The organism is Ruegeria sp. BG3, assembly GCF_056538485.1.
This window is the reverse complement of record NZ_JBQFTE010000001.1, coordinates 57,672-170,917: the sequence shown is the minus strand read 5'-3', so window position 1 is coordinate 170,917 and position 113,246 is coordinate 57,672. Positions and strand designations below refer to the sequence as shown.

Below are 113,246 nucleotides of genomic sequence, written 5' to 3'. Positions count from 1 at the left end.
GTAAAGGCTGCGGCCCTTATCGAACAACTCGGTTTCGGGTGAGTTCAGGTATTTGGCGTTGTCATTCGGGTCCATCGCCCGGCCGCCGAATGCGATACACCGACCGCGCGGATCACGGATCGGGAACATGATACGGTTGCGGAACGTGTCATATGGTTTCTTGCCCTTGTTCGACGGCTTGGCCAGACCCGCCCCGAGGATCAGATCTTCGGCTACGTTCTTTCCGGTCAGATGATCCCATAGCGCCTGCCAGCCGTCCGGAGCAAAGCCGATCTCCCAACGCTCCAACGCCTTGGCGTCCAAACCTCGACGGGCCAGATAGTCGCGCGCCGCACTGCCTGCCCCGGTCTTGAGTTGCAGGCGAAAGAACTGAACCGCCTGCTCCATCACATCGGCCAGTTGCGTGCGGCGGTCTTGTTTTTCTTGCGTTTTCGGGTCGCGCGCGGGCATCGGCATGCCAGCTTCACGCGCCAGAATTTCCACCGCCTCCATAAAGGATACGTTTTCCGTTTCCTGTACGAAAGTAAACGCGTTGCCTTTGGCATGACAGCCAAAGCAGTAGTAGAATCCCTTTTGGTCATCTACATGAAAAGACGCCGTTTTTTCGTGGTGAAACGGGCACGGCGCCCACATGTCCCCCTTGCCCTGATTGGATTTTCGCTGATCCCACATGACTTTACGCCCAACAACCTGAGACAGGCTCAGCCGGGTGCGCAGCTCATCGAGAAATCCGGGGGGCAATGACATGGTTCAAACCTGCCAGAAATGAAAACGCGCGCCAAGGGTATGACGCGCGGTTGTCCACAGGGAAATTGCTGAGCTGTGGATTATTGCTGCAAACACAGCTCAAGCCACGCCGCACCAAGATCCTTTTTGCGCACATCGCGCATTTTTTGCTCATAGACCCAGGGCGTGATCAACGGGATCGCCGCGTTATAGTTCTCGGGCCATGTAGGGCTGGTTTCAGCTACAGCTTCCACAACGTCGCGCTCTTTCACCTTGTCCAGACGCGCTTTCTGGATCGCCGCCACGACGTCGGCTTGATACTGGCAGCTTTGTTCCTTGGTTTCGGCGGCGGCCAGAGGCGTTGCAAGCAAGGCTGCAGCGATGGCGATACGCAACATTGAGGTCTCCCGGATTCGTTTGTCTGGCCGCAGCTTACCTGCCAGCGCCGTTTTCGCAATCGACGCGCTGCATTCAGTTTGCGCACGGGGCAGAAAAGCCACCCCGCGCGCCTAGTGTCACAGGCCTTTGGCCCTGTAGCTTTTGGCCACGCGATCAATTGCAACGATATAGGCGGCTGTGCGCAGATCCTCGACATCGTCGCGGCTGTGCCAAACCTCGCGCATGGACTGGTAAGCGATCCGCATCGTGTCATCGAGGCCCGAGCGTACCAGCTCCAACTCATCCGCACCTTTGAGGTACTTTGCCTTGAAGTCCGGCGACATTGACCAGGCATCGCCCAGATAACGATCCAGCCGTTCAAGCTCGCTTACGATCAACTCATGCCGTGCCTCTTCTTGACGGCGCTGCATGCGACCAAATCGAATGTGGCTGAGGTTCTTCACCCATTCGAAATACGAGACCGTCACACCGCCCGCATTGGCATACATATCAGGAATGATGACGGTGCCCTTCTTGCGCAGAATTTCATCTGCACCCGCGGTCACCGGTCCATTCGCGGCCTCGATGATCAGCGGCGCCTTGATTCTGTCGGCATTGTCCAGATTGATGACACCTTCCAGAGCCGCCGGGATCAGGATGTCGCAGTCTGCCTCAAGCACCGAAGCGCCATCAGTTGAGTGGGTCGCGTCCGGGAAATCCTTCACGCCACCATGTTTGACGATCCAGTTGCGCACCGCCTCAACGTCGATACCGTCCGGGTTATATAGGGCACCGTCCCATTCGATGATCCCGATAATACGCGATCCGTCTTCCTCAGCGAGGAACTTGGCCGCGTGGTAGCCCACGTTGCCCAATCCCTGTACAACGACACGCTTACCGTCCAACTTGCCGGACAAACCGGCCTTGGCGATGTCCTCAGGGTGGCGGAAGAACTCGCGCAGTGCATATTGGATGCCCCGCCCTGTCGCCTCGACCCGCCCGGCAATGCCGCCTGCGTTCAACGGTTTGCCCGTCACACAAGCGCGTGCGTTGATGTCGGTGGTGTTCATCCGTGCGTATTGGTCAGCCATCCAGGCCATCTCGCGCTCACCCGTACCCATGTCAGGGGCCGGAACGTTTTGCGATGGATTGATCAGATCACGCTTGGCCAGCTCATAGGCAAAGCGTCGGGTGATCTGCTCCATCTCGTGTTCTTCGTATTTGCGCGGATCAATACACAGCCCGCCTTTCGAGCCGCCAAACGGCGTCTCAACCAGGGCGCATTTGTAGGTCATCAGCGCAGCAAGCGCCTCAACCTCGTCCTGGTTCACCGCCAAGGCATAACGAATCCCGCCCTTGACCGGCTCCATATGCTCGGAATGGACGGAACGGTAGCCGGTGAAAGTATGAATCTCACCGCGCAGACGCACCCCGAAACGAACCGTGTAGGTGGCATTGCAGACCCGGATTTTCTGCTCCAGACCGGGCGGCAGATCCATCAGGGACGCCGCCCTATTGAACATCAGATCCACACTTTCACGAAAGCTCGGTTCTTTGGTGCTGGTCATTAATCCCTCCGTACCGGTGAATGACGAACGTTATGGCGTTTTGTCGCACCACTGGCGCAAAGCTGCAATCTTTAACGATGAAATTTTCATCACTTTATGAAATCGGGACTCGAAACGGTCCCTGAGTCGGTTTCGGAAATTTGCGCCCGAGAATTGTCAACGCACGCGAAACAAACTTCGCTAACCTCAGTGAAATGCGGCCGTTTGCCGTTCAATCCCAGCAGCATAGTGGCAAAGTCGCCCAAATCTCGCCACGTTCGCCGACTAAATTCTTAAAGTTGATATGACCCGCCTTCCGTGCGCCGGATTACCTGCAGGGACTAGATATGAAAAAAGTGTTTAGGAATTCTGAATACAAACGACTTGAGCGATCCAGCCGCTCCGACAAAGGTGCTGCGTCTTTCCTGCGCTCGGAGCGCGGGACGATGACCATCTTAACGCTGAGTTTGATCCTTATCATCTTCACGGTGAGTGGATTTGCCGTCGATATGATGCGCTATGACCACGAACGCGCGCGGCTTCAGTATTCGCTTGATCGCGCCGTTTTGGCCGCCGCCGACCTGCAGCAGGATCTTTGCCCGAAAGACGTCGTGCAGGACTACTTGGTCAAAGAAGACTTGGACAGGTTTCTCGACGGCGAGGTCAAAGTTACCCCGAGGTCCTGCGATGATGACGGCAACAAGCTGATCGTCGGACAGCGCCGGGTCGAGGCAAGTGCGACCATGCCCGTGGGTATGCATTTCATGCAATGGTGGGACGTTGACTCGATAGACGTCAACGTCGTCAGCGTCGCCGAAGAGTCCATCGGCAACGTGGAAATCGCAATGGTTCTGGATGTCTCAGGTTCAATGAGAGGATCGCGCCTGACCAACCTGCAAGGTGCAGCCAAGAGCTTTGTTACCAAAATGTATGAGAACACGAGTTCCGACAAGCTTTCGATCTCGATCATTCCCTATGCAACGCAGGTGGGTGTCCCTTCTGCTGTCATGAACCAGCTCACGACCGCCGGCTCCAACAGATTTGCCAATTGTATCGACTTTGAAACCTCGGATCTGGCGGCGGGCGCGTTCGATCTTTCGAAAACCTACAACCAATCGCTATATTATTCTCGCTACGGCGGAGATCAGCGTCCGTCCGGTGGGTTCAGTTCACCGCGCATTGACGAACGATGCCGTTCTGAAGCCAGCCGTCAGCTTGTAGTCCATCAGAACAACGAAACGAACCTGCACACCTATATCGATTCGTTCTACGCCCGCGACAACACATCGATCAATGTCGGTATGAAATGGGCACTAACGCTGCTGGACGAAAACTTCCGCCCCGTTGTCACCAACATGATCGCAAACGGCCAGATACCGGCAGATTTTGCAGGTCGTCCCGCCGATAGCGTTGGCAGTGACACAATGAAAGTCATTGTTCTGATGACCGATGGCGAGAACACCTCTCGCACATGGGTGAAACCGCCATACAATGATGGCCAATCGGGCATCTGGTGGAATGATGACGAAGAAATCTATTCCGTCAACGTCAACCACTATGACGAGGACGACGACAGCTACAAATACGCTTGGCTGGGCGTCGATAGGGCATACTGGGACAGCAGCCGCGGCAGATACTGGGTGCGCGACGAGTTTCAGGACAACGCATACGGCGACCCTGGCTCAGACGGGAAGTTCAATGTCTACCTTTGCAGAGGAAACTACTACAGCAGCGGCTATTGCGACAACCTCGACAGGAGCGAGGTTCGCCAGCTCGATGAAGATGGAAGTGCCTTGTCTCTGACATGGCCTGCTTTGTGGGAGCGTACCTCGCGGTACGAAATCTATCAGTTGTTGTATGATTCCGTCGGCTCGAGCGACGCATACAATTGGTACTACGCGGCGACTGAGACCGAAAACCGTTCTACAAAAGACGATCAGGTCGAAGCGATGTGCGACTACGCGAAATCGGGCGCAAGAAACATCCTGATCTTCTCAGTTGCTTACGAGGCCACCACCAACGGTCGAAACCTCCTATGGTACTGCAAATCGGATGAAAACGCGTATTTCGCACCTAAAGGGTCCGAGATTGGCGAAGTCTTCGACGATATCGCTGCCAGCATTCAGAATCTGAGGCTAACCCAATGATCCGACATCTGAAAAACGTGCTGCGAAGGTTTCGCCGCGAAGAAAAGGGGATGGCCACAATCGAATTTGTAATGTGGTTTCCCATTTTCATCATGACCACCTATACCGGCGTCGAATACGGGATTTTGGCGTGGAACCATGCCAACCTGGAGCGTGCCCTGGACTCCACAATCCAGGATGTGCGCATGAATCGGATTGATCTTTACGAAGGCGAAACTGGTTGGACGCACGATCTGATAAAGCGGATCATCTGCGAAGAGGCCGGTGCCATTCCAAAATGCGAGGAAAACCTTGCCGTTGAGATGACAAGGGTCAATCAATTCGACAGTAGCGCAGTCCTTTCTGGCGATTTTGACAAACCGTTTTGCGTCGATACCCCTGAAGAAATTCGCGGCAAAGACGACCAGATCTTTTCACCCGGAACAGCAAATGAGTTGATGATCATACGTGCTTGTGTGGAGGTATCACCTTTGTTCATTGGCACAACGTTTGGCTACTTAGTTCGTCAAGATCCTGACGGCCAATATGAACTGCATGCAACGACGGTGTTTGTCCATGAACCTTAAATCACTCTTCAAAAAGCGCTTTGGCAATACTGCCGCGCGTTTTCTTCAGAAAGAAGATGGCGTCGTCAGCATCGAAGCCATTATGGTGTTTCCCCTTCTCTTCTGGTCAGTCTTCACGGCCTATTCCTATTTCGACGGATATCGTCAGGGCGCCAGCAACCTGAAAGCAGCCTACGCCGTTGCCGATATCCTGTCCCGAGAAAAGAATACGGTGACAGATCAGTACATCACATCAATGTACGATCTTCAGAAGTATATGATCGAAGAAGGTAATGGGTTGGCGCTGCGGATTTCTTTCGTGCGTTGGGACACTGGCGACGAAAGCACAGACTCTGATGATCGCCACTATGTGGAATGGTCCTGCACGCGCGGTGAAGGGCTAAATCGGTGGTCCAACGAAACAGTTGATCAGGTCTCGGATCGCATTCCTATCATGGCAGATAACGCCACGATGATTTTGGTCGAGACAAGGCACCACTACGTGCGCCCTTTCAAACTCGGGTTCGGCAGCAACAATTTCTTCATCGACAAGTTCATCTTCACACAACCCCGTGGATACACCTTCATCGAAGGGCCAGACTCGTGCAAGGACGCCAACAACGTGGGTAACGGTGGGGGTGATACCGGACATGACGACAGTACCCCTGAAGATAACACCACCGTGGAGCCGTCAACGCTGTAAGACCATAGCCGAGAGTATCTCGGACATGAACTTGGCCTCGGCGGATGCTGTCATGCCGCCGACGCCAACCCGGCGGCCCAGCCGCCACCACAGGCCGGGGGCCCAGACGTTGCTGGCCTTTTCGCGCGTTCGAACCAGAAACCCATTCGACGGTTTGAACGCGAAAACACCTCGGTCCACAGCTTCGATCTCCTCGACCCGTGCAATCACCTGCCCCGATCCGGTGCGCAGTTCAGACGCAGTCAGCTCGATCCTGTCCTGAGTGGCCATCCAAACGCGATAGGCCAGCCACAAGGACGCCGCACCAACCGCCAACAAAAACACCTGCCAGACGAGTTCGGGCGGAGAAGCCAGCGCCACGTAAATCACCAAAACACCTACGCTGCCCAGCATAGCAACACCGGCCACCCGTCTTGGGGATGATGCCTCGATCGTTGCCAGCACTTCGTCCTGCATGACTGCCTCCTGTCTGTCTGCTGTCTCGTGTATCCGCTTTGCGCAGAAATAAACAGGCCCTCCCCTGCCCTACATTTTCGCACATTCTTGGTGCCCCTGCGCAAATTGACCAGTCCCCGGATGGGCATACATCCTGCGAACAAATGAAGGAGGTTGCCATGTCCCTCAGACCCACATTGGAAACACGCAAGGCCGTACCGACGATGGAAGGAGCAGGCGTCAAGCTGCATCGCGCCTTCGGGTTTCAGGACCCGTCCGAATTGGACCCGTTTCTGTTGTTCGACGACTTTCGCAATGAACGCCCGCAGGACTATCAGGCAGGGTTTCCCTGGCATCCTCATCGCGGGATCGAGACGATCACTTATGTTCTGTCCGGCACGGTCGAGCATTCGGATTCGCTGGGCAACAGCGGGACGCTCGGTGCGGGTGATGTCCAATGGATGACGGCAGGGTCCGGCATTCTGCATCAGGAAATGCCGCACGGGAATACCTCGGGCCAGATGCATGGGTTTCAGCTCTGGGGCAACCTGCCCTCGGATCAGAAAATGACCGCTCCGCGCTATCAGGACGTTCAGGCCAAAGAGATCCCCGAGGTTGTCGAAGATGACGGCACCACAGTGCGTGTTATCGTGGGAGAGTTCTGGGGCAAAACCGGCCCGGTGGACGGCATTGCTGCAGATCCCCAATATCTGGACGTGCAGATCCCTGCCGGTGTCAAAAAGACGTTCAAGATCGACACCTACCGCCGTTCCTTTGCCTATGTGTTTCAGGGTCAGGCGGCTTTTGCCGATGCGTCCCAGCCGACCGGAGTTTTGTTGGAAAAGGAAGTCGCTGGGCAAGAGGTCAATATCCGCGACATGTCCGGAGACCGCACTCTGGTCCGGTTCGGCACCGGGGATGAGATCACGGTTCAGGCCGGGCCTAAAGGTGTTCGCTTTCTGCTGATCTCGGGCGCTCCGATTGATGAGCCTGTGGCGTGGCACGGACCCATCGTCATGAACACGCGTGCCGAACTGGAACAGGCGTTTCGTGAGCTGCGCAATGGAACCTTCATTCGCCCTGCCCACTAAGGTCAAGCCTGAGCCATCTTTGGGTCAGGCCGTCACTGCGCTGCGGACCATGTCCCAATAGATCTGCTCGACCTCGTCCAACGACAATCGCCCACCCGAGCGATACCAGGTCATCACACCATTCAGCATCGCAATCACCGCCAGCGTGGCGATCTTGGTGTCCGAGATCGCGAAGTGACCGGCTTTTTGGCCCTCACTCAAGATACGCTCCAGAGAATCCTCATAGGCGCGGCGCAGATCCTCGATCTCTGCGAAGTTGTTCGGCGTCAGGTTGCGCAACTCCATATAGGCGATGAAAACCTCGTCGGGGCGTTCCAGATGAAACCGGATGTGGAACCCGACAAAGCGGCGCAGAGCCTCTTGCGCGTCGCCGGTTTCACCAAGGGCATCATAGGTTTGCTGGAGCTCCTGCATGTGGTCGCGCATCAGGCGAAACAACAGGCTTTGCTTGTCAGGCGTGTAGTTGTACAGCGCCCCGGCCTGAACGCCGACCTCTTTGGCGATCTGGCGCATCGAAACGGCGGCATAGCCATGGCGCGCAAAAAGACCCAACGCTGCCTTGCGGATGCGCGGGCCGGTTATGTCCGAATGTGATCCCTGTGTACGAGCCATGGACCGACACTATCTGAACGTATGTTCAGATAGAACCCCGCTTGAACAGATCGGGTAAAAGAGGCATCACAAGACCAGTCCCTTGTGAAAGCACCTGTTATGAAGCGCCTGCCCGTTCTGGTTCTGATCCTGACCCTTGCCGGATGCACCAACTTCCCCGAGTTGGAGGGCAGCGAATCCCGTGCGGTCAAGACGGCGCCTTACCCCAACCTTTTGCCCCTACCCAACGTCCTGGGCGCACCTGCCGATCCGGTCAGCGAAGCCTCAGCCGTAGAGCAGGACCTGACTGCCCGGAGCGAGGCTTTGGCGAAGAAAGCCGAAGCGCTGCAAAACGCGCAGATCAACTAAAGATCGTCTTTTCCCAGCCCCGGCCAACGCGTGACGGATTGCGCCCGTGCCCTGAACCGGCTAAGGCAGCGCTGAACGGGCAAAAGGCCCGAAATCAGACTGGTACGAGCGAAAGGAACCCACGGGATGACACAGGCGCTGCGGCTTGGAATTGCGGGCTTGGGAACTGTTGGCGTGGGTGTTGTCCGGATTGTCCGGCGTCATGCCGATCTGCTGCAGGCACGCACCGGACGCCCGATTGAAATCGTCGCCGTCTCTGCCCGCGATTCAAGCAAGGACCGGGGCGTAAGCCTTTCGGACTTTGCGTGGGAAACCGATCCTGTGGCTTTGGCAAAACGCGATGACGTGGACGTGTTTGTCGAATTGATGGGCGGCGAAAACGGCCCAGCCAAAGCCTCGGTCGAGGCGGCGCTCGCCAGCGGCAAGGATGTTGTCACGGCCAACAAGGCACTGCTCGCCATCCATGGTCAGGAGCTGGCCGAAAAAGCCGAAGCGTCAGGCCGCGTGATCCGGTTCGAGGCCGCCGTCGCCGGAGGTATCCCGGTGATCAAGTCCCTCACCGAAGGTCTGGCCGGAAACGAGATCACCCGCGTGATGGGCGTGATGAACGGCACATGCAACTACATCCTGACCCGCATGCAATCGCAGGAAAAAGGCTATAACGCGCTGTTCGACGAATGCGCCGAACTGGGCTACCTCGAAGCGGATCCGAACCTGGATGTGGGCGGCATTGATGCGGCGCATAAACTGGCCCTGCTGTCCTCGATCGCGTTCGGCACGAAACCGAATTTCGACGGGATCGAGATTGAAGGCATCCAGCAAATCAGCCTCGACGATATCCATCAGGCCCATGACATGGGCTACCGGATCAAGCTGCTGGGTCTTGCGCAACGCACCGCGCGCGGCCTGGAACAGCGCATGCAGCCCTGCCTCGTGCCCAGCGACTCGCCGCTTGGTCAGCTCGAAGGCGGCACCAATATGGTGGTGATCGAAGGCGACGCAGTTGAACAAGTGGTGCTGCGCGGCCCTGGTGCTGGTGAAGGCCCGACTGCAAGCGCGGTGATGGGCGATGTTTGCGATCTGGCACGGGGTCTTAAAATCTCGACCTTCGGGCGCCCGGCCGCTGGCCTTGAAGATGCCACCCCAGCCATCACAGGCCTGCCTGCGCCCTATTACCTGCGTCTGGGTTTGCTGGACAAACCCGGTGCGCTGGCCAAGGTTGCGGCCATTCTGGGCGACGCGGGCGTGTCGATTGACCGGATGCGGCAGTACGGCCACAGCGACAGCACAGCCCCTGTTCTGATTGTCACGCACAAAACCACGCGGGCCACTCTGGACGTGGCGCTAGAGGGGTTCCGCACAACCGATGTTGTTGCGGGTGAGCCTGTCGCGCTTCGGATTGAACAGGTCTGAACCCTTGCAGCCTGCGCCATCCGCAGGCTATGCCAGACGAAACGCCATTGCCTGCCAAAGGAATACAACGCATGAACGCTGCCAAAATCGATTTTAACGACCGCCTGCTGTCCTTGGGCCTAGCGCGGGTCGCGGAACAGGCCGCGCTTGCCTCGGCCTCGCTGGTGGGACGCGGTGACGAGAAAGCCGCCGACCAGGCCGCCGTGAACGCGATGCGCGAGCAGTTGAACCTGCTGGATATCGCGGGAGTCGTGGTCATCGGCGAAGGCGAGCGTGATGAGGCCCCGATGCTTTATATCGGCGAAGAGGTTGGCACCGGCGAAGGCCCCGGCGTGGATATCGCTCTTGACCCGCTGGAAGGCACTACGCTGACTGCTAAGGACATGCCAAACGCGCTGACCGTGATCGCCATGGGCCCGCGCGGCTCGATGCTGCATGCGCCGGATGTTTATATGGACAAACTGGCCGTTGGCCCCGGCTACCCCGAAGGCGTCGTCTCGCTCGACATGAGCCCGCGCGAACGTGTTGAGGCATTGGCCAAGGCCAAGGGGTGCGAACCAGCCGATATTACCGTTTGCATCCTGGAGCGTCCGCGCCATGAGGCGATGATCGCCGAGGTGCGAGAAACCGGTGCCTCGATCCGCCTGATCACCGATGGCGATGTGGCGGGTGTTATGCATTGCGCCGAAAGCGAAACCACCGGCATCGACATGTATATGGGCCAAGGTGGCGCGCCCGAGGGCGTTCTGGCCGCTGCTGCTCTGAAATGCATGGGTGGTCAAATTTTTGGCCGTCTGTTGTTCCGCAACAATGACGAGCGTGGCCGCGCCGCCAAGGCAGGCATCACCGATCTGGATCGGATTTATGCTCGTGACGAGATGGTGACCGCAGATGTGATCTTTGCCGCGACCGGCGTAACCGGTGGCTCTCTGCTGCCGCGCATCAAGCGCGAGCCGGGCTGGGTTGAAACCACCACCCTTTTGATGCGCTCGAAAACCGGATCGGTTCGCCGCATGTCCTACCGCACGCCAATGTGGTCGCACGACGAAGCCTAAGCGGCTTGCGCCGATACCTTCGGCGGGAGTATCTGTGAAAAGATGAAGAGGCCGGGTCCAAATGGGTCCGGCCTTGGCATATGAGAGGCGCGATGAGTTTTCTTGGGGTTGAGCAATCTTTGACAGGCCGGCGCTGGGTAGGGCCCGCGCCCGAGGTAGAGCGCGCGACGGAAATGTTGGTGCAGCAGGCCGGTTTGCCTCGTGCAGTCTGTCAGGTGTTAGCGCGGCGGGGCGTCCCTCCGATGGAGGCTGCCGGTTTTCTGGAGCCAAAGCTGAAAGAGCTTTTGCCCGATCCGCGCAGCATGAAGGATATGGAGACCGCTGCGACCCGCTTTTTGAAAGCGGTCAGTGAAAAGCAGCGGATCGCGGTTTTTGCGGATTATGATGTGGATGGCGGTAGCTCGGCAGCGCTGCTGCTCGTTTGGCTGCGTCAGATGGGTCTGCAAGCGACACTTTATGTGCCGGACCGTATTGACGAAGGCTATGGGCCGAACGTGCCTGCGATGCAGTCGTTGGCAGCCTCGCATGATCTGATCATCTGCGTAGATTGCGGCACGTTGAGCCATGACCCGATCGCTGGAGCAAAAGGGGCTGATGTGATCGTGCTGGATCACCATCTGGGCAGTGAGACTTTGCCGGATTGTGTGGCCGTGGTGAACCCGAACCGGCAGGATGAAAGCGGCGATCTGGGCTATCTCTGTGCGGCGGGCGTTGTTTTTCTGATGCTGGTCGAGGCTGGGCGGCAAATGCGGGAGGCCGGGGCTAAAGGGCCAGATCTGGTGCCTCTGCTGGATCTGGTCGCGCTGGCGACTGTCGCCGATGTTGCCCCGTTGATCGAGGCGAACCGCGCTTTGGTCCGACAAGGTTTGAAGGTCATGGCAGGCCGTCAGCGCCCCGGTCTTGTCGCGCTATCGGATGTCGCTCGGATGGATGCGGCACCGAACAGCTATCACCTTGGGTTTCTGTTGGGACCGAGGGTGAACGCCGGGGGGCGTATCGGTCAGGCCGACCTTGGAGCGCGGTTGCTCAGTACTGACTCTTTGCACGAAGCGCAGGCCTTGTCTGAGCGGTTGGACACGCTGAACTCTGAACGGCGCGATATCGAAAATGCCGTACGCGCTGCTGCGCTTGAGCAGGCGGAGGAGCGCGGTTTGGACGCGCCCTTGGTCTGGGCAGCTGGCGAAGGGTGGCATCCGGGCGTCGTCGGTATCGTCGCCTCACGCCTAAAGGAAAACGCCAACCGCCCGGCGATTGTGATCGGCTTTGACGGAGATGAAGGCAAAGGATCGGGGCGGTCGATCTCGGGCGTTGATCTGGGGGCCTCGATCCAGCGACTGGCGGCTGAGGGGTTGTTGGTCAAAGGCGGCGGTCACAAGATGGCGGCCGGGCTGACCGTCATGCGCGATCAGTTGGAACCGGCCATGCAGCGCCTGTCAGAACTGCTGGAAAAACAAGGCGCAGGTCAAGGCGGTCCCGCAGACATGAAGCTCGACGGGGCATTGATGCCCGGCGCCGCGACCGTTGATCTGATCGAACAGATTGAGAAAGCAGGGCCTTTTGGGGCCAGCGCCCCTGCCCCGCGCTACGCCCTGCCCGACCTGCAGGTGCGTTTTGCCAAACGGGTGGGCGAGTCGCATTTGAAACTCTCGCTTGCGGATGGCCTTGGCGGCGGGCTGGACGCGATCGCATTCGGAGCTTTTGACGGGCCGATGGGTGAAAAGCTCTCAAATCACGGCGGCGCGCGCTTTCATTTCGCCGGTCGGCTTGAGGTTAACACATGGGGTGGTCGCCAAAACGTACAGCTTCGTCTTGAGGACGCGGCCGAGGCAAAATGACCGGTTTCAGGGCAACGGCGGGACAGGTCAAAAAACTTTCGCATCCCTGCATTTTTCGGCTTGCGGGGGTCGGGGTGAAACCGTAAAAGGCCCTCCACAAGCTAGCGTGGCCCGTTCGTCTATCGGTTAGGACGCCAGGTTTTCAACCTGGAAAGAGGGGTTCGATTCCCCTACGGGCTGCCATTTTTGCTTGTGAGCCAAGGCTCAGTGGCCCGTTCGTCTATCGGTTAGGACGCCAGGTTTTCAACCTGGAAAGAGGGGTTCGATTCCCCTACGGGCTGCCACTTCACCAGTATTCAATATTTAAAAGAAAATCAGAAGTCTGGCTTCAATCTTGCATTGTTTTGTCTTTGTTGCCTCTCGCTGTAGCTTCTATTGATGCGTTTCCAGTTGTGGTTGCTACAGTTCAATTCGTGCAAAACACTCTGGCAACCTTTCGTTCCAGAACCCCAAACCTCCGCCAGCGTGTTACGCCCTTCGACCGTTTCGACCACAAACTGATCATTGAACCTATGGCAGTCGCAGAGCCATGGTTCACCGGCACCTGCCTCGTGCTACCAGCCGCGACGGCCAAACAGAGAATGCAAGCGGTTCTGACCTGCAAACGGGTCGATCTCCTGCGCGCGTTCCAAGCTAGACACAACACGGCCGACCAAATTCCAACTGATCGCGGCGAAGATGATGCCTCCGAAAGCCTGCCCCAACAGAACTCCGGACGCCCCGGCCAGTGCCGATCCGATTGAGGCGAAGACCCAAGTGCCCACGGTATGGCGGCCCCAGTTGATCCATGTGGAATAGACCGGGTGGCCAAGGTTGTTGAAGCTGGCATTGGCGACGAAGATGACACCGTTGAAGAAAGACGCCAGCGCCAGAGGCCCGCAGAACAGGTAGATCAGCACGCGGGTCTCGCCCTCGGCCGCGAACAGATCCGCGATTGGTGCGCGCAACAGGAAAAGGACCGCCGCCATCCCAAGAACGTAGATCGCAGTAAATTTGATGCCGGCCAGAAAGGCCTCGCGCACGCGGGTGAACTGCTCGGCCCCGAAGTTTTGCCCGATGATGGGGCCGATTGCCCCAGACAGCGCAAAGATGACCGAGAACGCCACCGGCAAAAGTCGCCCGATCACAGCCATTCCGGCCACGGCATCCGTTCCGTACTCGGCAATCTCACGAACCACGATGGCATTGCCGATCGGGGTTGCCACATTGGTCAGCACGGCCGGGATCGCGATGGCCCGGACTGGTTTTAGATCGGATGCGACTTGCCCCAGCGATGGGCGGGCAAAGCCTCGGTGGACGCGCAGGGCGGGCCAAAGCGCAGCGGCGAGCATGCAGATCCGCGCCAGCACCGATGCAATCGCTGCACCGTCGAGCCCCAAACCAACCCCGAAGATCAGTATCGGGTCGAGAACCGCATTCACCACGCCGCCATAGATCGTGGCCATCATGGATCGCCGCGCATCCCCATGCGCCCGCAGAACCGCCATTGCGACCATTGCAATCGCCATCACCCACATGGTCGGCAGAATGATCGAGACATAGCGTGTGGCAAGCCTCAACACCTCGCCCTCAGCCCCCAAAAGCGACAGCAACGCGCTTAGATTCCAAAGCACCAGAACCGGGGTTACCAGCCCAACGCACAGACCCAGCGTGGCCACGCTCGAGGCATATTTCCGCGCCTCTTCCGGCCGCCCTGCCCCCAAGGCCCGTGCTGTTAACGCTCCGGCCGAGATCGACAGGCCGATATTGATTGCATTGGTGAAAAACAGAAGCGTTCCGGCATATCCCACGGCGGCGGCCAACGCGTCATTGCCAAGCATCGAGATAAACACCATGTCGACGAAATCGACCGCAAAGATCGCCATCAGGCCGATGCTGGTTGTCAGAGACATGCGCGTGACATGTCGCATCAGGCTGCCACTCAGGAAAACGGCTTCGCCTTGGGATTGATTGGCCATGTTCTACCTGCTCTGCGAGGGCGTTTGAGTTCTGTCACCTTCTCAGATGGCAGCGCAGCGTCAACAGTTTCATTTCGCCCAAAAGGCGGGCCATTTTCGGGCAATCACCACTGAGTCGGGTTTTGCAAGCCCTGAGCCGAAGCCGTGCTTGACAGAATCCAACCATCTCGTTCTGATACCAGCGTGAGCAAAAACACTGAATCAAACCAATGCATTGCCCGGATCACGCGCTGCTGTCAGCATCGCTCTCGGCATGGTTGCGTTCGGTCTGATGACCCCAAACGCCTGAAAGTCTGCCCCTCGTGACAGGACCCATGATGACTTATGTGCGGCTCATCGACCGCGCCAACCGGATGCTGGGTCGCGTGATCATGTATGGCATCTTCGTGATGATGGCGATCCTGCTCTATTCCTCGGTCTCCAAGACGTTCTTCGTGCCGTCCCTCTGGACGCTTGAAATGGCCCAATTCGCGATGGTGGCCTATTACATGCTGGGCGGGCCTTACGCGATGCAGATGGGCGCGAATGTTCGGATGGATCTGCTCTATGGTGAATGGACGGACCGTAAGAAAAGCCAGATCGACGCGCTTACCGTGGTGTTTCTGATTACCTACCTCGCTTTTCTACTCTGGGGTGGCTGGGACAGCTTGATGTATTCGTTCCAGTATGGCGGTGAGCGCTCGTCCTCGGCTTGGCGGCCCTATATCTGGCCGATCAAGACCATCATGGTTATCGGCATCTTTCTGATGCTGCTTCAGGCGATATCGGAACTCTGCAAGGACATCCTGCGCCTAAAAGGCTTTGACATGGGCAAAAAGGATGATGAGCCCGTCCACATGGCCCCCGAAGACCTTGAAGGAGGGCATCGCGGGTGAGCTACGAACTGATTGCCGCGCTCATGTTCTCGACCATGATGCTGATGCTGCTGACCGGTCAGCGGGTCTTTGGCGCGATTGGCTTTGTCGCCGTAATCGCCGCCTTCTTCCTGTGGGGCGACCGCGGAGGATACGATCTCGGCTTTGCGGCGGCGATCAAGGTGATGCGCTGGTATCCCCTTTTGACCCTGCCGATGTTCATCTTCATGGGTTACATCCTGTCCGAGTCACGGATTGCCGATGACCTCTATCGGATGTTCCACGTCTGGATGGGCGGCCTGTCCGGAGGGCTGGCCATCGGCACCATCGGCCTGATGGTTCTGATCTCGGCAATGAACGGGCTGTCTGTGGCTGGGATGGCGATCGGCGCCACCATCGCCCTGCCCGAGCTTCTACGCCGCAACTATGACAAGCTGATGGTCACCGGCGTGATACAGGCCGGATCGTCTCTGGGCATTCTGGTCCCGCCTTCTGTCGTACTCGTTCTTTATGCCATGATCGCGCGCCAGCCTGTCGGGCAACTCTGGCTGGCAGGGGTGATCCCTGGCTTGATGATGGCCACGATGTTCATCATCTATATCGCCATCCGCTGCCGCATAAATCCGGCGCTTGGCCCTGTGATGAGCGCGGAGGAACGCGCAGAGGTCACATGGGGCGAAAAGATGCGCCTGCTAGTGGCCGGCCTGCTGCCGCTGGGCATCTTCGCTGTGATGATGGTGCCCTTTGTCAATGGCTGGACATCTTTGGTGGAAAGCTCGGCTTTGGGAGCAATTGCGGCCTTTATGGCGGCCGTTCTTAAACGTCGCATGACATGGCAGGTCTTTGAAACCTCGATCAAGCAGACGCTGGGTATCACCTGCATGTTCATGTGGATTATCCTCGCCGCACTCGCCTTCGGGGCTGTCTTCGACGGTCTAGGCGCTGTGAAAGCGATTGAGAACCTGTTTACCGTTCAACTCGGCCTGAACCCGTGGATCATCCTGATCCTGATGCAGCTGAGCTTTCTACTTATGGGGACATTCCTCGATGACACGGCCATGCTGGTCATCGTCGCGCCCCTTTACGTGCCGCTGGTCGGCGCGCTTGGGTTTGACCTGATCTGGTATGGCGTGCTCTACACGATCACCTGCCAGATAGCTTATATGACACCGCCTTTCGGGTATAACCTGTTCCTGATGCGGGCGATGGCCCCGCCTGAGGTGACGATCAAAGACATTTACCGCTCAATCATCCCGTTTGTCTGCGTGATGGCTGTGGCGCTGGGATTGGTCATGGCCTTCCCCGACATCGCATTGTGGCTTCCGGGCGTCGTCTACGGAAACTGAGCATACAAGAGAAGAAGCCGGAAAAACCGGTTCGATTTCAACAAAAAGCACAGGAGAGGAAGACTATGACCACAACAAGACGCAGATTTTTACGCACTGCTGCTTTGGCCGCGCCTGCGACGCTGGCAGCGCCCGCAATCGTCAAAGCGCAGGCCCCGATCAAATGGCGCTTTCAGACCTACGCAGGGGGTGCGTTGGGTGAGCATGTGACCAAACCAGCCATCGACTACATCAATGCCAACGCCAATGGCGAGCTTGAGATCGAGCTTTTCTATGCCGACCAGATCGTCCCCACCGGAGAGCTGTTCCAGGCGCTTCAGCGCGGCACCATCGACGGTGTGCATTCGGACGATGACTCGATGGCCTCGCCCACGCCGCTGCGCGTGTTCGGAGGGTATTTCCCCTTCGCAACCAAGCACATCCTCGACGTTCCTGTCCTTTTTAACCAGTACGGTCTGGCTGATATCTGGCGCGACGAATACGCCAAGGTCGGTGTGCAATGGCTGTCCGCCGCAGGTCAGGACCCATGCAACTTTAACACCAAGAAGGAAATCACCTCGGTCGCTGATCTGGATGGGCTGAAGCTCTATACCTTCCCGACCGCAGGTCGCTTCCTTTCCAAGTTCGGCGTGGTTCCGGTGAACATCCCCTATGAAGACGCCGAAGTGGCCGTTCAGACAGGTGAGCTGGATGGCATGGCATGGTCCGGCATTACCGAGGACTACACGGTCGGCTGGGCCGATGTGACCGACTACTTCCTGACCAACAACATCTCGGGCGCATGGATCGGATCGTGGTTCGCCAACCAAGAGCGTTGGAACGAATTGCCGGATCACCTGAAATCCGTCGTGATGGCCGGGATCGAGGCCGGACACACCTATCGGAATCAGTGGTACTGGGGTGGCGAAGCGGCGCTGCGAGCCAATGGGGATAAGCTGGAGCTGCGCTCGGTTCCGCCCGGCGAATGGGCCGAGGTTGAGAACGCGGCCAAGGAGTTCTGGGACGAGATTGCTCAGGAAGGCGAAGTCCACCAGAAGATCATCGGCATCTTCCAAGAGTATAACAGCGTCATCAATCAGGCCGGCGTGCCCTACAACTTCGAATAAAGAAACGGGCGACCCCGCGCAAAGGGGTCGCCTTTCAATTTGCCATCCACAGCAACAACCCGACATGCTAGAGGTTCTGAGACACCTAAGGTTCAGGGTAAGGGCAGAGCATGAAACTGGAATTCCACCACATCAACTTCGTTTCCGAAGATGTTGATCGTATGCACGATTTCTACACCAACGTGCTGGGGCTGGATAACATCCCGCAAGATAATTTCCCACGGACCGAGGCCAATGAGGACAGCGGCTATGACGGCAAGATCCGCTTTGCGACCGAGGGCCACATGCAGATGCATCTGGCCGAGCGTGCCTTTGACGTCGCCTTCAAGAACGGCCAAGTGATCAACCCGGTGGAACGCGGCCATATCGCCTTTCGTACCGATGACCTGCCTGCGTTCCTGGAGCTGCTGGACGAGCGCGGCATCCCCTATTCTGACTACGGCACCACCTTCGCAAAAGAATGGCATCAGGTCTTCTTTCAAGACCCTGAGGGCAACGTGATCGAGGTTCATCAACAGGTCGATCCGAGCGGCTAACCCAAAAAAGGCCCGCGCACTCAGGTCGTGCAGCGGGCCTTTGGTAGAGTTGTTGGGCTGGAAGCCCGCCCGAACGTGGCGGTTCAAACGAACCTGTTGACGTAGTTCTCGAGAATTTCCTGCCGACCAGAGCGAGGCTGCGGATTGATATCCTCGGCCAAGACGCGGGCCGTGATTTCATCCAGACCAGAGGACAGCATGGATTGTGCGGTGTCCGACGACCATCCCGCGTATCTGTCCACCAGCGCGGCTTCTAACCCGCCATCTTCGATCATGGCGGCGGCCGCTTTCAATCCGCGCGCGCAGATATCCATACCACCCACATGTGCGGCGATCAGATCCTCGGCGTCGATCGACTGACGCCGGATCTTCGCGTCGAAATTGGTGCCGCCCGTGGTGAAGCCTCCGGCCTTGAGGATATGATAGTAGGCCAATGCGACCTCGGGCGTATTGTTAGGGAATTGGTCCGTATCCCAACCCGACTGATAGTCGTTGCGGTTCATATCTATGGAACCCAGCATGCCTTCGGCCGTCGCAGTTGCGATCTCATGCTCAAAGCTGTGACCGGCCAGAATGGCGTGCCCCTGTTCGAGGTTCAGCTTGACTTCGTCCTCAAGGCCGTACTTGCGAAGGAAGCCGATGCAAGTGGCAGCGTCGTAGTCATACTGATGCTTGGACGGCTCCTGCGGCTTGGGTTCGACCAGAATGGCGCCCTTGAAGCCGATCTTGTGCTTGTACTCGACCACCATGTTCAGGAACCGGCCCATGTGATCAAGCTCAGCCCCCATATCGGTGTTGAGCAACGTCTCATAGCCTTCACGCCCGCCCCACAGCACGTAGTTCTCGCCCCCCAGTTTATGGGTCGCGTCGATGCAGGATTTCACCGTGGCGGCGGCAAAGGCAAACACGTCTGGATCAGGGTTCGTGCTGGCCCCGCCCATCCAGCGGCGATGGCTGAACATATTGGCCGTTCCCCAAAGCAGCTTGGTTCCCGAGACCTGCATCTTCTCACCGATATAGTCAGTGATCTCTTCCAGAGTTCTCAGGTTATCCGCATAGTTGCCCTGTTCGGGTCGGATATCCGCGTCGTGCCAGCAGAAATAGGGCTGCCCGAGAATGTCGAACATCTCGAACGCGATGTCGGCCTTCATCTTGGCCCGGCCCATATCATCCTGCGGATGCCAGGGGCGCAAAAGCGTCGGGCCACCAAACGGATCGCCCCCTTCCCAGGCGAACGAGTGCCACCACGCGACGGCGAAACGCAGCTGATCCACCATGCGTTTGCCCATGACGACCTCGTCCGGATTGTAGTGACGAAAGGCGAGCGGGTTCTTGCTGTCTTCGCCTTCGTACCGGATCTTTTCGATCTCTTGAAAGAAACCACTCGCCATTGTCTTCCCTCACTCAGTCTTTTCGCCGGGCTTTTTGCCCAGAATAATCATCGACAGCAGATCATCATCGGTGACATCGGGGATGTCGACGGTTCCGACCAATTGACCGTTCTTCATGACCGAAGCCCGATCACATAGTTCCATCACAGCATGCACATCATGGTCTATCAGGAAAATCCCAATCCCCTGCGCCTTGAGTTTCTGAATCAGTTCCGCAACCATCTGGGTCTCATGCGGTCCCAATGCGGCTGTGGGTTCATCCATGATCAGGATGCGCGCGTTGAAATACACCGCCCGGGCAATTGCAACCGACTGACGCTGACCGCCAGACAGGGCCGAGACCGGGTCATTGAACTTCTGGAAATTCGGGTTCAGCTGGCCCATGATCTTGCGGCACTCGGCCTCCATCGCGGCGTCGTTGACCAAGCCCATCGGTGTCACCATTTCGCGCCCCAAAAACAGGTTCGAGCTGGCGTCTAGGTTGTCGGCCAAAGCGAGCGTCTGATAGATCGTCTCGATATTGTTGGCCCGCGCGTCCCGAGGGTTGTTGATCTCGACTTTTTCACCGTCGATCCGGATCTCGCCGCTGTCCATCTGGTAGGCGCCGGACAGGACCTTGATCAGCGTGGACTTCCCTGCCCCGTTATGGCCCAGCAGGCCCACAACTTCGCCGGGGTAGAGGTCGACCGACACGTGATCCACCGCCTTGATGCCCCCGAAGGAAATCGAGATGTCGTTCATTTCGACCAGAGGCGGCTTGCCAGAGCCGCGACCCGAATTTGTTCTCTGCGTTTCTTCAGCTTGCATCATTTCGCTCCCAGACGTTTGCGATAGACGATGTCGATATAGACAGCCAGGACGAGCACAGCACCGACGACGATGTTCTGGAACGGAGCATCCACACCAACCATCGCCATCCCCGATTGCAGCGCCTGCATGATCAGGGCCCCCAGGATCGCACCATAGATCGTCCCCAGACCACCGGACAGGGCTGTCCCGCCGATGACGGCTGCAGCAATAACACGAAGCTCATCCAGCGTACCAATGTCGTTCGAGTGGTTGGCCAGACGGGCCGAAGCCACAACAGCTGACAGCGCGCAAAGGAAGCCCATCAAGGCAAAGATCTTGACGGTCATCATGCGCGTGTTGATGCCCGAAAGCTCAGCCGCGTCGGGGTTGCCGCCAGTTGCAAAAATATAGCGACCGAACCGGGTCTTGCGGGCCACGACGGTCAGTGTGACGGCCACCAGGATCAGGATCAGAACCGAGATCGGGATGCCATAGCCGACGACCAGACCCTCGGGCATAATCTCGCCGCGCGCTTCGAACATACGCTCGAGCCGGCGGGTCGGGATGGCGTAGCTGTTGACGATGAAGACATAGCCCATGATCGCGATGCCGATGATCCCGGCCAGCGTTGTTTCCGCCCAGACGGGTTTGACCGGGAAGCCATGTGCGGCCTTGGACCGGCGCGCACTCCAGAGCGCCCAGATCGCGGCGGCTGTGGCGGCAAGACCGAACAGAAGACTGGCCGTAGTGCCAAGCGTTCCGTTGGTGCCGCCGAACATCAGGAATGTGCTATCCAGCGGGCCAATGGTCTGGCCATCGGTCATGTACCAGGCGACGTTGCGCCAGACCAGAAAGCCTCCGAGGGTCACGATGAAGGCGGGAATTGTCAGGTACCCGATCATCCAGCCTTGAAAAGCCCCGATAAGGGTTCCGACCGCAAGCCCAACGACCAGAGTGATCGCCCAGGTGGCCGGGTTGTTTAGGCCCATGCCCAGCATGTTCGGCAAAAGCTCGGTCTGGGTCATGGCCATCACGGCGGATGTCGTCGCCAGCAAGGCGCCGACAGAAAGGTCGATGTGGCGCATCACAATGATGAACACCATGCCACAGGCCATGATCGCAACCGACACGGTCTGAATGGACAGGTTGAACAGGTTGCGAGGGGTCAGAAAACGCCCATCAGTGACGATATTGAACCCGATGCAAAGGATGATAAACGCGCCGATCATACCCAATAGCCGCATATCCAGCTCAAGCTGCTGGAACAAGTTTTGCTTGCTTTTCTGGGGTACCGGCTGAGACGAAGTTTCGGTCATATCCGATCTTTCATGTTCAGCGATTGGGATCCCGGCCCGCCTACGCAGGCCGGGAATTATAGTAGTTTAGTTACAGGGGGCTGGGCCGTTTTCCACGCCCTGGCACAGGTCTTCCAGCGGAATCCAGCCTGCGTCCACAACAACCGAGAGGTTGTCTTTTGTGATCGGAACCGGTGCCAAGAAGACCGAAGTCATCTCGGTGCCACCAGGCGACGTCCAGCTGACCGCGCCTTCAACATCTCCTGCAGCCGTGCCACCACTCAGCGCGACTGCGATCTCGCCTGCGGCTTTGCCCAGCTCACGCGCGTCTTTCCAGACAGACACGGTTTGGGTGCCCAGAGCGACGCGGTTCAGAGCGGCATGGTCACCGTCCTGACCCGAGACAGGGATACCTTCCATGCCCTGCGCCGTCAGCGCAGCAACAACACCACCGGCAGTACCATCATTCGAGGCAACCACGGCGTCCACGTTGTTTTCGTTTGCCGTCAGGATCTGCTCCATGTTGCGCTGTGCGTTCGCGGGCAGCCAGCCATCGGTATAGGCTTCGCCGACGATTACAACGTCACCGCTGTCGACGGCGGCCTGAATGATCTCTTGCTGACCGCCACGCAGGAAGTCCGCGTTCGGGTCGGTCGGAGAGCCCTTGATCATAACGTAGTTGCCCTTGGGCATCGCTTCGAACACCGCGCGGGCCTGCATGCGGCCAACTTCGACATTATCGAAGGTCAGGTAGAAGGCGCGATCATCTTCGATCAGGCGGTCATATGCGATAACCGGGATACCTTCGTCTGCTGCGGCCTGAACCGCCGGGCCAATCGCCTGCGAGTCTTGCGCGAGGATGATCAGCGCGTCCACGCCCTGGGCGATCAGACTTTCAATATCCGCCAGCTGCTTTGCAGAAGACGACTGCGCGTCGGCAGAGATATACTCGGCCCCACCCGCCTCAAGCGCGGATTTGATCGCGGCTTCGTCAGTCTTCCAACGCTCTTCCTGAAAGTTCGACCAGCTGACGCCAACGACGGTTTCAGCAAAGGCAGCCGTACCCATAAGGGCCGCTGCGACTGAAATGCTTAGGAATTTCTTCATGCTTTCCTCCCGGTTGTTCGAGTCCTTTTGAAGTGATTCGAGGACTTCACCTACCTGAGTAGCACATTTATTTCAGTCGGCAAAATATTTATGCTATCGCTAACATGAGAATCTGACTAAGGTGAATGCCAAGATGAGATTCGCGAGGGCAAGATGCTGAAAAACAAAGCCTCTTCTATCTCTAACGAGCAGCGGAACGTAACGCGGCTGCGCGTGCTGGAGCATATCCGCCGCAAGGGGGCGATCTCGCGCATTGATATTGCGGGTGCTTTGCAGACCAGCCCCGCCACCGTTACCACCGCAACGGCAGACCTGTTGTCTGCGGGGCTGATCCATGAGGTTGAAGGCGATCCTCAGTCTGGATCTCCTCGGCGCGGGCGGCCCCGTGTTTTGCTTAAGTTGAACGGTGGATCATTGCTGATCGCGGGGTTCAAGGTCACACGCCACTATGTCTCGGTTCTGATCGCAGATTTCGAAGGGCTCGAGATTGCGTCGATCAAATACCCGCTGGTCGAAGCCTGCATGACCCCGCTCGACTTTGCCCGAACCATCCGAAAGGCGCTGGAAAGCGCCTGCGCGGCTGCGTCCGTTTCAATGTCGGATATCGCAGGGGTCTCGATCGGGATCGCGGGCCTGATTGATGCCGAGCATAACTTTGTCCATTGGTCCTCCTCGATCTCGGAACGGAACGTGCCCCTTGGCCCGCTTCTGCAGCAAGAGGTTGATTGCCCAGTCTTCATTGAAAACGACGCAAATCTTGTTGCAAAGGCGGAACAATTGTTCGGGCTGGGCAAGGGGCTGCGAAACTTCCTTGTTATCACGATAGAACACGGTGTCGGCCTAGGGATCGTGCTGGGCGGCAAGCTCTACCGAGGCGAACGTGGATGCGGGGCCGAATTTGGCCATACCAAGGTACAACTGGACGGGGCGCTCTGCCAATGTGGCCAGCACGGATGTCTTGAAGCTTATGTCGGGGAATACGCCTTGATCCGAGAGGCCTCGATTGCCGGTCAGGATCGCGACCAGATCACCATTGCCGACCTGCATGACAACGCGCAGTCCGGTGATCAACATGCCTTGTCCGTGCTGGATCGGGCCGGTCAGATATTCGGCATGGGCGTTTCGAACCTGATCAATCTGTTCGATCCCGAATGTATCATCATCTCGGGCAGTCAGGTCAGCTTTCAGCACCTCTATTCCGACAGCGTGATGGAGCGGATACGTAAGGGGGTCGTTCACGTCGATGCCCCCCTACCCGACATCAAGGTCAACCAGTGGGATGACACCATGTGGGCCAAGGGCGCCATTGCCTATGCCATCGAACAGGTCTCAACCTTGAAGATACGCGAGATGCCGACCCATGCATCGTGAGTGCGCCCTCCTACTGGCAAGCACAACAGTTGTTGCGGCCGATCAGCCCGTACCAAGCTTTCAGCAGATCGTGGTTGCCGAACATGTCTATGACGGCGGTTGGGAACACTTCGTGGGCGGAGGCGTTGCGGTGTTCGACTGCAACGGAGACAGCCTGCCCGACCTCTTCGCCGCGGGTGGATCAAACCCGTCGCAGCTGTTTCGCAACACCTCGGGCGGCGATCTCTCTTTCCGCGTCGACACACCAGAGGCGCTGTCACTGACCGGTGTGACCGGGGCCTATCCACTGGATATCGACGGCGACGGCTTTCAGGATCTGGCGGTTCTGAGGGTTGGTGAGGACCTTTTGTTGCAAGGCCAGCCCGACTGCCAGTTTGCCCCTTTTGCCGATCTGAACTTCCAATCAGATGATCATTGGAGCACTGGTTTCTCGGCCACGTGGGAGGACGGCGAGACGCTGCCAAAGCTGGCCTTCGGAACCTATGTCGACCGTTTTGATCCTGAGGGGCCGTTCGAGACCTGCGGTCCGACGCTCCTCTATCGTCCCGAAGGATCAGGATACGGCGCACCAACGCCGCTGGAGCCCGGCTACTGCTCTTTGTCAATTTTATTCTCTGACTGGGCGCGCACGGGTCGGGCAGACCTGCGGGTCAGCAATGACCGCCACTACTACGTGCGCGGCGGGCAAGAGCAGCTCTGGGCGATGGAGGCCGAACCGCGGCTGTACACCGAAGACGACGGATGGCTGCCCTATTCGATCTGGGGGATGGGGATCGCCTCGCGCGATCTCACGGGGGACGGGTTCTCCGATGTCTACCTGACGTCGATGGGCGACCAGAAGTTTCAGGTATTTGACCCCTCAAACGACAGCCCGACCTGGCGCGATGCGACCTATGAGAAAGGCACCACGGCGCACAGACCGCATGTCGGCGGCGACGGGCGGCCTTCGACCGGGTGGCATGCGCAGTTCGGAGACGCCAACAACGACGGGCTGGACGATATTTTCGTGACCAAGGGAAATGTCGAACAGATGCCGGTAGCGGCCTTGAACGACCCGAATAATCTGATGCTGCAACAGCCTGATGGGTCCTTTGTCGAAACCGCCGCCGAGGCGGGCGTGGCCTCGATGGCCAAGTCACGGGGCGGCGCGTTGGTCGATCTGAACAATGATGGCCAACTGGATTTGGTGGTCGTCAACCGGGGCGCGCCGTTGGAGGTTCACCAGAACACAACTACCGCTGGAAACTGGGTTCTTGTCGATGTCTCTCAGAACACCTCCAACCGTGCTGCGGTGGGCGGGTTTATCGAGATGCGAACGCCGTCGGGCTTGCAGACCCGCGAAATCACCATTGGCGGAGGCCATGCAGGGGGGACGTCAGGCCTGCATCATTTCGGCCTGGGATCGGCTGAGGCGGTCGAGCTGCGGATGATCTGGCCGGATGGCTCCACAGGCGACTGGCAGGCGTATGACGCCAACCAGATCATCCGCCTCCATCACTGATCCACAGGCAGCCCGCTGGGAACGGTTTCGGGAACACCAAGCCTTTGGGCCGGGTCTTCAAGGGTGTTCAGAAAACTGAGGATCGAGTTTACCTCATCGTCGCTCAACGAAACCGGCTCCAAGCTATTGGCAGCAGCGATGGCCTCGGTCGTTTCAACCAAAGCCCGCTGATCATCGGCCCCCGGAAACGCGGGCAGACTTGCCTGTTCCAGCGAATACCGCTGCAACGACCTCACCGGATCAAGGTGGTGGCGCACCACATCCTCCAACTCGGCATAGGCTCCGCTATGGCCATAAGGGGCGGTCAGGGTCACGTTGCGCAGTGACGGTGTGCGAAAGGCAAAGGCATCATCGGCCTCACCGGTCACCCGCATGCGACCATCGTCGCGAGCATGACTTTCGAACCGCGCACCTTTTCCCGGCCCGATCTGAGGCATGGCGATGGCGTGGAACCCGTAATCCGTCTGGAGCCAACCTGAATGGCAGGAACTACACCCCGCTTCACCGTAAAACAGATCCAATCCAGCCTGGGCCTCGGGCGACAGCTCGGCCTCTCCGCGCATCGCCTGATCAAACAGGCTGTTGTCGGCCCTCCATTCGAAGGCGATGAAATCGGCTATGACGTTGGCAATCGTCGTAAAGGTGATCTCCTCACCCGGCAGTGCGTCTTCGAACCGCGTCTGATATTCTGGGATAGCCACGACACGCGCGGCGATCAGGTCCCAGGCCCCGCCCTCTTGTGTCAGCAGACCCAGGCGCACAGCTTTGCTTATTTCATTCTCGGAGTAATGACCGGCCATTTCGTCCGGCGACAGCACCGGGAACATGGCCTGCGCCGCGAGGGCGGATTTGAACCCCGGCCGCATATGCGTTCCAAGCGGAGTGCGGATGCCGTTGGGGCGGCTTGGGTCGGCCTCAAGCCGCCCGTCATGGAAGAAGACAGTGAACTCGTCCGCGCCGAGGTTCCACAGGGCCGGAGAGTTGCGGGGAATGCGCTGTTCCGGGCGGTTTTCCGGGTCCATTGCCCGTGTCATGCCAAGCCCGATGCCGCCCTCACCCACGCCGAGCGACAACCCGTCTGACGTGCCCAAACGCGGATGGTGACAGGACCCGCAGCTGATATTTCGGTTGCCGGACAGGATGGGATCGTAAAAGAGCAACTGCCCCAACTCGACAACGGCCAGATCAGGTTCCGCGAATTCGGGAGGTGGGCCAAGCTCTAGCGCTTGTGCGGCCGAGGCCAATCCCATCATTCCAATCGCCGAAAATACCCTCATGCCTAGGTCCCTGTGAGTTTGAGTGTAAGTGTCTGATGATAGGGCCGCTCAGGTGAAAAAACCATGCTTGGAAACGCGTTGATGTTGGGCGCGTTGGGATAGCCTGATGGCTCAATACACAGACCAGCGCCGGAGTGAAACGGTACCCCCAATGAACCAGCAGAATAGACCTGCGCCCCGGGCTGATCGGAAAACACGTGCAGTCCCAGCCCATTTACGGCGTCAATCTTGGCGATCGGCTGCTGCGTATCGCGGTCGTTGTCGAACACGTAGAAATGATCGACGTTTTTGCCCGGGCGACCCGGCTGCGTGAAATCCAGCCCCGTGTTCTTTAAGTCTTTTAGGTTGCCGGTTGGCACACCCTGCGCGTCCGTCTCCAGCACATGCCCGGCATTCACCTGCAGGGTGAAATCTTCAACGCCCATAGGACTGCCAAGCGTGTAGTAGTTATGTTGCGCGATGCTGATCGGTGTTGGCCGATCCGGCTGGGCCGTGATGGTATACATCAGATTGGGAAAACTGAGCGAGACGTGCAGCTCAAACCTGACCTCGCCCGGAAAGCCGCCTTCGCTATCGGTTGAGAGGTAAGTCATCACCGCCTCACGATCCGAAAGTTCCTGCAGTGTCCAGATTTGGCGGGACAGGCCCTCGGCCCCGCTATGAAGGGTATTGGCGCCCTCGTTCGGATCCAGCCTGTATCGCGTACCCGCGAGTTCAAAGCTCGCGTCCTTGATCCGGTTTGCCACCCGCCCAACAATTGCCCCATGATAAAAGGGGTCGCTCAGATAGGCCTGGGGATCGTCATATCCGAGGATTAACGGCGTATCACCAATCCACCACCCTTGGGTGATTGCTCCGTAGTTGAGAAGGCTGACGGACATGTTACTGTCCCGCAACCGCACCTGTTCGATCTGCAAATCCTCTCTCATTTTTCCATCGGACCGCTCAGTGCCGCGACACCTGTAGTCCTGTCCAAAGGCAGCCTTGAAGACCAACCCGAGTTACTGCGCTCATAAAACCGCCGAACAGGTCCCAACTCCACAAAAGGTGGCGGATGCCTTAGTGCCCACGTCTGAACGGCGACCACACGAGCGCTCGCAGTTAGCGCTATCATAGGCGTTGTCGAACGCGTAGCCTAGATGAAATTTGTTTTTTCTCCCACATTACACGGCTCTTGTTTTCCTTGAGGCAGGACACCCCAAACAGCGCGATCACGACCCCGATGGTTGGTCAAGGATCACGTTTGCGCGGCCACGTTTCGGGCGACCAGATCCTTGTAAAGTGCCCGGATGCGCAATGTCGTCGGGCCGGCCTTGCCCTCTCCGATCTGTTTGCCGTCTATCTCTGCCACCGGAGTCTGCGCGCCGAAGGTTCCGGTCAGAAACGCCTCATCCGCACCATAGGCTTCGTAGAGAGAGTAGTTCTTTTCAAATACCGGGATGTCATTGGCGCGGCACAGGTCGATCACCTTCTGCCGGGTCACCCCATTCATGCAATAGTCCCCGGTCGAGGTCCAAACCTTACCCTTGCGCACGATAAAGAAATTGCAAGCGTTGGTGGTGTTCACAAAGCCATGCGGGTCCAGCATCAGCCCCTCATCCGCGCCTGCTTGTTCAGCCTGCAAACAGGCGATGACACAGTTCAGTTTGGAGTGGCTGTTTAACTTCGCGTCCTGGCTGGTCGGCAACCCTCGCACCTGTGGCACTGTCGCCAAACGGATACCCCGCGCGGTCAAAGCCTCGGCGGGTTTGGAGTGTTCGACGATGGCCACGATGGTCGGCCCCCAGCGCGAGAGCTTGGGATGCTGAAAAGGCTTGGCCTTGCGACCGCGCGTGATCATCAGTCGCGCGTGAGCATCGGTTGTCGCACCATTAGCGGCAGCGGTGGCGTCCAGAATCTCGCGAATATCCTCACGCGTTTTGCCGATGTCCAGAGACACGGCCTTGCAGCTGTCAAACAGCCGATCCATGTGTTCGTCAAAAAAGGCCCAGCATCCATCATAGAGCCGCAGCCCTTCCCACATGCCGTCGCCCAGCATGAAGCCGGAATCATAGACCGAGACCTTGGCTTCATCCTTGTGAACCAGTACGCCATCGACCCAGATTTTCAGGTCCTCGTTGCGGGCATCGTATTCCGCGTCATGGGTTGAGAGTTCGGTTGTCATGCATCACCTTCCAGAACAAGCGCATCCGACCTGAGCCGCTCATAATACGGCATTGCCGCGTCGCATATGGATTGAAGCGCGGGCGGCAAGGTCGGGAGCGCCCCCTCAGCGCCCGCAAAACCGGTTGAGGCATGTACGGCCCCGTACCAGTGGCTGGCCCACACGCCGTCCGAGGGATGGCCGCCCGCAGGCCAAGACAACATGGCCGGGTCAAAGGGCAGATCAATTGCCGCACATAGTTTTCGCAACATCCGTTCGGGCGCCTGACGAATGTCATAGCTGTCGACGATCACCCCTGCCCCGGTTCGAGCGCAGATAAGATTGTAGATCTTGGCCTGTTGCACAAAACCAATATCCTCAAGCGTCGGGTTTTCGCGTTTTGCGGCATAGCTAGCCAGCACGCGCGCGGGGTGGCGGATCAGAAAGATATGTTTCAACCCATCCATCCAGGGCTGATCCAAGCCCCAAACCATGTGCTGTGTCATGTGTTTCTGGTAGATATGCGCTTTGCCTTCGGGCGGCTGCGCTGCGCAACCCTGGCCGACTTGAATGGGGTCGGTTTCGCCGGCAGCAACGATCTCCTCGCCCATCGGGTGATCCAGCCCGGTCTCGGCCAGATAGGCCGCGTAGAACGGCTCATCCCAGACGGCGCAATCGGCGCGCGCGCCAAAAGCATACATCATCGCAGTGGACAGATTTCTGGGGCCAGACCAGCAGGCTATGTTCATATTTCAAGACCCCTTATTTAGGTTGACAGGTGTTATCGCGGGCGGACCGCTGCACGAAGTTTTAGTATGCGCTGCGGACACATAAGGACACAACTTCAAGTTCACGAACGCCCCCCTCTGCTTGTCATAGCAACACCCCGATCTTGTCAACATTGAGAGTTCAGAGGATCACTGAAAACGGCCTCGGTAAAACGCCAAACTGACGTCGCGGTTTTTCCAGTCGAATTTCGTTGCAAATTCAACAATGTTGGAGCAACGACAGGATTATATCATGAAACTCTATTCCTACTGGCGCTCAACGACTTCATACCGGGTTCGCATCGCCTTAAACCTCAAGGGCCTCAGCTACGATTACAGCCCGGTCGATCTGGTCGCCGGAGAGCAAAGCGAACCCGGGTACACCGCGCTCAACCCCGGCAAGGGCCTTCCGACCCTGGTTCTTGAGGACGGCACAGCCCTGACTTAATCGCTGGCAATCATCGACTATCTGGACGTCATCGCGCCTGAACCTCGGCTACTTCCAGCCCACCCTCTGCAGCGCGCGCGCGTCCAAGCCGCCGCACACACCATCGCGATGGACATCCACCCGGTGAACAACCTGAGGGTCATGACCTACCTCAAATCTCAAATTTGAATGGACTCCGCCGGTCAGACCGATTGGTTTCACCATTGGATGACCGAAGGGTTTGCCGCTTACCAGGCGCTGTTGCCGCAAAACACCCGTTTCAATTTCGTAGGCACCTCGACCCTCGCCGATATCTGCCTTGTCCCTCAGCTCTATAACGCGCATCGTTGGGGGTTATTCCTCTATGAAACGCCTTTGATGGAGATCAAGGGCAATGCACGACACTTATTCATAATAAGCAATCTATTCAGACCGATTTATGGGAGGATCGGAATGACCGTACTCATCGCTTTCGCCACGGTCGAAGGCCAGACAGCGAAGATTGCACGCTTCATCAGCGATCTTGCGAAGAATGCCGGTTTCAACACAAAGCTGATCAATACTGATGAAATGCCCAGCCACGTTTCACTTGACGATGCGGTCAAGGTTATTCTTCTGGCCCCAGTCCACGAGCGTAGGCACCCCGATTCATTCGAGGCATTTACCGCTTCAAATAGAGATGCCTTAATGAAGCGAAAGTCTCTCGTGCTTTCGGTCGGTCTAAAAGCTGCTTTTGCGTCAGGTCGAGAAGAAGCACGCGACTATCTTGACGAAATGCTTCTTCGAACAGGTTTTGAACCAAATGCGACGGCTTTGATCGCAGGCGCGGTGAGGCCCGAAAACTACGGGTATTTTGAGAGAGAGATTCTTAAGCACGTCGTCTTGCTCGGTCGAAAAATCGATCCACGAGAAGGGGCAAGGGAGTTTACTGACTGGGATGAACTAACGTCAATTGTGATAGAGTTCCTTGGCGAAAACGGTCGGGCAAACACGCTTCAACCTCAAGCAAGCTCTTAAAATAAAATGGTTTCGTAACTATTTAACGATGAATTATTATAGCTATGGCTCCCAGAAAGTCACTGTCTTCGGCTCACTTCATTAGTGTCCGAAAAGCACTGGTAAACTTGTCTGCTCCAACATTGCTTGCGTCGTGCCCCCAAAAACTGACTCTCGCAGACGGGAATGCCCATAGGCGCCCATAACAATGAGATCGGCCCCCGCTTCGCTTGCTCGTTCTTGAATGCAGTCTGCAATTGAATTTCCCCCGCACTGGAACTGCGACACGGTCAAGTTGCAACCGTGATGGCCGAGCCATTTAGCTAGGTCAGTTCCCGGCACACTACCTTCTACGTCCTCAGGCGACGGCAAATCAAAACACCCAATCAAAACTTCATTGGCCGCCAGAAGAATGGGTAAAGCTAAATGCATCGCCCTGGACGCAGGCAAGCTGTCATTCCATGCCAAAAAAACGCGCTCGCGTTGGGCAAACGGGTCTCCATTGACCATTAGTGCCACCGGCGAATGAAACAACACTCCGCAGGCAATCTTGTGAAACAAATCGGGATCTTTTCGCAACTCAGCGTCCAGAAAAGCGATATCTGAGCATTTGGCTTGTTCTGCTACAAATTGCTCTAACTCTGTTCCAAGCCCCATTAAACAAGTTACATTTGCCGATACGCCCTGCCCAACCAGAAGCGCTTCAACTTCAGTGGCGCGAGACTTCAAGGCGGCATTTTTCGCGTGAAGAACGTCCAACCAGTTTGAGGGAAGACCCGCTTCGACGAACCTGTTTGATCCATACTTCAGGTAGGGCAGGTTAGGTAAGGCCGCGATCAATACGCAATTCAAGTGGTCGTTCTGGATACGGGCAGTTTCAGCGCATTCCAAAATCGACGCGTCTTCAGCATCAACTCCCACAAAATATGCCACAGTTCTGTGTTGCATTCCCGACCTCCGTCCGGAATTTAACTTTGCCCAAAAGCGGTGTGTACTGATTGAGCCAACAATTGGCTGATGTTGTTAGTCACTCTTCTCACTTCGGCAACATGAAGAACTCTTCCAGCACAATCTTGCCTTCCGCCACCGAATACACTGCGATCTCGCGCAGGGTCATACGCTCACCCGTCGCCTTCTGAACCACTTCAGCTCTGAAGCGGACTCCAAAGCGGTTGGGTGGGTGGACGTAGGGTCCATCCACTTCTAGTTCTTGGATTTCATGCGACGCCAACCAATCCTCTCTTTTTCCCTTTATGGCTTCGCGACCCTTTGAAACGCGAAATTGTCGAACCGGAGGCACAACGGCCTCTATCGACTGTGCGTTTTCGGCATACATTTCATCAACACTGCCAAGGCCTCTGCGTTCGCGCATGGCCTGGACGAAGGATCTACCGATTTCAATCAACTCTTCCATGAATCCCCTCCCCTAGATTGCCATTGAGTGTACCACTTCTTACCCGCTCAATTCTTGACAAGGATCAATAAGCACATTGGTGGATAGTTTCGGGACTCACATCGATGCCACGCTTGTGCAGCAGATCTTCGATATTCCGAAGCGAGAGCGGGAAGTGGATGATCCCAGGACTGGATACAAAGTGTTTGAAAAAGTCAGGTCTAGTTATGGCAAGAGCACGCAACCGCTATGTCCCGCTCAACCAAAGCTATTCTGACAAGACCTCTCGACATAAGCTGGAATAGCCTTTTGCTACACTGTGTCTTTCGTAGTTTGCCTCAATACCAAGCGCGTTGAAGTCCGCGTGTGTTGCGCAGGCGCGGCACCATCCTGCAACCACAGTAAAACAGTGTCCGCAACTTGTTCTCCAAACTCAGAGACGCCGCAATGTACGGTAGACAAAGCTGGCCAGCATTCTGATGCTTCCTTGATGTCGTCAAAACCGACAATCTGAAACTCCGTGCCAATTTTAACCTGAGTTTCATGGCAGGCATTGATCATCCCAAAAGCAACAAGATCATTGAAACAAACTGCGGCATCGCACGCAGGATGCTCTTTGAAGAGGCGGACTGTTGCTTCATGTCCAAATGATCGGCTGGATTCCCCTGTTTTTACAATAGGCTGCAAGTGGTTGCCTTTCATCGCACTGATATAGCCGGACAGCCTTTCCTGAGTGACTTCGGCACCATCCAGACCACCGATAAAGGCGATGTTTCGCGCGCCTGTTTCGATCAGGTACTGTGTTGCCGCGCGTCCACCCTCTGCGTAATCAGGAGCGATAAAGGGAAACCTGCCCGTTTCGCTTTCAACTTGTCGCAACACTTGCATCAACGGAATGCCAGCTCGCTCTACCGAGGAGAGGGTGTTTGTGACATCGCCATAAGCTGGCGAAAGGATCAAGGCAGAAACACCGTGCTCAAGCATCGCGCCCACCACCTGATCCTGAAGTTCAGGGTCTTCGTTCGTGTTAGCCAACACAACAGCATAGCCTCGGGACCCCAGCGCCATCTGCAACGAAGTCGCAAACTCGGTGAAGAACGGGTTGGTCAGGTCGTTGATCACCAAACCTATTAGCGCCGTTCCCGTGGATCGCAGATTTGCCGCCGATCGGTTGTAAACATACCCGATCTCTTTCATCGCGGTATGGACGAGCTTGCGTGTCTCCGGCTTCACCTGTGGGCTGCCCTGCAACACAAGGCTTACCGTCGACTTGGACACGCCCGCTGAGTTGGCGACATCTATGATCGTGGGTCTTCGCATTCAGGCTATTGTTCAACTCCATGCAAGCTGAGAAGCATGGTCATCCGTGCTTTAGCCAGTTCAGGATCCGAGAGTAAACCGGCCTGATCCGCCAATCTGAACACTTGCGCGTAGTGGCAGATGTCACGGCTGGATTGGAACCCGCCCGGCATGATGAAATGGGACTGGGCTCCGTTCAGCCATGCCAGATAGGCAATCCCGGCTTTGTAGAACCGCGTCGGAGCCTTAAATATCTCTCGGCTGAGGGGTATGGTCGGTGCGAACAGCGCATTGTAGCGATCCATGTCGCCCATTGCCAACGCCTCAAGCGCCTGGCTGGCGGCGGGGGCGATAGCAGCGAAAATGCCAAGTAGAGCGTGGGAAAAATGCGTTCCGTCCCCGGCAATAAGATCAGCGTAGTTGAAATCGTCACCGGTGTAGAGGCGCACACAGTCTGGCAACCGTGCGCGGAAGGCTTCTTCATGTGCCTGATCCAGCAGGGATATCTTTATCCCATCAACCTTGGCAGGGTTTTCGTTGATCAGGGACAGCACAAAATCGCTGGCCGCGTCGACATCCGAGCTCCCCCAATAGCCCGTCAATGCAGGATCGAACATATCGCCCAGCCAGTGCAGGATTACAGGCTCCGCCGCCCCATCGATAAGCGCGCGGTACACATCATGGTAGGTGTCCGGACCCGCGTTGATCGCCGGAAAGGCGCGTGACGCCATGAGGATCAATTGCCCTCCGGCGGCTTCGATCGCCTCGGCCTGATGCTCGTAGGCTGACAGGATTTCACCTGCTGTGTTCAACGCGCTTAGAGGCAGGTGATCGGTCCCTGCCCCACAAGCCACCCGAGGCGACAATGGATGCGCCTGCGCAGCCTTCATTGTGCGCTGGATCAGCTCCAACGCGGTCTCCCAATCGACGCCCATACCCCGTTGTGCGGTATCCATGGCTTCGGCCAGACCCAGCCCCTGGTCCCAGAGTCCCTGACGAAAGCGCAGTGTCGCTTCCCAATCAACTGTCGGGCGCCCATCCCATGGGTTACGTTCTGCCAAAGGGTCTGAAACCACATGAGCCGCGGCAAAAGCCGTACGTGTAAGAGGCACTTGCGGCGCGCGCGGCACTAGCGGCGTTCCAGTCAGCGCATAGGGTTCCAATTGCCCATCTAGATTTGGCAAAATCAATTTCATTGTCTCAAACCTCCAAATCCAGAACCAGAATGCCGTCGATACCACCCACGGCGTTCTCAACCAGCTGCGCGCCCAGCGCCTTGTGCGTTTCGTTGTTCTGATAGGCCTCCAGCGCGGCCCAATCGTCGAAATCGATCACGAACCCATGCATGTATCCGCGTTCGATCTGCTCGGGGCTCTCGCTTCGCCCCCCGGTGAACGCGCTGGCTCCGGGAAGGGCCTTGGACACGTCCTCGAGGCCTTTGTAAATGGCTCCGATTGTCTCTTCGGCCACGTCGGCGCGGAATTTGGTCAGTACGATGTGGCGGATCATTTTTAGAAACCCTGATCTTGTTTGATCATGTCGGCCGCTTTTTCCCCGATCATGATTGTAGGTGCATTGGTGTTCGATGAATTGACCGTCGGCATAATCGACGCATCCGCGACGCGAAGCCCTTCGATCCCATTGAATCGCAGGCGCGGGTCCAGAACAGCTTCGGTGTCACTGCCCATACGGCAGGTTCCAGCACAGTGGTGCGATGTTTTCGAATGTACGCAGATAAAATCGAAATACTCCTGCTCGGTCCGCACGTCCGGGCCCGGCAAACGTTCGGCCAGGATGTACGGCTTCAGCGCATCCTGTGCGAGGATGTTCTGCACCAGTTTCAGCCCCCGAATGGACATCTCGCGATCGTAAGAATCCGCCAGATAGTTGGGATCAATAAGTGGCATCACTGTGGGGTCTGAGCTTTGCAACCGGACGGTTCCGCGTGACCTGGGGCGCAGGAAACAGGCGTTCAGTGTCACCCCGCCGTTGGGCATGGCCTCGACCCCAGCCTCAATGCCGGTACCAAGCCCCAGATGCATCTGAAGATCCGGTGAACGCGCATCCGGGTCTGCGTACCAGAACCCACCCGTTTCAAACAGGCTGGACGCGACCGGTCCCTTGCGGGTGAAAAGGTATTGCAAGCCTGCGAAGGCTGAAAGGTGAAGCTTGGCGAAACGGTCGTAGGTGTGCGGGCCAGTCACTTCGCAGATCGAGTACAAATCCAAATGGTCTTGCAGGTTCGCGCCGACCTGAGGTTGATGGTAAACCGCGTCGATACCTAGACCGTCCAAATGATCCGCTGGGCCGATACCCGACAGTTGCAACAAACGCGGTGAACCGATGGCACCTGAGGACAGAATGACCTCTTTCGCAGCGGAGATCTTGTCCCCGTTCATCATCTCGACACCAGTCGCCCTGCCCTTGTCCACCATAATGCGACGGACCTGTGCGCCGGTGCGCACCGTCAGGTTCGGGCGGCTGCGGTTTGGCGCGATAAACGCCATCGCGGCAGAGGATCGTCGCGCATTGCGTTGGGTCAGCTGATAATACCCCGCGCCATCCTGCTTCGCCCCATTAACATCGCGCGTTTCGGGAATCCCCACTTCCCCTGCGGCCTTGATGTAGGCATCGCAGATTGGCAAAGGTGCTGCGGGCATGGACACGCCCAGCGGTCCGCCTTTGCCGTGAAACTCGTCGTCATAGGTGTCGTTGTCTTCGGATTTTTTGAAATAGGGCAGCACGTCGGCATAGCTCCAACCCTCGCATCCCATTTGCCGCCAGTCATCGTAATCCTGAGCTGCACCCCGTGTGTAGATTTGCGCGTTGATCGCAGACCCTCCGCCCATCACCTTGGCCTGGGTGTAGTTGAAGACCTTGTTCTGCATGTGCTTTTGCGGAACCGTGGACCAGCCCCAGCTGCCGATACCCTTGGTCATCTTCGCGAACCCGGCTGGCAGGTGAAAGAACGGGTGACGGTCGGTGGAGCCGGCCTCTAGCAACAGCACACGCGCCGAGGGTTCTTCGGAAAGACGCGCAGCGATCACCGAGCCTGCGGAGCCGCCCCCAATGACAATGAAATCATATCCTTCAGACATTCTTGTGCGCCTTGATTTACAGACGTGAAATCGACAAGCCGCCATCCACCGGGATGGCGGCGCCGTTCGCAAAGTGCATCTGCCCCTGAACCAGTGGGACCACAACGGAACCAATATCCTCGGGCGCACCCCAACGTGCCGAGGGAACAAGGCCGCCTTCGATACGGTCGGTGTACTTGTCGCGCACGCCTGCCGTCATCTCAGTCGCAATGATGCCCGGTCGTAGCTCAAAGACACCGATGCCTTCGGGGGCCAAGCGTACTGCGAACAACTGAGCCATCATCGCTGCGGCCGCCTTGGACACGCAGTACTCGGCACGTTCGATCGACACCATTGTCGCGCTGACAGAGGTGACAAAGGTGATTGATCGATAGGTATCGTGCGGCTGCTCCAACATGCGCCGAGCCACTTCTTGCGCCAGAAAAAACGCGCCACGCAAGTTGATATTCTGCACGAAATCCCAATTCTCGGGCTTCAGATCCAGCATGTCGCCGCGCACTGGTGCCCCTACGCCTGCGTTGTTTATCAACGCGGTGATCGGGCCCAAATCGGCTTCGATCTGATCCAGTAGCGCAGGAACGTGATCAATGTCGGACACGTCGTGCTGCACATAAATTGCGCTTGGGCCAAGCTCTTCCAAAGCCGCCCTCACGACCGGATTGTCGGGTGCAGAGCGAGAGGCTATTGCGACCTTATACCCCGCCGCGATCAAGGCGCGCGCCACCCCTAGACCAATGCCCTGTTGTCCACCGGTCACCAATGCTGTTCCGGTCATGCGGCGAACTCCGTTTCAATAATGTGACGACCTGCCCGGAGCGCGAGTGCGGCTATAGTGAGGGCCGGATTCACCGCCGCAGATGTCGGAAGAACTGACGCGTCGACGATGAACAGGTTCTTGTGGTCGTGGCTACGACAGAACGTATCGACGACACTGCTTGACGGGTCATTGCCCATCCGCGCTGTGCCGCATTGATGCGACGGAGTGCGCCGATCAAATGGTCGCGACAATACAACAGGAAACCCGGCCTGCTTCAGATGCGCCTTTAGCCTCGCAACCAAGGCCTCGTGCGCGGCCCAATTCGAGCGTTTCCAATCCAGCCTGATCTGGTCACCTTCGACCGTCACCCGGCTGTCTGGGTTCGGCAGATCTTCGGACATGGCATAGAAATCAAAACTGCGATTGGCGATCAGTGCTGCAAGTGGACCCGGTAGATGGGTTTGTGACGCAAGGATCGGTCCAGTGATCTTTCCCAACATCTGAATGTTGCCCAAAGGCAAACCACCCTGCCCGTCGCTGTTGTAGTAGTCGTTGAACATCAATGTCTTTTGATAGACAGCTCTGTTGCGACGCAGCGGATGAAGGGCCAGCACCGCCGAGCAATTGTGGTTCATGAAGTTCCGTCCGACCTGATCGGACCGATTGGCAAGACCGGTTGGACAATTGTCGTTCGCGGACTGCAGCAACAGGACTGAGGACTGTACCGCACCTGCCGCGAGCACGATGACCGGCGCACTAAGGGCACCGTGGCCATCAACTTCGACACTTGTAACGCGACCAAGGGCATCAGCCTTCAGTTTTTGGACACGCGCGTTAGTCAAAAGTTCGACATTCTCGTGCTTCAATGCTTCGGCAAGCGCACAGGTTTCGGCATCCATTTTGCCGCTGCATGTGTTGGGAAACGCATCCCAAGTTGTTTGCCCAGCCTCTAGCCAGGTCTCAATGTTCACGCCCAACGGTACTGAGGACGGCGTCAGGCCTGCATGGCTTAGCCGGTTTCTCAGGTCTGCAATATCAACCTCATCCGGCACAGGTGGGTGCGGGTAACCCCCACTGTGCGGTGGCTCGGTGGGATCTTCTTTGGTGGTCCCACGCGCGTCGTAAAGCTGTTCCGCGGCGGTATAGTCCGGCTCCAGCTCTTCGTAGGGCATGGGCCAGCCGTTAGAGTAGCCCCCCATATGCTGACGCGGCTCAAAATCCTCTTTCCGATAGCGTATTAAAGCTGCGCCGTAGAACTTGGAATTGCCACCGACGCAGTAGTAGTTTCCAGGGTTGAAAGGTTCGCCTGCTCCATCCAGCCATGCTTCATCGGGGCGAAAAAGCCCATCGGCAAAGATCGCCCTTGGGTCTCGGTCCTGAGGTGAGGGCTGCAACCGCTTTCCTCGTTCAAGGACCAGAATGCGACGACCGGACGGAGCCAACGCCGCAGCCAGCGTTGCCCCCCCGATACCCGACCCAATGATTATGACGTCAGCTCGATTCATGGAAGGATCCGCATCTCGCTTTCGGGATCAAAAGCCACGGCCTTTTCCATGTTCACTGCAAAGTTGAAATCCTGACCCGGTGCCACTTCGGCATCCGAACGCATGCGCGCGATCACATCTCGTCCGCCCAATTGCATCGAGACGAAGGTGTCCGATCCAGCGGGCTCCGTCACCACGATACGGTTGGTCATCTGCGCAATGTTCAACGACTTTCGATCCGCTCCATCCATATCGGTGATAGTCTCAGGGCGGATTCCCAACAAGATCTCGCGCCCATCCCATGCGGCCAAGTTGTCTTGGCTGAACGGAAGTTGCGCCATAGATCCGTCGTGAACGGCGACCTCTGCATGAGGGCGGCCATTCAAGACCGTAACCTTGGCCGGTACCACGTTCATCGCAGGCGAGCCCATGAACGTTGCAACGAAGATATTCGCAGGCGTGTCATAGATTTCCTGCGGCGTACCCAGCTGCTGGACATAGCCGCCGTTCATTACAGCGATCCGGCTTGAAAGCGTCATCGCCTCGATCTGGTCATGCGTCACGTAGACGATGGTGGTGCCGAGGTTCTGATGAAGCTTCTTGATCTCGGTCCGCATATCAACGCGCAGCTTGGCATCTAGGTTCGAAAGCGGTTCATCGAACAGGAACACATCTGGATTGCGCACCAGCGCGCGACCCATCGCAACCCGCTGGCGCTGACCGCCGGACAACTGACCGGGCTTACGATCCAGCAACTGCTCGATCTGCAAGAGCTTGGCAACTTCTTGCATCGCTTTGTCGCGTTCAGGCTTGGGCACCCCGTGCATCTCAAGACCGAAAGTGATGTTCTGCCCGACCGTCATATTGGGGTACAAAGCGTAGCTTTGGAAAACCATGGCGATGTTGCGGTTGGACGGGTGCACCCCGTTCATCACCTGGTCCTTGATGCGGATTTCGCCGCTGGTGATCTCTTCCAGCCCCGCGATCATGTTCAACAGAGTGGATTTGCCGCAGCCCGAGGGGCCGACCAGCACCAGGAACTCTCCTTCCTGCACCGAGATGTCGACCTTGTGCAGAACCTCGACTGCCCCGTAGGATTTGGTCGCGTTGTCTATGTCTAGAAAACCCATGAGGTCTTATCCTTTCACCGAACCCGCCATCAGGCCGCGGACGAAGTATCGACCGGCCACGATGTAGACGAGCAGAGTTGGCATGGCGGCCAGAATGGCGCCTGCGAAATGAACGTTGTATTCCTTCACACCGGTGGACGATTGAACCAGATTGTTCAGTGCCACCGTCATCGGTTGGCTGTTGGCATCGGCAAAGGAAGCGCCGAACAAGAAGTCATTCCAGATGTTGGTGAACTGCCAGATGATCGAAACCACAGCGATCGGCCCGGAACTGGGCAGAAGTATGCGCCAGAAAATCTGAAAGAACCCGGCGCCATCAATCTGCGCCGCCCGGATCAGCTCGGTCGGGAACACCGCGTAGTAATTGCGGAAGTACAACGTGGTGAAGCCAATCCCGTAGACAACGTGGACAAGCGCAAGACCCCAGGTGGTGCCTGCCAGCCCGATTATACCCAACATCCGCGCCATTGGGATCAGAACAATCTGGAATGGGATGAAGCAGGCGAACAGCATAAGACCGAATAGGATGGTGTCGTACTTGAAGCGCCACTTGGTCAGCACATAACCGTTCAACGCCCCAAGAATGGTCGAGACGATCACCGCCGGAACCACCATCTTGATCGAGTTCCAGAAGTAGGGCTTCAGCCCGGTTGGATCGACGCCGATCTGCGCCGAAGACCACGCCTTTAGCCACGGCTCAATCGTGAACACCTGCGGCAGGTTCATCATGCCGCCGCCGGTGATCTCTTCCAAAGGCTTCACCGAGTTCACCAGCATGACATAGAGCGGCAGCAGGTAGAACAGACCGAACAGAAGCAGCACCAGATAGATCAGCGTGCGTGTAACGCGGCCCGTTCGAATTGCGGTATCCTGAGTAGCTTGAGACATCAGCGTTTCTCCCGCAATTCGGCGTAGAGATAGGGGATCATGATCGCCGCGATGGTCATCAGCATGATCGTGGCCGAGGCCGCACCGATCCCCATCTGGTTCCGTGTGAAGGTGTAGGAATACATGAAGGTCGCAGGCAGTTCGGTTGCGCGACCGGGTCCACCCCCGGTCAGGGCGATGACAAGGTCAAAGGTCTTGATCGCAAGATGGCTGAGGATCACAAAGGCCGACAGGAAGGCTGGTCGCAGTTGCGGGATAATGATCCGGCGATAGAGGTTCCAGTTCGAGGCCCCATCCATTTGCGCAGCCCGCAGTATCTCGTTGTCGATCCCACGCAGGCCAGCCAGAAACATTGCCATTACGAAGCCGCTTGTCTGCCAGACGGCCGCCAGAACCACTGTGTAGATGGCGTAATCGCGGTTTTTTATCCAGTCGAACTCAAAGCTGGTCCAGCCCCATGTGTGCATCACGTTTTCCAAACCGATGCCAGGGTCAAGGAACCACTTCCAGGCTGTACCGGTGACGATGAAACTCAGAGCCATCGGATAGAGGTAGATGGGACGCAATAGCCCTTCTCCCCGGATCTTCTGATCGAGGAAGATCGCCAGACCCAAGCCTATACAGGTGCAGATCACGATATAGAGGCTCGCGAAAATCCCCATATTGATCAACGAGGTTTCCCAATGGCTCAGCCGCCACAATTTGTCGTAGTTTTCCCATCCAACCCATCCAAAGGACGGCAGGATGCGACTGTCGGTGAATGACAGGTAGACCGAAAACAGAATGAACCCGTAGACAAAGACCAACATCATCGCCAGCGACGGTGACAGGACCAGCTTGGGTATCCAGTTCTGAAGGCGTGTCTTAAAATCCGCGTCGGCTGAAGCAGCCATGGCGCGCCCTCCTCGTTCGAGTCGTGTTAGATCGGAGCTTTTGCGCCCACTTGGTGACAGGGCGGCCAGACCGCCGCCCCATCGGGAGGATCACTTGTGGATCACTTGGCGATCGAAACGGCGTCAACCAGTTCGGTCACAGCATCTTCGCTGCCGTACTCGCCGTTAAAGTGAGCGGTCACAACGTCATAGACGGCGTTCTTGACTGACGCAGGCGCGGCATGTCCGTGCGCCATCGAGCCGAACAGGTTGCCTGACGAAGCCGCAGCAGCCAAGTCTTTCATGCCTTGCTGACCACACGCATCCAGATCGCTGCCGTCCACGTCTGTCCGCGCAGGCACCGAGCCCTTCACCTTGTTAAAGGCAATCTGGAACGATGGTGACAGGATCGCGCTGGCCAGCGCGGCTTGCTCGGCCGATACCGTACCGCCCTGGTCAAACATCATGAATTGGTCAGCGTTGAAGGTGACCTGATCCTGAGTGCCCGGGAAGCGGAAGCACAGGAAGTCCTCACCCGGCACTTTGCCCGCATTCAGGAATTCGCCTTTGGCCCAGTCACCCATCATCTGGAAACCGGCTTCACCGTTTATGACCATTGCTGTCGCCAGGTTCCAGTCTCGACCCGAGAAGTTCTCATCCACGTTGTCGCGGATAAAGGCCATTCGGTCGAACGCTTCTTTCATCGCGTCGCCACCCAGCGTTTCCTCGTCCAAGTCGATAAAGGCCGCTTTGTAGCCGTCAGGCCCCAGCGTCGACATTGCGATAGCATCGAACACGGTCGCGTCCTGCCATGCCTGACCACCATGCGCGATCGGAGTGATCCCGGCAGCTTTCAACGCCTCAACCGCTGCGACGAACTCGTCCCAGTTGGTGGGCTGTGCGATACCATTGGCGTCCAACACCGCCTTGTTGGCCCAGACCCAGTTGGTCGAGTGTACGTTTACAGGGGCCGAAACCCATTTGCCGTCATGCTTGGCGAAGGCTTTCAGCGCATCCGGAACAACGTCATCCCAACCTTCCTGGGCTGCCACTTCGTTCAGGTCGGCCAGCGCGCCCTGATCGGCCCAGTCCAGAATGTCAAAGCCCAGAGCCTGCACAGCAGTCGGCGCGTTGCCGGCCGTCACGCGTGCGCGCAGAACGGTCATCGCCTGCTCACCACCGCCACCAGCTACAGGCATGTCGGTCCAGCCGATGCCCTGTCCGGACAGGTCGTCCTTGAGAACGTTCAATGCTGCGGCCTCACCGCCAGACGTCCACCAATGCAGAACTTCCACGTCTTCGGCGTGCGCAAGGCTGGTCGTGCACATTAGACCTGCTACAAACAGCGATTTTGTCTTCATAAATTTACGCATTCTTGTTTCCTCCCTTAATGCGTTATTCTCACTCGGGACCAATCTGGTGCCCGGTCTTAGTCTTGCGGAACCCATGGCGCCCGGCTGTTGCCGATGCGCATGACCACTGATTTCACTTCGAAGAATTCCTCGAACCCATATCGTCCGATTTCCCGCCCCTGCCCGGATTGTTTGACCCCACCGAAAGCGACCTCGGGGAACCCGTCCATCCAGGTATTGGTCCAGACCGTTCCCGCTTCTGCTCGGCGGGCAAACTCTAGGCAGGTGTGAACGTTTTCGCTCCAGACCCCTGCCGACAGACCGTAAGCGCTATCATTGGTGAGCGCGATGGCTTCGTCCAGTGTTTTGAAAGTCAAAACAGAAAGAACAGGCCCGAATACTTCATCGCGGGCAATGGGCATGTCGGTCGAGACGTCGGAGATCACCGTCGGCTGATAGAACTGAGTGCCGAGGCCTTCGACCTCCAGCGGCTCACCACCCAGATCAACAGTCGCACCCGAAGCCTGCGCCTGTTTGACATATGCGTCGATTTTTGACTTGTGCTCGGACGTTACGATAGCCCCAACCTGCGTCGTCGGGTCCAGAGGATCGCCAAATTTGACTTTGCGCGAAAGGGCGACGACACGTTCGCGGAAGTCGTCAGCTATTTCCTCATGCACGATGATGCGACTGCTTGAATTGCAGCATTGGCCAACGTTGAAATAGACGCCGAACACAACGGCATCAGCGGCTGCATTCAGATCGGCGTCGGGAAAGATGACCTGCGGGTTCTTGCCCCCAAGCTCAAGCGCGACCTTCTTAAGTGTATCCGATGCTACTGCGCTGATCGTCTTGCCCACAGCGGTTGAGCCCGTAAAGCTGATCATGTCCACGCTGTCATGGCTCGTCATCACGCTGCCAACGGGAACTCCGTAACCCAGAACGATATTGCATACACCGGCGGGCAATCCGGCTTCGATCAACAATTCGCCCAGCATCAAGGTTGTCGACGGTGTCATCTCAGACGGTTTCACAACAACTGTGCAACCAGCCGCCAACGCGAAGGGCAGCTTCTGACTGAGAATCCAGAACGGAAAATTCCAAGGCGTGATGATGGACACGACTCCGATGGGTTCCTTCAGCACGACACCCATCATATCTGCGCCAAGAGTGTTATGACTGTCGCCGTGCGTGCTGCGTGCCAATGAGGCCGCATAGCGCCAAAGGTCGGCTGCACCGCTGACCTCGCCCTTGGATTGGCTGATCGGCTTACCGCTTTCCAGCGTTTCGATCAGTGCAATCCGGTCGACATTCTGTTCAATCAGGTCGGCAACCTTAAGCAAAACGGTGGCCCGCTCTTTGCCCGATGCCCGACTCCACACACCGCTGTCAAATGCCTTACGCGCCGCCAGGATCGCAGCCTCAGCTTCAGCTTCGCCACCCAAGGCTGACCGGCTGACAATATGCCCGTGCGAGGGCGAGCGCCGTTCGAACGTCTCACCCGACGCGCTTTTCTGCCACTTGCCATCGATGAGATGCCGACCTTCGAACAACGGCGGCAACTCGAAAGGGATAGCAGGGTTGATGGTGATATCTTTCATATCGTCAAAGGCCCGAAAATGTGGGGTTACGTTTTTCCATGAACGCAGCAACGCCTTCTTCGCGGTCCGCTGAGGCCGCAATTGCTGCACTACCAAGGGCTTCGACCACGGCATGAGAGTCTTCACCGACCGCTGCATGGATCATGTTTTTTGAGACTTCGGTAGCGCGGGGCGAAAGGTCGCTTAGTTCGGTTGTGATCTCAAGCGCGCGCGCCAGAACGTCGTCAGAAACCTCGGTCGCATAGCCCAAGGCCACGGCGCGGTCGGCACCAATACGGCGCCCGAAGAGTGCCATCTCTTTCACCGCAGCTTCGGGGACCAGCCGGGTCAACCGCTGTGTCCCGGACCAGCCGGGCACAATCCCAACCCGAGCTTCGGGCAAAGCCAGCGTGGACCGCGGGGTCATCAGGCGCAGATCACAGCAACTGGCCAGCTCTAGCCCGCCGCCGAAGGCGTGACCGTTGATCGCTGCAATTGTCGGCTTGCCGATCCGCGCCAAGCGATCAAATATACGATGTCCATCACGGACCCAATGTCGCGCGAATTCGGCGGGGCTCAGACCGCCCCAAGCGCCGATATCGGCACCGCAACAGAACGCTTTTTCCCCTGCGCCGGTCAGAACAAGCGCGCGAATGGACGTGTCACGCTCGACCTCTGTCAGGCCAGCCTCCAGCGCGTGCAGCATGTCTACAGTCAGCGCATTGAGCTTGGCCTCGTTGTCCAAAGTCAGGACGGCGGTTGCTTCGTCGATATGAATGCGAAGCTTGCTCACAGTGTCATCCCCATCGGGCCGACTGCGAATAGCGACTTGGGCATCTGAGCCGCGTTTTCCGCGACTTTGACGCGACCGCCCGAGGCTTCGACAATATCGCGCTGCGCCTCAATGCCGGGCATGATTTCCGTCGCGACCAGCCCCTGATCCGTCAGGCGAATGACGCACCGCTCGGTCACATAAAGCACATCTTGGCCGGTTTCCCGGGCACGGCGGCCCGAGAATGTGACATGTTCGACCTGATCCACCATCTTGGTGAATTTTCCGGGGGCATTCACCCGGATACCGTCATCCGCCAGATCAATCTTGGCCCCGGCTTCGAACCAGCCCGAGAACACGATCTTTTTAGCCCGCGCGGTAATGTCGACAAAGCCACCGCATCCTGCGGTCAGATAGGGCTTTTTACCAAGTTTGGAGACGTTCACATTGCCCTCGACATCGACCTCGAGGAACGAGAGGAACGACATGTCGAACCCACCGCCCTGGAAATAGATGAATTGCTGCGGTGACGGCACAAAGGCATGTGCGTTGGACGCGCAGCCAAAGGCAAATCCGGTTAGTGGGACGCCGCCAACGGCCCCCTGCTCAATCGCCCATGTCACCGCCTGAGGGTGCCCTTCCTCCAACAGAACACGCGGGACCATTGCGCTGATGCCAAAGCCCAAATTGGCGCTCATGCCGCTGCGCAGTTCCTGAGCGGCGCGACGTGCGATGACCTTTTCGACACCATGCTCGGCCAGCGAAAAACTGTCCCAAGGGCGCATGATCTGGCCAGAGATCGCAGGGTCATAGGGGGTCTCTGTCGTTTGCATCTGCTCTGGGTCTTCAACGATCAGATCGACCAGATGCCCCGGCACGCGCACGTCATGGGGGCGCAAGCTACCCGCGGCAGTCACACGTTGAACCTGTGCGATCACGAGCCCACCGTGGTTGCGTGTGCAAATCGCTTGCTCCAATCCGCCCAGATAGGCACCTTCATGTTCATAGGTCAGGTTGCCAAACTCATCCGCCGTGGTTGCGCGCAAAACGCACACGTTCGGGTTGATATTTGTGAAGTGCAACCAAGTCTGACCGTCGAATTCCTTTCGGTTAACGATTGGAGCCGCCGCACCACGCGCGTTCATCGCGCATCCTTCGCGAACTGGATCCACGAAAGTCTCAAGCCCGACCTGCGTCAGAACACCAGGGCGATGCGCTGCGGCTTCGCGATGCATATCGAACAGAATTCCAGACGGCACGTTGTATGCGGCCACTCGATCTTCGACGATCATCTTCCAGATTTCCGGCATCTCAAGGCTGGAAGGACCCGACGGGTATGATCCGGCGAGAACGCGGCTTAGCAGTCCATCCTGCGCCAGATAATCCATTCCCTTCACGCCATACATATCCCCGGCGGCGATTGGGTGCAGCGTTGTAATGTTGCGCGGATGCCCTTCAGTGCGAAACCGCTCTCCGAGTGCCTTCAGCACGAGGTCAGGGCACCCGAGCGCAGAAGACGACGACACGGTGACAACCGCATTGTCTGGGATACGAGAAACGGCCTCGGAAACGGAAACAAGCTTGGTCATCAGAAACCGCCATAATCTATGTTGATACGTTCACCCGACGCTGCGGCCTCACGAACGCTCAGCGCGATTGACAGCGATTTCACGCCATCAGGCCCGTCGGCAGCAGGACCGCCTTGTCCCGCTGCTGCGGCGACAAATTCCGAAACGCCTTGAACATAGAGAGAGTGGTCCGAAAACGGTATCTCTTCACTTCCGGCTTCAGTCACCAGCTTTATTGCCCCAACCGGGCGCTGCGTCATGACGCCATCCGCAAAAATCGAACCCTCGGTTCCATGCACCTGCAAGCCAGACCCGGCAAAGGGGTGCGTAAAGCTTTCATGCGTCATGACCATCGCACCCGAGGGCATCGTCCAGACGGACATGCACGAATCTTCGACCCCCTGCCCCATCCCAGAGCTGGCCATTTGCGCGACAACAGAAACCGGGTCCTCGTTTAGCAGGAAACGCGTGACATCCGCGTCATGAACAACAATGTCAGGGATCACGCCACCACCAGCATCGGCCGAATTGATACGCCACCCCTGCAAGTTCTCGGGCAAATGCACTGCGTGATGGATGCGCAGCGAAAGAACCTCGCCGACGCGCCCATTTGCGATCAGGTCACGAATGGCACGATGACTGCCAGAGCATCGCAGGTGGTGGTTAGTACCAAAAGTCACGCCAGCCGCGTCGGCTGCACGCACCATTTCGACAGCTTCCGCTTGCGTCATCCCGAGCGGCTTTTCACATAGAACATGCTTACCAGCCGCGATGGCGGCCATCGCCTGACCATGGTGCTTCTCATTTGTGGAGGAAATATAGACAGCTTTCACGCCATCGTCAGACAGCGCCGCGTTCAGGTCTGTGGTTGCATTGGGAATACCGTGCTCCTCAGCCCAGGTTTGCACCCGGTCAGGGGAATTACTGATGACCCAGGTCACGTCGTTGCCTGCCTGCTGACGCACCGCGTCCAACATATATTGCGAAGCTATAGTGCTCGCTCCGACAAATGCCCAGTTCATCTGATTCTCCCGCAATTGGAACGTTCCAAAATTTGTAATGGAACGTTCCAAATTTGACAAGAAGACTCTGTGCGCACCGTAAAGGCAAGAAAACATGGCTAAAAACGCGACGTTCGATGCCTCATCCAAAACTATCATAGGGAATCGAAGAGATTCACGGCGTGCCGACACTCTGACTGAGTCGCAGAAATTTGCCGCGCGCTACTTACATCAACGCGTCAGAGCGACCCCTTCCACCGTCACTCTGTGCATAAGACGTCGAAACCCGTGGTAGTCGTTGATCGCTTTGTGCCACGTCGCTCTGTTATCCCAAATGGCGATGTCCCCTTCCTGCCAACGCAGGCGACATTGGAATTCAGGCTGCTTGCAATGATCATAAATCATACCCAGCATTGCGGTGGACTCATCCTCGCTCAAGCCTTTGATTTTGGTAGTGAACACAGGATTGACGAACAACCCTCGCCTGCCGCTGAGCGGATGCGTGATGACAACGGGGTGTAAAGCGTCTTGCGTGGCAGCTTCGGCGTTCCCCAACCGGCCGCTTTTTGCGGCTTCTGTGTCCACAATGCTGTCGCCAAAGACATGGCGAGAGGAATGCACCGCCCACAAACCATCTAAGAAACCACGCATCGTAGGCGACAAAGCTTCGTAGGCGGCAGCCATCGACACAAACAACGTGTCGCCACCATGGGGCGGAACCTCAAGGGCGTGCAGGATCGAGCCCATGGCAGGCTCCTGATCATAAGAGTGGTCAGTATGCCACCCCTCTCCCACAGCCTCTTTCTGATCCTTCTCTTTCAACACCGTGGCAATCTCTGGGTGGCCGTCCACCGGTTTGAAAAATCGGTTCACGTTGATTGGGCCGAACCTTCTCGCAAAGGTCAGATGCTCTTGCGGACTAACGCTTTGGCCCCTCAGTGCGATAACGGAGTACTTTGCGAAGGCTGACTTAATTGCGTCGAATTGATCTTCACGCCGGATGTCCGCCCCGACGATTTCCGCACCCAATCCACCGGTGAGAGGTTTTACTTCCATGCGCCTTCCTCCCTGCTTCGCTCAGCCTAGAAGACGAGAAATATCACTTTAAAGCAATCGGCTTGGCTTCGTACAACTCCAATGGAAGATCGTCCGGGTCGCTGAAGAAAGTGAACCGATGCCCGGTATACTCATCGACACGGATGTCTTCGACGAGGACACCTTTCTGTTCCAGACTGTCTTTCAGCGCTTCGATATCATCCACAACAAACGCAAGATGCCGCAGACCTTGCGCTTCGGGACGAGACTTGCGTTTGGGCGGGTTGGGAAAGGAAAACAGTTCAATCTGAGAGCCGTCCGGCAACGCCAAATCCAGCTTCCAAGATTGCCGCTCAGCCCTGAAATTCTCGGCAACAATCCTCAACCCAAGGGTCTCTGCATAGAATGCCTTGGACCGTTCATAGTCCGAACAAATGACTGCAGCATGGTGGATTGCTTTCAGACTGTTCACGGCATTTATCCTCATTAGGTCAATAATTTAAACCAAATTCTTAAGGTGAGTCTTCACTTAACCTTCGATGCTGATCGAGAAAACGAAGAGGTATTTGGTCAAATTTGGCAAACGAACAATACAGGAAAACAGAGCAGTATTCATCAAGCGTCTGTGAACTCACGGTCGACGTTTTGTGCAACTCGCGCCAGTGGTCGCTTGCGGCTCGAAAAACACCTTCAAAAAAACAAGCTTCGTGACTTCCGATTTGAGAGCCAATGCCGCCACTCTCGGCCGCCTACAAAATCTTTTGAAAGAACTGAGCATTGCTCTCAGACAAATTCAAACCGGTCTCAATTTCGCCAATTGGAACAGTCCTCAATGCCGCGCAAAGATCGCGCCACTCAAGCAAATTCAATTTGAACAGGTTCTTTGATCGAACTGTCTCGACCCGCAAAGCGATACTGCGGGAACATAGTCAAGCTGGCCACCGCCTCTTTCACCTTTTCAAAGGATATTTTATCGACGCTCCAGTTTCTCCACCGCCCCGCCGAAGAAGAAGGCTGATTGATAGTCCAGCGCCACCCAGGCCAAACGTGAACAACCCTAAGCAGTGTCAATGAACAGGCCGCCTTAGATAGCGTTCAATATCGGACCATCCAACAACCTGACCAATTCTCCAAAATAGCCTCCAGAACGCGCGGGACGCGTCGGATCAGAGGTGATTGCTACAGCAAGGTTTCGATCAGGATGGGCCGCTATGATTTGGCCTCCATACCCACGCGCCAATGCATAGCCTGAAGGGGACAGAAACCAGCCATAGCCGTAGTCTAGTCCAGAGAAAGGCAAACGGCCGTGCGGCTTGGTCGATTCCAAAACCCAACGCTCAGGAATGATTTGCGCGTTGGCAAAAGCCCCGCGGTCCCGAAGCAACACCGCGATCTTCAACATTGACCTCGGCGTAATCGCCATCTCATTGCCACCCAAGTAGTAGCCCTGTGGATCCCTCGTCCAAGCAGGTATCTCGATACCAAGTGGTGCACCCAGCCTCTCTCGCGTCAGTCTCAATAGACTTTGTCCGGTTGCCACGGTCAATGCTGCGCCAAGCACGTGGGTCGATCCTGTGGAATAGAGCATCTGCTCTCCGGGTTCAGCAACCATCGGTCGCGTCAGCGCGTCCGCGATCCAGTTGGGAGAGTTGATCCATTCTTCGTAGTTGCTGCCCGAGGTTCTTTCGAGACCTGCCCGCAGCGTCACCAGATCCTCCATCGTAATGCTTTCGGAACCGGGTGTCGCATTAGCGGGCAAAAGTCGCGGCGCGACCTCCTGCAAGGTGGCATCCACAGATGGGATTTCCCGCCGGTCGATCGCCGTCCCAAGCAACAAAGCCACAATGCTTTTCGAACACGACTTTATGTTGGCCGGTCTATCTAGGCCTGCACCCTGTTGGGCGTGCGCGAAAATGACCTCATTTCCGCGTTGAATTTGCAGTGAATGCAACTGCGCAAGACCGCTGATTACATCATTCAGCGCCACCGTTTGTCCCCGCGCAATATACGGAGCACAAATTGCGGTTGCGGTTGCCAACAGAAACTTGCGACGTGTAATCATGGCCTTCATTTGGAAGCAAATCTCGGAATGTCCAGACACCTGCGCAACATCCTAGGATTTATTGTCCAAGATGTAAGAAAGCCTCCGCAAACGAAAAGTGGGATTTGAGGCAACAGCAGGCTTCGCTTGTAAACTTGGCCAGCATCCTAGCGCGCAAGAACTGTGGTAGACTGAACCCGAGGACATTCTAGCAGGAGATTTCCCGTTGCTACCGAATTCACTCCGTCTCGCACTCTCGGTCATAACAATCGCCATGTCGGTGGGCGCCCTACCGGAGCGCGCCAATGCGATAACGCAAGATGTTCCAGCGTGGCTACAAAAGCACGTGGGTACAGGTGAGGGGCAAATCGCGCCGATCGTTCTGGAAAGGGCACGAGCGCTTTACATCAAGAAACTACGCCGAGGCGAAGTCAGGAACCCTTGCTACCTTGCCAAGGACGCAACCCGCCCCAGCACTGCAAGAAACGGCAATCCGGGTAAGCGTTTTTATGTCATCTGCGAGTCACAAAAGTCCTTCCGTGCAGTTTCATCCGGCTATGGAAATGGCCGAAAACTACAGCGCGCTAATTTTTCGAATGGCCGACAATGCGCGAAGAACTTCAGCAACGCAGAGGGCTCTAAACTAACCGCCGGAGGCGCCTATGTGACGGCTGAAACCCGCACGTCCTTCAAAGGTTACCACAGTCATTCCGGCAAAACGCAGCCGTTCTATCGCACCTTCCTTTTGTTTGATGGTGAAGGAGAAACGAGCAATGCTCGCGAGCGCGCCATCGGAGGCCATCCGGCTGTCTTCCTCAAGTGGCAGTGTAGGTTCAAAAACCCTCAAAGCACTCATGCAGACAACGATGGCTATGTCCCCTACGGAAGGCTTGTGAACTACACCGGTGGTCGTAGCAATGGTTGCACAACCTGGTCACAATCCGCCTCAAAAGAGATCTTGGCGCTCGTAGAAGGAAATCCGACAACCCTGTATATCTACCCAGAATCCAAAGACATAAACGCTGTCGCCAAGGCGGTAAAAAAGGGAAAATCACTTTCTAGAGCTGGAGTTTACTGGAACGCAGCTTGCCTAAAAGCGATTGGCGAACCAAAGTTTTGGCCCAAAAGCAGCCTACAGCCGATCATAAATAGTTGGAGAGCGTCCTTGCCCAAACAACCGCCACTTGAATTGCCAATCTGCAAGTAAACTGCACAGCAGAACCTAGGCGCGCTGCCCTTCAGGCTTTTCTGTTGTGGGCTCCATGCTGACGTTCAGTGAATTTCGCTTAATGTCTGCTTTGCGGACGAAGCCAACCTTGAGTTAGCTCCAAGAAACTGGCGGTTCCGCCATAAAGCGGCTATTTGCGTCAGCCGCATCGAAGATTTGTTTGAGCTCGTTTGAACCGGTGCTGACGATGCCCCAATGAAAACAAAGCGCAAGAAAGTGGGCTTTACAATGCCAAGAAGCCTTGAGGTTGCATGACAGTCCGCGCGCTTGGGTCTACCTCAATTTGCTGAGTGAAAAAACAGCAAACAGAATCACTGAACCCAAAGTACGTTTCATTAAAGTACAGGAAGGGCACCGCCTCCTACAGAACAGCAAAACAAAGCCAACAATTGATTTTGGGAACAAGCGTTCCTTAACCAAACCAGCTGGCGATCCGGTGTTACCGAAGTGGCCCTTCAGATTAGATTGCTCCACTGTGTTGGGTGCGTTGGCGACTACAGCGAGATCGCGTCCGGTTAAGGTAGATTACGGGTGTGCCTGTGCTTCTCATGAGGCCGACGAACTGAGTCATCAATGCCTGAGATAGAGAAAGATGCGGGTGTGCTGCATCAACGTTTGGCGGATGAACTCGGGATTTGTTTCGAAAAATTTGAAAGGGGCAGGATTGGTCAAGCGCAAGAGTTACGCAGCCGACCTGCCCCGCTCTACCAAAGATCTTCTGACAAGACCGTTTAGTGTTTTCAGCAACAAAGGTGTCGAAACTTGTATGAAGCCATTTCAGATCAGGGGCTTGCGCCCCTCGTCGTGCAACAGCCAACACTTCGACCCTTCGAAAACCGCAGCCGTCAGAGGTTTGCCATATCCCGCCCCGGTATCGATGTTCACACGGTTTCCATGGTGTTCAGGGTTGGCGACGTGGGTGTGGCCGTGAACAACCAGCCACGGGTGAGGGTCCGGACAGTCCAGAAACTCGTCTCGGATCCAGATCAGGTCGTCGGGGTCCTGACGATGCAAGGGGATGCCGGGCTGTATGCCTGCATGGACGAACAGCACGTTGTTGCGCAGGTAGTAGGGCAACAGACCTGCCAGAAAATCGATATGGGCCTGCGGCACGGCGGCTTTGGCCTGAGCATGGACCTGATATATTCGATCCCCTTCGCTGACCTTAACGCCATAGGAGTTTAGCGTCTCAACGCCGCCTATCCGAGGATGCAGCCAATGATACCCGACCAGTAGACGCGCGTCGTTTCGCGGGTAGTCCTCAAGGAACATTGCGCACATCTGATCGTGGTTGCCGCGCAGGAATGTCCAGTTTCTGCCTTCGGACTGTCCTTTCACCAAAAGGTCCAGAACCTCCCGGCTGTGGGCGCCGCGATCCGTATAGTCACCGATAAAGACGACTTGCGCATCATGCCCGCCGTCCTTTTCAATGCGGGCCAGCGCGTCTTCTAGCATGTGCAACTGACCGTGGATGTCACCAATGGCATAGATAGGTTCTGGCATTTTGTAGGCGCTTTTACTCTGACCATTCGATGCGGAGCTCTTCCCGAAAGGCAAAACGCACCAGATGGGCTTCGATCACGCCTTTCCACTGCTCCAAGTCCCCGCGCGGGCCGGTCGCAGCGTTAATTGTCAGCCTGTCGTCATTCGCTTCAAGGGTCACGCTGTCGCCATTCGCGAAGGCCACGCTTCCCTTCGTTTCGTCAAAAAACACCTCGGCCTTGTGCGACCAGTGTTTACACAGCTGCTGCAGATATTTGCTGGCCGCAGCGGTTTCCGCAACGCCCGAGGCAGTCTGATCCGGCAACAGGCCCAGCCCGACTTTGGCGGCGCTGCGCATTGCTGTTGCAAATAGGGTCACGTCGATATTGGTGGCCAAAAAAGTGGCCCCCAAATCCAGGCATTTGCGTTGCATTGCCGGATCAAGGGTCAGGATACCCGCCGCCTTGCCCGCAGCCACGATGCGGGCAAGCGCGCCCAGCACGGCCGCAACAACGTCGGGGTGACCGGCATTGCCGAGATGGCCCATATCTGCGGCCAGATCGGAGGGGCCGATGAACAATCCATCCACATCGGTGGCCAGAATATCGTCCAACGCAGCCATACCTTTTTGGTTTTCGACCTGCACCAGCAGGCAAATCTGTTCGTCCGCCGTTTTCAGGTAGTCCGGGATGGCTGAAAACCGCGAGGCCCGCGCCAGTGATGATCCCACGCCCCGCACGCCATGCGGTGGGTATTGCACTGCCCGAACCAGCTCACGCGCGTGATCCCCGCTTTCGACCATGGGCACCAGAAGGTTTTGCACGCCCGCGTCCAAATACTGCTTGATCATCCAGGTTTCGCCTATCGGCAGGCGCGCGACCGGAGTGCTACCTGATCCTTCGATCACCTGCACCTGTTCGAGGATCGAGCGCAGATCATTCGGCGCGTGTTCACCGTCAACCAGCAGCCAGTCGAACTGCGCGGTTGCTGCGATCTCGGCCGTATAGGCGTTGGCCATCCCGATCCAGCAGCCGATCTGCGGCTGCCCCGCCTTGAGAGCGGCTTTGAACGTATTCTTTGGCGCAGGCATATGCGGCTTTCCTTTCAGGCGAAATTGATACCGACCGAGCCAAATGGCCCGAAATCGGCATGGATTTCAGTACCCGACGGGCACTCGACCGGGCGGATAAAGCTGCCGGACAGGATGATTTGACCGGGTTCGATGTATTGTCCGTATTGCGCCATGCGGCGGGCCAGCCAGACAACGCTTTCGACCGGATCGTTCAGAACGCCCGCACCTAGGCCGGTTTCCTCGATTTCACCATTGCGGAAGGTCAGCGCACCGACCCAGCGGAGATCAAAAGCATCCACGGCGTGCCGGTCCGCGCCCAGCACGATACCTGCATTGGCGGCATTGTCGCTGATCGTGTCGAATACTGTGCGAGCTTTGCCGGACGCGGGATCCACACGGTGAATACGTGTGTCGAGGATTTCAATGGAGGGCGCTACATAGTCTGTGGCAGCGATGATATCCTCGCGCGTGACGTTCTCCCCTCCGACGGCCGACTTCATCACAAAGGCGATCTCGGCCTCGATCCGTGGTTGGATGAAACGACCCGCCGGAACCGTTCCGCCGTGTTCAAAGGTCATGTCGTCAAACAGGATGCCACTGTCCGGAATGTCGATGTTCAGCGCATATTGCATCGCTTTCGAGGTCAAACCGATCTTCCAGCCAATCACCTTGCGCCCCTCGGCTAGTTTCTGGCGATAGATGGCGTTTTGCACCTCGTAGGCGTCGTCCATGCCCATCTCGGGGTGGCGCAGTGTTAGCAGGCCAATCTGCTCTCCAGTCCGTTCCGCGCTCAGCAGATCAGCAGCTGCGCGGGCATGATCTTCGGGCGTCATTGCTGTTCGTCCTCGACTGTGTTGCGCAGCGTACCTATGCCCTCGACGGACACCTCAACCACGTCACCCGGAGCCAGGTATTTCGGAGGATCAAACCGCGCCCCTGCCCCGGTCGGCGTGCCGGTGACGATGATGTCGCCCGGCTGCAGGGTCATGAAGGTCGAGATGTATTCGATCTCGCGCCGGATCGGGAACATCATGCGGTTCAGGGTATCATCCTGGCGCAACTCGCCGTTCACGTGGGTCTGAATACGGGCATCATCCAGTTGCGCGGCGTTGGTGAACGGCACCAGCCACGGGCCGATAGCACCCGTATTATCCCAATTCTTGCCTTGCGTGACGTTGAACTTGGCGTGGCGCACCCAGTCACGGATCGTACCCTCATTACACAGCGTCAGGGCTGCGATATGGTCGTAGGCGTCCTCTTGTGAAATCCGACGTCCAGTCTTGCCGATGACAATCGCCACTTCGCCTTCGTAGTCCAATGTGTGGTTTTCCGGCGGACGGATCAGAGGGCGGTCATGGCCGGTGAAGCCGCTTGCGAAACGTGGGAACAGCGACATGTATCTAGGCTGCGCGCTGCCGTCATTGTACTCGGCGTTGCGGTCCGGGAAGTTAACGCCGACGCACAGGATGCGGCGGACATCGGGCATCACCATCTCGTAGGTGAAATCCGTGTGGGTCACGTCCTTTCCTTCGGCGACTGATGCCAGTTGATCAAACACACCAGCAGCGATCACCTCAAAAAGGCTCGCGTGATCTGGGAAAGCATCATTCAACGCAATTGCGCCGACATCCGTGATCGCACCAAAGTAAGTCTGCCCATCGGCGGAGAAGGTTGCGAATTTCATTTAAGTGTCTCCCAAACCTCACGAATAACGTCTGCTGCCATCAGCACATCGTCGCGTGTTGTATCGAATTGTCCGACCTGAAAACGAATGATCTTGCGACCATCAAACATGCCCTGGGTCAGATAAATCCGGCCGTCATCATTCAGCGCATCAACCAGACGCTGCTGCATCGCATCGTCACCCGGGCAGCGGAAGGAAAACAGGCTGAGTATCGGCCCGGTCGTGATCTCGAACCCCTCCATCGCGCCAATTTTCTCTGCAACCTCATTGGCCCAAACGACGTGATTTCGGATTCGTGTACGCAGACCGTCCAACCCGTAAGAGCGCAACAGGAACCAAATCTTCAGCGCACGGAACCGACGTCCCAACGGGATCGTCCATTCCGAATAATTGGTCACCTCAGCACCGGTTGTCTTGAGGTATTCGGGTTCGATCTTCAGCGTGTTGAGCTGCGGCCCCGCGTCACGCAGAAACTGGATGGCGCAATCGAATTGGGCGCCCATCCATTTGTGTGGATTGAACACAATGCTGTCATAGCGATCAGCCCCGCCCCATAGGGCCTCTCGGAATTCGAGGCAAATCATGGCCGATCCGGCCCAAGCCGCATCTAGATGGGTGTAAAGGTCGTATTTCCGCGCGATGTCAGCCACAACTTCCAGATCATCACAGGCCCCAACGCCCGTACCGCCTGTGATCGCAATGATCCCGGCTGGCACATGACCGGCTTCGATGTCATCGCGGATAGCGGCCTCAAGCGCGGACGCGTCTATCGCGTAGGTCGGTCCCCGTGTTGGCAGCTTGACCAAGTTATCTTGTCCGATGCCCGCAACCCAACACGCCCGGTCGATCGACGAATGCACCTGGTCTGAGCAGTAGATCCGCAGCGCCCCTTTGGTGTTCAGCCCCTGACGATTGCCCGTGTACCCAGTGGCGCGTTCGCGCATCGTCAGTACGGCAGACAAAGTCGCTGAAGACGCGCTGTCCTGAGTGACGCCGGTCATACCATCCGGCAGACCAAGCGCTTGTCGCAGCCAGTCCACCATTACACCTTCGACCTCAGTCGCTGCGGGTGCGGTTTGCCAGAGCATGCATTGCGCAGCTATGGTGGTTACCAGCATCTCAGCCAGCATTGAAGGCGGGGCGGCATTCGCCGGGAAATACGCAAAGAACCGAGGGTGCTGCCAGTGAGTGATCCCGGGCATCACGATACGTTCGAAATCGGCCATGATGGCCTCCATCGGCTCACCAGATTCCGGGGGTGAGACCTCAAGCTGAGCGGCGATATCGCCCGGCGCTGTCTGCGCCCGAACAGGCCGATCTCCCAAAGTCTTGTGGTAGTCAGCAGCCCAATTGGAGATTTGTTGCCCCCAGTGAGAAAATTCGTCCCAATTCATACACTAAGCCTCCTCAGAAGGGGAAATTCCGCCCATGCAGATGTACTTCAGCTCCATAAAATCATCGAGGCCATATCGAGATCCCTCGCGTCCAAGACCCGACATTTTGACACCGCCGAAGGGAGCCTCTGCCGTTGAAATCAGACCGGTGTTCACACCGACCATACCGTATTCCAACGCCTCGGATACGCGCCAGACACGCGCCATGTCGCGAGAGTAGAAATACGAGGCCAAGCCGAATTCGGTATCATTGGAAGCGGCGACAACCTCGCTTTCGGTTTCGAATTTGAACAAGGGAGCGACGGGACCAAAGGTTTCTTCGGTCGCCACCGCCATATCCGAGGTCACGTCGGTCAGAATGGTAGGTTCAAAGAAAGTACCACCAAGTGTGTGGGGTTTACCCCCAAGTGCGACCTTGGCGCCCTTCAAAGTCGCGTCACCGATATGTTCGACGACCTTGTCCACGGCAGCCTGATCGATCAGCGGGCCAAAGATGATACCTTCATCAAACCCATTGCCGGTTGGCAGGGTCGCTACTTTCGCAGCCAGCTTTTCAGCGAAGGCGTCGTAGACCGCGGCCTGCACATAGATGCGGATTGCACATACGCAGGTCTGTCCATTGTTGCGGAATTTCGCGATCACAGCGCCTTCGACGGCTGCGTCCAGATCGGCATCGTCGAGTACAATGAACGGCGCATTGCCACCCAGCTCCAAGCCTAGCTTCTTGATCGTCGGGGCGCATTGCGCATAGAGCGTCGCCCCGATCTCAGTCGAGCCGGTGAAGGTCAGCTTTTGCACGATCGGGCTTGAGGTCATCTCTCCACCAATCTCCCGCGCGGAACCGGTGATGACCGAGAACAAACCTGCGGGCAGCCCCGCTCGTTCTGCGAGAACGGCCAGTGCGATGGCCGAGAACGGCGTCTGGCTTGCGGGTTTCAATACCATCGAGCAGCCCGCGTCAAAGGCCGGTCCAGCCTTCCGGGTGATCATGGCGTTGGGAAAGTTCCACGGCGTTATAGCGGCCACAACGCCGATGGGTTGCTTGACAGTAATGATCCGCTTGTCTGGCGTATGGCCGGGTGTGACATCGCCGTAGGCCCGGCGGGCCTCTTCGGCGAACCACTCGACGAAGCTGGCGCCATAGGCGATCTCACCTTTCGCTTCGGCTAAAGGCTTACCTTGTTCGGCGGTCAGAATGGCACCCAGATCATCCTGGTTTTCCATGATCAGATCATACCAGCGACGTAAGATTTGGCTGCGCTCTTTCGCGGTACGTTTGGCCCAGTCTTTCTGTGCGCGCTGCGCATCGGCAATCGCCTCGACCGTCTCAGCAGCACCCAGATTTGGCACACAACCGATCACCTCACCCGTCGCCGGGTTTATCACGTCAATCGCTCGCTCAACGTCTGAGGCACCAACCCATCTGGACCCGACCCGCGCCCTTTCGGCAAGCAGGCTTTGATCGTTAAGACGCAGTTCAGTCATTCGAATTTCCCTGTGTTTCCGGTTTTAGACCGAGAAGCTGACATTTGCCTGCCCGGTCCCCGAGCTACCGAAATACGGGGTGTAGATGTCGATCTTGCCCTTATAGCTGCCCCATCCAAGGGCACCGAACAGCAAGGCAGTATCGTTCATGGCACACTCACCCGCGCATTTCTTGGCGTAGTCGGGCAGAAGTTCGAGGAACTCTTCAAAGCGGCCCTGTTCCCAAAGATCCAGCACGCGCATATCCATCTGGCGATTGAACTCGCCGTTTACCGAGTTCAGTCCATCGACCGAGCGTTCGTTGGGTGTGAAATCGTGGCTCAACGACCCTGAAGCCAGGATCGAAACGTTCCGGTCCGAGCGTCGGATACCTTCGGCGATGGCCTCGCCCCAAACCCGGTTTTCCGCGATAGACGAGAACTGGTTGACCGCCACGGGCAAAACCCGCGCATTCACGCCCTCGTTGATGAAGTGCATCGGTAGCAAGGTGCCGTACTCCATGCCCATATCGGGGTGCGAATGCCCAAGGGCCCGCTCACCACGTTCACGCAGAACGTCAAGGATGGCTTCCCCAAGCTCGTGATCGCCGCGATAGTCGAACTCCATATCCGCCAGCATGTGCGGCAGTTCATGACTGATGAAACGGCCCTTGTGGTGCTCTTTCGTGTTCAGATGAAACCCTTGATTGGTGATCCAGTGGGTGTCGAAGATGACGAAAGTATCGACCTTACGGTCGATCGCATCCTGACGCAGGCGTGCATAGCCGTCGATAGCCGGTTGGCGAATGCCCTTGTACTTCGGCATCGTGTGGGACATCCAGATACTTGGCACATGCGTGATCTTCGCGGCCTGAACAATCTTTCCCATGGCAGTTCCTCCTCGCATTTGTAACGCCTGGCAACCGAAGTTGAAGCTACCTGACATCGTTCGGTCCTGCAGTAAGCGGAAAGTGCCGGACCAGTTTTGTGCGCGTTTTGTCTATCTTAGCTTTGTCCCCGCCTAATGGGGACAGAGCCGCTACTTTACTTCCCCAATTGCATGATCTTGTGCTGACCAGTGGCAAAGCCGATATGCTTTTGCTCCATGTAAAACTCGAACGACCAGTCGCCGCCGTCGCGCCCGATGCCGGACGCTTTGACGCCACCAAAGGGCGTGGGCAGGTGGCGCACGTTCTCTGAGTTCACCCAGATCATTCCGGCTTCAAGCTTGTCGGTAAAGCGCAGCGCCCGCGTCAGGTCGTTGGTCCAGACATAGCCGGTCAGACCATAAGGCGTGTCATTGGCCATCTGCAGTGCTTCTTCTTCGGTCGAGAACGGGATCGAGGTCAGGACAGGACCAAAGATCTCCTCGCGCGCGATGCGCATTTGGTTGGTGGCATTGGTGAAGAGGGTCGGACGGATGAAGTACCCTTCGTCGCCCAGCTTGACACCACCGGCTGCGACTGTCGCGCCGTCCTCTTTGGCGATGTCGAAATAACTGGTCACCTTGTTGTAGTGCTCTTCCGTCACCAGCGGACCGATTTCGGTTGCCGGATCCAGAGGGTGGCCAACCTTGATGTTGTTCACACGTTCGATCAGCTTGGCCTCGAAATCTTCCTTGATGCTGTCCTGCACCAGCAAGCGCGAGGACGAGGTACAGCGCTCGCCGTTGATTGAATAGATCATGAAGATCACGGCATCCAAAGCGCGGTCCAGTTCGGCATCGTCGAACACGATGACCGGGTTCTTGCCGCCGAGCTCCAGGTGCATCCGCTTCAGCGTGTCCGCGCCCTGTTTGGTGATGATGCTACCTGTGCGGCTTTCGCCAACAAAGGCGATGGCCTTGATCAGCGGGTGCTCGGTCAGCGCCTTGCCCGCGTCGGGGCCAAAGCCGTTCACAGTGTTCAGTACACCTTTGGGCAATCCGGCCTCTTCGGCGATTTCGACTAGCAAGCGGGCTGACAGGGGCGAATCCTCGGCGGGTTTGTGAACCACGGTGCAGCCTGCAGCCAGAGCGGGCGCGATCTTCCAGGTCGACAGCATGAACGGCGTGTTCCACGGGGTGATCACGCCAACTGGGCCAATCGGCACGCGGGTGGTGACATTCATCAGGGTCGGTGATTTCAGATGCTGACCGTCGCGTGCTTGCACAACCTGATCTGCAAAATAGCGAAAATTCTCAGCTCCGCGCAGAGCCGCCTTGGACATAAATCGCAGGGTCTGACCCGTGTCCCAACATTCACACAGCGCGATTTCCTCGGCACGTGCTTCGATGGCATCCGCCACGTTCAGCAGAATGCGGCGGCGCTCGCTGGCAGGCATGTCGCGCCACTCTGCAAAGGCGGCATGGGCTGCTTCGGCCGCGGCGTCGATGTCATCTGCGGTACCGTGTGCAACATCGCAAATCATTGACTTGTCGACTGGCGAGGTAGACTGAAATACGCCAGCGGAACCAGCAACGTCCTCGCCCGCGATACGGTTCTTGATGCCTGCCTCTTTGAACCGCGCCAGAAAGCCCGCAAGTTTCTCGATGTTTGTGTCCAGTACGCTCATGGGTCAGGTCTCCTGCGTGGTGGCGCCAAGGTGATCGCGGATAGTACCAGTCTTGGGCGAAAGCTTCGGGTCGATGTCGCGCATCTCAAGCGAGAGCGCGATCGAATGATGTTCGAAGGCAGGTGCCAGATACGCTTTGACCGCCTCAAAAATACGCTGCGTGGCATCCTGTTTTACGTCGTTAGACCGACCGGCGCGCAGGCGGATCGAGATATCGAGAAAGCCATGCGCCGGATTACCGTCTGCAATTGCAAAATGATCGACCCGCACAGCGCGGACACGAATTCCCGGCATCGGAAAGGTGTCAATCTCAGCGGCCGTTGCTCGGATGCACTCACACAAGCCACCCATGTCGACCTTGTCCTCTAGGTTCCCGGAATACTCGACGTGAAAATGTGGCATGTGCCCTCCCTTATTGGTTAACATGTTTACTTTTTTGCGATCTCACTGTCAAGAACTTGCCTTGTTAATCTTTGCAATTTCGGAATCGGCAATTTAGAAAGCCGCATGACCACGCAAAGCCACACAAAAAGTACCGCCCGATCTCTTCCGATTGCGCTGTTGCGCGCACGGGAAACCGTCATGGCACCGATCCGGGATATGCTTCATGACATTCAGCTCACCGAACAAAAGTGGCGCATCCTGAGGGTTTTGGACGAGCTGGGCGAGGTTGAGCAAAGCGCAATTGCCCACGAGGCCTGCCTGCTGCTGCCCAGCCTCACCCGCATTCTGCGCACGATGGAGGCCGATGGCCAGATCACCCGTCGCCAAGACAAACAAGACAAGCGCCGCACCATGGTTCGGATCACTGATGTCGGCCGCGCGGTTCTGGAAGACAACCTTGCCACGTCGCTGGCGATCTCAAACAATATAGAAGCGCAGATGGGCCGCGATAAGCTGAACCAACTCCTGGACCTGCTTGAAGAGTTGCAGGCGGTTAAAGTCTGACCCCGCCCGGGACGGGCGAAGTCAGGTAAGTGACGTTTAAAGCGTCGCCAGACCGGTATCCAGCGCGGATAGGATCTTGGCCACGTCCTCAGATGTAATGATCAGCGGCGGAGACAGAATGATGTTGTTGCCGGACACACGCACCATCACACCGTCTTCATAAGCCGCTTTCTGAACCTGCAGCGGCAAGTGTTTCGCGATGGGTGCCTTGGTCGAGCGATCCGAGACCAGTTCCAGCGCACACATCAGCCCCTCGCCGCCGCGCACATCTCCGATCACGTCGTATTTCTCGGCCAGTTTTTGCAACCCAGCAAACAGCTCATCCCCGCGCGAGGCGGCGTTTTCCCAGACGCGCAGGCGCTTGATCTCGGACAGCGCGGCCAGCGCCGCTGCAGCCCCAACCGGATGACCGGAATAGGTATAGCCCTGATCCACCGACGCCTTGCCGGTGGTGTCACTTTCAAACACCTCGGCAACAGCACCTGAAATCATCGCCGCCCCAAACGGGAAGTAACCATTGGTAATGGCCTTGGCCGTCGTCATGATGTCGGGCTGCACCCCCCAATGCCGTGCACCGCTTTCACTGCCGGCACGCCCAAAAGCGGTGATGATCTCGTCCGAGATCAGCAGAATGCCATGTTTCGAGCAGACCTCCCGCACCATCGGCATGAAACTCTTATGCGGCGGGATTACGCCCCCTGCCCCAAGAACCGGCTCCATGATGAAAGCCGCAACCGTGTTCGCGCCCTGGAATGAAATCTCGGCCTCAAGCGCTTTGACGCAAAGCTGCGCCAGACGCTCAGGGTCGGTCTCGTCGAACGGGTTGCGATAGGTCCATGGCGCGGGCACATGGAAACAGCCCGGCATCATCGGCTCATAGGCCGCACGGAACTTCTGATTGCCGTTGACCGAAGCGGCGGCGAAATGTGTGCCGTGATAGCCCTGTTTCAGGCTGATGAATTTTGTGCGCCCGGCCTCGCCCCGCACCTTGTGATACTGCCGCGCCATTTTTAGCGCGATCTCAACCGAATCCGAGCCGCCCGAGGTGAAGAAAGCGCGGGTCAGGCCGTCGGGCTCAAAAAACTGCGCCAGTTCATAAGATAGCTCGATTGCCTTGTCGTTGCTGGTGCCACGGAAGGTCGAATAGTAGGGCAGCGCATTCAGCTGATCGGCGATGGCCTGCTTAACCGGCTCGCAGGAATAGCCCAGATTGACGTTCCAAAGCCCCCCGACCGCGTCCAGCGCCTTGTGACCATCGACATCGACAATACTGACACCCTCGCCGCCGTTCAGAATCGTGGGCGGATTCTTCTGACTATCGGCGGGATGCGCCATCGGGTGCCAGAAGTAACGCGCGTTGTTTTCTTTGAGAAAGTTCGAGTCTTTCATTTCTCAGGTCTCCGGGTTTTGCGTCCACCCGCTTACGGATGGAATTCGGTTGGAAAAGTGTCTGGAAGCTGACCGCCAAAACTTGCGGTCAGGTCAGTTGAGAGGGCGTGCAGGACGGTCAGGATTTCCGGCAACCGGTCGTCTCCGGCGCGGCCTTCGGGAACGGCAATCGCAATGGTTCCCAGCGCCACTTGGTCAATGCCGAATATGGGTGCCGCATAACCATAGACGCCATCTTCATAGCTTCCACTGCTATTTGCCCAACCGGCCTGACTGATTTCCGCGACCCGCTCTTTGATCTTGGTCGGGTCGGTCAGCGTGGCGTCCGTGTATCGTACTTGTTTTTTCTGACCGATACGGTCCAGCAAGAAGGATGGACCAAAGCTGAGCATACAAAGACCGGATGCTGTCGCATTGATCGGAAGAATCTCGCTGGGGTCGAGGCTGACACGCACGCTGTGGCGGTTCGTTTCGACCACCAGCGCTGTTTGAAGCCACTCTTTTTCAAGCAAGGAAAGATGCAGGCTTTCACCAACGTCCTGCATCGCGACCTGCATTCTCTGACGGGCACTCTCGATGCCGGGACGGGCGATCTGGCGCAGCGCGGCCAGGCGCAAAGCGGCAGGTCCGACCGCATAGGATTTGGTCATGGGGTTCTGCTCGATCAACCCGTATTCCTCAAGCGCCCGCAGGTGGCGTAGCGCTGTGGCTTTGTTCAATCCAGACAGACGCGCAAACTGACTCAACCCAATTTCTGGCCGAGCGTTTGAAAAGTAGTTGAGCATTTTCAGGGCGTTCAGGGCAGTACCCATGCGATTCACATCCTCCTGTTAAGGTAATACTTGACAGAACAAGCTTAACAAAGCAACATTATTATTGTTAACGCGGATCAAATAATGAACCACTTACGGGAGGTGTCAATGAAGAAAGTTCTAACAGCCGCCGCTTTTGTTGCTTCTGCAACCACCGCACTGGCCGAGTATCCAGAGAAACCGGTTTCCTTTGTCGTTCCATGGCCTCCGGGTGACTTGGAAGACGTTCTCACACGGATGATCGCCGACGAATTTCAGGCCATGTATGGTGTTCCTGCCGCCGTCGTGAACAAGCCTGGTGGCGGCGGCGGTCCGTTCCCCGGAGCGGTGGAAGTTGCGACCGCTCCGGCAGATGGCTACACCGTTGGCTCGTTCGTCATTGGCGTGCCGGTCATCGGCCCAGACATTGGCATTCCCGAGCTCAACCCCAACCCTTTCGAACCGATTGGCATTTTTCTGACCTATCCCTTCGTCATTGCCTCCAGCAAGGATGCCCCCTTCTCGACATGGGAAGAACTGGTGGAACATGGCAAAGAAAACGATGTCGCGCTTGGTCACTTCGGCTCGGTTCTGCCGCCCACACAAGTCACCTTTGCGGCCGCAGTCAGCAGTGGCTTTGACTTCGCCAGCGAAGCCGCCTTCGACGCGCTGGACTGCAACACACTCGCTTCGGGCGACGTGGACGTGATCAATACGACGCTTCAACTTGTTCTTCCCTGTCTGGACCAAGTGAATGTTCTGGCCAGCATCGGTGGCGAACGGATCTCTTTGGTCCCGGAAACACCCACGGTTACCGAGCTGCACCCCGAACTGCCATTGGCGCTGTGGAACGGTCTGTTCGTCCACAAGGACACTCCGGCGGAAGCACGCGAAAAGATCACTGCGGCTGCACAGAAAGCGCTGGAATCTGACAAGGCCAAGCAACTTGCTGAAGAAACCGGAGCACTGATCTACTGGCAGGATCCGGATGCCTCGAATGCACAGATCGAGCAGGACAAAGCCTCGTTCTCTAAAATCGAAGAGATTCTAGGCGAATAACACGAAACTGGCCCGGCGTATTGCAATACTGTCGGGCCTTTTTCTATCCAGCAGGAGGCCAAAATGATCGCAAAGACATTGCAAGACATGTTCAAACGATACCGCCGACCCGGCGATGTCGTTTTTGCTTTGGCCTTCCTGGTATTTTCGGTTTTTCTACTGAGCCAACTCGGAACACAGACCGAGGTTGTCAAACGCACCAAGTGGTTTGCGCAACCAAGCTTCTGGCCAATGATCTCGCTCTGGGCAATGGTCGCATTTGCCTTTCTGCACTGGCTCAGCTCCGCCATGTCAGACCGCATTCCGGGTCGCTGGTCCGAAGTCGCGTTCTGGCTGCGATCCCTAGAATATGTCGTCTATTTTCTGATCTACGTCGCCGTTGTCCCGCTTCTTGGATACCTGCCTTCGACCGTTCTGTTCGCGGTATTCCTTGCAGTCCGAACCGGGTTCCGAAGCGCTGGGGCAATTGGCCTTGCGGCAGCTTTCGGCGTTGCGGTGACCATCATTTTCCGAGCCTTCCTGCAAGTGAAAATCCCGGCCGGTGCCGCCTATGAATACCTGCCCGATTCCGTGCGCGCCTTTGCGCTGACTTATCTCTGAGGTTCGCCAATGGAAACGCTTCTGTCCGGTCTTTCGATCCTGACACAATGGCAGGTGATCGTTGCCCTTTTAATTGGCTCGATCGGTGGGGTCATCATTGGCGCGCTGCCCGGTGTTGGCGCCGCGGTTGCCATCGCCATCCTTCTGCCTGCCACCTTCGCTTTTGAACCTATTGTCGGCCTGACACTGTTATTGGGGATCTATGGCTCGTCTATGTACGGAGGCGCCATCCCCGCCATTTTGATCAACACGCCTGGTACGGCGGTGAACGCGTTGACTACCTATGACGGCTATCCCATGACCAAACGCGGTCAGGGGCATCGTGCTCTGTCACTGGCCTATTCCGCATCGTTCTTCGGCGGTGTCTTTGCCATCATCTGCCTGATGATCCTATCGCCAGTTCTTGCATTGATCGCCCCCCATTTCGGCAGCCGAGAGATATTTCTGGCCGCCCTTTTGGGTATCATTCTGGTGATCCTCGCCCACCGCGGCCAGATTTTTGCCGCCGGGATGCTGGCCTCTTTCGGGATTTTCCTTAACACCGTTGGACTTGAGCCAGTGAAGTACACCCGCCGCTTTACCTTTGACCAAAGCTGGTTGGCTTCGGGCGTCGATCTGATTGTGGTCGTTCTAGGCCTGTTTGCCATCAGTCAGGCCCTGCTCTTGCTGCTTGAAAAGAACCACGCACCCGGCGAAACGCATGTCAGCGGCAACATCTTCGCCGGCCTCAAGGAACTGCTGGGCATCAAACGCGTCGCAACCGTGTCCTCTAGCATCGGCGTGTTCATGGGTATGGTGCCGGGCACGGGTGAGTTCACATCGCAATTTCTGTCCTATACCTATGCGCAGAAAACCTCGAAAGACCCCGAAAAATTCGGGGATGGCTCGCCAGAAGGGTTGGTGGCGTCTGAAGCCGCCAACAATGCAGTGCCTGGCGCGGCCATGATCCCACTTTTGGCGCTGGGTATCCCGGGCGAAGCGCTGACCGCAATGATGCTGTCGGTGTTCTACGTGCACAATGTCATCCCCGGCCCACAGCTATTTGAGAACCAGATGGATTTTGTGATGGCGCTCTATATGGCGCTGATACTGCTGAACGTCATCGTTCTGGTTTTCCTGCTCTTCTCGACCAACCTGCTGCTGAAGATCATCCAGATCCCCACACGGTTTCTGGGCATTATGATCCTGATCCTAGCCTTCGTCGGCGTCTACAGTTTGCGCAATTCAATCACCGACTGCGCCATTGCCGCCGGGTTTGGTGTGTTCGGCCTGATCCTCAAACGGCTGGACCTGCCGATTGTGCCGATCATTCTGGGCATGGTTCTGGGCGGGATCATGGAGGTCAAGCTGCGCAGTGCCATGGCGCGGGTCAAATCACCGCTCGATTTCGTCGACCGCCCGATTGCGGCGATCTTGACCGCGCTGATCGTGCTGATCCTGCTGCTGCATTTCCGCACGCTGTACTACGAGTTCCGCAACAAGCTGAAACCGGAGCCGAGCGCGCAACCGGTCGACTCCGATCACCCCAATCAGCAAGGGTAACTCTGCTATGAACCAGTCTGATATTGACGCCCTTCGCTCTCAGATTCTTTCCCCGCGATCCCACTTCATCGGAGGGCGTTGGGTCGCCGCTTCGGAAGGTGGACATCGAGAGGTGCTATCGCCCATCGATGGCGCGGTGCTGACCCAGATTGCCGAAGGCACTCCGGCAGATATGGAGGCCGCGATTAGCGCTGCGCGTGCGGCTTTCGAAGATGGGCGCTGGTCACGCAGGTCCCCTGCCGAACGCAAGAAGGTCCTGCTGAAGCTGGCCGACCTGATCGAAAAACACGCTCTTGAGCTGGCTGTTCTGGGGGTGCGCGACAATGGCACCGAAATCACCATGGCCATGAAGGCCGAGCCTATGTCGGCAGCTGGCACATTCCGCTACTACGCCGAGGCGATTGACAAGGTCTACGGTCAGATCGCGCCCACGGCAGAAAACGTACTGGGCTTGATCCATCACGCACCGGTTGGCGTCGTCGGAGCGATTGTGCCGTGGAACATGCCGCTGATGATCGGCAGCTGGAAACTGGCCCCTGCGCTGGCCACCGGCAACTCGGTCGTACTGAAACCCTCTGAAAGCGCTTCCTTGTCGCTGCTGAAACTGGCCGAACTGGCCGCCGAGGCCGGAATACCCGACGGCGTTTTGAACGTCGTCACCGGGTCAGGCCGGGTTGTGGGCGAAACGCTGGCGCTGTCGATGGATGTGGACATCATGGTGTTCACAGGCTCGGGGGCCACAGGCCGACGACTGTTGGAGTATTCGGCGCGTTCGAACATGAAACGCTGCTATCTGGAACTGGGCGGCAAATCCCCCAACATCGTCTTCAAAGACGCCCCGGACCTGAGCGAGGCCGCCAAAGTGTCCGCAGGTGGAATCTTCCGCAACGCAGGTCAGATCTGCATCGCAGGATCACGCTTGTTGGTCCAAGAGGACATCCACGACGACTTTGTTGCCGAACTCGTCAAACATGCCGAAGCGATGCGGGTCGGCAATCCGCTCGATCTGGACACACAAATCGGCGCAGTTCATTCGCTGCCCGAGTTGGAATCCAATCTGGACTTCGTCACCAAGGCCGAGGCCGAAGGCGCCGAGCGTCGCACTGGTGGTCGGCGCATCTTTGAGGAAACCGGCGGTTACTACATGGCGCCGACCGTAATGACCGGGGTCAAATCCACCGACAATCTGTTCCAGAACGAGGTGTTTGGCCCGGTTCTGGCCGTGACCCCATTCAAGGACGAGGACGAAGCGATCAGTTTGGCCAATGACTCGGTCTATGGTCTATCCGCAGGCGTTTGGACATTGAACCTGAGCCGCGCGCATCGCATGATCGCTGGCATCCGCGCTGGCGTCGTCCATGTGAACACCTACGGCGGGTCCGACCTTACCGTGCCTCTGGGTGGTATGCGCCAGTCAGGCAACGGGCACGACAAGTCCCTGCACGCACTCGAGAAATATCTCGACCTGAAAACCGCCTGGATAAAACTCTGACCAAGGGCCGACCGTATGACGCTTCCCCCGAAATCCGCCGAGCTTGTTGAACGCCGGGCCAAGCTGCTGGGTCCAAATGTCTCGACCTTCTACGACGAGCCGCTTCATATCGTGAAGGGTGAAGGTGTTTGGCTGTGGGATGCGGACGGACGCAAATATCTGGATTGTTACAACAACGTCCCGCATGTGGGCCACTGCAACCCGCGCGTGGTCGAGGCGATCTGCCGTCAGGCATCGATGCTGAACACCCATACCCGCTATCTGCATGACGGCATTCTGGACTATGTCGAAAAGCTGACCGGCACGATGGATGCCTCGCTGGACACCGCCATTCTGACCTGCACCGGGTCCGAGGCCAATGACATCGCCCTTCGAATGGCCGAAGGCATGACCGGCAAACGCGGTATCATTGCTACGGATGCAACCTATCACGGCAACACTTCTCTGGTCAGCCAGCTGAGCAAATCAAACGTGCCGACCGTTGGTTTTGGTCTGGATCAGTATTTCCGGTTTGTGGAGGCACCCGACAGCTATCGAAGACCAGACCCAGACGGCAGCAAGTTTGCCGATGCTGTGGCCGAACAGATTGCTGAGCATGAAAAGTCCGGCATCGGCTTTGCCGCTTTGGTCCTTTGTCCCTATTTCCTGAACGAAGGCTTCCCAGACCATCCCGACGGCTGGCTGAAACCCGTGGCCGAAGTGGTGCGCAAGGCCGGTGGCCTACTGATCTGTGATGAGGTGCAATCGGGTTTTGGCCGAACCGGCACCCATATGTGGGCGCATCAGAAGATGGGCGTGGTACCGGATATCATGACCATGGGCAAACCCATGGCCAACGGTCATCCTGTGGGCGGTGTTGTAACGCGCAACGAAATCCTTGCCACCTTCCGCAAGGGGTATCGGTACTTCAACACGTTCGGTGGCAACCCGGTGTCCTGCGCCGCGGCCATGGCGGTATTGGAAGAGATTGAGAACAAAAACCTTGTCGTCAAAGCCAAATCCGTGGGCGATCACGCCCGCGCGCGCATGACGGCTTTGCAGCAGAAATATCAGTTCATCGGAGATGTGCGCGGCTCGGGCCTGATTTTCGGGGCTGAGATGGTGCTGGATCGTCAAAGCAAAGAACCGGCCAGCGAGTTCACCGATAGGGTCATCAACGCGATGCGGCACCGGGGGATCATCCATTCGAAACTCGGCCGCCACAAGAACACGCTAAAAATCCGGCCACCGATGCCGTTCTCGAAAGAAAACGCTGATCTGCTGTTTGACACACTGGACGAGGTTTTGGCCGAAACCCCGCTGACCCTATGACCCCGATTGTTGCGCAAGCCCTGACCCATTGGGGCATGGACGACGCTGAATGGTCGTTGGTCGCGGCCCGGGAAAACCATGTCTACCGCATTCAAACGGACACAAGGAACTTTGCCCTGCGCCTTCACCGTCAGGGGTTGCATTCGGATGCCGCCTTGAGGTCCGAGCTACTGTGGATCGCCGAGCTTGGCGCCAAGGGCGTCGGCGTCCCTACCCCCGTACCGGCCACGAATGGCGGTTATCTGCACCTGCTGGACGGCGTTCAGGTCGATATGCTGGACTGGCTGCCCGGTCGCCCTCTGGGCTCGACAGGAACAGGGATCGACCATGACGACCGCACCGGGATATTCCGGACTCTCGGACGCGAAATGGCAAAGCTGCACGAGGTCAGCGATGCCTGGGCCCGGCCTGATGATTTTGCGCGCTGGTCCTGGGACCGCGCCGGGCTGCTGGGCGATGCCCCTCTGTGGGGTCGGTTTTGGGAGAACCCCACGCTTTCGGATGAGGATCGCGCCTTGCTCACCGCGTTTCGCGAGGCAGCGAACAGCCATTTGCAAGAGATCGAAAACCAGCTGGATTACGGACTGATCCACGCTGATCTGGTGCGCGAAAATGTGATGGTCCAGGGCGACAAGCTCTGGCTGATCGATTTCGACGATGCCGGGTTTGGGTTGCGCCTGTTCGACATCGCCACAACCCTGCTGAAAAACCTGCGCGAACCGGACTACGGCGCCCTGCAAGTGGCCCTGCTTGAGGGCTACCGGATGGAACGGGTGCTCGACACCGAGCATCTCGATCTGTTCATGGCCCTGCGCGCGGTGACGTATGTGGGCTGGATTTCGTCCCGGATGGACGAAGATGGATCACAGGTACGCAATGCGCGGTTCATCGATACCGCCCGGGACCTCCTGAAGCACTACCTCGGATAACACGCATGGACGGGAGGAAAACATGACCAACAAAACGATCCTGCTGATTGGGACATACGACACCAAAGACCCCGAGATGCGGTTCATCGAGGATACCGTACGGGCGCAGGGGGCGGATGTGCTGACGATGGACGTCTCCGTTCTTGGCGATCCTGAAACACCGACCGATATCTCGAAACATGACGTCGCAGCGGCCGAAGGCAGAACCATCGACGAGGTGATTGCGCTTGGGGATGAGAACAAGGCCTTTCGCGTCATGTCCGCCGGGGCTGCCAAGGTCGTGGCAAAAGCCTATGCCGATGGCCGGTTTGATGGGATGCTGGCCACTGGTGGAACCATGGGCACCGACCTTGCGTTGGATTGTGCACAGGCCCTGCCCATGGGGGTCCCAAAATACATCGTTTCAACAGTTAGTTTCTCACCGTTAATCCCCCCACATCGGTTGGCCCCCGACATACAGATGATCCTGTGGGCTGGCGGATTGTACGGTATGAACTCGATCTGCAGGTCTTCTCTGGCACAGGCTGCGGGGGCCGTGGTCGGCGCAACCAAAGCCGCCATCGCGCCGGATCGTAGCAAACCCCTGATTGGCATGACCAGCCTTGGATCGTCCTGCCTGCGTTACATGAAAACTCTGAAACCTGCGCTGGAAGAGCGAGGCTTTGAGGTTGCGGTATTCCACTCGACAGGCATGGGTGGCATGGCCTTTGAAAAACTGGCCGCCGAAAACGCGTTTGTCTGCGTGATGGATTTCTGCATGCAGGAATTTGGCAATCTGCTGGCCGGTTCCGTTGTTTCAAGCGGAGAGGATCGCGTTACCAATGCCGGGCGCGTTGGCACGCCGCAGATGGTTGCACCGGGCGCTCTGGACCTGCTGGATTTCGCGGGCTGGCAAGAGATCCCGGATCAATATGCAGATCGCCCGTTTCACGAACATAACCGCCTGATCAAAAGCTCGGTCTTCAATGGCGAGGAACGCCGCGCCTGGATCAGGGAACTTGCAAACCGGCTGGAAGCAGCAACCGGGTCGGTTCATTTCTTCCTGCCGTTGCAAGGCGTTGAAGCATGGGACAAGGAAGGCGAAGAGGCACATGACCCCGCAGCCCTTGCTGACATGCTCGATGAGGCCCGCAAGGTTATGCCGGACCAGGTGCCGATGACAGAGCTAGACGCCCACATCAACGACGCCGCATTTTGTCATGCCGTTCTAGCCAAGTTTGACGAGTGGGTTGAAAACGGGATTGTCAGCCGTGGTTAGCTGGCTTCCTATTGCGTGTCAGAGTTTTCGTGAAGCTAATCGCACGTAGCTACGAAGGTAAACAAGTTGCACAACAAGGGAGTGTCAACCACCCCTTAAACCACCCTTTTTGCAGAAGGCGGCTAAGATATCACGCCCGGACAAGCGGGCGTAGCAGACAGCCTGAGAACCGACCGAAACCGTACTGTTGTAGTCCAACAAAACAACTTTGATCCCTTGCGCGGCAAGATTTAGCGCGGCGGTCAATCCAACCGGCCCGCCCATGACGATCACGACGGGATGGCGAACCGTCTGGCCGGATTTCTGTTCCTCTGACTACTCACAAGGAAATTCGGGGAAATCGTAGATGTTCAGCATCACTTTTTCCCCAACTCTTTGGCATGAAGCCAGTCCGCATGCTGAGGTGCCTTCTTGGTACGCGACCACTCTTCGAGCATGTCCCATTTCACCGCATCCAGCCGTTTGATCATTTCCGCTTCCTCTGGGTCAGGACAGGCCAATTCCACGCGATGGCCATTGGGATCAAAGAAATAGATCGAATGGAAAATCGAGTGATCGGTGACGCCAAGCACGTCGATACCGTTAGCTTCAAGGTGGTCCTTAAATTCGATCAGCGTATCACGGTCTTTGACCTTGAACGCGATGTGTTGGACCCATTTCGGGGTATTCGGGTCACGCCCCATTTCAGGCTTGGTCGGCAGTTCAAAGAACGCCAGCACGTTTCCGTTTCCCGCATCCAAAAACAGGTGCATGTAGGGATCAGGTTCATGCGTCGAAGGAACATGATCTTCGGCAATAGCCAGAACAAAATCCATATTCAGCATCCTGGTGTAGAACTCGACGGTTTCTTTCGCGTCTTTGCAGCGATATGCGACGTGATGAATTTGGTCGAGCTTGAGATTCTGAGCGTTCATTGAAACCTCCTCCGGATTCATTGCATTTGCAATGATTATCCAAGCTCGCCTTGAAGTAATTTGATCTAAATCAAATCGTTTCACTTGCAACGATTTATATTGTTGGCAGAAGAGGCGATCCTATGAACCTTGAGACTTATTTCCCTTATCAGCTTGCATCGACCGCCGAGGCGTTTTCTCGCCAGCTTGTTCAGGTCTATGGTCGAACCTACGGCCTATCGCGAGAGGAATGGCGTCTGCTGTTTCTATTGGCCAGCGCGGGTCAGTCGAACTCGCTCCAACTGGCGCAGCGCACCACGTTGGACAAAGTTCAGGTAAGCCGTGCTGCGACCAGGTTAGAGAACAAGGGCCTGATTGGCCGCGCCGTCGCGGACAGTGACCGGCGGCTGCGCCAATACACCTGCACCGAGGCAGGCAAGTCCCTATTCAACGCAGTTTTTCCAGCCGTGCAGAACTGTGCTGACTCGATTTTGGAACGCATGAGCGATGAGGACATAGCCAAACTTAAGGATGGACTTCGCGCTCTTGAAAAGGCTGTGGCTGACTACGGGCAGAGTCAGGTGAACGAAAACAGTTAATGCGGGCTGTTGTCCGGATGGGCGTTCTGAAAGGCCGGGATCTGATCCAAGCTGTCCTTGATCCGAGAAATCTTGGGCAGGTGTACCAATTCAACACCCCACCTTTGCGCATTGTATAGCTGAGGCATCAGGCAAACATCGGCAAGCGTTAGACGGTCACCGTAGGAAAACGGACCGCCCTGCAACATGTCTTCGTAAGCCGCCAGACCTTCGCCGATAAAATGCTGCATCCAGCCTTCGTTCGAAATCTGGTTCCCTGAGTGTTCTACGGCCCATTTCACCACTCGAAGGTTGCAAACCGGATGGATATCCATTGCCACAGCATAAGACAACGCACGCACCTCGGCGCGGCCCACGGGTTCCGAGGGCAAAAGGCCAAGGCCTCTGGTTTCGTCAATATACTCGATCTGCGCTAGCGACTGGGTGAACCTATTCCCGTCTATCTCCAACACCGGCACTAGACCCTGAGGATTTCTCATCAGATGCGCGTCGGACTGCTGCTCAGCTTCCAGCAGGTTCACGATGACGGTTTCCCAGCTTTCCCCGGCAAGGCCCAACGCGATCCGAACGCGATAGCTGGCTGAAGAGCGCCAATAGTCGTAAAGTTTAATCATTTATTCTTCCGAAAGCAGATCGAGTGCGGCATTCAGCGCTTCCTCAGACTCACCAAGTTTGGTTTCCAGGCTGGATTGAAACGACAGTGCAATAGGAACCAATTGGCTGAGAAGATCCGCGCCTTTTTCCGTAAGGTCGAGTTTGACAAGTCGTCTGTCGGCAGGATCTTCAACCTTGGTGATCAGTCCGCGGGATTCGAGCCGTGCGGCCGCCCGACTGACCTTTGACTTCTCTAGACTGACCCGCTTTTCGATGTCCCGAACCGACGGGTTTTCGGCGTATCCAACGTTCACAAGGACGCGCCATTCGGGGTTCGAAACGCCAAACTCGTGTTTATAATGCTGCGCCATTTCGGCGCTCAGTCGCGCGGCCAGCACCGTAAGCCGGTATGGCAAGAACCCTTCCAAATCGAACTCAGGCAAGTTTTTGGTGCTCATGCAGGGATTTCCTTTCGGCGCTATTGAATTCAGATTTTCATTGCATCTGCAACAAAAATATTGACAACGTTGCAAATGCAACAAATATTCACTGCGAACCCAAAGTCTTGCCGAATCGAGTGAGCAGGAGATCCAGATGAATGCACTCGTTAAACATAGCGGATTGACCGTTGCTGAAGATGGGAACACCATTTCTAAGGGTTACATGCCGGGCTTCGGCAACGATTTTGAGACCGAGGCGCTGCCTGGCGCCTTGCCGCAGGGCATGAACAGCCCGCAGCGCTGCAACTACGGCCTCTATGGCGAACAACTCAGCGGCACGGCCTTCACGGCCAATCCACCCGAACGGACGTGGTGCTATCGCATTCGCCCGTCAGTCAAGCATTCGCATCGCTATGAGAAAATTGACCTGCCCTACTGGAAGTCCGCGCCCTGTATCGACCCGGATGTGATCAGCCTGGGCCAGTATCGCTGGGACCCGGTTCCGCATTCCGACACGCCACTGACCTGGTTGACCGGCATGCGCACGATGACGACGGCGGGGGATGTGAACACACAGGTCGGCATGGCCAGCCATGTCTATCTGGTCACCGACTCGATGGTGGATGACTATTTCTTCTCAGCCGATTCCGAGCTTCTGGTGGTACCGCAAGACGGTCGTCTGCGCTTTGTGACCGAGCTGGGGATCATAGATCTGGAGCCACAGGAAATCGCGATCCTGCCGCGCGGGTTGCTCTACCGTGTCGAAGTGCTGGAAGGTCCCGCCCGGGGCTTCGTCTGCGAGAATTACGGGCAGAAATTCGAACTGCCCGGGCGTGGACCAATCGGCGCCAATTGCATGGCCAATCCGCGCGACTTCAAAGCGCCCGTCGCCGCGTTCGAGGACCGAGAGGTGCCCTCGACCGTGACGATCAAATGGTGCGGGCAGTTCCACGTCACTCAGATCGGTCATAGCCCGCTGGACGTGGTCGCCTGGCACGGCAACTATGCGCCCTACAAATATGACCTACGCACCTACTGCCCGGTCGGCGCAATCTTGTTCGACCACCCGGATCCGTCGATTTTCACCGTCCTGACAGCCCCATCGGGCCAGCCCGGCACGGCCAATATCGACTTCGTCCTGTTCCGCGAACGCTGGATGGTGGCCGAAGACACCTTCCGCCCGCCGTGGTACCACAAGAACATTATGTCCGAGCTGATGGGCAATATCTACGGCCAGTATGACGCCAAACCGCAGGGCTTTGTTCCCGGCGGCATGAGCCTACACAACATGATGATCCCGCACGGCCCGGACCGCGAAGCATTCGAAAAAGCCTCAAACGCCAATCTGGGGCCGGACAAGCTGGATCACACGATGTCCTTCATGTTCGAAACCCGCTTCCCACAGCATCTGACCGCCTTCGCCGCGACCGAGGCCCCCTTGCAGGACGACTATATTGACTGCTGGGCAGACATCGAAAAGAAATTCGACGGCACGCCCGGCAAAAAGTGAAGCAACAAATCCGCTCGTGACAAAAGTCTGGATATGAAATGCCTTTGATGAACTCTTGGGTGACATCGGCCAATGATGAAGCCCATCCTTTTCCCTTGAACAACCTGCCCTACGGGGTTTTTTCGACCGAAGGCAGCGAACCTCGTTGTGGCGTGGCCATTGGCGATATGATACTGGACGTCTCTTCCGCCGAGGCCGAAGCCCTAATCGCGCTGAGCGACGAACCTCTTTTCGATCTGCCTTTCTGGAATCCATTGATGGAAGAGGGTCCGGCTGTGTGGGCAGCATTGCGGGACCGGCTGATTAGCCTGTTGGCCGAAGACGCCGAAGAACAGCATAAAGTTGAGCCCCTGCTCGTCTCGCAAGACGATGCCGAGATGCATATGCCTTTCGCCGTTAGCGAATACACAGATTTCTACGCGGGTCGACATCATGCTTTCAACGTTGGCACCATGTTCCGGGGGCCGGAAAACGCGCTACCCCCGAACTGGCTGCACATCCCAATCGGTTACAACGGTCGTGCCTCGTCAGTGGTTGTTTCGGGCACGGACATTCGACGCCCCTGGGGGCAACTGAAAGGTCCAAACGACACCCTGCCCCGATTTGCCCCGTCGCAGCGGTTCGATATTGAGCTTGAGATGGGCGCCATCGTTGGAACCCCTTCGGATGGTCCGATCTCGGTTCAAGAAGCGGATAACAACATTTTTGGCTACGTACTGCTGAACGACTGGTCTGCGCGCGACATTCAGGCTTGGGAATACCAGCCGCTGGGGCCATTTCAGGCCAAGGCCACGGCAACCTCGATCAGTCCCTGGATCGTAACAAAAGCTGCGCTTGAGCCATTCCGCTGCAACACCCCAGCGCGAGAGTTCGAATTGCTGGACCACCTGAAGGATTGTGGCCCGATGCTGTACGACATCGACCTGTCGGTCACGTTGGCTCCCAAGGGCAAGGCGGCTACAACCATTGCCCGAACCAATTACAACGAAATGTATTATTCGGCGGCTCAGCAACTGGCCCATCACACCACGTCCGGGTGCCCGATGAATACCGGCGATCTGCTGGGATCGGGCACAATTTCCGGCCCCGAAAAACACAATCGCGGGTCCCTTTTGGAACTCAGTTGGGGTGCCAAGGAGCCATTTACGCTCGACACCGGTGAGACCCGCAGCTTCGTTGAAGACGGAGACACTCTAACCCTGACGGGCGCCGCTATAGGTGGCGGCTATCGGATCGGTTTCGGCGATTGCACGGGGCAAGTCCTCGCAGCACTTGACGATCCTTACAAACGCAACTGACACGTAAAATCGCCCGCTCGGGCACCGGAGGAAACCCATGGCTAAATCATTCGCATCGCAAGGCGACATGAAAGAAAAGAAAATCACCTTCGATGAGATCGGCGAAGGCCTGTGGGCCTTTACTGCCGAAGGTGACCCGAATTCGGGCGTCATCATCGGTGACGACAGCGTCATGATTGTCGAGGCACAGGCCACCCCGCGCCTAGCGAACAAAGTGATCGAGAAGGTGCGTGAAGTCACCGACAAGCCGATCAGCCATGTTGTGCTCACACACTATCACGCGGTACGCGTTCTGGGCGCCTCGGCCTTCAACGCGCCGCAAGTGATCATGTCGGATGTGGCGCGCTCAATGGTCGTGGAACGCGGGCAAGAGGACTGGGACAGCGAGTTCCAGCGTTTCCCGCGCCTGTTCGAAGGTCATGAAAGCATCCCAGGCCTGACCTGGCCTACCACCACATTCAGCGATAGCATGACAGTCTATCTGGGTAACCGCCGCGTGGATATCAAACAGATCGGCCGCGCGCATACGGCAGGCGATGCGGTGATCCATGTGCCTGATCAGAACGTCATGTTCACCGGCGACATCGTCGAGGACCACTCGGCCTGCTATTGCGGAGATGGTCACTTTGCCGATTGGGGCCAGACGCTGGACAATATCAAAGCCTATGACGTCGACGCCATCGCACCGGGGCGCGGCGGCGCGCTGATCGGCAAAGAAGCGGTCGAACGGGCCATTGAAAGCACCCGCGATTTTGTCAACTCAACCTACGAGCCCGCCAAGAAGGTCGCGATGAAAGGCGGCAGCCTGAAAGACGCATGGGATGCCGTTCGCGACGCCTGTGACCCTAAGTTCAAAGACTACGCGATTTACGAGCACTGCCTGCCGTTCAACGTCAGCCGTGCCTATGACGAAGCTCGGGGGATCGCCCACCCTCGCATCTGGACTGACAAACGCGATCTGGAAATGTGGGAACAGTTGCAAGGCTGAACCCACTCATCTCCTCCGAACTCAACAAGCTAGGTGTTTCGATGCTTCAGGACCGATATTCCCTCGCCTTCAAGCTTTACCCTTATGAGAAATCAAAAGACCAAGACGCGCCCGTTGCGGTGCGCCACCCGGTTGTCATAGTCGGAGGCGGCCCTATCGGTATGGCCGCCGCGCTGGACCTTGGTCGACAAGGTATTCCGGCGTTGGTTCTGGACGATCACGAAGGGATCGGCATGGGCAGCCGTGCCATCTGCTTTGCCAAGCGAACGCTGGAAATCGCGGACCGCTACGGCTGTGGCGCGCCAATGCTCGACAAAGGGGTCGTCTGGAATGTTGGGAAGGTGTTTCAGGATGATCGAAAGGTCTTTGAGTTTAACCTCTTGCCAGAATCCGGCCATCGTAACCCTGCCTTCATCAACTTGCAGCAGCCCTACTTCGAAAAGTTTATTTTCGAAGCGATATGCGCGGAACAGGAACGCGGCGCGCCGATTGAGATCCGAGGCAAGAACCGGGTCGAAGCTGTAGACGTCAAGGACGACCATGTTGTTCTGTCCGTCACAACTCCGGACGGGCCTTACCAGCTTGAGGCGGATTGGATGATCGCCTGCGATGGCGCAAGTTCGCCAACGCGCGAAATGCTGGATCTGGGATTTGAAGGCCGGGTTTTTCAGGACAGCTTTCTGATCGCTGACATCCGGATGAAGAACAACACGTTCCCGACAGAGCGCTGGTTCTGGTTCGAGCCCTACTTCAAGTCCGGCGCCTCGACTTTGCTGCACAAACAGCCTGATGACGTGTGGCGCGTGGACTTCCAGATCGGCTGGGATGTCGAACGCAAGGAAGAGTTGAAAGAGGAAAACATCCGCAAGCGGTTGGATGCGATGTTGGGCGATGACGTCGAATATGAAATGGTCTGGTCGTCCATCTACACCTTCCAGTGCCGACGTATGAACAAATTCCGCCACGGGCGCGTTGTTTTTGCTGGCGACGCGGCGCATCAAGTGTCGCCCTTCGGGGCACGTGGCGCGAATTCCGGCTTTCAGGACGTCGACAACCTTGGCTGGAAACTTGGCCTCGTGATCTCGGGCAAGGCACCGGAAAGCCTTCTGGACACCTATGATGACGAACGGATTTTCGGAGCGGACGAAAACATACTGAATTCGACCCGCTCAACTGATTTCATCACGCCAAAATCGAAGGTAAGCAAGAATTTCCGGGACGCTGTGCTTAGCCTGGCGGAACGCCATACATTTGCGCGGCCTCTGGTGAACTCGGGGCGTCTGTCAGTGCCCTGTACCTATGATCACTCGTCCCTGAACGGAGCAGATGACCTCGCAGGAGGTCCTGACACGTCCAGAGTAGGATCTCCATGCAAGGATGCCCCGGTTGGCGACGGCTTCCTTCTCGATCAGCTAGGAAACGACTTCGTGATTTTGGCACTCAACACCGAAGTTCCGAACAGCCTCGATATCGACGGTATCACGGTCAGAAGCGTGTCCCTTACGGCTTCGGACACACTAGCGGAACGTTACCTTGGGTCCGAAAACCAGGCGGTCTACCTCGTCCGCCCCGATCAGCATGTCGCGGCGCGCTGGCGGAACTACGACGAGGCCGCACTGCGTTCAGCAGTCCTTAAAGCCTGCGGAAAGGAATAAGCTGATGCCCCTGACTACCGAACCAAATCTGTATTCCCCCGATGATTTTTACGCAGACCTCATCGCAGTGCATGAAGGGCTGTCGGATGAGGAAAGCGAAGTCCTGAACGCGCGCCTCATTCTCATTCTCTCTAACCACATCGGGGATCGAGAGACGCTAAAACAGGCACTGGAGGCCGCGAAGGAAAGCTGACCTGTTGGTTGCCGGCTCGACAACGTTTTGGCTGTACTGGGACCAAGGAAACCACTTCGCCCCGAAAGGCCCCGAACTCGTGTCTGACATGCGCCGCATCTATCAGTAGCTATACGATGATGGTGTTTTAGTACGGATCATCGCGAACAACATTCTTCATTCACCGCCGCTTAGTCGAGAATCCGAAATGCTAAGAAAGGGCTCATTGTGATCAGTCGTCGGGGCACGTCCGACAAACCCCAGCCCTACATTGCTATATTTCCTATCATCCCTAAAATTTGGGCCTCGCCTCAGACTAGAGGACAGGCCCAAACTCGCCCCAATCTATTGATTTACAAAGGCGTTTTCAGTCCCAAAGTCTTCAGCGCGTCATCCATCGTCTGGCTCCAGCGTTCTCTCAGGGAACTGTTTTTATTCCGCCGCAGACCAAGAGATTTCAACAACTCGAACCGTTTCGAATCGTCGCCCCCGAAAGACACCGCGACGCGAGGCCACCAGTAGTCGACCGAGACCTGCATTTGCTCAGCTTCGCCTCGTTCGATCAACTTAATTGCGCCTTCGATAGCCAGTTCACCATGGTGTGCTTCGATCGGAGCAATTGAGCGGAACGCCTCGGCCAGGGGTTGATAGGAAATCGTCGAATACTCAGCCAGTTGTTCGGCGACGGCGCGGCTCATGAGCAGATTCATGATCACGGCATCCGTCCAACCCGAGAACGGATAGTTGAACACAGCCAAGCGCATATCATGTTCGGAACGAGTCGCTCCGATATCCGCATCCCGGCTTAACCGTGGCGTCCAAGGATGATGATTGGCGTAGCGTTCCGTGTCGGCTCCAAACTCTCCCATAATGTTCAGAACACGATTTGCATGATCCGTTTTCTCAAGCACGATCTTCGCGGCAGCGATGCGTTCTTTTATTCCCGGCCCGAGGTTAATTACGTCAGCAAAACCGGCTGCGCCTGCCAATTCACTGTCAACAAAGGTTGCCATCAGTTTCAGCAACTCAGCGCGATAGCGCGGTGGGACATTTGACGGGTTGGTCAGCACGCCGCCCGCTGCCAAATAGCTGTCGAGAGTCATCGTATCGGTCATGTCTACCTCTCCTCTACTGATCGTAATCCACGACCACACGGTCCGTTATCGGATAGGCCTGACAGCTGAGCACATAGCCCTTTTCGACCTCGTAATCCTCAAGCGCGTGGTTTGCGACCATCTCGACCTCACCTTCCAGCACCTTGCAGCGGCAGGTCGAACAGACTCCAGCTTTGCAGGCATAGGGGGCGTCTAACGCGTTTTCCAAAGCAGCATCCAGAATGGACAGGTCCCTGGGGATGGTCAGGGTTTGGGTTGACCCATCCAGGGTAATGGACGCGTTGGTTTGATTGTCTGTCCGACCGGCATCTGCCGCAATGACCTTACGCTTGGCCCGACCGGGCTGCGCGCTGGCAAAAAGTTCGAATTTGATCTGGCTGTCGTCCAGCCCGTGTTCGCGCAGGGCAGCCGCAATACCCAACATCATGGGTTCAGGACCACAAATGAACGCCGTATCGACGTTTTCGATATCAACCCAGTGTTTGAATAGTTCGGCGCATTTTTCCTGTGTCACCAGCCCGGTGAAGAGGTCAATTTCCTGGGAATCCGTCTCGAGAATATGGATCACGTTGAGGCGCCCCATATACAGGTTTTTGAGGTCCTCCAGTTCTTCGCGGAACATGATCGTGTTGATGCCTTTGTTGGCATAGATCAGAGTAAACCGCGATTGGGGTTCCCGGGCGAGCGTGGTTTTGAGGATCGACAGTACAGGCGTCACCCCAGAGCCACCGGCAAAACTGAGATATTGCTTTTCTGAATCTGCATCGATCGGAGCGTGGAAGCTGCCCATCGGCGGCATGGCCTGCACGATGTCCCCGACATTCAGTTCCGAGTTCGCCCAGCCCGAGAACGCCCCGCCATCAACGCGCTTGATCCCAACCTGCAGGACACCGTCGTCCTTGCCTGCGCAGATCGAGTATGATCGGCGCAGTTCCTCGCCGTCAAATTCGCGGCGGAACGTTAGGTATTGGCCTGCAGTAAAGTCAAACTCTTGCGCTGCACCATTCATGGGCTCCAGCGTCAAAACTACCGCGTCGCGGATCGTTTTGTGGATTTCGGTGACCTTCAGGTCGTGGAAACGTGCCATCCGGTGCTCCTCCTCAGATGCACTTGAAATAGTCAAATGGTTCCAGGCAGTCGGTGCAGCGCCAATGGGCCTTACACGGGGTCGAGCCGAACTGGCTGACCTTCTCAACCGCCTTACTGCCACAATGCGGGCAACGCTCCGGGCCGCCTGCCGTTTGTGGCGGGGCGATACCGTATTCTTCCAGCCGCGCACGGCCCTTGTCGCTGAGCCAATCGGTGGTCCAGGCGGGCGAAATGGTGGTTTCGATCCGGATATCTTCGATCCCGCGATCCCGCAGCGCGGTTTCAATGTCCATGCTGATGACCGACGTTGCTGGACAGCCGGAATAGGTCGGTGTCACCGTCACCTTCAAGGTTCCGGCATCCCAGCGCACATCGCGCACAATCCCCAGATCAACCACGGAAATGACTGGTATTTCAGGGTCAGGCACGGCATCCAGCCAGTCCCATATCTGATCTGTAGTCACCCGTTCCATATCGGTTTACCAGCTGGCGCCGGGATAGGCGCGTTGCAGCCATTGCATCTGAGTCAGTAAGTGCCCCAGGTGCTCGGTATGCATCTGCCCGGTACGCCCGCCCTTATGCGCGAAATCGCTGTCTGGGATCGTTAGCGTCGCATCCGCCAAGACCCGCTGAACCAAAGCGTCATATTCATCGCGCAGATCGGCGGGATTGGGGGCGATGCCAGCGGCTGTCATCTGGGTATCCACGTCGTCGCTGGCAAACATCTCACCCACATAGGGCCACAGATAGTCCAGCGCCGCTTGCATCCGGTCGTGGCTTTCCGCCGTTCCGTCGCCCAACCCAACCACCGTGCCGCCAGAGCGTTCCAGGTGATAAGCGACCTCTTTGCTGGCTTTGGCCGCAATGGCCGCGACACGGTCGTCTGACGATTTGATCAGACGCCCCAGCATGATCGAATGCCACGCATCAAACAAGAACTGGCGCATTAGGGTCCGGCCGAAATCCTCGTTCGGAACCTCGACCATCAGAACATTGCGAAAATCCCAGGCATCGCGCAGGAACGCCAGATCATCGGCACTTTGGCCGCCGTCGATTTCGCCTGCAAGGCCAAGCCACATCTGGGTTTGGCCGATCAGGTCCAGCGCGGTATTGGCCAGTGCGATATCTTCTTCCAGCACAGGCGCATGACCGCACCATTCACTCACGCGGTGACCAAGGATGAGTGTGTTGTCACCCATTCTTAGCAGAAACTGTAGGAAGGCTTCGTCGCGGGTCATCACATCGCCCCCACTTCATCGGGGATGTCGAAGAATGTCGGGTGACGGTAAACCTTGCTTTCGCTGGGCTCATATAGCGGGCCTTTGTCACTGGGGGATGAGGCCGAGATATTGTTCGCTTCGACCACCCAGATCGACACGCCTTCGTTGCGGCGGGTGTAGACATCGCGCGCGTTCTTGATCGCCATTTCCGCGTCCGGTGCGTGCAGTGAGCCGACATGGCGGTGGCTCATACCGTGCTGACCGCGGATAAAGACTTCCCAAAGGGGCCATTCGTTTTTCATCGGGTATCCTCCTCAGGTCAGGCTTATTCAGCGGCCACTTGACCGGCGCGTTTCTTCTTGGCGTGCGCCAACAGGCCATCACGCACCCATTGTCCGTCGTCCCAGGCCTTGTTGCGCGCGGCCAGGCGGTCGGTGTTGCAAGGGCCGTTGCCTTTGATGACGTCAAAGAACTCGGACCAATCGGGTTCCGAGAAATCGTAGTGCCCGCGTTCTGCATTCCATTTCAGATCCGGGTCGGGGACGGTCAGGCCAAGGAATTCGGCCTGCGGTACGGTCTGGTCGACGAACTTCTGACGCAGCTCATCATTGGTGTTCATTTTGATCTTCCAAGCCATGGATTGGGTCGAATGCACCGAGTCCTTGTCCGAGGGTCCGAACATCATCAGCGACGGGTACCAAAAGCGGTTCAGGGCACCCTGCGCCATCTTCTTCTGCGCAGGTGTGCCTTCGGCCATCTTGCGAATGGCATCGTATCCCTGACGTTGGTGAAAGCTCTCTTCCTTGCAGATCCGGATCATGGCACGCGAATATGGCCCGTAGGATGTCCGCTGCAGCGGCACTTGGTTCATGATTGCGGCCCCGTCGACCAGCCAACCAACCGCTCCGATATCGGCCCAGTTCAATGTTGGATAGTTGAAGATCGACGAATATTTCATCCGACCGTCCAGCAGCATCTCGGTCAGTTCGTCCCGGCTGACGCCCAGTGTCTCCGCCGCGCAATACAGGTATAGCCCGTGTCCGGCCTCATCCTGCACCTTGGCCAGCAGGATCGCTTTGCGTTCCAGCGTGGGCGCGCGGGTGATCCAGTTGCCTTCGGGCAGTTGTCCGACGATTTCGGAATGGGCGTGCTGACCGATTTGGCGGATCAGCGTTTTGCGATAGCCTTGCGGCATCCAATCCTTGGGCTCGATCTTGATGTCCGCGTCAATCTTTGCCTGAAACTCGGCAAGCTTTTCAGGGTCATCGTTTGTGGCCTCAGACTTAACCATTTGTGCGTACATCGTGTTTCCTCCTCTCGGATGGGATCAGATTTTGAATACGTGGCTTAGAACCCGCATGTTTCCTTTTAGTGCGGAGCCACCAAGGTCTTTTGCCAAGCGCTGTAAAACATCCGCAAATCCGTAGCTGGGAATGGCGGCTTCGACCTGGGCGACTTGATCTCGTGACAGTCCTTTTCGCACCTTGCCCCCTGTCGCATCGATCCAGTCACCTTTTCGGCAGGCGTTGACCACATCGGCATGCGGCCCGCGATAGGGTGTAAACTTGTGGTGCCAGTGAATGGCATTGCGCAGCAGTTCTGGATCCAGTCCCCAACCCTTTTCAGCGTTGTCCCTCAGAGCCAGTTCTTCGGATGGCTCCAGATATGCCAGATCGTGTTTCGTCCACAGTCCAATATCGTGGTAGACGAAGGCCGTCTCGACCAATGCACGATGCGTGTCATCGCCGCTAAGGAAGTGCATGGCATAGGTAATCACACGATAAACATGGCCCCGATAGGCCTTGTAATCGTCGGCGAGAACATCTTGATACGGCTCGAACAGGCGCTCGACGCGTTCGCTGTGGTCGATTATCTGGATCGCCTCAGTCAAAACAGTGCTCTCCCCATCAAACCCGTTCCAAGATCAAGGCTGCGCCCTGCCCCACGCCCACGCACATCGTGCACAGAGCATACCGCCCACCTGTCCGCCGCAGCTGATAGGCGGCAGTTAAAACCAGCCGCGCTCCGGACATGCCCAAAGGGTGCCCCATGGCAATGGCACCGCCATTTGGGTTCACATGCGGTGCGTCGTCAGCAAGGCCCAGTTCGCGAAGTGTTGCCAGCCCTTGCGACGCAAAAGCTTCGTTCAACTCTACCACATCCATCTGTTCAATGGTTAGCCCGGCCCGTGCCAAAACCTTTTGGCTGGCCGGTACGGGCCCAATCCCCATGATGCGCGGCGCGACGCCAGCCACCGACATTCCCACAACCCGTGCAATCGGAGTAAGGCTATTCTTTGCGGCCGCCGCCTCATTCGCCATCAAAATGGCTGCGGCTCCGTCGTTTACACCGGAAGCATTGCCCGCCGTGACAGTTTTGTCGGGCCCGTTCACTCCCTTGAGGCCCGACAGCTTGTCGGCCGTTGTTCCCGGGCGAGGATGCTCATCGGTATCGACCACTATCGGGTCACCTTTACGTTGTGGAACCGAGACCGGAGTGATCTCATCCGCAAACAGCCCCGCCTCGTGCGCGGCGGCCCATCGGGCCTGACTGCGCGCGGCAAAACTGTCCTGATCCGCTCGGCTGATGCCATAGTCTTCGGCAACGTTGTCAGCGGTTTGGGGCATTGAATCGATGCCGTAGGCCTGCTTCATCTTCTGATTCACAAAGCGCCAACCAATAGTCGTGTCGTAAACCGCGTTACTGCGCGTGAATGCTGATGTCGCCTTGGGCATCACAAAGGGTGCACGAGACATGCTTTCGACCCCGCCCGCGATCGCCACATCATAGTCACCCGCCTTGATGCCTCGCGCGACCATTCCAACAGCATCCATGCCGCTGGCACAAAGGCGGTTTATGGTGGTCCCCGGAACATCAACCGGCAATCCAGCCAACAAGGCCGCCATACGGGCGACGTTCCGGTTGCTTTCACCGGCCTGGTTGGCATCACCATAGATGACATCATCAACGCTGGACCAGTCGACTTGCGGGTTCCGCTCTTTCAGCGCAGCCAGCGGAATGGCCGCCAGATCATCCGTGCGGATCGACGACAAAGCGCCGCCGTATCGCCCAATCGGCGTGCGCGTCGCGTCGCAAATGAATGCATCCATCTGTGAATTCTCCCGGGCGTTCACACTCAATCATAGACCGTATGGTCGGTTTATATTTCCATCATCGATTCGAGGCAAGCTTTATGTTACCGAATTTTTATTTCTTAGCACATTCTCGTAACATAAAGAGAAATCAGTTTGCTGTTAAAACAAGCCATCATCCTTTGAGATATCAGGAGGGACTTTGTCCCAAAAACCTAAGTGCTCAATTCTGCTTCCAAATTTTTGAGTTGCGGTCGGGGCAGCCTGCCCAAAATCCTAGAGACCGCCTCGCGGCAAGCGGGCTCCTTCCAGTCACTTGGCAGAAAATCCGAGGGCAAAGCTGGGTGTCGCAAGATGATGCGGCGCCAATTGTGCACAAGGAGGACACGCAGAGCTGCCGTTTTCATCGGATCATCCACACCGGTCGGCGGCAGCAGATCGTCGATCGCCTGGATTGATGTCCAAAACTCGTCATACGCGGTTTTCAACGGCTCTGGTCCGCATAGCTCTCGTAGCCAATCAGGCACTGAAATCGCGGTGGTTTCAAAACCCAGCAGGTCTTCCAGATCGTGCGGCATGGGTCCCGCTGCCATCGCCGTAGACGGGTTTACTGAGATATACTCCCCGGTCAGCAACAGATCGGCCAATTCCTTTCGTGATGCTTCCGAGTTGCTCGACATCAGCACATGCCAGACGTTTGGTTTGGCCGTTTCGCGGGCGTAAATGCGTGGCGCAGCGGCTGCACTTTGAGTACGGCCATAGTCCGTAAGCTGATGGACGCTTGCACGTCCAACGCGCGTACTTTCGATCCAGCCTTCTTTGCGCAATCGATGCAATGCCACTCGGGTCGCTTCGGCTTTGATACCCACAAGGCTCGTCAACGCAGTTATCAATGATCCGCTTATCTGATCGGATTTGTTTTGCGCCAGATCGCCAAAGATCGTGACAAGCACAGACCAAACCCGCAGAGACCCTTCGGAGGTCAAATGACGAACGCAATGGTCAAACCAGTCTGTGGAAGCGTCTTTCATGGCTGCAGTATAGGCGGGCCGGATCGAATTACCATCCGGCCCGGTTTCGTCAGTAGGCCACCATTGTCAGCAGTTCGTATTCAGCAACAAGGTCATCATCCTGTTGAGTCATCGTAACGTGCCAGCGAACCTCGCCATACTGATCGTTGCGTTTGGTCTTTGACTTAACGGTTAGGCGCACTTTGATGCTGTCCCCGGCCGCAACTGGTTTCATGAAACGCAACCCATCCAAGCCTGTATTGGCCAGAACAGGACCTTCGTTAGGCTCGACAAACAAACCGGCGGCGAAGGACAGCAGCAGGTATCCGTGCGCGACGCGACCCGGGAAGAACGGGTTCCGTTGCGCAGCGGCTTCATCCATATGCGCATAGAAGGTATCGCCGGTGAATTCCGCAAAATGTTCGATATCTTCGAGCGTCACGGTGCGTGGCGCCGTGTGGATCGTTTCGCCGATTGCCAGATCGTGGTAGCGCCGCGTGAAAGGATGCGCCGGGCCTTCGATCTCGGTTGCGCCCGAGACCCATTTCGAGCCAATCGCCGTCAACAGGTCAGGCGAGCCCTGAATGGCTGTGCGCTGCATGTAGTGTTTCACGCCCCGCACGCCGCCCATTTCCTCACCGCCACCCGCTCGACCAGGGCCGCCATGAACCATATGCGGCAGGGGAGAGCCGTGGCCCGTGGCCTCTTTCATCGAGTCTCGGTTGTTGAAATAGAGCCGCCCGTGATACGCCCCGGCACCCATAGCGAATTTGCGTGCCACATCCAGGTCATGAGTAATGACCGACGCGACCAGAGACCCCTGCCCCCGGTTCGCCAGCTCAATCGCGTGGTCGGTGTCGCGATACCCCATGATCGTGCTGACCGGACCGAAAGCTTCGGTGTCGTGAACGCGCTGTGCCGCATCCGGGTTGGCACAATGGAACAGCATTGGCGGCAGGAAAGCCCCTTTGTTGGCATCTGCGCCGTCAACGGCAAAGTCATCCGGGTTGCCGAACACACGTTCGGCCTCTTCGCAAATGATCGCAGCCTTTTCCAACACATCCAGTTTTTGATCATTCGAGACCAGCGCGCCCATGCGCGTCGTCTCAAGCCTAGGGTCGCCGATAACCGTTTTTGCCAGCCGCTCGGAAAGCGCTTCGATCACCGCCTGCACATGCGGCTCGGGCGCGATGATCCGGCGGATTGCGGTACATTTCTGACCCGCTTTTGTGGTCATCTCACGCTGTACTTCCTTGACGAACAGGTCAAACTCCGGCGTTCCCGGTTCGGCATCAATGCCCAGCACCGAGCAATTCAGACTGTCCTGTTCCGCCACGAAACGGATAGAGTTTTCCAGAATGACGGGGTTAGACCGCAGTTTCAGCGCAGTATCGGCCGAGCCGGTAAAACTTACCACGTCCTGCATGGTCAGGCGATCCAACATGTCACCCAGACCACCTGTCACAAGCTGGAGCGCCCCGGCAGGCAGAATGCCAGAGTCCAGCATCAACCGCACGCATAACTCGGTCACATAGCAGGAATTCGTCGCCGGTTTGACGATAGCCGGAACACCGGCCAGTAACGTCGGAGCCAGCTTCTCCAACATGCCCCAAACCGGAAAGTTGAACGCGTTGATGTGGACCGCCACACCCTGCAGCGGGGTGCAGATGTGCTGACCGACAAAGGTTCCATTCCGCGACAGCTGCTCGACGTCACCATCCAGATAAACGTGCCCATCGGGCATTTCGCGACGCCCTTTCGAGGCAAATACGAACATCGTACCGATCCCACCATCGATATCGATCAGATGATCCGATTGGGTCGCGCCCGTGTTGAATGACAGGCCGTACAGGACCTGCTTGTGCTGCCCCAAATGCACCGACAATGCCTTGAGCATCTTGGCGCGCTCATGAAAGGTCATCTGACGCAGTGCCGGACCACCAACGTTGCGCGCATAGTCCAACATGCCCTGTACATCTAAGCCAGTGTTGCCAGCGGTCGCGATCACCTCACCGGTCACAGCACTGGCAATGTTGCGGGCCCCTTCGCCCGGCGCGATCCACTCACCTGCCGCGAAACTTGAAATCTGTTGGATCGTCATGTGCCTCTCCTCAGTCCTGAGATGATCTACGCGGACCTATGTACGCGGTTATGGTAGCTATAATATTTACCGTACGGTCGGTCAATAAAAAGACCGATTCATTTTCTTGTTCGGTCACATCAAACTTGCGCAGGAAGCTCGGCGAACCCACGAAAGCGAATTCGGCCACCACGCTTTGCGCCCTCTGTGACCTGATAATTTGGAAAGCGGTTCAAAAACCGATTGACCGCTATCCTGCCCTCCATCCGGGCCAGGGTCAGTCCGACGCAGGTGTGCGGACCACCGGCAAAGGCGTGGTGCTTGTTGGGGCGGCGGTCCAGCAACATGCCGTCGGGCCGGTCAAACTGCCTTGGGTCGCGGTTGGCAGCACCGATGCACAGGTGAATATCCGTGCCTGCCGGAACGGTATGGCCGTGGAGTCTTACGTCTTCTGTGGTCAGGCGATTGCCAAACTGGTTTGGGCTTTCCAGGCGTAAAAATTCGTCAACTGCCGTGGCAATCAGGTCGGGATTATTCACCAATTCCGAACGTTTATCCCGGTGCCGATCTAGCAAATCCAGTGCGTTGCCGATCAGGTTTGTCGTGGTCTCGTGCCCCGCATTCAGGATGAAAATACAGTTCTGATAAAGTTCGACCTCGGTGAGGCCTCCGTCCGCATCGTCTTGGATCAGCCGCGTCAAAACATCCGTTTCCGGATTGCCGGGGTTGGCTTTTCGATCCTCAATGATATGGCGCAGAAATTCTTTGAATTCGGAGACGGCGCGATTGCCCCACTCTTCCTGCTCAAGCGTCAATTGTGGTTCCAAAGCCCCAAGAATAGCCAGAGACCAGTCCCGCAGGGGTTCGCGCTCGGACCTGGGAACGCCCAACAGGTTGCCGATCACTTCGATGGGGATCGCCCCGGCGAAATCCTCGATCAACTCGACTGTGCCTTTGGTCTGCATCTGATCCAGCAAACTATCGACGAGCTGGATCAAACCCGGTTCCATCTGCGCCAAGGCACGCGGGTTCATCGCTCCGACCATCACCTTACGGACGCGGGTGTGCAGAGGTGGATCGTTGAACACCAGACTTGTGGTGTGGTGTTCGTATAGCGGGCTGTCGACCCCGTATTTGGGCCCAAACACCGCCTTTTTGTCCGAGATGAACCGCGTCGTATCCCGATAGACCAGATCCAGATCCTCGTATCGCGACAGGATCACCGAGCCGTCGGGCTGGGGGCAAACCGGCATATCCTCGCGCAGCGCGGCATAGGTGGGATAAGGGTCCTCATGAAACCCGTCGGGAAGCGCCGTCAGGGAAAACATCAGTGACCCATCGCCCCCATATGTTCGGGCAGAACCAGCACCAGCCAGGGCACTAGCACGATCAGGGCCAGACGGAAGATATCCGCGATCCAGAAGGGCGTGACACCTTTGAAGATCGTTGCAGTCGAAACGTCCCCGACCACCCCTTTCAGGATGAACACATTCAAACCAACCGGCGGGGTGATCAGACTGATCTCGGTCACGACAACCACCACAATCCCGAACCAGATTGGGTCGTAGCCCAGCGACGTCACCAGCGGGAAAAAGATCGGCACGGTCAGCAAGAGCATCGACAGGGATTCAAAGACGCAGCCCAAGATGATGTAGATGCCCAGGATCATCAGGATCACCACGAACGGTTCCACGTCATAGGCCGTGACCAGGCCAATCAGCGCCTCGGGCAGGCCAGCGAGATTGATGAAGTTCGAAAAGATCTGAGCCCCGATCAGGACCGAGAAAAGCGCGGCAGCGGTATAAGTTGTTTCTTTCAACACCTCAAAGGTCGAACTCAGAGTCAGCCCACCGCGCGACAGTGCGATCAGAAACGCCCCCATGGCACCCATGCCAGCGGCTTCGGTCGGACTGAAGGTCAGGTTCAACGGATGGAAATCAAACGCGCCGTAAAGCCCGCCAATGACCAGAAAGAACAACAGTAACACCGCCCAAACCGACCGCAACGCTGTCAGTTTTTCGCCCCAGCCGTGTTTTTCTCCGGCAGGTCCGGATTCGGGTTTGCGCCAGACGGTCCAACGGACCGCAAACAGGTACAGAAGGATGCCAAGCACGCCGGGAATGATGCCAGCGACAAATAGCTTGCCGATGGATGTCTCGGTCAACAGGCCATAGATAACAAGGATCACGGAGGGCGGGATTAGAATGCCGAGCGTGCCGCCTGCCGCAATCGAAGCGGTCGACAGCTCATCCGAATAGCGATAGCGGCGCATTTCCGGCATGGCGACTTTGGACATTGTTGCCGCCGTTGCCAAGGACGAGCCGCAGATGGCCGAAAACCCGCCACAGGCCGCAACCGTAGCCATCGCGATCCCGCCTTTGAAATGGCCCAGAAACGCGTTTGAAACGGCGTAGAGCTCGCGCGCCAGCCCGCCCTTGTTCACGAACAAGCCCATTAGGATAAACAATGGAATAACCGAAAGGCCGTAGTCCTGTGCCGTGTCGGTGATCTGACGACCCACCATCGACATCGCCGCCTTCAAGCCGCGTTCGGACAGAATACTGCCTCCGCGTTCGTATGCAAAACCCAGCGTTCCGACGAGGCCCATTGCAAAGACAATCGGCAAGCGCAGAAGCACAAGAACAAGAACAAGGCCAAAACCGATCAGTGCGGCAGTCATTGAGGGTGCTCCGACAAAGTATGGGGGGCGAAGATGTGCAAAAGACCAGTTGTGATCATTGCGACAGCGGTGATCGCCGTGGACGCGGCAATGAACCAGCCGATATAGAACACGGGGATCGACAGGTACTCGGTCACGTCACCATAGTCCCGCGCCCGTTCGGCAAGGATCCAGACCCGCTGTATGGGCCAGAAGAGCATGATGCCCGAGACCAGATAGACTATCGCATCCCGGGCGCGGCTTAGGCGCAGTCGCGAAAACAACCCGTCCGTCAGGTCGACTGCAATTTGACCCTTTCCAGCCGAAATCATCGGCAGCACCGAGAATACTAGGATCGCCATCAGAATACGCGTCAACTCGGTCGCCGCTTCGATCGGCGCGTTGAATATGGACCGAAGAATGACGTCGCAAAACGTCATGACCATGAGGATAAAAAGCGCCACACAGGCCATCACTGTCGGAAAAACACTGATGCGGCGCGCGAAGGATACCAGAGATTGCATGAGGAATTCCCGCCCGGTCGAAACGGCTGGCGGTGCGAGACCGCCAACCAGCTCGCGTTATTGCGCGGCCATTTCACTGACGATCATGTCATACGCGGCCTGAGCATCGACCCCGGCGCCGTTAACCTCGTCAATGACCTTGGCGCGGACATCGACAGCAATTGCGTTGAACTTTTCCAGGTCTTCTGCAGATGCGGTGTTGATCGCGTTGCCGTCTGTGCCTTCGGTAGCTTCGCGCCCGATGGCATCAATTTCGTCCCATATTTTACCGATTTCGCGGCTCAGCGGTTCGCCAAACACCTGCTCTTCCAACGCTTGCTGCAGCTCGGCAGGCAGATCGGCAAATGTGTCTTCGTTCATGATGAAGGCGAAAGAACCGCGATACAGACCGCCCGGAACTTCGTACACGTTCTGCGCCACTTCGGTCAGCTTGAAGCCCTTGCGGGATTCAAATGGCATCACGACACCATCGGCTGCTTTCGAGGCCAGCGTTTCGTACACTTTCGGAGCAGGCACCTGGATACCGGTTGCACCTAGCGCTGTACCGACATCGCCACCAACACCGCCAGGGATGCGAACCTTGAGGCCTGATACCTCGTCCAGCGCGGTAACAGGGCTGCTGGAATGCAGTTGGGCCGGTCCATGCGTATGCAGCGCTATCACCTTGACGCCGCGATGTTCGTCGGCCGCCTTCAGGTGCTTGTCATAGGCGCGCCAATAGGCCACCGATGCGGCCTCGGCCGAGCCCTCGTATCCGGGCAGTTCGATCATCTTGGTGGTGACAAAGCGGCCCGGCTGGTAGCCGTGGAAAATGATCGAGGCATCCGCCGCCCCATCCATGATCAGGTCCATCTGAGCCGGTGGAGGTGCGATGCCAAGTTTCAGTTCAGCGGTGACTTGGCCATCGGTGGCTTCTTCAACCATCTCGACGAATTTCGGCCACATCTTGGCGTTGATGCCATGGGTCGGCGGTGCCCAGCTGGAAATGGTCAGCGTATAGTCTGCCGCCATCGCAACGGTACCCGAAATGGCAAGTGCCGCCGAAGCCAGCAAGGTGCTCAAGTTGCTGAGTTTCATGTTCTGTCTCCTCCCTGTGAAACATGCATTTTGAATGCGTTAATGGTTGCTTTTGTAACCATCAACACTTTTAAGGCGCCTTCGTTTGGGCCGCGATGACCCAAGACGCCGGACTTTCCTCGGCCACGGTCAGCATAACCGACTGGGACACGTCACTCCCAATTTCCTTGCGATAGGTCATCGGCCCCCCGCGCCAACGCGGAAAGCCATAGCCATGGATCTGAACCATATCGACGGATTCCGCGTTTTCGGCGATCCCTTCTTGGATGATCAAAGCGCCCTCATTTGCCATGACGGCCAGAAGGCGAGACGATATTTCCTCGGCCGTAAAGGTCCGGCGGGTAATGCCCTGCGCAGCGGAATACCCTTCGATCAAAGCCTCAACCTCGGGGTCGCGGATCGGTTTGCGATTTCCGTCTTCGTACCGGTACCAGCCCTTGCCGGATCGCTGCCCAAACCGCTCCATCTCACATAGCTGGTCGGCAATGATGACATAGCGTTCGTTCGGGTCGCGCGTGGCAGCGTTGCGTTTTCGGTTTGCCCAGGCGATCTGCAACCCGGTCAGATCCTGCAGCTCGTAGGGCCCCATCGGCATACCGAAATCCCGCATCGCCTGGTCAATTTCATGGGGCAGCGCCCCGTCTGCCAGCAGATAATCCGCCGCGCGCCGATAAGCGCCCAGCATGCGGTTGCCAATGAACCCGTCGCAAACGCCGGACAGTACCGAGACCTTGCGCAGCTTCTTGCCCAGAGCAAACCCTGTGGCCACCACCTCTGGGGCGGTTTGGGGGGTGTGCACGATCTCAAGCAGTTTCATGACATGGGCCGGGCTGAAGAAATGCAGCCCGATGCACCGTGTCTGGTTTTCGATGCCCGAGAAGATTTCAGCAGGGTCCAGATAAGATGTATTGGTGGCAAGAATTGCGTCGACGTCCATGTTCTTGGCCAATTCGGCAAAGACCTGCTGTTTGACCGATAGGTCCTCGAACACGGCTTCGATGGCTAACTCCGCGTCAACTGCTTCGGCATAGCTGTCAACGGCGCGAAATCGGGACAGGCAATTCAGGTATTTAGCCTCGGTCATCTTTCCGCGTTTGACCGCGCCCTTCAACAGGTCTTCAACCCGATCATGGGCTGCCAATGCGGCCTCGGAGTCGCGCTCGATCAACTTGACAGACAGGCCAGCCGTCAGAGCGGCGGTTGCAATTCCGCACCCCATCAAGCCGCCGCCCACCACAGCAATACGGCTGATATCGCGCGGCTGGACATCCTTGATCAGAGAGGGCTTGGAGACACTGCGTTCTGCAAAGAACGCATGACGCAGCGCGCGGCTTTCCGCAGTTTGGCGAAGCGCCAGATGGCGCGTCCGCTCCATCGGCTGAGCTTCGGAAAACGGCATTTGGGACCAGGTTAGCGCGGTCAGGTTCTCCAACGGCGACTGCTGCCCCTTGGCGCGCTTTTTCAGCGATGCCCGAGAGGTCTCGATCAGATCAGGCGCAAAATCAGCAACAATACGTTGGCTGACCGGCACAGGACGGTCCGGCAGATCGGCCACAAAACTCTCGACCGCCTTTTCAAGATCGTCAGCCACCAGATCGACGGCAACAAGCTGCAGCATCTCCTCGGCTTTCAGCATTTTGCCATTACAGGCCAGGTCGATTGCCGCTTCCATCCCTACAAGGCGTGGCAGACGTTGCGTGCCGCCCGCGCCCGGGATCAATCCAACATTGACCTCTGGCAGACCAAATCCCGTGCCCGCCGCTGCTATGCGCCATGCGCAGGCCATCGCAATTTCGAACCCGCCACCCAGAACATTCCCGTGCATACAGGCGACGAAAGGGACATCGCTGTCTTCGATCATTTGGACGACATCGGGCAAATGCGGCTCGACCGGCGGCTTGTCGAATTCGGACATGTCCCCGCCCGCGACGAACGTCCGGCCAGTGCATCGCAACACGGCCACCCGCGCGCCTTTGACCGCATCCACAGCATCTGCAAGCCCCTGCCGGACCGCTTGCGAGGTCGCATTGACTGGCGGGTTGTCAATGGTGACCCAGGCGACATCGCCTTTGAGTTCAACATTCACAAGTGACGTCTGAGACATGGGTGTGCCCTTCAAGCGCTCTGGATTCGAGTCCTGTTTATATATTGACCAACCGTTCGGTTAATGCAATGATAAAAATGAAACGACATCTGGCAGAGCGGTCATGAGCGATACGATTCTTGTAGAAGATCACGGGACCTGGGTTGAGATTACACTGAATCGTCCCGACAAACTGAACTCATTCAATGATGAGATGCATTACGCGCTGCAAGACGCGCTGAAATCCGCCCGAGACAACGGCGCGCGCGCCGTCCTTTTGACCGGTGCAGGTCGCGGATTTTGCGCCGGACAGGATCTTGGAGACCGCGATCCATCGAAAATGGACAGCCCGCCTGATCTGAGCAAAACCGTGCGGACCTACTATGCGCCTTTGGTGCGATTGATCCGGTCGCTGAACTTCCCGGTTATTTGTGCTGTGAACGGTGTTGCTGCCGGAGCCGGGGCAAATCTGGCACTAGCCTGCGACATGGTTTTGGCTGGTGAAAGCGCCAAGTTCATTCAGAGTTTCGCCAAGGTCGGTCTGATTCCTGATACTGGTGGCAGTTGGCACCTGCCCCGCCTGTTGGGAGAGGCCAGAGCCAAAGGATTGGCGTTTACGGCACAACCTTTACCAGCAAAACAAGCAGAAGACTGGGGCCTGATCTGGAAAGCCGTACCCGACGAGCAATTGATGACCGAAGCCCGCGCATTGGCAAACCAATTTGCCAACGGTCCGACCTTTGGGCTGGGCAAAACCAAGCAGTGCATTCAGGCCGCGGCAACCACCACCCTTTCTGATCATCTTGAAATCGAAGCGGACGCTATGAAAATCTGTGGGGAAAGCGCGGACTATGCCGAAGGCGTGTCCAGCTTCCTCGAAAAACGCGTACCAACTTTTCAGGGCAAATGACGATGACCCCGCAAGAACGCGCCGCTAAATCTGCCGCTGCTATGTGGGCCAATGATGAGGCCAGCAAATGGTTCGGCATGGAACTCGTTAACGTCGACGAAGGCCGCGCCGTTCTGGCACTGACCGTCGCAACTCATCACTGCAACGGCCATGGCATATGCCACGGCGGCGTCACCCATGCCCTGGCAGACAGCGCGTTTGCCTTTGCCTGCAACAGTCGCAATGTGGCGACCGTCGGCCAACATACAATGATGAGCTATCTCGCACCGGGCCGCCTGGGAGACCGCCTGACCGCAACCGCGACAGAAACCGCTGTCGCAGGACGTAGCGGCGTCTATGACGTACGCATCACAAATCAAGATGGCATGACTGTCGCCGAATTCCGGGGCATGTCCCGCGCGGTTGGTGGTCAGAATTTTGTCGAATAGAAATACGCCGGAGGAGCAACGCAATGGACGCCCTGTCCCCCAACAAAGCTGAATTGGACCCGATCGAAATCGCATCGATCGACGAAATCCGTGCGACACAGCTTGAACGCCTCAAATGGTCGGTCCGACATGCCTACGAAAACGTGGCGATGTACAAGCAGCGCTTTGATGAGGCGGGTGTCCATCCGGATGATTTGCAACAGCTTTCGGATATTTCGAAGTTCCCGTTTACGTATAAAAACGATCTGCGCGACAACTACCCTTTCGGCCTTTTCGCGGTCCCACGCAGTGAGATTATTCGACTGCACGCGTCTTCCGGGACCACCGGTAAACCAACTGTGGTGGGCTATACCAAAGCTGATATCGATAATTGGGCAGATTTGGGTGCGCGTTCGTTGCGGGCGGCAGGTTTGCGTAAGGGCGATTTGGTCCACAACGCCTATGGCTATGGCCTGTTTACTGGTGGTCTGGGCGCCCACTACGGGATCGAACGTTTGGGTGCGACCGTTGTCCCCATGAGCGGCGGACAGACCGAGAAACAGGTTGGCTTGATAAATGATTTTCAGCCCGACGGGATCATGGTGACGCCGTCATACATGCTCAACATCCTTGAACAGTTCCACAAATCCGGGCTCGACCCCAGAAAAAGCTCTCTCAAGGTCGGCATTTTCGGAGCAGAGCCCTGGACAGACGCAATGCGAACGGAGGTTGAATCCGCATTCGACATGCACGCGGTTGATATCTACGGCCTGTCTGAAATCATGGGTCCCGGCGTCGCGAGCGAGTGCGTCGAAACAAAAGATGGTCCCGTGATCTGGGAGGATCACTTCCTACCAGAGATCATTGACCCGGCCACAGGCGAAGTACTGCCCGACGGCGAAACCGGCGAGTTGGTGTTCACCACTTTGACCAAAGAAGGTTTGCCAATGATCCGCTACCGAACGCGCGATCTGACCTGTCTGTTGCCTGGAACGGCGCGCTCGATGCGCCGGATGGCAAAGATTACCGGCCGCAGCGACGACATGATGATCCTGAGGGGCGTGAATGTTTTCCCCAGCCAGATCGAAGAGCAGGTCATGGCGACGGGCGGTCTGGCCCCCTACTATCAGATCGAACTTTACAAGTCCGGCCGAATGGACGCGATGCGGGTGTTTGTCGAAGCGTCAGCAGACTCAACCGACGAGATGTCAAAGACTGCCGCAGCCCGAATGCTGACTAAGCGCATCAAGGACGTTGTTGGCGTTTCAACGGAAATTGTTGTAGGTGATCCAGGCGACGTCGAACGCTCTCAGGGCAAGGCGAAGCGCGTCATCGACAACCGCGATAAGGAATAAGCCGTGGCCCGGACAATCGCCAAAGACCACGACCAGAAGCGGGAACAGATTCTCAAAAGAGCTGCGAAAATCTTTGCGGATCAGGGGTTCGACCGCGCATCGATGACTTTGTTGGCAAAAGAGTGCGGGATATCCAAGGCGAACATATACCATTATTACGACAGTAAGGATGCCATCTTGTATGACATCCTTGAGACCTATCTTCGGGATTTACGTGACCGCATTTGCAACGTTGATTTCGAAGGGCTTGAGCCTGAAGAGAAACTTCGAAAGGCAGTCCGCGAAATCTTGTTCGCCTATCAAGGTGCTGATGACGAGCACCGGGTTCAGATCAGCGGTATGAACGCCCTCGCTGACGAGCAGCAAAAGAAACTGCGCGAATACCAGCGCGATATGGTCAGCTTCATCAACAATATCCTGCGGGAGCTGTCTCCAGAGACATTTGGTGATGACAAGGCCAAATTGCGCGGGGCCACAATGTCAGTCTTCGGCATGCTGAACTGGTATTACATGTGGAACACGGGAGCCGGAACCAAGGCACGTGAAGACTACGCTGATCTGGTCAGCACACTGACGGTCCACGGCATTCGCAAACTTTAGGCGGGAAGCACTCTTCTTTCGATCTACGGCTTTTCACAGGTTTCCACGGTACTGTCAGACGAATTCGAACCATTCTCAATTTGCCCCGGAAACCGTGAACCTACCCTGAACAAAGCTGACGCCACTCGGTAAGAGCGGCTGCGCAGGTCAGATCGAAGGTCTCTCGGCTGGTCAGCAAACCTTCCTGGTCAAAGTGGTTGCAAACGGAGGAATGGACGGAGGCGAATTTTTGTAAACTTCGCATGCGCCTGAAACGATACATCGCGCGTTTGCGACGTCGAAACGGCAGGTACGAGTTCTCAACACGGTTGTTGCGCGACCTGCCCGTTTGCCGTTTTTTGGTAGTACCAAGCTCTCAGAGAGCCACCCAATACGATGCGAAGCGGATTGTGGCGATGGTTACCACTCTACCGTATCGCCTTATTAATTTCTTGATTATTTTCAGTTTTTTAGCTTTGTTTCGGCGTTTGATGACAACGGCTTCCGGTACTTCGCCTTTGTGATCTACAGCCCGCCAAAGATAGTGTCGCTTGCCATTCACTTCACAAAAAACTCATCCACGTGCCACTTCCATTTGTAGTATGCTCTAAATTGCTGAACACGCTTTCTTCGAGTGTCAGCAAAAAAATCGGGCCAAACCTGTTCCACTAATATCGGACCGTTTCGTAGTTCACCTCTATTCCGTGTTCGTGCTGTAGGTCTTCCACGTTTCGAGGCCACAATGTGAACCGAAAGTACAAAACCACCGCCAAAAAATGACCTCGGGACTGGTCTTGAAGTGCTTGAAAGAGGCAGGTCTGGTCATAGACAAAAGCTACACAACCGCCCTGCCCCCGCTTGAGCAAAGTTCTTGTGACAAGACCGCTCGACAATCATTGGATACCGACCCTAACTCATTGAATGCCAATGTTTCGGTTGATACAGTCCTGACAGGGGAAACGAAATGGCACTATTCAACCGCCCAAAATCATTAACCGAGTTAGTGGCTGAAAACCTGAAAGAACGCATTGTAAGCGGCGAGTTCGATTTAGGTGAACAGCTTTCGGAAGCTAAACTTGCCAAAGAACTGGAAGTTAGTCGAACTCCGGTACGTGAAGCGATCAACAGACTTGAAATGGAAGGGCTATTGGTCGTCGAACCCCAACGTGGATCATTCGTATTTGACCTTGAACCTGACGAACTTGACAAACTAATCGATGCGCGCGTTTGCCTAGAAACCGCAGCGTTAAAATACGCTATGCAAACCGACAGCACGAGGCTCTACGCCGAACTGGAGAAATGTGTTCAAGAAATGAATCTGGCAAGAGATTCCGGAAATGATGCGGAATATCTTCGTCAGGACACTATCTTCCACCAGTGTATTTTCGATTGCGCAAACAATAGGTTTCTCAACGACGCCTATCAGACAATAGCTTTGAAGGTTTCAGCCGTGCGCAACAGGCTAGGACGCCACCCTCAGCATATGTCGAGATCCTACAAGCAGCATATTGAACTAGTCAAATCGGTGAAGCAGGGTGATTTCCAAAATGCTTTCAAAGTATTGGAAAACCACATTGACAAAAAGAGTGGTTCATATTGGAGCGAAATAACTGAAAAGGTCAAAACAAAGGAAGAGGCGCTGAGCGCAACGAGCGCAAACTAAAAACTAAACAGAAACCTTGCAGTTGGTATCTTGATTTCGAGCTTGCCGTAGACTTCCTCTCCGACTTTTCGCCCAATGGAAGAAAGGCTGAGCTGCGACGAGAACTTTTGAATACCCACTAGTTTTCGCGATTTAGGTCGGCTTCCGGGCCGATGTAACAATGGTTCTGAGCTTGTGAAGGGAGTCACTTCACTCCGGCGAAGAGTATTTGTTTCTTGCGGTCTGCATCCCTTTGACACACAACGAAATCCTCCTCATGCAAAAATCCCTGAGGGGAGGACGCAACTGAGAAATGCCCAAAATCATCTCGCCCTGCAACTAGCACAACCAAAGTTTTCACGCCGTTTTGCTGTTTCATTGAGGGCTTTATGAAACGCAACGCCGCACCGATGCGTCTATCGTCTGTGTTATTGGGCCCTGATGCGTGGAAAAGATGCCCGTGATGCATGGACGCCTGCCCAGCACGCAATTCGGCAGCGACCGCATCTTTTTCGTTCACATCGACTGCGATTTCCTGCCCACGTGACAACAGATTGTTTTCACTGAAGGTGTCCACGTGAGGCACGATACGGCTTTTGTGGCTGCCAGGAATAAACTTCATACACCCGCTTTGCTCAGACGCTTCTGAAATCGCAACCCAACAGGTAACCTCTTCAGCATCATCCAATCCCCAATAGGTCAAGTCCTGGTGCCACGAGACTATTTTCGATGATCGCGCTTCTTTTACGAAAAGTGCACCGCTCCAAACCATGAGGTCCGGCCCTAACACCGTTGAAGCAGCCTCAATCAGCTTCGGATGGCGAAGAAGTGCATCGAATGATGGTATCAGCCTGTCCGGATACGAATATAGAAGCTTGAGTTTCTCTGGGTCGTCTCTAAGAATGCGCTCCGCTTTCTCAAAATCATCGCGCAGCGTTTGGACCTCAGAAGCTGTCAGGATATCCAGCGGAGCTACGAAACCATCTCGTTCATAAGTCTTTGCAATATCACGCGTTCGTCTATCCATTGTCATTGTCCGGAAAGGTTAACTGCACCTTCATTGATTGGCTTCGATCAGACGCAACCTCGAAAGCAGTGACGGCCTCACCGACCTCGAAGGAATGCGTCACCAATTGGTCGACATTTATTAGTCCGCTTCGCATCATCTCGATCGCGACTGAGAACTCGGAATGGAAACGGAAAGACCCGCGAAGCACTATCTCTTTTGCAGTCAACGCCTGCATCGGAACTGTCATATCTCCGCCCAGACCAAGCTGAACCAATGTTCCACCTGGTCGCAAGCATGTGACGCCAGAAGCCAGAGCCGATCGAGCACCAGAACACTCCAGTTGGACATCAACCTGGCCCTTGTCCTTTTCAAACTGCTCCAGTTTTTGCGGATCGGCGTAGGTGTTGATGACATCGTCTGCCCCGCATTCACGCGCCAGAGCGAGGGTCTGGTCCGAGATATCCGTCGCCACTATTCTGGCCGCCCCAGAACGACGCGCCGCCAAGATCGTGAGGCAGCCGATCGGACCGCATCCCGTGATGAGTACCGTTTTACCCAGGAGGCTCCCGGCTTGTTTAATCGCGTGCAAACACACCGCCAGAGGTTCGGCCATGGCGGCCTGCGCAGGGCTCAACCCGTCTGCTGGAACGCATTGACTGGCTTTCGCCACGAGTTTGCTTCGAAAAGCGCCTTGGACATGCGGGAACGGCATCGCGCTGCCATAGAACTTCATATCAAGACAGTGGTTTTGCTGCCCGTTCAGACAATAGATGCAGGTTTGGCAAGGGCGAGATGGAGAAACTGCAACCAGTTGACCTAGGTGTAGCCCCTCCACACTTGACCCAACTTTCACGATTTCCCCGGCGACTTCATGTCCTAGCACCATCGGTTGACGCAACTTGATCGCACCGAAACCACCGTGGTTGTAATAATGCAGGTCAGAGCCGCAAATCCCACCCGCGCGCATGGCAATCAAGACTTCGTCTGACCCCACATCGTGAACGTCCCGGTTTTCCAACCTCAGATCTTTTGCGGCATGGATAACAACAGCAACACTGGCCGAAGACATTGCACGGACTCCCTATACAGATTGCCAAAAGATACGGATAGTCGGTGCTGACAACCAAGGGATTTTTGCATGACGCTTGAAATGTTCACCCTAAAGGGAACACGCGCACTCGTAACGGGCTCTAGCCAAGGCATTGGATTTGCGTTGGCTCGTGGCTTGGCTGCCGCCGGTGCGCAGGTCGTTTTGAACGGGCGCGACACCGCGAAACTAGCGGCCGCAGCATCAGAGTTGAGTGAAACAGGCGCCTCGGTACGTGAACTTTCATTCGATGCAACCGATCACGAAGGTGTCCGATCTGCTGTGGACAACTTTGAAGAGAACGTCGGTCCCATAGACATCCTGATAAACAATGCCGGAATGCAACATAGGACGGAGTTACAGGATTTCCCCGCTGATGCGTTCGAGCGCTTGCTACAGACAAATGTCGCGTCCGTCTTTCACGTCGGTCAGGCTGTGGCACGGCACATGATTGAAAGAAAGTCAGGTAAGATCATTAACATTGCGTCGGTTCAATCCGCATTGGCACGACCAGGCATTGCGCCTTACACGGCGACAAAAGGTGCCGTGACCAACCTGACAAAAGGAATGGCAACTGATTGGGCCAAGTATGGTCTGAACTGCAACGCCATTGCGCCTGGGTACTTCGATACACCTTTGAACGCCGCATTGGTTGCCGACCCAGAGTTCAGTGCATGGCTCGAGAAACGTACCCCGGCCGGTCGCTGGGGCAATGTAGAAGAACTTGTCGGTGCCGCCATATTCCTTGCCTCCCCCGCTTCCAGTTTCGTCAATGGGCATACTCTCTATGTCGATGGTGGAATAACGGCGTCACTTTGATTTGTGGCGTTCAATCGTCTGTTTAGTACGACAGACGTAGATTTCGTTCAAAGAGCTGACGCCAAAGCGATCACCACAACAACCATCAATGAAGCCGCCATCGCAAAGTTGATCCTTCGATGCGATCTCTCGCTTAAATCAAGGCTGCCCAGCTTTGCGCCGGCACCCAGCCAGATCATGTGCACTGGCACCCAAATCATATTGAAAAATATGATTTTTATGACGACCTCCCAAACGGGCGCATCGGGCAAAAAGGCGAACCCTGAAAACAATGCTGTGCCGACCACGTAAGCCTTGGGATTAATGAACTGAAGTGTCAGCCCGTTCGCAAACCCAAGTGGCGTGACCGCAGGGGAAAACCCGACCTTTGACCCAGCGCTTGCAATACGCCAGGCGAGAAATCCTAAATAACCGACAGAGGCAAATAGCAGGAAAGTTCTAAGCACCGGAATAGCCAAAGCTACCGCAGCGACTCCGGAGACAACCAACATCATGTTGATGAACCCGCCCAGCATCAAACCGGCCACAAAAGCGAGTCCAGCTCGAAAACCAAATGCTGATCCAATACCCGCAGTTGTTAAAACACCTGGGCCAGGCGTAATCAGCAGAAAGAAAACCGCAACAGCAAACTCAAACACTTTTCAGATTGGCCTTTTACAGATCTCTGCATTCCGGCACAGCTGTGATCACCGACCCGTCCTTGAGGTGTTGCAGCAGATTGTCGACAGTTAGGTCACCCATTGCTGCACGCGTCTCAATAGTCGCGCTACCAGCGTGAGGGAGCAAGGTGACATTGGGCAGATCGCGCAATGCTTTTGGAACTCGCGGCTCGTCCTCGAAGACATCGAGCCCCGCCCACCCTAGTTCACCGTTTTGCAATGCATTGATGAGGGCAGTTTCGTCGACGACCGAACCTCGACTGACGTTTATCAGAGTGCCGCCTGCCCCCAACGCGCGCAGCACCTCAGCGTTGACCAGCTTATTGGTCGACGGACCGCCGGGCGTGATGCATATGAGGACGTCCACATGTTCTGCCATTTCAACCAAATTGTTGAAATACCTGTATGGGACATCCTTTTGATTTCGGGTGTGATAAGAGATTTCGGGCGCCCACGGTTCCAACTTATCAACGATCGCCTGACCAATGCGACCAAGACCAAGAATGCCAATTTTTTGATCGTCGGCTGATCGCGTCAAAGGGGCATTGCCTTCAACTTCCCACCCTCCAGACCGAACGTAGTCATCGTCACGTATGAGCTCTCGATAACATGACAGAAACAGCAGAAGGGCGGTGGTTGCGACTTCTTTGTTCAACACATTGGGTGTGTGCGTCACAACAATCCCACGCTCAGCCGCGGCATTTGCGTCGACTGCGTCGTAACCGACCCCATAGACACTGATCATCTTCAGATTACTGAGTGATGTCATCAAGTCATGCGGAACACCATCGTGCCCGTTCGTAACGATATGCGTAACACTTTCCGCGTTGAAATCGTCCAATTGATGAATGTCGAACGCTGCGGACAGGCGCTCTCGCATCCGTTCAGTGATCCCTCCTATTTGCAACAAGTCAGTCATCTTGGCCAACCTCTTGCCGCTGAACACCAAGCCCATCGATGCGAAGTTCCATGACGTCGCCTTTTTTCAGGTAAATGGGTTCCGGTTTGATCCCCATTCCAACACCAGGCGGCGTTCCAGTTGAAATGACGTCACCGGGGTGCAGTGTGAAAAGATGACTTAGATGCTCGATGATCTCGGCAACGGAAAAGATCATCGTAGCAGTATTCCCGGTTTGCATGCGCTGACCGTTTACATCCAGTGACATCCCAAGGCTTTGAGGATCCGGCACCTCATCCCGGGTCACTAGCCACGGACCAGTAGGGCCGAATGTGTCGCAAGACTTACCTTTGGTCCATTGACCGGTCAGTTGAGTTTGAAAATGTCTTTCCGACACATCGTTTACGATGCAATAGCCCACAACATATTCGAGCGCGTCGGCCTTGGAAACGTATTTGGCCGTCTTACCGATGACGACACCCAGTTCACATTCCCAGTCGGTGTGTGTAGATCCTCGCGGCATGACAACATCGTCATATGCCCCAATGACCGCTGAGTTAGCCTTGAAAAAAAGTATCGGATGCTCGGGAATTTCTGCGCCGGTTTCTGCAGCATGGTCCGAGTAGTTCAAACCGATGCAGAGAAACTTACCAATGTCACCGACACACGGTGCGATACGAGGATCACCCTCCACAATTGGCAGGTTGTTCGGATCCAATGAACGCAAATTATCAAGCGTTCCGTCATTCAGCACGTCACCCGTGATATCATTCACGTGAGCGGACAGATCCCGCAATTGACCCTCAGAGTCGACCAGGGCCGGCTTTTCCGAGCCCTCGGCTCCGTAACGAACAAGTTTCATTTCTGTTCCTTTTAGTGATTGTCGCGTGGCATGAAGCCTCGCGCGATATCGCGGTAGTTTTCTGCGCCCTTGAGCGTCATACCGCGATCCAAACGATCTACTTTTTCGCGGAATATTTCCTGCCACGGGGATTGGTTGGGAGGCATTGCATACCCACCCTTTGCCTCCAGATCGCGGGCGCGTTCATGCAGCTCTTCGAGCGAAACCAGCATATCCGCTGTGCCTTTGCCAAGATCGATACGCAGTCGGTCGCCATTTCGCACCAAGGCCAACCCACCACCCTCTGCAGCTTCGGGTGAGGCGTTCAGGATAGACGGGCTTCCTGATGTACCGGATTGCCGTCCATCACCGATGCAAGGAAGGGCTTCGATGCCTTGTTTCAACAAATACGCGGGCGGACGCATGTTCACGACCTCTGCGGCACCCGGGTATCCTTTAGGTCCTGCTCCGCGCATAATCAGAATACAGTTTGCGTCGATGTTTTCTGCGGGATCATCGATCCGATGGTGAAAGTCCTCAGGCCCATCAAACACAATCGCCCTGCCCTCAAAGGCGTTAGGATCATCCGGGTTCGACAGGTAGGTCTCTCGAAATGCCGGTGAGATCACGGATGTTTTCATAATCGCGCTTTCGAACAGATTACCCGAGAGATTGATGAACCCCGCCTGTTGCTTAACCGGGCTACCGACAGGCTTTATTACTTCGCTATTCTGAGATCGGCGCGCCGAGCAATTGTTGCCCATCGTCTTGCCGTTCACCGATATCGCATCGGGATGCGGCAACAATCCAGCGTCAAGAAGCTCTCCGACAACGGCGGGAACACCCCCGGCCTGTTGGTAGTCTTCGCCCAGATATTCACCTGCAGGCTGCATATTAACCAACAGAGGAACGTCGTGGCCAAGTTTCTGCCAATCATCGTTGGTCAATGGAACACCAAGATGCCGGGCGATTGCATTCAGGTGGATTGGCGCGTTCGTCGATCCACCAATCGCCGAGTTTATAACAATCGCATTCTCAAAAGCCTGACGCGTCATCACATCGCTGGGGCGTAGATCCTCCCAGACCATGTCCACAATACGTTTACCGGTTTCATAACTGATTTGACCGCGCTCTCTATACGGGGCTGGTATGGCCGCTGATCCGGGTAACTGCATACCCAAGGCTTCAGCAAGCGAATTCATGGTCGTTGCTGTTCCCATCGTATTGCAGTAACCCACCGAAGGTGCTGCGGCGGCTGCGATTTCCATGAACTCGTCGGTGTCGATTTCGTCAGCCGCAAGGTCTTCGCGCGCTTTCCAAATAACTGTTCCCGATCCGGCGCGCTCGCCTTTCCACCAGCCGTTGAGCATTGGGCCGACCGACAGGGCGATCGCCGGGATGTTGACAGTCGCAGCGGCCATTAGAAGTGCGGGCGTGGTCTTGTCGCAACCAATGTTCAGAACAACGCCATCAATCGGATACCCGAATAGACTCTCCACCAATGAGAGATAAGCCAGATTGCGATCAAGTGAGGCCGTTGGCCGTTTACCGGTTTCTTGTATCGGGTGGACCGGTATTTCGATGCACGTTCCCCCGGCGGCGATGATTCCGTCGCGAACGCGTTTGGACAACTCGATATGATGCCGATTACAGGGGCTCAAATCACTGCCAGTCTGAGCAATGCCAATGATCGGTTTGCCTGATTGCAGCTCCGCACGGGTCAACCCGTAGTTCAGGTATCTTTCCAGATACAATGCAGTCATCTCAAGGTTCTCGGAATTCATAAACCACTTGCGAGATCGCAGATCGTCCTTTGATACTTTAGTCATTGGGCTGACCAACCTCCGTCAATTTAGTGTGTGTGTCCTGTGGTGAGTGCACTCTTATCGCACGCCGGGTAGACGATCGATGCAGCACTCTCTTCTGGCTTCGCTAAACGTCCCTTAGGCTGACGTGCCACAAATTGGGCAAAGGCTTCTTCTCTGCTGCCCTGCTGCTCGCCCAAGGGTTCTACGTGGTCACACCTGCTGGGACTGTCGACCGTCGCTGGGCGAATGCAATTGCACCGGATTTCTTGTGCTATAGAATCCACGGCCACCGATTTCGTCATCCCAACAACGGCAGCCTTTGGCATTCGCACCATTGAGCACAGATTGAGGTCCATGGCGAAATCCCATTCGCCATCCGTCGCATCCAGAATAGTTCCGTGATGCACGAACCCGTCGCCGTTGAACAAAACATCTGGCTTCAATCGCGTGACCCCATGACGGATACTGTAATCATTCGCCATACACATCTCGAAAATTTTGTGATTTTCGAGATTCTGACCGCGAATCGAATTTAGCTTTTCGGAGTTTATATCCGTCATATAGACTTTCGCACCCCTTCTTGCCGATGAAATCGCACTTGCAATTTCGATCCCTTTTGAGACGGCTGTGGCTAGATTGCGCTTCCCCTTAAGCCTTTCTGACATATAAATATTCCGACTAATAAGGTGGCGGTTGAACAAGTGTTGTTTCGTTCGACAGGTCAACCGAGAAGCAAAGAAACCTTGGCGGTTTCGCAACGACTTCTGGAATGTGGGCCCAGAGCCGTTAGCGTATGACAGAGATTTTGGTTTGGCCATAACCATGCGTGGCGCACCTTCGGAAGGACAGTAGATGATGAGCAAGCAGTTCAAAGTGGCTCTGTTGGGAACCGGCCTGATGGGAGCTCCCATGGCGAGGAATATTTTGCGCGCCGCATTTCCGCTCACTGTATGGAACCGCAGCTTGGAAAAGGCGAAACCGTTAGCAGCAGAAGGCGCGACATTGGCGGAAACTGCGCCGCTGGCGGTCTCGGATACAGACGTAATAATAACCATGCTCTCGGATGGATACGCGACCGACGCGCTACTTTCTGAAGAGGCTTTCCGCGAACAACTCAAACCGGGGATGATCTGGATTGATATGTCCAGCGCCAAACCCGAACACGCCAGAGAGCAATCCGTGCAATTGTCCTCGATGGGGGTGCAGCATCTGGATGCCCCGGTTTCCGGCGGCACCAAGGGTGCCGAAGCTGGCACCCTCGCGATCATGGTCGGTGGCGATCAGGACGTTATGGAGCGCGTGAGACCGGTTTTGACAGCAATGGGCCGCCCTGTGCATGTTGGCCCAAGTGGTTCTGGTCAATTGTGCAAATTGGCCAATCAAACAATTGTCGCTGTGACAATATCGGCTGTCGCCGAAGCGACACTACTGGCTCAACAAGGCGGTGCTGACCCCACCGCGTTGAGGGCCGCACTGAAGGGGGGCTTTGCGGATAGCATTATCTTGCAACAACATGGCGAACGCATGTCTGATGGGAATTTTGTCCCCGGAGGATTGTCTAAGTTTCAATTAAAGGATTTGAACAACACGCTAGAAGAAGCGCGCAGCCTTGGGGTCGAGCTACCCAGCACCCAATCCGTGCGCGACCGTTTCGAATATCTGATAAACGAAATGGATGGGGCCGAGCTGGATCATTCGGCTTTGTATTTGGAACTCAAAAAACGGAATGGAATGCTGTGACGCGGGTACTTGCTATAGGCGGTGGAGGAATGCTGGGCCAGAAACTGGCCCATCGCATTTCGACCCAAGAAACTTTTGGCGCAGATGCCCAAATCTCACTGTTCGATCTCTCATTCCCGCTCGACAGTGCCCCAGGTAAGCAAATTGTGGGGAACTTGACCACGTCAGGCATCGCCAAGTCTGTTGCAGCTCAGCGCCCGGACGTCATATTCCACCTTGCAGCCATCGTTTCAGGCCAAGCTGAAACAGACTTTGCGTTGGGCTGGGATGTCAATCTTATGGCGACCTGGGCATTGCTGAACGCCCTCAAGGATGAACACGAGGCATCAGGAGGCGAGTACACACCTCGTCTGGTTTTTGCCTCGTCCATAGCAGTTTTCGGGGCACCGTTCCCCGACAAGATAAGCGATGAGTTCCTCTCGGCGCCTTTGACCAGTTACGGAGCGCAGAAAGCGGCCTCTGAATTGATGATCACGGATTTCAGCAGGAAAGGATATATCGACGGTATTTCCTTGCGCTTGCCCACTTTGTGTGTGCGCCCTGGCAAAGCCAACGCTGCCGCTTCGTCCTTCTTTTCAGGTATAATCCGCGAGCCATTGAATGGGGTTGAGGCTGTCTTGCCTGTTGCCGAAACTGTTCGCCACTGGCACGCCAGCCCCCGCGCCGCCGCTACTTTTTTGACCCACGCGGCAACAATGAACACGCAGCTTTTGAATGACAGACGCGCGGTGAACATGCCGGGTGTAAGTTGCACCGTCGCCGAACAAATCGAGGCGCTGCGCGCCGTGGCCGGTCAAGATGCAGTTGGCCTTGTCAGGCGAGAACCCGACGAGGCAATCGAACGAATAGTCAAAAATTGGCCGCGCGACTTTCAAACAGATCGCGCTCTGGAGTTGGGGTTCGAGGCGGAATCAAGCTTCGACGAAATCATTCGGGTGTATTTGGAAGACGATTTTCGGCGCTAGTCGCCCATCGTCTTTCCAGTTAGGTGGCGTTTCAGATGATCGTGAATTTTCACTCGCGTTAACTGCTCATCCCCTGACAATGCTGCCTCCAGTATATCGGCATGGTGTCTTATGTTCTGAGAAATGAACCCAAAGTTCCGGTCTGCCACCATCAATTGCTGTCTGAATTGCGCGTAAACTCGGCTATGCATTTGTTTTAAGGTTTCCGATCCACAGGCAGAAATAAGCGTTTGGTGAAACTCCTTCTCCGATGCAAACCATATCT

110 protein-coding genes, 2 tRNA genes and 2 pseudogenes (2 of these 114 cut by a window edge) are annotated in these 113,246 nt (G+C 56.6%); 41 read left to right on the top strand and 73 right to left on the bottom strand.

Translation table 11 applies throughout. The annotated features are described in order from the left end of the window. The 3 genes from dnaG to ACR0AI_RS00825 form a co-directional block, all read right to left on the bottom strand. Positions 1-747, bottom strand: the start of a protein-coding gene (gene dnaG, locus ACR0AI_RS00835) for a DNA primase (protein ID WP_480671357.1). Its footprint begins 1,203 nt before the window's first position; the window shows 747 of its 1,950 coding nt (coding positions 1-747); the start codon lies at positions 745-747; its stop codon lies off the left edge, out of view. Positions 748-827: 80 nt separating this feature from the next. Then, positions 828-1,124, bottom strand: a complete 297-nt coding sequence (locus ACR0AI_RS00830; RefSeq protein ID WP_170376237.1) for a hypothetical protein — start codon at positions 1,122-1,124, stop codon at positions 828-830. Positions 1,125-1,241: 117 nt separating this feature from the next. Further along, positions 1,242-2,672, bottom strand: a complete 1,431-nt coding sequence (locus ACR0AI_RS00825) for a Glu/Leu/Phe/Val family dehydrogenase (protein ID WP_170376235.1) — start codon at positions 2,670-2,672, stop codon at positions 1,242-1,244. Between the two features lie 425 nt (positions 2,673-3,097). On the opposite strand from ACR0AI_RS00825, the gene ACR0AI_RS00820 reads away from it, so the two are divergent. The 3 genes from ACR0AI_RS00820 to ACR0AI_RS00810 are packed head-to-tail and all read left to right on the top strand — an operon-like array spanning position 3,098 to position 6,046. After that, entirely contained in the window at positions 3,098-4,798 is a 1,701-nt protein-coding gene (locus ACR0AI_RS00820; RefSeq protein WP_480671359.1) for a Tad domain-containing protein, read from the top strand. Continuing rightward, on the top strand, positions 4,795-5,364 hold the full coding sequence (locus ACR0AI_RS00815) for a TadE/TadG family type IV pilus assembly protein (protein ID WP_480671361.1): 570 nt from the start codon (positions 4,795-4,797) through the stop codon (positions 5,362-5,364). The genes ACR0AI_RS00820 and ACR0AI_RS00815 overlap by 4 nt, the downstream gene beginning before the upstream one ends. Then, positions 5,354-6,046, top strand: a complete 693-nt coding sequence (locus ACR0AI_RS00810; RefSeq protein WP_480671363.1) for a TadE/TadG family type IV pilus assembly protein — start codon at positions 5,354-5,356, stop codon at positions 6,044-6,046. The genes ACR0AI_RS00815 and ACR0AI_RS00810 overlap by 11 nt, the downstream gene beginning before the upstream one ends. Here the strand turns inward: ACR0AI_RS00810 and ACR0AI_RS00805 are convergent. Beyond that, positions 6,035-6,502 carry a hypothetical protein gene (locus ACR0AI_RS00805; protein WP_209250377.1) on the bottom strand — a complete coding sequence of 156 codons (468 nt, stop codon included), beginning with the start codon at positions 6,500-6,502 and terminating at the stop codon, positions 6,035-6,037. The genes ACR0AI_RS00810 and ACR0AI_RS00805 overlap by 12 nt on opposite strands. Before the next feature lie 158 nt (positions 6,503-6,660). On the opposite strand from ACR0AI_RS00805, the gene ACR0AI_RS00800 reads away from it, so the two are divergent. Further along, positions 6,661-7,572 (top strand): pirin family protein, encoded by a 912-nt coding sequence (locus ACR0AI_RS00800; RefSeq protein WP_480671365.1) that lies wholly within the window; start codon positions 6,661-6,663, stop codon positions 7,570-7,572. Positions 7,573-7,596: 24 nt separating this feature from the next. On the opposite strand, the gene ACR0AI_RS00795 is transcribed toward ACR0AI_RS00800, so the two are convergent. Beyond that, the gene (locus ACR0AI_RS00795) at positions 7,597-8,184 is read right to left on the bottom strand and encodes a TetR/AcrR family transcriptional regulator (protein WP_480671367.1); all 588 of its coding nucleotides are present in this window, start codon (positions 8,182-8,184) and stop codon (positions 7,597-7,599) included. Between the two features lie 84 nt (positions 8,185-8,268). Here ACR0AI_RS00795 and ACR0AI_RS00790 point away from each other — a divergent pair, with 84 nt between their 5' ends. From ACR0AI_RS00790 to ACR0AI_RS00765, 6 genes are all read left to right on the top strand, one after another. Further along, complete coding sequence (locus ACR0AI_RS00790) at positions 8,269-8,532, top strand: hypothetical protein (RefSeq protein WP_480701233.1); 264 nt, start codon at positions 8,269-8,271, stop codon at positions 8,530-8,532. 126 nt (positions 8,533-8,658) lie between these two features. Beyond that, a complete protein-coding gene (locus tag ACR0AI_RS00785; RefSeq protein WP_480671371.1) occupies positions 8,659-9,945 on the top strand; it encodes a homoserine dehydrogenase in 1,287 nt (428 codons plus the stop codon). 71 nt (positions 9,946-10,016) lie between these two features. Further along, positions 10,017-11,000: a class II fructose-bisphosphatase gene (glpX, locus tag ACR0AI_RS00780; RefSeq protein ID WP_480671373.1), complete on the top strand. Its 984-nt coding sequence runs from the start codon at positions 10,017-10,019 to the stop codon at positions 10,998-11,000. 92 nt (positions 11,001-11,092) lie between these two features. Continuing rightward, entirely contained in the window at positions 11,093-12,835 is a 1,743-nt protein-coding gene (gene recJ / locus ACR0AI_RS00775) for a single-stranded-DNA-specific exonuclease RecJ (RefSeq protein ID WP_480671375.1), read from the top strand. 108 nt (positions 12,836-12,943) lie between these two features. Next, positions 12,944-13,018, top strand: a tRNA-Glu gene (locus tag ACR0AI_RS00770). 26 nt (positions 13,019-13,044) lie between these two features. Further along, positions 13,045-13,119 (top strand) — tRNA-Glu (locus ACR0AI_RS00765). Between the two features lie 270 nt (positions 13,120-13,389). Here the strand turns inward: ACR0AI_RS00765 and ACR0AI_RS00760 are convergent. Then, positions 13,390-14,793, bottom strand: a complete 1,404-nt coding sequence (locus ACR0AI_RS00760; RefSeq protein WP_480671377.1) for an MATE family efflux transporter — start codon at positions 14,791-14,793, stop codon at positions 13,390-13,392. Positions 14,794-15,107: 314 nt separating this feature from the next. Here ACR0AI_RS00760 and ACR0AI_RS00755 point away from each other — a divergent pair, with 314 nt between their 5' ends. The 4 genes from ACR0AI_RS00755 (at position 15,108) to ACR0AI_RS00740 (ending at position 18,635) form a co-directional block, all read left to right on the top strand. After that, the gene (locus ACR0AI_RS00755; protein ID WP_480671379.1) at positions 15,108-15,668 is read left to right on the top strand and encodes a TRAP transporter small permease subunit; all 561 of its coding nucleotides are present in this window, start codon (positions 15,108-15,110) and stop codon (positions 15,666-15,668) included. Beyond that, positions 15,665-16,993: a TRAP transporter large permease gene (locus tag ACR0AI_RS00750; RefSeq protein WP_480671381.1), complete on the top strand. Its 1,329-nt coding sequence runs from the start codon at positions 15,665-15,667 to the stop codon at positions 16,991-16,993. The genes ACR0AI_RS00755 and ACR0AI_RS00750 overlap by 4 nt, the downstream gene beginning before the upstream one ends. Positions 16,994-17,058: 65 nt before the next feature. Continuing rightward, a complete protein-coding gene (locus tag ACR0AI_RS00745) occupies positions 17,059-18,099 on the top strand; it encodes a TRAP transporter substrate-binding protein (protein WP_480671383.1) in 1,041 nt (346 codons plus the stop codon). Between the two features lie 110 nt (positions 18,100-18,209). After that, positions 18,210-18,635, top strand: coding sequence for a VOC family protein (locus ACR0AI_RS00740; RefSeq protein WP_480671385.1), 426 nt, complete (start codon positions 18,210-18,212; stop codon positions 18,633-18,635). 83 nt (positions 18,636-18,718) lie between these two features. Here the strand turns inward: ACR0AI_RS00740 and xylA are convergent, their stop codons facing one another. The 4 genes from xylA to xylF all read right to left on the bottom strand — a co-directional run bounded on the left by xylA (position 18,719) and on the right by xylF (position 23,217). Beyond that, positions 18,719-20,026, bottom strand: coding sequence for a xylose isomerase (xylA, locus tag ACR0AI_RS00735; protein WP_480671387.1), 1,308 nt, complete (start codon positions 20,024-20,026; stop codon positions 18,719-18,721). 9 nt (positions 20,027-20,035) lie between these two features. After that, complete coding sequence (locus ACR0AI_RS00730; RefSeq protein WP_480671389.1) at positions 20,036-20,833, bottom strand: ATP-binding cassette domain-containing protein; 798 nt, start codon at positions 20,831-20,833, stop codon at positions 20,036-20,038. Then, complete coding sequence (locus tag ACR0AI_RS00725) at positions 20,833-22,131, bottom strand: sugar ABC transporter permease (protein WP_170376204.1); 1,299 nt, start codon at positions 22,129-22,131, stop codon at positions 20,833-20,835. Before ACR0AI_RS00725 ends, ACR0AI_RS00730 begins: the two co-directional genes overlap by 1 nt. Positions 22,132-22,197: 66 nt before the next feature. Beyond that, positions 22,198-23,217 carry a D-xylose ABC transporter substrate-binding protein gene (gene xylF, locus ACR0AI_RS00720; RefSeq protein ID WP_170642309.1) on the bottom strand — a complete coding sequence of 340 codons (1,020 nt, stop codon included), beginning with the start codon at positions 23,215-23,217 and terminating at the stop codon, positions 22,198-22,200. Positions 23,218-23,370: 153 nt separating this feature from the next. Here xylF and ACR0AI_RS00715 point away from each other — a divergent pair, with 153 nt between their 5' ends. Both ACR0AI_RS00715 and ACR0AI_RS00710 read left to right on the top strand, forming a co-directional pair. Next, positions 23,371-24,588, top strand: a complete 1,218-nt coding sequence (locus ACR0AI_RS00715; RefSeq protein WP_480671392.1) for an ROK family protein — start codon at positions 23,371-23,373, stop codon at positions 24,586-24,588. Then, positions 24,578-26,089 carry a CRTAC1 family protein gene (locus ACR0AI_RS00710; RefSeq protein ID WP_480671394.1) on the top strand — a complete coding sequence of 504 codons (1,512 nt, stop codon included), beginning with the start codon at positions 24,578-24,580 and terminating at the stop codon, positions 26,087-26,089. The genes ACR0AI_RS00715 and ACR0AI_RS00710 overlap by 11 nt, the downstream gene beginning before the upstream one ends. Here the strand turns inward: ACR0AI_RS00710 and ACR0AI_RS00705 are convergent. From ACR0AI_RS00705 to ACR0AI_RS00690, 4 genes are all read right to left on the bottom strand, one after another. Then, positions 26,083-27,366: a cytochrome-c peroxidase gene (locus tag ACR0AI_RS00705; protein ID WP_480671396.1), complete on the bottom strand. Its 1,284-nt coding sequence runs from the start codon at positions 27,364-27,366 to the stop codon at positions 26,083-26,085. The genes ACR0AI_RS00710 and ACR0AI_RS00705 overlap by 7 nt on opposite strands. Before the next feature lie 2 nt (positions 27,367-27,368). Then, positions 27,369-28,295 carry an aldose epimerase family protein gene (locus ACR0AI_RS00700; RefSeq protein WP_480671398.1) on the bottom strand — a complete coding sequence of 309 codons (927 nt, stop codon included), beginning with the start codon at positions 28,293-28,295 and terminating at the stop codon, positions 27,369-27,371. Between the two features lie 308 nt (positions 28,296-28,603). Beyond that, positions 28,604-29,530, bottom strand: coding sequence for an aminotransferase class IV (locus ACR0AI_RS00695; RefSeq protein WP_480671400.1), 927 nt, complete (start codon positions 29,528-29,530; stop codon positions 28,604-28,606). Beyond that, positions 29,527-30,258 (bottom strand): sulfotransferase-like domain-containing protein, encoded by a 732-nt coding sequence (locus ACR0AI_RS00690; RefSeq protein WP_480671402.1) that lies wholly within the window; start codon positions 30,256-30,258, stop codon positions 29,527-29,529. Before ACR0AI_RS00690 ends, ACR0AI_RS00695 begins: the two co-directional genes overlap by 4 nt. Positions 30,259-30,529: 271 nt before the next feature. Between ACR0AI_RS00690 and ACR0AI_RS00685 the strand changes: the two genes are divergently transcribed. Next, positions 30,530-30,724: a glutathione S-transferase N-terminal domain-containing protein gene (locus ACR0AI_RS00685; RefSeq protein ID WP_480671404.1), complete on the top strand. Its 195-nt coding sequence runs from the start codon at positions 30,530-30,532 to the stop codon at positions 30,722-30,724. Positions 30,725-30,931: 207 nt separating this feature from the next. Continuing rightward, positions 30,932-31,720, top strand: coding sequence for a flavodoxin domain-containing protein (locus tag ACR0AI_RS00680; protein ID WP_480701231.1), 789 nt, complete (start codon positions 30,932-30,934; stop codon positions 31,718-31,720). An 81-nt stretch (positions 31,721-31,801) separates the two neighbouring features. On the opposite strand, the gene ACR0AI_RS00675 is transcribed toward ACR0AI_RS00680, so the two are convergent. The 20 genes and pseudogenes from ACR0AI_RS00675 to ACR0AI_RS00580 form a co-directional block, all read right to left on the bottom strand. Next, positions 31,802-32,647, bottom strand: a complete 846-nt coding sequence (locus ACR0AI_RS00675; protein WP_480671408.1) for a universal stress protein — start codon at positions 32,645-32,647, stop codon at positions 31,802-31,804. Between the two features lie 88 nt (positions 32,648-32,735). Beyond that, positions 32,736-33,113, bottom strand: a complete 378-nt coding sequence (locus tag ACR0AI_RS00670; RefSeq protein ID WP_170376164.1) for a SnoaL-like domain-containing protein — start codon at positions 33,111-33,113, stop codon at positions 32,736-32,738. An 82-nt stretch (positions 33,114-33,195) separates the two neighbouring features. Further along, positions 33,196-33,321, bottom strand: a pseudogene (locus tag ACR0AI_RS00665) (IS6 family transposase); the annotation flags it as partial. Positions 33,322-33,404: 83 nt separating this feature from the next. Next, positions 33,405-34,412 carry a LacI family DNA-binding transcriptional regulator gene (locus tag ACR0AI_RS00660; protein ID WP_480671410.1) on the bottom strand — a complete coding sequence of 336 codons (1,008 nt, stop codon included), beginning with the start codon at positions 34,410-34,412 and terminating at the stop codon, positions 33,405-33,407. 5 nt (positions 34,413-34,417) lie between these two features. Beyond that, positions 34,418-35,587: a dihydrodipicolinate synthase family protein gene (locus ACR0AI_RS00655; RefSeq protein ID WP_480671412.1), complete on the bottom strand. Its 1,170-nt coding sequence runs from the start codon at positions 35,585-35,587 to the stop codon at positions 34,418-34,420. A gap of 4 nt (positions 35,588-35,591) precedes the next feature. Next, the gene (locus ACR0AI_RS00650; protein WP_170639048.1) at positions 35,592-35,900 is read right to left on the bottom strand and encodes a Dabb family protein; all 309 of its coding nucleotides are present in this window, start codon (positions 35,898-35,900) and stop codon (positions 35,592-35,594) included. 2 nt (positions 35,901-35,902) lie between these two features. Continuing rightward, positions 35,903-37,489 (bottom strand): GMC family oxidoreductase, encoded by a 1,587-nt coding sequence (locus ACR0AI_RS00645; protein ID WP_480671414.1) that lies wholly within the window; start codon positions 37,487-37,489, stop codon positions 35,903-35,905. 16 nt (positions 37,490-37,505) lie between these two features. Further along, positions 37,506-38,264, bottom strand: a complete 759-nt coding sequence (locus tag ACR0AI_RS00640; RefSeq protein ID WP_480671416.1) for a 3-ketoacyl-ACP reductase — start codon at positions 38,262-38,264, stop codon at positions 37,506-37,508. After that, positions 38,261-39,751: a GMC oxidoreductase gene (locus tag ACR0AI_RS00635; protein WP_480671418.1), complete on the bottom strand. Its 1,491-nt coding sequence runs from the start codon at positions 39,749-39,751 to the stop codon at positions 38,261-38,263. Before ACR0AI_RS00635 ends, ACR0AI_RS00640 begins: the two co-directional genes overlap by 4 nt. After that, entirely contained in the window at positions 39,748-40,860 is a 1,113-nt protein-coding gene (locus ACR0AI_RS00630; protein WP_480671420.1) for an ABC transporter ATP-binding protein, read from the bottom strand. The genes ACR0AI_RS00635 and ACR0AI_RS00630 overlap by 4 nt, the downstream gene beginning before the upstream one ends. 6 nt (positions 40,861-40,866) lie before the next feature. After that, positions 40,867-41,748, bottom strand: coding sequence for a carbohydrate ABC transporter permease (locus tag ACR0AI_RS00625; protein WP_068340098.1), 882 nt, complete (start codon positions 41,746-41,748; stop codon positions 40,867-40,869). Further along, the gene (locus ACR0AI_RS00620; protein WP_170376146.1) at positions 41,748-42,641 is read right to left on the bottom strand and encodes a carbohydrate ABC transporter permease; all 894 of its coding nucleotides are present in this window, start codon (positions 42,639-42,641) and stop codon (positions 41,748-41,750) included. Before ACR0AI_RS00620 ends, ACR0AI_RS00625 begins: the two co-directional genes overlap by 1 nt. 101 nt (positions 42,642-42,742) lie before the next feature. Then, entirely contained in the window at positions 42,743-43,981 is a 1,239-nt protein-coding gene (locus ACR0AI_RS00615; RefSeq protein ID WP_480671648.1) for an ABC transporter substrate-binding protein, read from the bottom strand. Positions 43,982-44,049: 68 nt separating this feature from the next. Continuing rightward, entirely contained in the window at positions 44,050-45,573 is a 1,524-nt protein-coding gene (locus ACR0AI_RS00610; protein WP_480671422.1) for an aldehyde dehydrogenase family protein, read from the bottom strand. A gap of 4 nt (positions 45,574-45,577) precedes the next feature. Continuing rightward, positions 45,578-46,345, bottom strand: coding sequence for an enoyl-CoA hydratase/isomerase family protein (locus ACR0AI_RS00605; protein WP_480671424.1), 768 nt, complete (start codon positions 46,343-46,345; stop codon positions 45,578-45,580). Beyond that, the gene (locus ACR0AI_RS00600; RefSeq protein WP_480671426.1) at positions 46,342-47,913 is read right to left on the bottom strand and encodes an acyl CoA:acetate/3-ketoacid CoA transferase; all 1,572 of its coding nucleotides are present in this window, start codon (positions 47,911-47,913) and stop codon (positions 46,342-46,344) included. The genes ACR0AI_RS00605 and ACR0AI_RS00600 overlap by 4 nt, the downstream gene beginning before the upstream one ends. After that, entirely contained in the window at positions 47,913-48,914 is a 1,002-nt protein-coding gene (locus ACR0AI_RS00595) for a Gfo/Idh/MocA family protein (RefSeq protein ID WP_480671428.1), read from the bottom strand. The genes ACR0AI_RS00600 and ACR0AI_RS00595 overlap by 1 nt, the downstream gene beginning before the upstream one ends. 210 nt (positions 48,915-49,124) lie before the next feature. Further along, positions 49,125-49,949 (bottom strand): TauD/TfdA dioxygenase family protein, encoded by an 825-nt coding sequence (locus ACR0AI_RS00590; protein WP_480671430.1) that lies wholly within the window; start codon positions 49,947-49,949, stop codon positions 49,125-49,127. Positions 49,950-49,992: 43 nt separating this feature from the next. Continuing rightward, on the bottom strand, positions 49,993-50,400 hold the full coding sequence (gloA2, locus tag ACR0AI_RS00585) for an SMU1112c/YaeR family gloxylase I-like metalloprotein (RefSeq protein ID WP_480671432.1): 408 nt from the start codon (positions 50,398-50,400) through the stop codon (positions 49,993-49,995). A 612-nt stretch (positions 50,401-51,012) separates the two neighbouring features. Next, a complete protein-coding gene (locus ACR0AI_RS00580; RefSeq protein WP_480701251.1) occupies positions 51,013-51,990 on the bottom strand; it encodes a serine hydrolase domain-containing protein in 978 nt (325 codons plus the stop codon). 205 nt (positions 51,991-52,195) lie between these two features. Between ACR0AI_RS00580 and ACR0AI_RS00575 the strand changes: the two genes are divergently transcribed. Further along, the gene (locus ACR0AI_RS00575; RefSeq protein WP_480671434.1) at positions 52,196-53,176 is read left to right on the top strand and encodes a hypothetical protein; all 981 of its coding nucleotides are present in this window, start codon (positions 52,196-52,198) and stop codon (positions 53,174-53,176) included. Between the two features lie 798 nt (positions 53,177-53,974). Here the strand turns inward: ACR0AI_RS00575 and ACR0AI_RS00570 are convergent. From ACR0AI_RS00570 to ACR0AI_RS00530, 9 genes are all read right to left on the bottom strand, one after another. Then, positions 53,975-54,700 carry a metallophosphoesterase family protein gene (locus ACR0AI_RS00570; protein ID WP_480671436.1) on the bottom strand — a complete coding sequence of 242 codons (726 nt, stop codon included), beginning with the start codon at positions 54,698-54,700 and terminating at the stop codon, positions 53,975-53,977. Between the two features lie 13 nt (positions 54,701-54,713). Beyond that, positions 54,714-55,769, bottom strand: a complete 1,056-nt coding sequence (locus tag ACR0AI_RS00565) for an aldolase/citrate lyase family protein (protein ID WP_480671438.1) — start codon at positions 55,767-55,769, stop codon at positions 54,714-54,716. A gap of 14 nt (positions 55,770-55,783) precedes the next feature. Next, entirely contained in the window at positions 55,784-56,584 is an 801-nt protein-coding gene (gene hpaH / locus ACR0AI_RS00560; protein WP_480671440.1) for a 2-oxo-hept-4-ene-1,7-dioate hydratase, read from the bottom strand. Next, entirely contained in the window at positions 56,581-57,435 is an 855-nt protein-coding gene (locus ACR0AI_RS00555; RefSeq protein ID WP_480671443.1) for a fumarylacetoacetate hydrolase family protein, read from the bottom strand. Before ACR0AI_RS00555 ends, hpaH begins: the two co-directional genes overlap by 4 nt. Then, positions 57,432-58,829 carry a pyridoxal phosphate-dependent decarboxylase family protein gene (locus ACR0AI_RS00550; protein WP_480671445.1) on the bottom strand — a complete coding sequence of 466 codons (1,398 nt, stop codon included), beginning with the start codon at positions 58,827-58,829 and terminating at the stop codon, positions 57,432-57,434. Before ACR0AI_RS00550 ends, ACR0AI_RS00555 begins: the two co-directional genes overlap by 4 nt. Before the next feature lie 3 nt (positions 58,830-58,832). Further along, complete coding sequence (locus ACR0AI_RS00545) at positions 58,833-60,314, bottom strand: NAD-dependent succinate-semialdehyde dehydrogenase (RefSeq protein WP_480671447.1); 1,482 nt, start codon at positions 60,312-60,314, stop codon at positions 58,833-58,835. A gap of 24 nt (positions 60,315-60,338) precedes the next feature. After that, positions 60,339-61,181: a 3,4-dihydroxyphenylacetate 2,3-dioxygenase gene (hpaD, locus tag ACR0AI_RS00540; protein ID WP_170665480.1), complete on the bottom strand. Its 843-nt coding sequence runs from the start codon at positions 61,179-61,181 to the stop codon at positions 60,339-60,341. Positions 61,182-61,336: 155 nt separating this feature from the next. Further along, on the bottom strand, positions 61,337-62,845 hold the full coding sequence (gene hpaE / locus ACR0AI_RS00535; protein WP_480671449.1) for a 5-carboxymethyl-2-hydroxymuconate semialdehyde dehydrogenase: 1,509 nt from the start codon (positions 62,843-62,845) through the stop codon (positions 61,337-61,339). 3 nt (positions 62,846-62,848) lie between these two features. After that, a complete protein-coding gene (locus tag ACR0AI_RS00530; protein WP_480671451.1) occupies positions 62,849-63,247 on the bottom strand; it encodes a 5-carboxymethyl-2-hydroxymuconate Delta-isomerase in 399 nt (132 codons plus the stop codon). A 105-nt stretch (positions 63,248-63,352) separates the two neighbouring features. Here ACR0AI_RS00530 and hpaR point away from each other — a divergent pair, with 105 nt between their 5' ends. Then, on the top strand, positions 63,353-63,793 hold the full coding sequence (hpaR, locus tag ACR0AI_RS00525; RefSeq protein WP_480671453.1) for a homoprotocatechuate degradation operon regulator HpaR: 441 nt from the start codon (positions 63,353-63,355) through the stop codon (positions 63,791-63,793). A 36-nt stretch (positions 63,794-63,829) separates the two neighbouring features. On the opposite strand, the gene ACR0AI_RS00520 is transcribed toward hpaR, so the two are convergent. Beyond that, positions 63,830-65,182: an aminotransferase class III-fold pyridoxal phosphate-dependent enzyme gene (locus ACR0AI_RS00520; protein ID WP_480671455.1), complete on the bottom strand. Its 1,353-nt coding sequence runs from the start codon at positions 65,180-65,182 to the stop codon at positions 63,830-63,832. Between the two features lie 32 nt (positions 65,183-65,214). Then, positions 65,215-65,994, bottom strand: a complete 780-nt coding sequence (locus tag ACR0AI_RS00515; protein ID WP_480671457.1) for an IclR family transcriptional regulator — start codon at positions 65,992-65,994, stop codon at positions 65,215-65,217. 108 nt (positions 65,995-66,102) lie between these two features. On the opposite strand from ACR0AI_RS00515, the gene ACR0AI_RS00510 reads away from it, so the two are divergent. From ACR0AI_RS00510 to ACR0AI_RS00480, 7 genes are all read left to right on the top strand, one after another. Beyond that, positions 66,103-67,032 (top strand): tripartite tricarboxylate transporter substrate binding protein, encoded by a 930-nt coding sequence (locus tag ACR0AI_RS00510; protein ID WP_480671459.1) that lies wholly within the window; start codon positions 66,103-66,105, stop codon positions 67,030-67,032. A gap of 63 nt (positions 67,033-67,095) precedes the next feature. Beyond that, the gene (locus ACR0AI_RS00505; protein WP_480671461.1) at positions 67,096-67,632 is read left to right on the top strand and encodes a tripartite tricarboxylate transporter TctB family protein; all 537 of its coding nucleotides are present in this window, start codon (positions 67,096-67,098) and stop codon (positions 67,630-67,632) included. A 9-nt stretch (positions 67,633-67,641) separates the two neighbouring features. After that, a complete protein-coding gene (locus ACR0AI_RS00500) occupies positions 67,642-69,174 on the top strand; it encodes a tripartite tricarboxylate transporter permease (RefSeq protein ID WP_480671463.1) in 1,533 nt (510 codons plus the stop codon). A 7-nt stretch (positions 69,175-69,181) separates the two neighbouring features. Next, positions 69,182-70,666, top strand: coding sequence for an aldehyde dehydrogenase (locus ACR0AI_RS00495; RefSeq protein ID WP_480671465.1), 1,485 nt, complete (start codon positions 69,182-69,184; stop codon positions 70,664-70,666). Between the two features lie 15 nt (positions 70,667-70,681). Continuing rightward, positions 70,682-71,977: an aspartate aminotransferase family protein gene (locus ACR0AI_RS00490; RefSeq protein WP_480671468.1), complete on the top strand. Its 1,296-nt coding sequence runs from the start codon at positions 70,682-70,684 to the stop codon at positions 71,975-71,977. After that, a complete protein-coding gene (locus ACR0AI_RS00485) occupies positions 71,974-72,906 on the top strand; it encodes a phosphotransferase enzyme family protein (RefSeq protein WP_480671470.1) in 933 nt (310 codons plus the stop codon). The genes ACR0AI_RS00490 and ACR0AI_RS00485 overlap by 4 nt, the downstream gene beginning before the upstream one ends. A 22-nt stretch (positions 72,907-72,928) precedes the next feature. Further along, positions 72,929-74,164, top strand: coding sequence for a Tm-1-like ATP-binding domain-containing protein (locus ACR0AI_RS00480; protein ID WP_480671472.1), 1,236 nt, complete (start codon positions 72,929-72,931; stop codon positions 74,162-74,164). 84 nt (positions 74,165-74,248) lie between these two features. Here the strand turns inward: ACR0AI_RS00480 and ACR0AI_RS00475 are convergent, their stop codons facing one another. After that, a complete protein-coding gene (locus tag ACR0AI_RS00475) occupies positions 74,249-74,437 on the bottom strand; it encodes an FAD-dependent monooxygenase (protein WP_480671474.1) in 189 nt (62 codons plus the stop codon). Between the two features lie 83 nt (positions 74,438-74,520). Beyond that, complete coding sequence (locus tag ACR0AI_RS00470) at positions 74,521-75,078, bottom strand: VOC family protein (protein WP_480671652.1); 558 nt, start codon at positions 75,076-75,078, stop codon at positions 74,521-74,523. 122 nt (positions 75,079-75,200) lie between these two features. Here ACR0AI_RS00470 and ACR0AI_RS00465 point away from each other — a divergent pair, with 122 nt between their 5' ends. Further along, positions 75,201-75,656: a MarR family winged helix-turn-helix transcriptional regulator gene (locus ACR0AI_RS00465; protein ID WP_480671476.1), complete on the top strand. Its 456-nt coding sequence runs from the start codon at positions 75,201-75,203 to the stop codon at positions 75,654-75,656. On the opposite strand, the gene maiA is transcribed toward ACR0AI_RS00465, so the two are convergent. Next, entirely contained in the window at positions 75,653-76,270 is a 618-nt protein-coding gene (maiA, locus tag ACR0AI_RS00460; protein WP_480671478.1) for a maleylacetoacetate isomerase, read from the bottom strand. The two genes, ACR0AI_RS00465 and maiA, sit on opposite strands and share 4 nt — an antisense overlap. Further along, positions 76,271-76,708 carry a MarR family winged helix-turn-helix transcriptional regulator gene (locus tag ACR0AI_RS00455; RefSeq protein WP_480671480.1) on the bottom strand — a complete coding sequence of 146 codons (438 nt, stop codon included), beginning with the start codon at positions 76,706-76,708 and terminating at the stop codon, positions 76,271-76,273. It lies immediately after the preceding gene. Between the two features lie 136 nt (positions 76,709-76,844). Between ACR0AI_RS00455 and hmgA the strand changes: the two genes are divergently transcribed. From hmgA to ACR0AI_RS00430, 5 genes are read left to right on the top strand one after another with little or no spacing between them, the layout of a single operon-like run. Beyond that, positions 76,845-78,200, top strand: coding sequence for a homogentisate 1,2-dioxygenase (gene hmgA / locus ACR0AI_RS00450; protein ID WP_480671482.1), 1,356 nt, complete (start codon positions 76,845-76,847; stop codon positions 78,198-78,200). Positions 78,201-78,238: 38 nt separating this feature from the next. Further along, on the top strand, positions 78,239-79,498 hold the full coding sequence (fahA, locus tag ACR0AI_RS00445; protein WP_480671484.1) for a fumarylacetoacetase: 1,260 nt from the start codon (positions 78,239-78,241) through the stop codon (positions 79,496-79,498). 37 nt (positions 79,499-79,535) lie between these two features. Further along, positions 79,536-80,486, top strand: a complete 951-nt coding sequence (locus tag ACR0AI_RS00440; RefSeq protein WP_480671486.1) for an MBL fold metallo-hydrolase — start codon at positions 79,536-79,538, stop codon at positions 80,484-80,486. Between the two features lie 41 nt (positions 80,487-80,527). Beyond that, complete coding sequence (locus tag ACR0AI_RS00435; RefSeq protein WP_480671488.1) at positions 80,528-82,141, top strand: FAD-dependent oxidoreductase; 1,614 nt, start codon at positions 80,528-80,530, stop codon at positions 82,139-82,141. 4 nt (positions 82,142-82,145) lie between these two features. Beyond that, a complete protein-coding gene (locus ACR0AI_RS00430) occupies positions 82,146-82,334 on the top strand; it encodes a DUF2783 domain-containing protein (RefSeq protein ID WP_480671490.1) in 189 nt (62 codons plus the stop codon). A gap of 332 nt (positions 82,335-82,666) precedes the next feature. Here the strand turns inward: ACR0AI_RS00430 and ACR0AI_RS00425 are convergent, their stop codons facing one another. From ACR0AI_RS00425 to ACR0AI_RS00355, 15 genes are all read right to left on the bottom strand, one after another. Next, positions 82,667-83,428 carry a Phenylacetic acid catabolic protein gene (locus ACR0AI_RS00425; RefSeq protein WP_480671492.1) on the bottom strand — a complete coding sequence of 254 codons (762 nt, stop codon included), beginning with the start codon at positions 83,426-83,428 and terminating at the stop codon, positions 82,667-82,669. 13 nt (positions 83,429-83,441) lie between these two features. Further along, positions 83,442-84,515, bottom strand: coding sequence for a 2Fe-2S iron-sulfur cluster-binding protein (locus ACR0AI_RS00420; RefSeq protein ID WP_480671494.1), 1,074 nt, complete (start codon positions 84,513-84,515; stop codon positions 83,442-83,444). Between the two features lie 13 nt (positions 84,516-84,528). Further along, positions 84,529-84,990 carry a 1,2-phenylacetyl-CoA epoxidase subunit PaaD gene (gene paaD / locus ACR0AI_RS00415; protein ID WP_480671496.1) on the bottom strand — a complete coding sequence of 154 codons (462 nt, stop codon included), beginning with the start codon at positions 84,988-84,990 and terminating at the stop codon, positions 84,529-84,531. Between the two features lie 6 nt (positions 84,991-84,996). Continuing rightward, complete coding sequence (gene paaC / locus ACR0AI_RS00410; RefSeq protein ID WP_480671498.1) at positions 84,997-85,755, bottom strand: 1,2-phenylacetyl-CoA epoxidase subunit PaaC; 759 nt, start codon at positions 85,753-85,755, stop codon at positions 84,997-84,999. Then, positions 85,755-86,039 (bottom strand): 1,2-phenylacetyl-CoA epoxidase subunit PaaB, encoded by a 285-nt coding sequence (gene paaB / locus ACR0AI_RS00405; protein ID WP_142639870.1) that lies wholly within the window; start codon positions 86,037-86,039, stop codon positions 85,755-85,757. Before paaB ends, paaC begins: the two co-directional genes overlap by 1 nt. Before the next feature lie 23 nt (positions 86,040-86,062). Then, positions 86,063-87,040: a 1,2-phenylacetyl-CoA epoxidase subunit PaaA gene (paaA, locus tag ACR0AI_RS00400; RefSeq protein ID WP_170681172.1), complete on the bottom strand. Its 978-nt coding sequence runs from the start codon at positions 87,038-87,040 to the stop codon at positions 86,063-86,065. Positions 87,041-87,064: 24 nt separating this feature from the next. Continuing rightward, the gene (locus ACR0AI_RS00395; protein ID WP_480671501.1) at positions 87,065-87,628 is read right to left on the bottom strand and encodes a hypothetical protein; all 564 of its coding nucleotides are present in this window, start codon (positions 87,626-87,628) and stop codon (positions 87,065-87,067) included. A 16-nt stretch (positions 87,629-87,644) separates the two neighbouring features. Then, positions 87,645-88,847 (bottom strand): 3-oxoadipyl-CoA thiolase, encoded by a 1,203-nt coding sequence (pcaF, locus tag ACR0AI_RS00390; RefSeq protein WP_480671503.1) that lies wholly within the window; start codon positions 88,845-88,847, stop codon positions 87,645-87,647. A 197-nt stretch (positions 88,848-89,044) separates the two neighbouring features. Next, complete coding sequence (locus ACR0AI_RS00385; protein ID WP_480701229.1) at positions 89,045-89,782, bottom strand: PaaX family transcriptional regulator C-terminal domain-containing protein; 738 nt, start codon at positions 89,780-89,782, stop codon at positions 89,045-89,047. 127 nt (positions 89,783-89,909) lie between these two features. Next, positions 89,910-91,940: a phenylacetic acid degradation bifunctional protein PaaZ gene (paaZ, locus tag ACR0AI_RS00380; RefSeq protein ID WP_480671507.1), complete on the bottom strand. Its 2,031-nt coding sequence runs from the start codon at positions 91,938-91,940 to the stop codon at positions 89,910-89,912. 119 nt (positions 91,941-92,059) lie between these two features. Further along, the gene (locus tag ACR0AI_RS00375) at positions 92,060-93,247 is read right to left on the bottom strand and encodes a cytochrome P450 (protein ID WP_480671509.1); all 1,188 of its coding nucleotides are present in this window, start codon (positions 93,245-93,247) and stop codon (positions 92,060-92,062) included. Next, the gene (locus tag ACR0AI_RS00370; RefSeq protein WP_480671511.1) at positions 93,247-94,599 is read right to left on the bottom strand and encodes a TRAP transporter large permease; all 1,353 of its coding nucleotides are present in this window, start codon (positions 94,597-94,599) and stop codon (positions 93,247-93,249) included. Before ACR0AI_RS00370 ends, ACR0AI_RS00375 begins: the two co-directional genes overlap by 1 nt. Beyond that, positions 94,596-95,102, bottom strand: a complete 507-nt coding sequence (locus ACR0AI_RS00365) for a TRAP transporter small permease (RefSeq protein WP_480671513.1) — start codon at positions 95,100-95,102, stop codon at positions 94,596-94,598. The genes ACR0AI_RS00370 and ACR0AI_RS00365 overlap by 4 nt, the downstream gene beginning before the upstream one ends. Positions 95,103-95,159: 57 nt before the next feature. After that, positions 95,160-96,179 (bottom strand): TRAP transporter substrate-binding protein, encoded by a 1,020-nt coding sequence (locus tag ACR0AI_RS00360; RefSeq protein ID WP_480671515.1) that lies wholly within the window; start codon positions 96,177-96,179, stop codon positions 95,160-95,162. 70 nt (positions 96,180-96,249) lie between these two features. Further along, positions 96,250-98,283 carry an FAD-dependent oxidoreductase gene (locus ACR0AI_RS00355; RefSeq protein WP_480671517.1) on the bottom strand — a complete coding sequence of 678 codons (2,034 nt, stop codon included), beginning with the start codon at positions 98,281-98,283 and terminating at the stop codon, positions 96,250-96,252. A gap of 103 nt (positions 98,284-98,386) precedes the next feature. Between ACR0AI_RS00355 and paaG the strand changes: the two genes are divergently transcribed. From paaG to ACR0AI_RS00335, 4 genes are read left to right on the top strand one after another with little or no spacing between them, the layout of a single operon-like run. Beyond that, positions 98,387-99,172, top strand: a complete 786-nt coding sequence (gene paaG, locus ACR0AI_RS00350) for a 2-(1,2-epoxy-1,2-dihydrophenyl)acetyl-CoA isomerase PaaG (protein WP_480671519.1) — start codon at positions 98,387-98,389, stop codon at positions 99,170-99,172. Positions 99,173-99,174: 2 nt separating this feature from the next. After that, positions 99,175-99,600 (top strand): hydroxyphenylacetyl-CoA thioesterase PaaI, encoded by a 426-nt coding sequence (paaI, locus tag ACR0AI_RS00345; RefSeq protein ID WP_480671521.1) that lies wholly within the window; start codon positions 99,175-99,177, stop codon positions 99,598-99,600. 23 nt (positions 99,601-99,623) lie between these two features. Next, positions 99,624-100,934 carry a phenylacetate--CoA ligase PaaK gene (paaK, locus tag ACR0AI_RS00340; protein WP_170375277.1) on the top strand — a complete coding sequence of 437 codons (1,311 nt, stop codon included), beginning with the start codon at positions 99,624-99,626 and terminating at the stop codon, positions 100,932-100,934. A gap of 3 nt (positions 100,935-100,937) precedes the next feature. Beyond that, positions 100,938-101,534 (top strand): TetR/AcrR family transcriptional regulator, encoded by a 597-nt coding sequence (locus tag ACR0AI_RS00335; RefSeq protein WP_480671523.1) that lies wholly within the window; start codon positions 100,938-100,940, stop codon positions 101,532-101,534. 100 nt (positions 101,535-101,634) lie between these two features. Here ACR0AI_RS00335 and ACR0AI_RS00330 read toward each other — a convergent pair. After that, positions 101,635-102,339, bottom strand: a pseudogene (locus ACR0AI_RS00330) (IS6 family transposase). Positions 102,340-102,477: 138 nt separating this feature from the next. Here ACR0AI_RS00330 and ACR0AI_RS00325 point away from each other — a divergent pair. Continuing rightward, positions 102,478-103,176 (top strand): GntR family transcriptional regulator, encoded by a 699-nt coding sequence (locus tag ACR0AI_RS00325; RefSeq protein ID WP_480671525.1) that lies wholly within the window; start codon positions 102,478-102,480, stop codon positions 103,174-103,176. Between the two features lie 184 nt (positions 103,177-103,360). On the opposite strand, the gene ACR0AI_RS00320 is transcribed toward ACR0AI_RS00325, so the two are convergent. Together ACR0AI_RS00320 and ACR0AI_RS00315 are read right to left on the bottom strand one after the other, a co-directional pair. After that, the gene (locus tag ACR0AI_RS00320) at positions 103,361-104,182 is read right to left on the bottom strand and encodes a phytanoyl-CoA dioxygenase family protein (RefSeq protein ID WP_480671527.1); all 822 of its coding nucleotides are present in this window, start codon (positions 104,180-104,182) and stop codon (positions 103,361-103,363) included. Next, on the bottom strand, positions 104,175-105,233 hold the full coding sequence (locus ACR0AI_RS00315; RefSeq protein ID WP_480671529.1) for an L-idonate 5-dehydrogenase: 1,059 nt from the start codon (positions 105,231-105,233) through the stop codon (positions 104,175-104,177). Before ACR0AI_RS00315 ends, ACR0AI_RS00320 begins: the two co-directional genes overlap by 8 nt. A gap of 69 nt (positions 105,234-105,302) precedes the next feature. On the opposite strand from ACR0AI_RS00315, the gene ACR0AI_RS00310 reads away from it, so the two are divergent. Further along, entirely contained in the window at positions 105,303-106,070 is a 768-nt protein-coding gene (locus ACR0AI_RS00310; RefSeq protein ID WP_480671531.1) for an SDR family oxidoreductase, read from the top strand. Between the two features lie 47 nt (positions 106,071-106,117). Here the strand turns inward: ACR0AI_RS00310 and ACR0AI_RS00305 are convergent, their stop codons facing one another. From ACR0AI_RS00305 to ACR0AI_RS00285, 5 genes are read right to left on the bottom strand one after another with little or no spacing between them, the layout of a single operon-like run. Beyond that, positions 106,118-106,708, bottom strand: coding sequence for a LysE family translocator (locus tag ACR0AI_RS00305; protein WP_480671533.1), 591 nt, complete (start codon positions 106,706-106,708; stop codon positions 106,118-106,120). 16 nt (positions 106,709-106,724) lie between these two features. Next, on the bottom strand, positions 106,725-107,648 hold the full coding sequence (locus ACR0AI_RS00300) for a 2-hydroxyacid dehydrogenase (RefSeq protein WP_480671535.1): 924 nt from the start codon (positions 107,646-107,648) through the stop codon (positions 106,725-106,727). After that, the gene (locus ACR0AI_RS00295) at positions 107,641-108,489 is read right to left on the bottom strand and encodes a fumarylacetoacetate hydrolase family protein (RefSeq protein ID WP_480671537.1); all 849 of its coding nucleotides are present in this window, start codon (positions 108,487-108,489) and stop codon (positions 107,641-107,643) included. The genes ACR0AI_RS00300 and ACR0AI_RS00295 overlap by 8 nt, the downstream gene beginning before the upstream one ends. 11 nt (positions 108,490-108,500) lie before the next feature. Beyond that, positions 108,501-110,297 (bottom strand): IlvD/Edd family dehydratase, encoded by a 1,797-nt coding sequence (locus ACR0AI_RS00290; protein WP_480671539.1) that lies wholly within the window; start codon positions 110,295-110,297, stop codon positions 108,501-108,503. A 23-nt stretch (positions 110,298-110,320) separates the two neighbouring features. Then, positions 110,321-111,100 (bottom strand): SDR family oxidoreductase, encoded by a 780-nt coding sequence (locus tag ACR0AI_RS00285; RefSeq protein WP_480671541.1) that lies wholly within the window; start codon positions 111,098-111,100, stop codon positions 110,321-110,323. 28 nt (positions 111,101-111,128) lie between these two features. Between ACR0AI_RS00285 and ACR0AI_RS00280 the strand changes: the two genes are divergently transcribed. Continuing rightward, on the top strand, positions 111,129-112,016 hold the full coding sequence (locus tag ACR0AI_RS00280) for an NAD(P)-dependent oxidoreductase (protein WP_480701227.1): 888 nt from the start codon (positions 111,129-111,131) through the stop codon (positions 112,014-112,016). 29 nt (positions 112,017-112,045) lie between these two features. Next, positions 112,046-112,981: a D-erythronate dehydrogenase gene (gene denD / locus ACR0AI_RS00275; RefSeq protein ID WP_480671545.1), complete on the top strand. Its 936-nt coding sequence runs from the start codon at positions 112,046-112,048 to the stop codon at positions 112,979-112,981. On the opposite strand, the gene ACR0AI_RS00270 is transcribed toward denD, so the two are convergent. Continuing rightward, positions 112,978-113,246, bottom strand: partial view of a GntR family transcriptional regulator gene (locus ACR0AI_RS00270; RefSeq protein WP_170551840.1) — the final stretch only. The gene runs 382 nt beyond the window's last position; only the last 269 of its 651 coding nucleotides appear in the window; its start codon lies off the right edge, out of view; its stop codon occupies positions 112,978-112,980. The genes denD and ACR0AI_RS00270 overlap by 4 nt on opposite strands.

Excerpts from the sequence above, each read along its gene's own strand:
- ACR0AI_RS00550 (WP_480671445.1), bottom strand. The coding sequence starts at position 58,829 with ATGAATTGGGACGAATTTTCTCACTGGGGGCAACAAATCTCCAATTGG.
- ACR0AI_RS00640 (WP_480671416.1), bottom strand. The coding sequence starts at position 38,264 with ATGACCGGAACAGCATTGGTGACCGGTGGACAACAGGGCATTGGTCTA.
- ACR0AI_RS00715 (WP_480671392.1), top strand. The coding sequence starts at position 23,371 with ATGCTGAAAAACAAAGCCTCTTCTATCTCTAACGAGCAGCGGAACGTA.
- ACR0AI_RS00645 (WP_480671414.1), bottom strand. The coding sequence starts at position 37,489 with ATGTCTGAAGGATATGATTTCATTGTCATTGGGGGCGGCTCCGCAGGC.
- ACR0AI_RS00310 (WP_480671531.1), top strand. The coding sequence starts at position 105,303 with ATGACGCTTGAAATGTTCACCCTAAAGGGAACACGCGCACTCGTAACG.
- ACR0AI_RS00740 (WP_480671385.1), top strand. The coding sequence starts at position 18,210 with ATGAAACTGGAATTCCACCACATCAACTTCGTTTCCGAAGATGTTGAT.
- ACR0AI_RS00800 (WP_480671365.1), top strand. The coding sequence starts at position 6,661 with ATGTCCCTCAGACCCACATTGGAAACACGCAAGGCCGTACCGACGATG.
- ACR0AI_RS00315 (WP_480671529.1), bottom strand. The coding sequence starts at position 105,233 with ATGTCTTCGGCCAGTGTTGCTGTTGTTATCCATGCCGCAAAAGATCTG.
- ACR0AI_RS00820 (WP_480671359.1), top strand. The coding sequence starts at position 3,098 with ATGACCATCTTAACGCTGAGTTTGATCCTTATCATCTTCACGGTGAGT.
- ACR0AI_RS00685 (WP_480671404.1), top strand. The coding sequence starts at position 30,530 with ATGAAACTCTATTCCTACTGGCGCTCAACGACTTCATACCGGGTTCGC.
- hmgA (WP_480671482.1), top strand. The coding sequence starts at position 76,845 with ATGAATGCACTCGTTAAACATAGCGGATTGACCGTTGCTGAAGATGGG.
- ACR0AI_RS00555 (WP_480671443.1), bottom strand. The coding sequence starts at position 57,435 with ATGAAATTCGCAACCTTCTCCGCCGATGGGCAGACTTACTTTGGTGCG.
- ACR0AI_RS00470 (WP_480671652.1), bottom strand. The coding sequence starts at position 75,078 with ATGAACGCTCAGAATCTCAAGCTCGACCAAATTCATCACGTCGCATAT.
- ACR0AI_RS00660 (WP_480671410.1), bottom strand. The coding sequence starts at position 34,412 with ATGCGAAGACCCACGATCATAGATGTCGCCAACTCAGCGGGCGTGTCC.
- ACR0AI_RS00580 (WP_480701251.1), bottom strand. The coding sequence starts at position 51,990 with ATGATTACACGTCGCAAGTTTCTGTTGGCAACCGCAACCGCAATTTGT.
- ACR0AI_RS00300 (WP_480671535.1), bottom strand. The coding sequence starts at position 107,648 with ATGACTGACTTGTTGCAAATAGGAGGGATCACTGAACGGATGCGAGAG.
- ACR0AI_RS00745 (WP_480671383.1), top strand. The coding sequence starts at position 17,059 with ATGACCACAACAAGACGCAGATTTTTACGCACTGCTGCTTTGGCCGCG.
- ACR0AI_RS00590 (WP_480671430.1), bottom strand. The coding sequence starts at position 49,949 with ATGGAAGTAAAACCTCTCACCGGTGGATTGGGTGCGGAAATCGTCGGG.
- ACR0AI_RS00795 (WP_480671367.1), bottom strand. The coding sequence starts at position 8,184 with ATGGCTCGTACACAGGGATCACATTCGGACATAACCGGCCCGCGCATC.
- ACR0AI_RS00500 (WP_480671463.1), top strand. The coding sequence starts at position 67,642 with ATGGAAACGCTTCTGTCCGGTCTTTCGATCCTGACACAATGGCAGGTG.
- ACR0AI_RS00425 (WP_480671492.1), bottom strand. The coding sequence starts at position 83,428 with ATGACCGATACGATGACTCTCGACAGCTATTTGGCAGCGGGCGGCGTG.
- denD (WP_480671545.1), top strand. The coding sequence starts at position 112,046 with ATGCTGGGCCAGAAACTGGCCCATCGCATTTCGACCCAAGAAACTTTT.
- ACR0AI_RS00505 (WP_480671461.1), top strand. The coding sequence starts at position 67,096 with ATGATCGCAAAGACATTGCAAGACATGTTCAAACGATACCGCCGACCC.
- ACR0AI_RS00725 (WP_170376204.1), bottom strand. The coding sequence starts at position 22,131 with ATGACCGAAACTTCGTCTCAGCCGGTACCCCAGAAAAGCAAGCAAAAC.
- ACR0AI_RS00755 (WP_480671379.1), top strand. The coding sequence starts at position 15,108 with ATGATGACTTATGTGCGGCTCATCGACCGCGCCAACCGGATGCTGGGT.
- ACR0AI_RS00515 (WP_480671457.1), bottom strand. The coding sequence starts at position 65,994 with ATGGGTACTGCCCTGAACGCCCTGAAAATGCTCAACTACTTTTCAAAC.
- ACR0AI_RS00480 (WP_480671472.1), top strand. The coding sequence starts at position 72,929 with ATGACCAACAAAACGATCCTGCTGATTGGGACATACGACACCAAAGAC.
- paaK (WP_170375277.1), top strand. The coding sequence starts at position 99,624 with ATGGACGCCCTGTCCCCCAACAAAGCTGAATTGGACCCGATCGAAATC.
- ACR0AI_RS00680 (WP_480701231.1), top strand. The coding sequence starts at position 30,932 with ATGACCGAAGGGTTTGCCGCTTACCAGGCGCTGTTGCCGCAAAACACC.
- ACR0AI_RS00565 (WP_480671438.1), bottom strand. The coding sequence starts at position 55,769 with ATGCCTGCGCCAAAGAATACGTTCAAAGCCGCTCTCAAGGCGGGGCAG.
- paaG (WP_480671519.1), top strand. The coding sequence starts at position 98,387 with ATGAGCGATACGATTCTTGTAGAAGATCACGGGACCTGGGTTGAGATT.
- ACR0AI_RS00650 (WP_170639048.1), bottom strand. The coding sequence starts at position 35,900 with ATGATCCGCCACATCGTACTGACCAAATTCCGCGCCGACGTGGCCGAA.
- paaB (WP_142639870.1), bottom strand. The coding sequence starts at position 86,039 with ATGAAAAACGAATGGCCCCTTTGGGAAGTCTTTATCCGCGGTCAGCAC.
- xylA (WP_480671387.1), bottom strand. The coding sequence starts at position 20,026 with ATGGCGAGTGGTTTCTTTCAAGAGATCGAAAAGATCCGGTACGAAGGC.
- ACR0AI_RS00815 (WP_480671361.1), top strand. The coding sequence starts at position 4,795 with ATGATCCGACATCTGAAAAACGTGCTGCGAAGGTTTCGCCGCGAAGAA.
- ACR0AI_RS00290 (WP_480671539.1), bottom strand. The coding sequence starts at position 110,297 with ATGACTAAAGTATCAAAGGACGATCTGCGATCTCGCAAGTGGTTTATG.
- ACR0AI_RS00520 (WP_480671455.1), bottom strand. The coding sequence starts at position 65,182 with ATGAAAGACTCGAACTTTCTCAAAGAAAACAACGCGCGTTACTTCTGG.
- glpX (WP_480671373.1), top strand. The coding sequence starts at position 10,017 with ATGAACGCTGCCAAAATCGATTTTAACGACCGCCTGCTGTCCTTGGGC.
- ACR0AI_RS00455 (WP_480671480.1), bottom strand. The coding sequence starts at position 76,708 with ATGAGCACCAAAAACTTGCCTGAGTTCGATTTGGAAGGGTTCTTGCCA.
- ACR0AI_RS00710 (WP_480671394.1), top strand. The coding sequence starts at position 24,578 with ATGCATCGTGAGTGCGCCCTCCTACTGGCAAGCACAACAGTTGTTGCG.
- ACR0AI_RS00810 (WP_480671363.1), top strand. The coding sequence starts at position 5,354 with ATGAACCTTAAATCACTCTTCAAAAAGCGCTTTGGCAATACTGCCGCG.
- ACR0AI_RS00490 (WP_480671468.1), top strand. The coding sequence starts at position 70,682 with ATGACGCTTCCCCCGAAATCCGCCGAGCTTGTTGAACGCCGGGCCAAG.
- ACR0AI_RS00285 (WP_480671541.1), bottom strand. The coding sequence starts at position 111,100 with ATGGTTATGGCCAAACCAAAATCTCTGTCATACGCTAACGGCTCTGGG.
- fahA (WP_480671484.1), top strand. The coding sequence starts at position 78,239 with ATGCCTTTGATGAACTCTTGGGTGACATCGGCCAATGATGAAGCCCAT.
- ACR0AI_RS00360 (WP_480671515.1), bottom strand. The coding sequence starts at position 96,179 with ATGAAACTCAGCAACTTGAGCACCTTGCTGGCTTCGGCGGCACTTGCC.
- ACR0AI_RS00615 (WP_480671648.1), bottom strand. The coding sequence starts at position 43,981 with ATGAAGACAAAATCGCTGTTTGTAGCAGGTCTAATGTGCACGACCAGC.
- paaZ (WP_480671507.1), bottom strand. The coding sequence starts at position 91,940 with ATGACGATCCAACAGATTTCAAGTTTCGCGGCAGGTGAGTGGATCGCG.
- ACR0AI_RS00655 (WP_480671412.1), bottom strand. The coding sequence starts at position 35,587 with ATGAAATTGATTTTGCCAAATCTAGATGGGCAATTGGAACCCTATGCG.
- ACR0AI_RS00610 (WP_480671422.1), bottom strand. The coding sequence starts at position 45,573 with ATGAAAGATATCACCATCAACCCTGCTATCCCTTTCGAGTTGCCGCCG.
- ACR0AI_RS00570 (WP_480671436.1), bottom strand. The coding sequence starts at position 54,700 with ATGCCAGAACCTATCTATGCCATTGGTGACATCCACGGTCAGTTGCAC.
- maiA (WP_480671478.1), bottom strand. The coding sequence starts at position 76,270 with ATGATTAAACTTTACGACTATTGGCGCTCTTCAGCCAGCTATCGCGTT.
- ACR0AI_RS00320 (WP_480671527.1), bottom strand. The coding sequence starts at position 104,182 with ATGGATAGACGAACGCGTGATATTGCAAAGACTTATGAACGAGATGGT.
- ACR0AI_RS00595 (WP_480671428.1), bottom strand. The coding sequence starts at position 48,914 with ATGAACTGGGCATTTGTCGGAGCGAGCACTATAGCTTCGCAATATATG.
- ACR0AI_RS00730 (WP_480671389.1), bottom strand. The coding sequence starts at position 20,833 with ATGCAAGCTGAAGAAACGCAGAGAACAAATTCGGGTCGCGGCTCTGGC.
- xylF (WP_170642309.1), bottom strand. The coding sequence starts at position 23,217 with ATGAAGAAATTCCTAAGCATTTCAGTCGCAGCGGCCCTTATGGGTACG.
- ACR0AI_RS00785 (WP_480671371.1), top strand. The coding sequence starts at position 8,659 with ATGACACAGGCGCTGCGGCTTGGAATTGCGGGCTTGGGAACTGTTGGC.
- ACR0AI_RS00440 (WP_480671486.1), top strand. The coding sequence starts at position 79,536 with ATGGCTAAATCATTCGCATCGCAAGGCGACATGAAAGAAAAGAAAATC.
- ACR0AI_RS00630 (WP_480671420.1), bottom strand. The coding sequence starts at position 40,860 with ATGGGTTTTCTAGACATAGACAACGCGACCAAATCCTACGGGGCAGTC.
- paaC (WP_480671498.1), bottom strand. The coding sequence starts at position 85,755 with ATGACCCGCGACGAAGCCTTCCTACAGTTTCTGCTAAGAATGGGTGAC.
- ACR0AI_RS00280 (WP_480701227.1), top strand. The coding sequence starts at position 111,129 with ATGATGAGCAAGCAGTTCAAAGTGGCTCTGTTGGGAACCGGCCTGATG.
- pcaF (WP_480671503.1), bottom strand. The coding sequence starts at position 88,847 with ATGGATGCATTCATTTGCGACGCGACGCGCACGCCGATTGGGCGATAC.
- ACR0AI_RS00700 (WP_480671398.1), bottom strand. The coding sequence starts at position 28,295 with ATGAGAGAGGATTTGCAGATCGAACAGGTGCGGTTGCGGGACAGTAAC.
- ACR0AI_RS00295 (WP_480671537.1), bottom strand. The coding sequence starts at position 108,489 with ATGAAACTTGTTCGTTACGGAGCCGAGGGCTCGGAAAAGCCGGCCCTG.
- hpaH (WP_480671440.1), bottom strand. The coding sequence starts at position 56,584 with ATGACGCCCGAAGATCATGCCCGCGCAGCTGCTGATCTGCTGAGCGCG.
- ACR0AI_RS00620 (WP_170376146.1), bottom strand. The coding sequence starts at position 42,641 with ATGGCTGCTTCAGCCGACGCGGATTTTAAGACACGCCTTCAGAACTGG.
- ACR0AI_RS00805 (WP_209250377.1), bottom strand. The coding sequence starts at position 6,502 with ATGCAGGACGAAGTGCTGGCAACGATCGAGGCATCATCCCCAAGACGG.
- ACR0AI_RS00465 (WP_480671476.1), top strand. The coding sequence starts at position 75,201 with ATGAACCTTGAGACTTATTTCCCTTATCAGCTTGCATCGACCGCCGAG.
- ACR0AI_RS00495 (WP_480671465.1), top strand. The coding sequence starts at position 69,182 with ATGAACCAGTCTGATATTGACGCCCTTCGCTCTCAGATTCTTTCCCCG.
- ACR0AI_RS00545 (WP_480671447.1), bottom strand. The coding sequence starts at position 60,314 with ATGACTGAACTGCGTCTTAACGATCAAAGCCTGCTTGCCGAAAGGGCG.
- ACR0AI_RS00530 (WP_480671451.1), bottom strand. The coding sequence starts at position 63,247 with ATGCCACATTTTCACGTCGAGTATTCCGGGAACCTAGAGGACAAGGTC.
- hpaR (WP_480671453.1), top strand. The coding sequence starts at position 63,353 with ATGACCACGCAAAGCCACACAAAAAGTACCGCCCGATCTCTTCCGATT.
- ACR0AI_RS00830 (WP_170376237.1), bottom strand. The coding sequence starts at position 1,124 with ATGTTGCGTATCGCCATCGCTGCAGCCTTGCTTGCAACGCCTCTGGCC.
- ACR0AI_RS00705 (WP_480671396.1), bottom strand. The coding sequence starts at position 27,366 with ATGAGGGTATTTTCGGCGATTGGAATGATGGGATTGGCCTCGGCCGCA.
- ACR0AI_RS00625 (WP_068340098.1), bottom strand. The coding sequence starts at position 41,748 with ATGTCTCAAGCTACTCAGGATACCGCAATTCGAACGGGCCGCGTTACA.
- ACR0AI_RS00635 (WP_480671418.1), bottom strand. The coding sequence starts at position 39,751 with ATGAATCGAGCTGACGTCATAATCATTGGGTCGGGTATCGGGGGGGCA.
- ACR0AI_RS00675 (WP_480671408.1), bottom strand. The coding sequence starts at position 32,647 with ATGCAACACAGAACTGTGGCATATTTTGTGGGAGTTGATGCTGAAGAC.
- recJ (WP_480671375.1), top strand. The coding sequence starts at position 11,093 with ATGAGTTTTCTTGGGGTTGAGCAATCTTTGACAGGCCGGCGCTGGGTA.
- ACR0AI_RS00695 (WP_480671400.1), bottom strand. The coding sequence starts at position 29,530 with ATGACAACCGAACTCTCAACCCATGACGCGGAATACGATGCCCGCAAC.
- ACR0AI_RS00370 (WP_480671511.1), bottom strand. The coding sequence starts at position 94,599 with ATGACTGCCGCACTGATCGGTTTTGGCCTTGTTCTTGTTCTTGTGCTT.
- ACR0AI_RS00355 (WP_480671517.1), bottom strand. The coding sequence starts at position 98,283 with ATGTCTCAGACGTCACTTGTGAATGTTGAACTCAAAGGCGATGTCGCC.
- ACR0AI_RS00430 (WP_480671490.1), top strand. The coding sequence starts at position 82,146 with ATGCCCCTGACTACCGAACCAAATCTGTATTCCCCCGATGATTTTTAC.
- ACR0AI_RS00760 (WP_480671377.1), bottom strand. The coding sequence starts at position 14,793 with ATGGCCAATCAATCCCAAGGCGAAGCCGTTTTCCTGAGTGGCAGCCTG.
- hpaD (WP_170665480.1), bottom strand. The coding sequence starts at position 61,181 with ATGGGAAAGATTGTTCAGGCCGCGAAGATCACGCATGTGCCAAGTATC.
- hpaE (WP_480671449.1), bottom strand. The coding sequence starts at position 62,845 with ATGAGCGTACTGGACACAAACATCGAGAAACTTGCGGGCTTTCTGGCG.
- ACR0AI_RS00825 (WP_170376235.1), bottom strand. The coding sequence starts at position 2,672 with ATGACCAGCACCAAAGAACCGAGCTTTCGTGAAAGTGTGGATCTGATG.
- ACR0AI_RS00600 (WP_480671426.1), bottom strand. The coding sequence starts at position 47,913 with ATGACCAAGCTTGTTTCCGTTTCCGAGGCCGTTTCTCGTATCCCAGAC.
- paaI (WP_480671521.1), top strand. The coding sequence starts at position 99,175 with ATGACCCCGCAAGAACGCGCCGCTAAATCTGCCGCTGCTATGTGGGCC.
- ACR0AI_RS00325 (WP_480671525.1), top strand. The coding sequence starts at position 102,478 with ATGGCACTATTCAACCGCCCAAAATCATTAACCGAGTTAGTGGCTGAA.
- paaA (WP_170681172.1), bottom strand. The coding sequence starts at position 87,040 with ATGTACGCACAAATGGTTAAGTCTGAGGCCACAAACGATGACCCTGAA.
- ACR0AI_RS00435 (WP_480671488.1), top strand. The coding sequence starts at position 80,528 with ATGCTTCAGGACCGATATTCCCTCGCCTTCAAGCTTTACCCTTATGAG.
- ACR0AI_RS00420 (WP_480671494.1), bottom strand. The coding sequence starts at position 84,515 with ATGGCACGTTTCCACGACCTGAAGGTCACCGAAATCCACAAAACGATC.
- ACR0AI_RS00375 (WP_480671509.1), bottom strand. The coding sequence starts at position 93,247 with ATGTTTTCCCTGACGGCGCTTCCCGACGGGTTTCATGAGGACCCTTAT.
- ACR0AI_RS00670 (WP_170376164.1), bottom strand. The coding sequence starts at position 33,113 with ATGGAAGAGTTGATTGAAATCGGTAGATCCTTCGTCCAGGCCATGCGC.
- ACR0AI_RS00510 (WP_480671459.1), top strand. The coding sequence starts at position 66,103 with ATGAAGAAAGTTCTAACAGCCGCCGCTTTTGTTGCTTCTGCAACCACC.
- ACR0AI_RS00485 (WP_480671470.1), top strand. The coding sequence starts at position 71,974 with ATGACCCCGATTGTTGCGCAAGCCCTGACCCATTGGGGCATGGACGAC.
- ACR0AI_RS00365 (WP_480671513.1), bottom strand. The coding sequence starts at position 95,102 with ATGCAATCTCTGGTATCCTTCGCGCGCCGCATCAGTGTTTTTCCGACA.
- ACR0AI_RS00690 (WP_480671402.1), bottom strand. The coding sequence starts at position 30,258 with ATGAACATAGCCTGCTGGTCTGGCCCCAGAAATCTGTCCACTGCGATG.
- paaD (WP_480671496.1), bottom strand. The coding sequence starts at position 84,990 with ATGGAACGGGTGACTACAGATCAGATATGGGACTGGCTGGATGCCGTG.